The sequence below is a fragment of the Solimonas terrae genome (genome assembly GCF_011067135.1).
In the GTDB taxonomy this organism is placed as follows: Bacteria; Pseudomonadota; Gammaproteobacteria; order Nevskiales; family Nevskiaceae; genus Solimonas; species Solimonas terrae.
This window is the reverse complement of sequence record NZ_JAAMOW010000004.1, coordinates 170,041-282,115: the sequence shown is the minus strand read 5'-3', so window position 1 is coordinate 282,115 and position 112,075 is coordinate 170,041. Positions and strand designations below refer to the sequence as shown.

Below are 112,075 nucleotides of genomic sequence, written 5' to 3'. Positions count from 1 at the left end.
ACAAGGGGCGCAACATCTTCGCTGCGGCGATCGAGCTGCAGGAACCGTGGGTAAAATCGCTGAGCGCGGGAATCGGCAAGGACCGCATCAACGATGCCTGCAGGATTCTCCGGACCCTGCGCGAACGACTCGAAGCGAAAAGCTGAGCGCTGCGTGCGGCCGCCGGAATCCGGCAGCCGTCGCGGCAACATCGGCTTGTCGAGTCCGCTTCCGGTTTTCACCGCCGCCGCCGGCAGCAGTACAATTCCTTCTCCTGCAATCCAGGGTATTCGTCCAATGCGTCAGTAAAGCCCCGTAGCGGTTTACGGTTGGTTCCCGCCTGCGTTCTGCGCAGGCCGGACCGCAGGCTTTTGCTGGAGGCTGCATGACGAACCCGATCTCGCTGACGCTGCACGGCGTCTCGTGGCAACTGCCCGACGGCAGTTTTCTGTTCTCCGAACTCGATGCGACATTCGATGCCCGGCACACCGGCCTGGTCGGCCGCAACGGCGTCGGCAAGAGCGTGCTGGCGCGCATTCTCGCCGCCGAAGTGACACCGACCGGTGGACGCTGCGCACGCATCGGCCGCCTGCACTATCTGCCGCAGCAGATCACGCCGCGGGCCGGCGAAACCGTCGCCGATCTCGCCGGCGTGCGCGGCGCCCTCGATGCCCTGCACAGGATCGAAGCCGGCAGCACCCTGCAGGCCGACTTCGACGCGGTCGGCGATCGCTGGCAGCTGTCCGCGCAGCTGCAGCAGGCGCTGTCGGCGATGCAGCTCGGCCATCTGCAGGCGGACAGCGCGGCCATGCACTTGAGCGGTGGCGAGGCGATGCGCGTGGCCCTCGCCGGCGCACTGGTTTCCGACGCAGACTGGCTGATTCTCGACGAGCCGACCAATCACCTGGACGCCCGCCACCGCCGCGATCTGATCACGCAGCTGCAGCGCCGGTCCGGCGGACTGATCGTCGTCAGTCACGATCGCCTGCTGCTGGAATCGATGGCGCGCATCGTCGAATTGTCCGATCTCGGCCTGCGCAGCCATGGCGGCGGCTATTCGTTCTACGCCGAGCGCAAGGCGCATGAACGCGCGGTGGCGATCGAACAACTCGAACGGCGCAAGACCGACCGCCGCCGCCAAACCCGCGCGCTGACACGACAACGCGAACGGCTGGAGCAGCGCCAGTCGCGGGGGACGAGGCAGGCAGCGCAGGCCAATCAGGCCCCGATCCTGCTCGGACTGCAGAAGCAGCGCGCGGAGAACAGCGCGGGCAGGCTGCGCGTCGAGCAGGCCGCCGCACGGGCGACGCTGTCGCAGGGTGTGCGCGACGCCGCCGCGCAGGTCGAGGACGATCCGGCGATCGTGCTGCTGGCGCCGGGCGCGGCACCGACGATGCCGGAGCGGGTCGCGTCGCTGCGCGAGGTGCTGCTGCCGAACGTGCGCGGCCGGGCGCAGCGCATCGATCTGCGGCTGTCCGGCGCCCAGCGTGTCGGTCTGCTCGGGGCCAACGGCAGCGGCAAATCGACCTTGCTGAAGGTGCTCGCGGGATTGAGCGAACCGCTGTCCGGCGTTCGCGAACTCGCGGTCGAAACGGCGTATCTCGACCAGCGCCTCTCGACCCTGGACCCGGCGCGCTCGACACTGGAGCAAATGCTCGCAGCCAATCCGTCGGCCGACGAAAGTACCGTGCGCACGCAGCTGGCACTGCTCGGCCAGAACGCGGCGCGCGTGCCGTTGCCGACCGAACGACTCAGTGGCGGCGAACGCATTAAGGCGGCACTCGCGATGGCCTTGTATGCCGAACGACCGGCGCGACTGCTGTTGCTCGACGAGCCGGACAATCACCTCGATCTGGCCTCGGTGCAGGCGCTGGAGACGATGCTCAGGCAATACCGAGGTGCGTTGATCGTGGTATCGCACGACACCGCTTTTCTGGCGAACATCGAGCTGACACACAGGCTGCAGGCGAGCGAACGGGGCTGGCTGCTCACGGCCTGGTCGTGACGAGCGATTTGATCGCCCGATCCGCTCGTCGTTGCGGCACGGGTCGAAGCCTGCGCGGTCGCATCGGGCGCGACCCGCCGGCTTCCCGGTCGCCATCGCGACGAAAAACCCTCTTGAAAGCGCGCGGCCAGCGCCCAGATTGCGGATACCGGGGCGCCGATGTCCGGGCTCCGGAATTCGCAACTACGCTCTTCAGGAGGTTGTTCCCATGAGTACTGTCACCTTTGCCCCGCTGTTCCGTTCTTCGATCGGTTTCGACCGGTTCAGCGATCTGTTCGAGACCGCGCTTCGCAGTGAAGCCGGCAGCTCGTATCCCCCGTACAACGTCGAGAAGCACGGTGTCGATGACTACCGCATCGTCGTCGCGGCCGCCGGCTTCGCCGAAAGCGATATCGACATCCAGGTCGAGAAGGACGTGCTGACGATCGGCAGTGGCCGTCGCGACGCTGCCGAGACCGTGCAGTATCTGCATCAGGGCATTGCCCAGCGCGCGTTCAAGCTGTCGTTCCGGCTGGCCGACCACATCGAAGTGCGTGGCGCCTCGCTGAAGAACGGCCTGCTGAGCGTCGACCTCGTGCGTCGCGTGCCGGAAGCGGCCAAGCCGCGCCGCATCAGCATCGGCAGCGAACCGCTGACACAGCCGGCCGCCAACGCCAGCGTGACGGCAACGCAGAACGCGGCCTGAGCGGCGTTTCGCAAACTGCTGGCGACCGCCACGGTCGACAGCAAAAGAGGGCGCCGTCATGGCGCCCTCTTTTTTTGCCGGTGCCGCAATGGTTCCGGAAACGGGTCCGGATGAAACGGTGTCGCTAGCCCGATGATTTCAGCGTGTCGGCGAACAGCGCCGTCAGCGTTTGCCAGTGACGCTGGGTCGCGGCGGCGTCATGGACCGGCATGTCGCGCGGTGTCCAGCCGTGCCGGGCCTGATACGTCTCGACGCAATGGTCGACGCCGGCATCGCGCAGGGCGGCTTCGAGCCGCGCCTTCATGTCGTCAGGAAAGCCGGCGTCTTCGATCGCACCGGCGACATAGACGCGCGCCTTCATCTTCGCCGCGAGCCGATGCGGACTGCCCGCATCGTCGGTGGCCAGACGCCCGCCATGATAGGACGCGGCGGCGGCGATTTCGTCCGGATAGGTACCGGCAGCGGTCAAGGCCATGAAGCCCCCCATGCAGTAGCCGGTGACGCCGATGCCGCCGGCAGTCACATCGGGCTGCGCATGCAGGCAGTCGATGAACGCACGCGTGTCCGCCATCACCCGCGCCGGCGTGTTGTCGGCCATCAGCCGGCCCAAGGTGTTCTGCCGCAGTACTGGATCACCGAGCACGGTCCGCGGGTCCATCGGCTCGTAGACGCCGCTGCGCCAGAACAGGTCCGGCAGCAGTACCACATAGCCGTAGCCCGCCAGCTGATCGGCGATCTCGAACATCGCCGGCCGGATGCCGAGCGCGTCCATGTACATCAGCACGCCGGGGCCGGGACCGCCGGTCGGCGGGCGGAACAACCAGGCGCGGCAGTCGCCGTCGGCGGTCTTGATCTGGATTGGCGTCATGTCGGCGTCCGGCTGCTCTGCGTGAAATGTCAGGCTTCGAAAACGTCGCGGCGATGGAGTTCCGCTGCCAGCTTCAGCGACGTCCGCGTTTCTTTGCGGCGACCTCGATCGCAGGCGGTGCGAGCCGCCCGACGCTGGCGCGCCCCCGCAGCACCGGCAGGATCACGATGTCGTGATGGATTCTGGCGATCTCGCTGCCCGGCAAGGGCTCCGGCTGGCGCAGCCACCACGCCAGCAGTTCGATCGTGCCGCCGACCAGCAGACGCGTGGCGACTTCAACCGGCGGCCAGTCACCGGGTTGCGAGCGGACCGTCGCGAGATCCTGCGCGATGCGCAGGAATTCCTCGCGCAGCGCCGCCGCCGCACCGCCCGTCAAGAGCGTGGTCCACAAGGCGCGACGTTCGTCGACGTAGGCGCACACCGCGATGGAAGCCGCCATCTCGCTGCCCGCGTCCATGACCGGCAGGGTCAGGTCGACGAGACGGCGGATTTCCTCGGCCGCCAGTTCGTCAAGCAAGGCTTCCTTGGTCGGATGGTGGCGGAAGAATGTGGTGTAGCCGATACCCGCCGCGGCGACGATGTCGCGAATGCTGATCTGCTCGAGCGGCTTGCTTTCGAGCAGTTCCAGCATGGCCGCGCGCAGGGCTTCCCGGGTCCGGATCGCGCGTGCGTCGCGCGCCGTCGACAGGTGCGGGCTGTAAATCTTGTTTCCCATAGATATGAACTATACTATTTCATATATGGATGTGCCCCAAGGGCGCAGTCGTCGTGCCGGGCCCGCGTCGTCGTCGACGAGCCGCCGACCGCATGCTCCCCATGGGCGATCGCCATGCCGCTTTGCCTCCTCCTTGACCATGCAGCCGCGACGCACCGGGCCACCCAGAACAACATGACGCGACAGACCAGAATCATCGACGCCGGGCAGTCGGCAGATTGGCAGTACCCGCGGTCGCTGCGCTGCGTGGCGATGCTGGTGGCAGGGCTGCTCGTCACCGGTCTGTCGGCCTGCGGCGGCAAGGCGGCGCCGACGACCACGACACAGCCGGTGCTGACCGTCGAACTGGTGTCGCCCCGCCACGAGAGCTGGGCCGACACGCTGGTCGCCAGCGGCGAGATCGCAGCCTGGCAGGAAGCGAGCATCGATGCCGAGGTCGGCGGCGTGCGTCTCGACGAGGTGAAGGTCAATGTCGGCGATGCCGTGCACAAGGGGCAGCTGCTCGCGCGCTACAACGAAGACACGCTGCGCACCGATCTCGCACAACTGGACGCGGCGGTCGCCGAGGCGCGCGCCAACCTCGCCAGGGCGAAAAGCGACGCCGAGCGCGGACAGGGACTGACGGCGATCGGCGCCTTGCCGCAACAGACGCTCGATCTGTATCGCACGCAGGTCGATGTCACGAGCGCACAGCTGGCGTCGGCACAGGCGCGGCGCGAAGCGCAAGCCCTGCGTCTGCGTTACGCACGGGTCGTGGCGCCGGATGACGGCGTGATCTCGTCGCGCTCGGCCACCGTCGGCACGGTCAGCGTGATCGGTGCCGAGCTGTTTCGTCTGGTGCGCGACAACCGGCTCGAATGGCGCGCCGAAGTGCCGGCCGATTCGCTGGCGCATCTCAAGGCCGGAACCACGGCGGTGCTGCGCACGCTCGACGGCACGGCGGTCAGCGGCAGGCTGCGCCAGCTCTCGCCGATGGTCGACACCGGCACGCGCAACGGCATCGCCTATGTCGATCTGCCGGCCGGCAACCCGCTCGCCGCCGGCATGTACGTCACCGGCCGTTTCACGCTCGGCAAGCGCGATGCGCTGGTCGTCCCTGAATCGGCGGTCGTGCTCCGCGACGGCAGCAGCTATCTGATGATGGTCGATGCCCAGCATCGCGTGCACGCGCTCAAGGTCGACACCGGCCGGCGCCAGCAGGGCGCCATCGAAATTCTCGGCAGCCTCGATCCGGCGGCGCAGTTCGTGAAGTCCGGCGGCGCCTTCGTCAGCGACGGCAATCTCGTGCAGATCGCGGCGGCGACGGCGACCGCGCCATGAATTTTTCCGCCTGGGCGATTCACAAGCCGACGCCGTCGATCCTGCTGTTCATCATGATCACCGTCGGCGGACTGCTGGCCTTCCGCAGCCTCGGCGTCCAGAACTTTCCGGACATGGATTTTCCGTCGGTGATGGTGGCCGCGAGCATGCCCGGCGCCTCGCCGGTGCAGCTCGAGGCCGAAGTCGCACGGCCGATCGAGGATTCGATCGCGAGTGTCGGCGGTGTCCGCCACGTCACAACCACGATCAACGACGGCGTCGTCAACATGATGGTGGAGTTCTCGTTCGACCGGAACCTGTCGGACGCCGTCAACGATGTACGCGACGCGATCACGCGCATTCGCTCGAATCTGCCCAGCGAACTGCTGGAACCGATCGTCTCGCGCGTCAACATCGCCGGCATGCCGGTGCTGACCTACGCGGTATCGTCGCCGGACATGGACGAGGCCGATGTCTCGTGGCTGGTCGACGACACCATCAGCAAGGCGCTGCTGGAGGTCAACGGCGTCGCGCAGATCACCCGCCAGGGTGGCGTCACGCGCGAAGTCCGCGTCGAACTCGATCCGAACCGCTTGCAGGCCCTGAAGGTCACGGCCGGCGAAATCAGCAGCCAGCTGCGCAACATGCAGCAGGAAGCACCGGGCGGCCGCGGCGATCTCGGCGGACTGCAGCAGGCGGTACGCACGCTCGGCACGGTCGCCAGCGCCGCGGATCTCGCCGCGCTGTCGCTGCCGCTGGCCGACGGCCGGCGCCTGCAACTGTCGGAAGTCGCGAACGTGCGCGACACCTCGGCGGAACGCCATCAGCTGGCGTTGCTCGACGGCAAGCCGATCGTCAGCTTCGGCGTTGCGCGTGCACGCGGTGCCGATGAAGTCCGAACTGCGGAAAACGTGCGCGCCGTGGTCGCCCGGCTGCGCCAGGCCTATCCGCGCGTACGCATCGACGAGATCGCCAACACCGTCGATTTCAGCAAGTCCGAATACGACGCCGCGATGCGCGAGCTGTACGAGGGCGCGATCCTCGCCGTGCTGGTGGTGCTGCTGTTCCTGCGCAATGGCCGCGCGACCCTGGTCTCGGCCGTGGCCCTGCCGCTGTCGATCATTCCGACGTTCATCGTCATCGCGATCTGCGGCTATGCCCTCAACCTGCTGACCCTGCTGGCGCTGACCCTGGTGATCGGCATCCTCGTCGACGACGCGATCGTCGAGGTCGAGAACATCATGCGCCACCTGCAGCTCGGCAAGTCGCCCAAGCAGGCAGCGCTGGAAGCCGCCGACGAGATCGGTCTGGCGGTGATCGCAACCTCTCTGACGCTGGTCGCGGTGTTCCTGCCGACCGCTTTCGTCGGCGGCCTCACCGGGGCACTGTTCCGCCAGTTCGGGCTGACGGCCGCCGCCGCCGTGCTGTTCTCGCTGCTGGTCGCACGTCTGCTGACACCGATGATGGCGGCCTACTTCCTGAAGGCGCAGCCGCACACCGACCACGACGGCGCCCTGATGCGCCGCTATCTGCGAACCGTGCACTGGTGCCTCGAACATCCGGGCATCACCGTCACCGGTGCCGCTGCCGTGTTCGTCGGCTCGCTGCTGATGATCAGCCAGCTGCCGACGGCGTTCGTCAGCTCGCAGGACCCGTCGACGGCGGTCGCGATCATGACCGGTCCGCCCGGCAGCACGCTCGAACAGACCGCCGCGACCGCCGAACGCGCCCGTCTCGCCCTGATGAAGATTCCGGAAGTCAGCGGCGTCTACACGACGATCGGCGCCGGCGTGCAGACCGGCAATTTCACCGACAGCCTGGTCGGGGCGGAAGCACGCACCGCGCAGCTGACGGCCTTGCTGGTGCCGGAGTCGCAGCGTCATCGCAAGTACAACCAGATCCAGATCGCGATGCACGATCAGCTGGTCGGCATTCCCGGCGTGCACATCAGCATCGGTCGCGGCACGCCGGGCGAAAAGCTCGACCTGATGCTGACCGGCAACGAGCCGGCGACGCTGCTGAGTGCGGCACAGGCGGTCGAATCCGATCTGCGCACGCTGCCCGGCGTCGGCACCGTGACTTCGTCGGCGAGCCTGCTGCGCCCCGAGATCGTCATTCGGCCGGACTTCGCGCGCGCCGCCGAACTCGGCATCACCTCGGCGGCGATCGGCCAGGCGGTACGGGTCGCGACCACCGGCGACTACGACTTCAACCTGCCGCGGCTCAATCTTCCCGGCCGCCAGGTCTATGTGCGCGTGCAACTGGATCCGGCCTCGCGCAGCGATCCGGACATGGTGGCGCAGCTGCGCGTGAAGGGGAACAACGGCGCGGCGGTGCCGCTGGCGAACATCGCCCGCATCGGCATCGCCGACGGCCCGGCCGAAATCGACCGTTACGACCGCTACCGCTTCGTACGCCTGTCGGTCGACCTGCAGGGTCGGCCGATCGGCGATGTCCTCAAGGCGGCGGAGGCGCTGCCGTCGATGCGGCATCTGCCGCCCGGCGTACGCCTCGTGCCCTCCGGTCAGGTCGAGTACATGGCGGAAATGTTCGCCGGCTTCCTGCTCGCGATGCTGGCCGGCGTCTTCTGCGTCTACGCGGTGATGGTGCTGCTGTTCCACGACTTCGGCCAGCCGGCGACCGTGCTGGCCGCGCTGCCGCTGGCGTCGGCCGGCGCCCTCGGCCTGCTCTGGGTGTTCGGCTATTCGCTGTCGATGTCGGCGCTGATCGGCTTGCTGATGCTGGTCGGCATCGTGACCAAGAACTCCATCCTGCTCGTCGACTACGCGATCATGGCGCGCCGCGATCTCGGCATGAGCCGCACCGACGCCTTGATCGACGCCTGCCATAAACGCGCGCGACCGATCGTGATGACGACCGTCGCGATGACCGCCGGCATGATGCCGATCGCGCTCGGCTTCGACGGCGACGGCAGCTTCCGCGAGCCGATGGCGCTGGTCGTCATCGGCGGCCTGATCACCTCGACCGTGCTCAGCCTGCTGGTGGTGCCGGTCGTGTTCGAGATCATCGACGACATCAAGCAGAAACTGTTTTCACGCGGCGACGCAACCGACGATGCCATGCCCGCGGTCACCGAAACATCCTGAGCGGCGGAGCTGACGGCGCGAGGCTCAGGTTTTCAGCGCCGCGGCCACGGCCGCACGCGCGATCGGGCGCATTCGCCGGTAACCGGTATCGCTGAGATGCACGCCGTCGGTGGTGAAGGCGGCGTGCATGCCGCCATCCGGCGCTGCCAGCACGGCGTGGTAGTCGGCATGAACGAACCCGCGGCCGACGGCCAGCGCCCGCAGCCAGTGATTGAGTTCGACGACGCGCGCGGCGACGGCGTCGATCTCGCGGCGCCACGGCACCGTCGTCATCGGCGGAATGCTGCCGATGATCACACGCAACCCGTGCGCCTGCGCGAGCGCCACCATCGCCAGCATGTGATTCTGATAGTCCACCACCGTCGCCGGCCCCGTGTTGCCGGCGATGTCATTGGTGCCGGCCATCAGGTGCACGGCGCGCGGCGTCAGGCTCACGACATCGGCCATGAAGCGCAGCAGCATCTGCGGCGCGGTCTGACCGGCGATACCGCGATTGACGATGCCCCGCCCGAACATTGCCGGATCGGCGGCCTGCCACATTTCCGTGATCGAGTCGCCGAGAAACACCAGCTTCTGGGGCACGCCGTTCAGGCGGGCATTGGCGGCGCGGTAACGCCCGAGCGCAGGCCAGTCGTCCTCCGTGGCGAGTGCCACGCCGCTCAGGTCGTCGACCATGCCGGCGAGCGGCGAAGACCTGCGTGGCTCGGGGCGCATGGTTTCGTTCATGCCCGTCACGGTAGCCTCGGTCGATGAGCCGGAATTGAACGGCGCGATCGCGGCGGCCGCCGACTGCGCGTCAATCGCGCGCTTCGCGGAATTCCGTCGGCGTCACGCCGCACCAGCGCTTGAAGGCGCGCGCGAAGGCGCTGGCGTCGGCAAAGCCGAGCAGGAAGGTGATCTCGCCGATGCTGTAGCGCGGATTGCGCAAATACGAACACGCCAACTCCCGGCGCGCCTCTCCCAGCAACCGGGCGAATGTGGTGTCCTCGTCGGCGAGCTTGCGCTGCAGGCTGCGCAGACTCAGATGCAGGGCGTCGGCAACCTTCCGTGCCGAGGGCTCACCGGCCGGCAGCAATTCGATCAGGGCGGCGCGAACGTGGGCACGCAGATGGTCGCGGTCGAAACGCGACAGGTAGCGCAGCACGACTTCATCGTTGTGTCGCGCCAGTTCCGGGTTGGCGTCCGGCATCGCCCGCTCGAATGCCGCGCGCGGAAACCAGACGGCGTTGCGTGGGGCGCCGAACTCGATCGGACAGCGCAGCACCGCCTCGAAGCGGTCGACATGTGCCGGCGGCGGTCGGCGCAGCGCCACCCGCAGCGGCGAGAAATCGCGGCCGAGCTGGCTGCGACAGAAGCGCAGGAACAGGCTGATGAAGGCGTCGATCGACTCGGCGGCCGGCGTCACGCCGGCGACGTAGCCGACTTCAAATCGGTAGGCCTCCGCTTCGCATTCCAGCGTCAGCTCGGCGGCGTCGGTGACCAGCCGGAAATAGCGGACCATGCGCTCGAAGGCTTCGCGCAGCGTACCGCTGGCGATCAGGGCATAGCCGAGCGCGTGGAACGTGGTCTGCGTGACCTGCGTGGCGACCGAAAGGCCGAATGCGGAATCACCGGTCTCGCGCACCGCCAGTGCCCACAGCCGGGTGGTATTCGCCAGCGGATAGCGGGCATCGGGATCGGCCAGCGCGTTGATGTCGAGACCCGCCTCGGCGAACAGGCCGGCACCGTCGACGCCAGCCTGATCGAGCGCGCGGCGGATCGCCCTGCCCCAGCTGCTGAGTACGGTGGTTTGCGGCATTTGGCGCTTGCGGTCTGGCGTTTGGCGCGTTTCGTCGGGCGGTGCCGGAGGGCGCTGCCGACAATACGGTCGAGCAATTCTGATCGCCGGAGAATGAAGTGAGCGCAGCCCCCATGACAAGCGTCGCGGACGACGCCGAACGTGTCGCGACGATCAAGACGGCGATTCGCGCCGAGAGCGAGCGCGTGCGTGCGCGGCTGCCGTGGTTGCGGCACCAGGACGCGATCGGTGCCGCGATCATGGCGATTTCGGTGCTCGGCATGATCGTCAGCGGCTGGGCCTACGTCGCCGGTCTGATTCCGTGGTGGGTATGCGTCCCGGTGTCGGCGATCTTCGCGTCGTTCATCCACGAGCTCGAACACGATCTGATCCACACCCTGTACTTCCGCAAAAGTCCCGGCGCCTACCAGCTGATGATGGCACTGTGCTGGATCACGCGGCCGAGCACGGTCAGTCCGTGGACGCGCCGCCGCCTGCACCTGCACCACCACAAGTATTCGGGCACCGAATCCGATCTCGAGGAACGCGCGATCACCAACGGCGAACGCTGGGGCCTGCGCCGCCTGCTGATGACCGGCGACCACATGCTGGCGGTGCTGCTGCGGCCGGCGATGATGCGCGAGACCGTGAAGGCCTACATCAAGGCCCAGCAGCCGGGCTCGCGCGACGAGGTCGACATGCTGATTCGCGAACAGCGCCGCAGCTTCGTACCGCTGAGCCTCGTGCACTACGCGATCTGGTATCTGTTCCTCGGTTATCACGGCGTCTCGTTGGCGCTCGGCCTGGCCGGCATGCCGATCGAGACCTCGGCGTTCATGCAACTGGTCGACACGACCGTCGTGGTCTGGCTGGCGCCGAACGTGCTGCGCGTGTTCTGCCTGCACTTCGTCAGCTCGAACATGCATTACTACGGCGACATCGACACCCGCAACATCGTCCAGCAATGCCAGGTGCTGAACCCCTGGTGGCTGTGGCCGGCGCAGCTGTTCTGCTTCAACTTCGGCTCGACGCACGCGATTCATCACTTCGTCGTCAATCAGCCGTTCTACGTGCGCACGCTGACGATACGCGAAGCGCACCGCGTGATGCGCGAAAACGGCGTGCGCTTCAATGACGTCGGCGCGCTGCGTCGCGCGAACCGCTGGGGCGCCGCGCCGGCCTGAGCGCTGTTCCGGCACGACCGCGGCGGCGCAAGGCGGAGGCGGCCGCGCATCGGGCGCGCGCCGCTGGAGGCGCCGGGCAGGCATCGCCGCATCCCTGCAGGATTAGGCAAGACCGTGCGCTTTCCCGGCAGTTTCGGGCGCGTATGCTAGGCCCCTGCCCGGCCCGTCCGGGGCACGAGATCGCCAAGCCAGAAAGGGGGAGCAGCCGATGGTCACTTTCAAGCTCAATGGGGAAACGCGCGAAGTCGACGCCGATCCGAACACGCCACTGCTGTGGATCATCCGCGACGATCTCGGTCTGACCGGCACCAAATACGGCTGCGGCATCGCCCAGTGCGGCGCCTGCACCGTGCACTTCGAGGGCGCACCGGTGCGCTCGTGTTCGTTGCCGCTGGCCGCAGCCGCCGGCAAGAACATCACCACCATCGAAGGCCTGCAGTCGAAGGCCGCACAGGCCGTGCAGAAAGCCTGGATTTCGATGGATGTCGTGCAGTGCGGCTACTGCCAGTCCGGCCAGATCATGTCGGCGGTCGCGCTGCTGGAGCAGAACGCCAGACCCAGCGATGCCGATATCGACGGCGCCATGGCCGGCAACATCTGCCGCTGCGCGACCTATCAGCGCATCCGCGCGGCGATCCACGCCGCATCCGCCGAGCTGACGGCCTAGGCCAGGGAGAGACCATCATGATGCACATGCTCGATTCCGCCAGCCTCGCCGAATGGCTGCCCGACGACACGGATGCCGCCGATGGCGCCACCGGTTTCACCCGCCGCGGCTTTCTCAAGTCGGCCGCCGCCGCGGGCTTCGTGCTCGCCGTGCAGCTGCCGCTGGCGCGCAAGGCGTTCGCCGCCGCCGATGTCGGCATCGTGCCGCCCGGCGATTTCGCGCCGAACGCCTTCATCCGCATCGCGCCCGACAACACGGTGCTGTTCGTCATCAAGCATTTCGAAATGGGCCAGGGCGCGACGACCGGACTTGCGACCATCCTCGCCGAGGAGCTCGACGCCGACTGGTCGCAGGTGCGCACCGAATACGCGCCGGCCAACGCTGCGCTGTACGGCAACCCGATGGTCGGCGGCGCGCAAGGCACGGGCGGTTCGACCGCGATCGCCAATTCCTGGATGCAGATGCGCGAAGCGGGCGCGACGGCGCGGGCGATGCTGGTCGCGGCCGCCGCGCAGCGCTGGAAAGTGCCGGCCGACAAACTGACGGTCAGCAAAGGCGTGATCAGCGGTCCCGGCGGCAAGAAGGCAAGCTTCGGCGAACTCGCCGACGCGGCCGCGAAGCTGCCGGTGCCGACCGAGGTCGCGCTCAAGGACCCGAAGGATTTCGTGCTGGTCGGCAAGACCGCGACGCGACGCCTCGATTCGAAAGCCAAGAGCACCGGCACGGCAATGTTCACCATCGACGTGAAGCTGCCGGGCCTGCTGACCGCCGTGATCGCCAGGCCGCCGGCGTTCGGCGCCAGGCTGAAGAGTTTCGACGCCAAGGCCGCCAAGGCCGTCAAGGGCGTCACCGACGTCGTCGAGGTACCGGAAGGCGTCGCGGTGGTCGCCACCGGCATGTGGCCGGCGATGCAGGGCCGCAAGGCGCTGAAGCTCGACTGGGATCTGAGCGAAGCGGGGCCGAAGTCGACGGAGGCGATGTTCGCCGACTACAAGGCGCTGGCCGCCAAGGGGGGCGGCGTCACCGTGCAGCGCGCCGACGATCATGCTGCGCAGATGAAGAAGGCCGCGAAGACCATCGAGGCCGTCTACGAGTTTCCGTATCTCGCGCACGCGGCGATGGAACCGATGAACTGTGTCGCCTGGCTGCACGATGGCGTGCTCGAAACCTGGGGCGGCCACCAGTTCCCGACCTTCGACCACATGCTGGCTGCGAAAGCCGCGGACCTGCCGATGGACAAGGTCACGCTGCACACGCTGATCTCGGGCGGCAGCTTCGGCCGCCGCGCCAATTCGTGGTCGGACTTCACGGTCGAGGCGGTTCACGTCGCCAAGGCGATCAAGCGACCGGTGCCGGTGCGCGTGCAGCAGACCCGCGAGGACGACATGCGCGGCGGCCTGTACCGTCCGCAGTACGTGCACGCGGTGAAGGTCGGCCTCGGCGCCGACCAGCGGCCATTGGCCTGGCAGCACACGATCGTCGGTCAATCGATCATTGCGCCGACGCCGCTGGCCGGCGCGCTGATCAAGGACGGCGTCGACGAGACGACGGTCGAGGGCGTCTGGCCGACGCCGTACACGCTGCCGTCGCCGGACATCACCTTGCAGTCGCCGACGCAGGCGGTACGGCCGCTGTGGTGGCGCTCGGTCGGCAACACGCACACCGGGTTCGTGATGGAAACGATGATGGACGAGCTCGCCGCGGCCGCCGGTCAGGACCCGCTCGCGTTCCGCCTCGCGATGCTCAAGGATCAGCCGCGCTTCGCCGGCGTGCTCAAGCTCGCCGCCGAGAAGGCCGGCTGGGACCAGCCGCTGGCGAAGGGCAAGGCACGGGGGATCGCCGCGCAGTTCTCGTTCCACAGCTATGTCGCACAGGTCGCCGAAGTCAGCCTGACGGCGGACGGACGGCCGAAGGTCGAACGCGTGGTGGTCGCCGTCGATTGCGGCGTGCCGGTCAATCCGGACCAGATCGTCGCGCAGATGGAGGGCGGCGTCGGTTTCGCGCTGGCGGCGGCGCTGTACGGCGAGATCGAGATCGAAAACGGCACGCCGAAGCAGGGCAACTTCGACAGCTACCGCGTGCTGCGCATCAACGAGATGCCGAAAGTCGAGGTGCACATCGTGGCGAGCGGCGAGGCGCCGACCGGCGTCGGCGAACCCGGCGTGCCGCCGCTCGCACCGGCGGTTGCCAATGCGCTGGCGAAGCTGACCGGCCAGCGCGTGCGCCGCCTGCCGCTGTCGCGGACGACGTTCCGGCTCACGTAAAATCGGCGGATGGCGGATTCGACTTCCCTCGACGGCGACACAGCGCTGGCCTGGCCGGACTGGCCGGCCTACGCGCTGATCGACGATCTGCTGCCGACGCTGCAGCGTTGGGTCGCCGGCCGGCGCCGCTACGCGCTGGCGACGCTGATCGACGTCAGCGGCTCGGCGCCACGACCGGTCGGTTCGGAAATGGCGATCTGCGAAGACGGTGAAATCGCCGGCTATGTGTCCGGCGGCTGCGTCGAAGCCGCCGTGGCAACCGAAGCGCGCGCAGCGCTGATCGACGGCCAGCCACGCCTGCTCGATTACGGCGCCGGCAGTCCGGTGCTGGATCTGCAGCTGTCGTGCGGCGGTCGCATCCGCATCCTGGTCCGCGCCGTCGACGACGGCGCCGCGCATGTCGCGCAGCTGCAACAGGCCCGCATCGCGCGCCACCCGCTGTTCGCGACCATCGATCTGGCGTCCGGCGCCGCGCAATACAGCGACCGCGTCATGCGCGAGCCGGGACTGCACGACGCGCAGTTCATCAAACGCTATGACCCGCCGCTGCGGCTGGTGATCGTCGGCGGCGATCCGGTGGCGCTGGCGCTGCTGCGGCTCGCGCCGTCCTTCGGCCTCGAGACCGCACTGTTGCGGCCGCGCGGCCCCGAACGTTATCCCGACGACGAGCCGGCGCCCCGGTTCTACGATCGGCGCGGCATCGACACCGCGCTCGCCGCCGTGCAGCTCGACGCGCGCTGCGCGATCTACACGGTCTCGCACGATGCCGATACCGATCACGCCGTACTGGCGCACGCGCTGGGCTCGAACGCGTTCTGCATCGGCGCACTCGGCAGCCGCACCAAGGCACAACAGCGGCGCGAGCGCCTGCGCGCCGACGGCTTCGACGACGCCGCGCTCGCGCGCCTGCACACGCCGGCCGGCCTGAACATCGGTGCGCGCACGCCGCTGGAGATCGCGTTGTCGATACTCGGCCAGGTCGTTGCCGAACGCGGCCGCTGAACCGCAGCCGGTGCGCATCGCCGCGATCGTGCTCGCAGCCGGTCGTTCCCGCCGCTTCGGCCATGCCAACAAACTGCTCGCGCCTCTGCACGGCGAACCGCTGTGGTGGCGGACGCTGGACGCGGTTCGCGCATCGCGTGCACGGCCTGTCGTCATCGTGCTCGGCCATCAGCAGCGCCTGATGCGCCTGTCGCTGCAACGCTATCGCCGCCTGCGCCGCTGCGCCGCGCTGCCCTGCGTCGTCAACCGCGATTACCGCAGCGGCATGGCGGGCTCGCTGCAGCTCGGACTGGCCTCGCTGCCCGCGCGAGTCGACGGCGCACTGATCTGTCTCGGCGACATGCCCGGCGTCCGGCGCGAAAGCCTGGATCGCCTGTGCCGCGCGTACCGGCGCGGCGATGATGCGGCGCTGCCGGTGTGCGACGGCCAACGCGGCAATCCGGCGCTGCTCGGCCGGCCGCTGTTCGCCGCCGTTCGCCAGCAACTGCGACACGACGAGGGCGCGCGGCGCCTGATCGCAGGCGCCGCCGCCGTTCGCGAAGTGCGCGGCACGCGCGCCGACTTGCGGGATGTCGATACACGAGGCGACTGGCAGCGACTATTGCGCGGTCGGAACGCCGTGCGCGGCTGAGCCCCGGCGACGGCAAGGGCCCGCGTCATCCAGGGCCGGGCGCGGCGGCGCCGGCCACGGGCATCGGCGTAGTACAGTGCAGCGCCCGTTCAAATCTGGTCGATGACGACGATGATGTCCCGTGCCGGACTGGCCGCACTCGATGCCCGCGATCCGCTCGCCGCGCTGCGCGAGCAGTTCGTGCTGCCGGCGGGCGTGATCTATCTCGACGGCAATTCGCTGGGCGCGATGCCGCGCGCCGCCGCCGAACGCGTGCGACGCACGCTCGATCGCGAGTGGTCGCAGGATCTGATCAGGAGCTGGAACAGTGCCGGCTGGGTCGATCTGCCGCAGACCGTCGGCAACAAGATCGGCCGCCTGATCGGGGCACGCGACGGCGAGACGGTCGCCGCCGATTCGACTTCGGTCAACCTGTTCAAGCTGCTGGCGGCGGCCTGCCGCCTGCGCCCGCAACGTCGCGTGATCGTCTGCGACTGCGACGATTTCCCGACCGATCTGTACATCGCCGAAGGTCTCGCCGCCCTGCTGGGCGATCACATCGAACTGCGACGGGTCCGCGCCGACGAACTCGATGCGGCGATCGACGACGACGTGGCGGTGGTCTCCCTCAGCCACGTCAACTATCGCAGCGGCGCGATGCACGACATGGCGCGCATCACCGCACTGGCGCACCGGCGCGGCGCGCTGATGCTGTGGGACCTCGCGCATTCGGCCGGCGCCGTGCCGCTGCAACTCGCGGATTGCGATGTCGATCTCGCGATCGGCTGCGGCTACAAGTATCTCAACGGCGGCCCCGGCGCCCCTGCGTTCCTGTACGTCGCGCAGCGCCTGCACGACCGGCTGGCGACGCCGATCAGCGGCTGGTTCGGCCACGCCCAGCCATTCGCCTTCGAGGCGCGCTACCAGGCAGCGCCCGGCATCACGCGCATGCTGGCCGGCACGCCGGCCGTGCTCAGCATGGTCGCGCTGGATGCAGCGCTCGATGTCAGCCTCGCCGCGGCGCTTGATCAGGTGCGCGCGAAATCGATGACGATGTGCGACGCGTTCATCGAACTCGTCGAGCGCGAAGTCGACGGTCACGGCTTCACGCTGGCTTCGCCGCGCGACGGAGCACGGCGCGGCAGTCAGGTCAGCTTCCGCCACGAACAGGCCTGGCCGATCATGCAGGCCCTGATCGCGCATGGCGTGATCGGCGATTTCCGGGCGCCGGACATCCTGCGCTTCGGCTTCACGCCGCTGTATCTGCGCTACGCCGATGTCGGCGAAGCGGTCCGCATTCTCGGTGAGCTCATGCGTGGGGGTCAGTGGCGTGCCGACGCATACCGGACGCGCAGCACGGTGACATGAGTCGCCGCCTGCTCGCGTTCGCGGCCATCGCCCTGCTCGCGGCCTGCAGCTGGAATCCGAAGTCGTCGACCGAACCGGAGCCGCACATCATGAACTGGAGTGAAGTCGCCGCCCTTCCGCAACCGCCGGCATTGCCGCGGCTCGCCTATGGCGACGACCCGCTGCAGTTCGGAGAATTGAGCCTGCCGCGCGGCACCGGTCCTTTTCCGGTGGTGATGCTGATTCACGGCGGCTGCTGGCTGTCCGACTTCGACTATCGGCATGTCCGTCCTCTCGCAGCCGCGATCACGCAACAGGGTTTCGCGGTCTGGAACGTCGAATACCGTCGCCTCGGCAATGACGGCGGCGGCTGGCCGGACACCTTCCTCGATGCAGCGCGCGCGCTCGATCATCTGCGCGCGCTGGCGAGCGACCATCCGCTCGATCTGCATCGCATCGTCGTCGTCGGACACTCGGCCGGCGGCCAGCTGGCGCTGTGGCTGGCGACGCGCGACGCGCTTCCTGCCGCCAGCCCCCTGCATGTCGAGCATGCGCTGGCGATCGCCGGCGTCGTCGGGCTGGCGCCCATCACGGACTTGTACCGCTATCGCATCGGTGCGCCGGGCAGCTGCAATGCGGCCGTCGACCCGCTGCTCGGCGGCACGCCGGAGCAGGTCCCCGAGCGCTACGCCCAGGTTTCGCCACTGCAGCGGCTGCCCTTGCGCGTGCCGATCTGGCTGATCCACGGCGACGACGACCGGATCGTCGTCGGCGCGGATCTGCAGCGCTTTGCCGATGCGGCACTTGCGGCGGGCGATCGTGTCGGGCTTCTCCGCGTGGCGGATGCTGGACACTTTGAAAATGTCGTGCCCGGTTCCTCGGCCTGGCCGGCCCTGCTGACGGCCCTGCAGTCCTTCCGCAAGGGCGAGGCGCCGGCGCAGCCGCACTGAGCGAGCCGACCGCTTCGGCTGACGTTCATGCGCCGCGCGCTATGTTCGAACGCCGCCACGCGAGGAGGCAGGATGAGATTGCAAGGCAAGGTGGCGCTCGTCACCGGTGCCGGCCAGGGCATCGGTCGGGCGATCGCGATGCGGCTTGCCGACGAAGGGGCCGACATCATCGTCGAGGACCGGCTCGACAGTGACAGCGCGGAACGGACGCTGCGCGAAGTCGAATCGCGCGGCCGCCGCGGCGCGGTGATCGCCGGCGACGTCGGACGCGCCGCGGACGATCGGCATGTGATCGAAGCCGGCGTCTCGCGCTTCGGTCACATCGACATCCTCGTCAACAATGCCGGCGTCGAACGCCGCGCCGAATTCTGCGACGTCAGCGAAGCCGATTACGATCTGGTTCTGAACGTCAACCTGAAAGGCGCGTTCTTCGTCACCCAGGCCTTTGTCCGCCAGTTGCGCGACGGCCAGCGACCCGGCCGTGTCATCAACATCAGCTCGGTGCACGAAGAACTGCCGTTCCCGCATTTCACGAGCTACTGCGCGAGCAAAGGCGGCATGAAGATGATGATGCGCAATCTGGCGATCGAACTGGCACCACTGGGCATCACGGTCAACAACGTCGCGCCGGGCGCGATCGAGACGCCGATCAATGCCAGCCTGCTCGGCAATCCGGAGCTGCTGAGCGCGCTGCGCGGCAAGATTCCGCTGCGGCGGCTCGGCAAGCCGGGCGATGTGGCCGCGGCGGTCGCCTATCTGGCATCGGACGACGCTGGCTACGTGACCGGCACGACGCTGGTCGTGGACGGCGGCCTGCTGTGGAACTACAGCGAGCAATGAACGGCGACGGCACACCGCTCAACATCGCGGAGCGGGTTTCGCGCATCGCGCAGGCCGACACGCTGACGCCGGCCGACCGCTATCAGGAACTGTTCGTGGCGGTGCAGACGCAGCGCGTGTTCAAGGACAGCAAGACCTTCGTCGACTGCGCGCCGAACCGCGCGCCGGAGCAGATCGTCGCCGCCTACCATCACGAGAAGTCGCAGGCCGACTTCGATCTCGCCGCGTTCGTCGCCCGTCATTTCACGCCGGAGGCCGAACACGCCAGCGACTATGTGCCGGACCCGGACAAGTCGCTGCGCGATCACATCGACGCGCTCTGGGACGTGCTGACACGCGCGCCGCAGGAGCACCTGCCGCAATCGTCGCTGCTGCCGCTGCCGAATGACTATGTCGTGCCGGGTGGGCGTTTCGCCGAGCTCTACTACTGGGATTCGTATTTCACGATGCTGGGTCTGGCCGAGAGCGGGCGCCCGCATCTGCTGCGCGCGACTGCCGACAACTTCGCGTACCTGATCGATACCTACGGCCACGTGCCGAACGGCACGCGCAGTTATTACCTGAGCCGCTCGCAACCGCCGCTGTTCGCAATGATGGTCGAGCTGTTCGAGACCAAGGGCGTCAAGCCGGCGTTGCACTATCTGCCACAGCTGCGCAAGGAATACGCGTACTGGATGGACGGCGCCGACGATCTGCGCCCCGGCGAAGCACGCCGGCACTGCGTGCGTCTCGACGACGGCACGCTGCTGAACCGCTACTGGGACGACCGCGACTCGCCGCGCGAGGAATCCTATCTGGAGGACGTGACGACCGCTCATCGCAGCACGCGGCCGGCGCACGAGGTCTATCGCGACCTGCGAGCCGGCGCAGCCAGCGGCTGGGACTTCAGCTCGCGCTGGCTCGCACATGAGGACGACCTGTCGAGCATCCGCACGACCGCGCTGCTGCCCGTCGATCTCAACAGCTTCATGTACAAGCTCGAAACCCAGCTTGCGCGCCTGAATCAGGCCTGCGGCGATCACGACGATGCCGAGCAGTTCCGCGCGCGCGCGGCGACGCGCAGGAACGCGATCCGCACCCGCTTGTGGGACGAGCAGCAGAGCGCCTTCGTCGACTACGACTGGCAGCTCGACTGCCGGCGCGAGGCGCTGACGGCGGCGGCGGCGACGCCGCTGTACGTGCGCGCGGCCAGCGCCGAGCAGGCGCAGCGGCTGGCCGAAACGATGCGCGCGCGCCTGCTCGACGACGGCGGCATCGGCACCAGCGAGATCCGTTGCGGGGAACAATGGGACCGCCCCAATGGCTGGGCGCCGCTGCAGTGGCTCGCACTGGAAGGTTTTCGCCACTACGGCAACACCGGGTTTGCCGACGAGATCGCCAGACGCTGGTTGCTGACGGTATCCAGTCTCTACGAACACGAAGGCAAGCTGGTCGAGAAATACAGGCTGCGCCACACGCCGGACGGCGCCGTCGGCGGTGGCGGCGGTGAATATCCCTTGCAGGACGGCTTCGGCTGGACCAATGGCGTGACGCGCAAGCTGCTGCATGAAAATCCGCGCCATCACGCCAACCACAGCCGCGCCGGCCGGCCGCGCAAGGCGGCCGGGCACTGACAAGCGCGGCGCCGCGATCAGGCCAGAAAAGTCGCATCGTGTTACCGTGTACGACGGCCGACATGCGGAATGACGACATTCCCGCATCCGCGAAGCAGCAGTTCGCGCCCCACACAGCGGCCGTTCCCATCGCGCCCAAGGAGGCGAATGTGGCAGTCAGCAGCAAGCCGCGCAGTGTCAGCGGCAAGAAGAAGGCCGGCGCGCAACTGGGCGCCGACGGCGTCTACTATCCCAAGGAATACTTCCTCGGCAGCGACGAGCGCTATCACCCGCCGGGCTCGTTCCTCGGCACCGACGGCAAATACCATCCGGCCGGAGAAATCCTGTTTCCGGACGGCAAGTACCGCCCGGAAGGTTATTTCCTCGGCGAGGACGGCCAGTACCATCCGCGCAACTCGTTCGTCGGCGTCGACGGCAAATACCATCCGCCGGGCGCGTTCCTCGGCATGGATGGCAAGTACCACCCGCGTGGCTGCTCGCGCGGCGAAGACGGCAAGTATCACTACAAGGGCTCCGAGCTCGGCGCCGACGGCAAATATCATCTGGACCCGTCGCTGGCCGCCGACGCGGGCGCCGATCATCTCGATCCGAAAGAGCGCTTCCGCCGCAACCAGCTGGGCGTCGACTGCTGAGCCGCTTCAGGCCGGCGCCGACGGCACGCGCACGAAACCGAGTTCGGCTTCGACATCCTCCGCATCGAGGCGGATCAGCGGCAGACACCGATTCTCCAGACGCAGCTGCAGCGGCGTCTGCGTACCGGAGCGCAGTGCCAGGGCTGCCGCCAGTTCCTCGTCCTGCAGCAGGCTGCCGGCGCCGCTGATCCTTTGCAGCGCCCAGTCCAGCTCGGTGTCGGCGAACGCCGCGGCACCGTGTTCGGTGGCCAGCAGCAGCGAGCCTTCGGCGTCGATGAACCCCCGCGATGCACGCAGGACCGGCAATTCGTTGTGCGTCAGCAGCTGCTCGCCATCGTCGGCAACGCGCAGCACGAACGGCGCGACTTCGAGCTTCATGTAGCCGCGCTGCGGGCCGTTCTGGAAATACCAGCAACCGCGCTCGTCGACCGCGTAGTTGCGATTGATCGTGTCGATGATCTGCGGTCGCGTGATCGGCTCACCGCGGATCAGCCAGCGTCCGCGACGATCGAGGCTCAGCCAGTCGTACAGCGCCGGCACATTCGGCCAGCGCGCGAGCGCGCGGTACACCCAGTCTTCCACGTCGTCCTCCGCCGTTCGGGCATGATGCGCGCTCATTGTAGGAGCGTCGCACGGCGCACCATCCGATCCCTTTCCACTACCCCGTCTCCGCCATGTCCGACACGCTGCTCAGCTCCGCGCGGATTCTCGCGTTTCGCGAACTTGCCGCCGACACCGACGGCATCGATACCGAGTGCTATGCACGCTTCGACCGCGATCCGCTGGCGCCGCTGGTGGCGCACGGCAATCCGGATTCGCCGATCGGCTTCTTCGGTCGCGACCCGGGTCGCGATGAAGTGCAGCACCAGGAACCCTTCATCGGCGCCGGCGGCCAGCTCGTGCGGCGCGCGCTGTACCAGCATCGTCATGGCCTGCCGCTGCCGAACTTCGCGGCATCGCGCGAAATCGGCCTGCACTACTTCTGGGCCAACACGGTTCCGTACAAGCCGGTCGGCAACAAGGCCTGGTCGACGAAGATCAAGAAGCGCTTCCAGCCGCTGATGATGCAGGTGCTGCTCGATGCCTGGAGCGGCGAGCACCTGATCGTGCTCGGTCGCGAGGCGTTCTTCTGGTTTGGCCTGAATCGCGACAAGGCCGACATGCACGCACTCGAGTCGTTCTGGGAGCGCGATGATCGCTACGAAGCGTCGATCGACGTGTCGCTGAACGACGGTCGCGGCCGCTCACGCCGCGTGGCGCTGCATCCGCTGCCGCATCCGTCGCCGCTGAACGCGACCTGGTACGGCCGCTTCCCGGGCCTGCTGGCCGCGCGCCTGCAGGCGCTCGAGCCACGCTGAGCGACGCCGCTCAGAGCGGCGCCTGCGTCCCGCCGATCGGGCGGGCGGTCTGTTGTCGCAGTGCCGACGGCGTCATGCCGAACCAGCGGCGGCACGCGCGCGTCAGCACCGATTGTTCGGCGTAGCCCAGCATGCCGGCGAGTTGCGTCAGTGGAATGCGTGTTTCGCACAGATAGCGCTGTGCCAGCTCGCGCTGCACCTCGTCGCGCAGCGCGTCGAAGCTCGTGCCCTCGGCGTCGAGGTAGCGCTGCAGCGTGCGTGGATGCAGCTTCAGCATCGCCGCGATCGTGCACTTGTCGCTGCGCGCCGTGCCCAGTGTACGGTGCAGCAGATGGCGGACACGCGTCGCCAGCGTCTGCGCGGGATTGCCGAAATTCTGCGCGAGATAATCGACGGCAATGCGCTGCAGCGACGGGTTGACGGTCTGCAGTCGCAGTTCGAAGGTTTCGCGCGCGATGTGCAGGGCGCCGTGTCGTTGCGCGACGTGCACCGGCGCGCCGAAGAAGCGGGTGTAGACCGACAGCGGCGCGATCGGCGTGTGCGGCAGGCTGACCGCCTTCAGCGCATAGGGCCCTGCGAGCAGTTCGATGAAGTGGTGCACGTCCCCGAGACAGACATCCATCGTCTGACGCAACACACCCTGACCCGGCACCTGCAGTTCGAAACGCACCTCCGCCGCACCGGGCACCAGATCGCTGTCCGCATGCACGCTCAGCGCCATGCCGCGACTGTGCATGAACAGATAGCGCGAAATGATGTCGAAGGCTTCCGCGACGGTCGGCGCGTGCTGCATCGCAATTGCCAGTGGCCCCAGCACCGAAATGTCCTGCTGATCGGCGAGACGCAGGCCGAAGTCGGGACAGGCGGTGATCGCGGCGCTGTCCTCGAACAGCTGTGCGGTCGCGCGCAGCGGCAGCAAGGCATCGTCGTCGAGCAGCAATTGCGGATCGATGCGATAGCGGCGCAGCAGGCGCTCGGGATCGGCGCCGAGCTGACGCATCAAAGCGCTGTAACCGCGCAGACCACTCGCCCGGACCATGGCTGTCATGTCTCCAAAAGTCGAATTCTTGTCTCCCGTTGTCAAGTCTGGATGGCCGGACGGCCACAGACTGAGCCGGCATTTTTGGACAGGGTGACGGCAGAAGACCGCACTTTCCGGAGGAAGAACTTGATGAACACGCATTACGACGTCCTGATCATCGGCGCGGGCCTGTCGGGCATCGGCATGGCCTGCCGGCTCACCCGCGAATGCCCGGACAAGCGCTTTGCGATCCTCGAACGCCGCCAGGCGATCGGCGGCACCTGGGATCTGTTCCGCTATCCCGGCATCCGCTCGGACACGGACATGTGCTGCTTCGGTTTCGAGTTCCGGCCCTGGGACGGGATCAAGGTGATGGGCGACGGGCCGATCATCCGCGAGTACGTGACCGACACCGCGCGCGAGTACGGCGTCGACAAGAAAATCCAGTTCGGCCAGAAGATCACGCAGGCCGCGTGGTCGAGCGAAACCGCGAGCTGGACCGTGACCGCGCTCGATGAAGCGAGCGGCCAGGAACGTCGCTACACCTGCAGTTATCTGATCAGCTGCACCGGTTACTACAACTACGACCAGGGCTTTCTGCCGGAATTTCCCGGCGAGGCGCGCTTCCACGGCCTGCGCATCCATCCGCAGCACTGGCCGGAACAGCTGGACTACAAGGGCAAGCGCGTGGTCGTGATCGGCAGCGGCGCGACCGCCGTCACGCTGGTGCCGGCGATGGCGCAAGGCGGCGCGCAGCACGTGACCATGCTGCAGCGCTCGCCAAGCTACATCTTCTCGATTCCGGCCTACGACAAGGTTTCCGAATTCCTCTGCAAGCTGCTGCCGGAACGCTGGGTGTTCGGCTTCGCGCGCCGGCGCAACATCTTCTTCCAGCGCGCCTTGTACAAGGCAGCGAAACGCTGGCCGGAGCGGGTGCGTGCGTTCCTGCTCAACGGCGTCAAGAAGCGCCTGCCGGAAGGCTACGACATGCGCCACTTCACGCCGCGCTACATGCCGTGGGACGAACGCCTGTGCGCAGTGCCGGATGCCGATCTGTTCAACGCGATCTCGGCCGGCAAGGCCTCGGTCGTCACCGATCACATCGAGACGTTCACCGAGAACGGCATCAAGCTCCAATCCGGCAAGCAGCTGGAAGCCGACATCATCATCACGGCCACCGGCCTCAACATTCAGCTGTTCGGCGGCATCGACGTGACGCTCGACGGCCACCGCGGCGATGTCGGCAAGCTGATGACCTACAAGGGCACGCTGATCCAGGACGTACCGAACCTCGGCATCATCGTCGGTTACACCAACGCGCCATGGACCTTGAAAGCCGATCTTTCGTCGCGTTACCTCTGCCGCCTGTTCAAGTACATGGACGACAAGCAGATGCGCGTGTTCACACCGCGCGCGCCACAGGGCGAAATGCTCGACGAGAACATCCTCGGCTCGCTGGGCTCCGGCTACATCCGTCGCGCCGATGACCTGTTGCCGCGTCAGGGCCGCGCGCTGCCGTGGCGCGTGCTGCACAACTACGAGCAGGACCGTCCGATGTTGCTGAAGGACCCCGTCGATGACGGCGTCCTGCAATTCACGCCGGCACCCGAATCCGCGAACGCGGAAAAGGTGTCGCTGGCCGCCTGACGCGTCATCGTCCACCCGTACAACAAGAACGAGGAGCTTCGCTTCATGTCGATGAAGACGCAGATTGACGCCGTGCTCAGGCAGGCCACCGACGCCGGCGCCGTGCCCGGCGTGATCGCCATGGTCACCGATCGCGACAAGGTCCTTTACGAAGGGGCGTTCGGCCGCCGCGCGCTTGATGGCGACGCACCGATGACACTCGACACGGTCGGCCTGATCGCGTCGATGACCAAGGCGCTGACCTCGGTGGCGGCGCTGCAGTTGCTCGAAAAGGGCCAACTCGATCTCGACAGTCCGGCCTCGACCTGGCTGCCGGCACTGCGTGATGTGCAAGTGCTCGACGGCTTTGCAACCGACGGCAGCCCGATCACGCGCGCGCCGAAGCAGCCGATGACGCTGCGCCATCTGCTGACGCATACCTCGGGCTTCGGCTACGAATTCCTCAGCACCGACGTGCAGAAATTCCAGGCCGCGACCGGCACGCCGAGCGTGCTGAGCGCGACGCGCGCCTCACTGCAGCTGCCGTTGCTGTTCGATCCGGGCGAGCGCTGGGAATACGGCATCGGCATCGACTGGGTCGGGCAGATCGTCGAAAAGCTCAGCGGCCAGACGCTCGGCGACTATCTGGCCGAGCACGTGATGGCACCGCTCGGCATGGCCAGCACGGCGTTCACGATGACCCCGGACATGCGAGCGCGCAAGGCCAAGATCCATCAGCGCGTCGACGGCAAGCTGGTGCCGCTCGAACTCGAACTGCCGCAGCCGCCGGAAATCGGCCTCGGCGGCGCCGGCCTCTATGGCACGGTCGGCGACTATCTGAAGTTCGTTCGCATGATCCTCAACAAGGGCATGGGCGAACGCGGCCGCGTGCTGCGCGAGGACACCGTCGCGCTGCTGTCGCAGAACCAGATGGGTGCGCTGACCGTGCCGTCGGTGAAGACCGCCAACCCGATGCTGTCGAACGACATGCCCTTGCCGCCGGAGATTCCGCATCAGTGGGGTCTGGCGACGATGATCAACACCAGGCCGCTGCCCACCGGCCGCGCTGCCGGCAGCCTGATGTGGGCCGGTCTGACGAACTGCTACTACTGGATCGACCCGCAGACCGGCATCGGCGGTGTTTTCCTGACGCAGATCCTGCCGTTCGCCGACGTGCACGCGATGCCGCTGTTCCTCGCGTTCGAGTACACGACCTACCAGAGCCTGTAGCGGCTCACCAGCGCAGCATCGGCATCGGGCTCCAGGGATGCGTCAGCAGCCGCCGGCCCGAGAGCTGCAGCAGGCGTTTGTGGAAGCCGGCGTTCGGAAAGGCCTCGCGCAGCGCCCGGCGCCATTCGGCGGACAGGCCGAAGCCGAGACGACCGAGCGCGACATCGCACCAGTCGGCCTGACGGAAGGCTTCGATCAGCGCCGCCGGCGCGACACGATAGCGTCCGAGCTTGTGATGCTGGTCGATCATGGCGCCGACCTCGTCCGCCCACTCGGACTTGCCGATTGCCGCGAGATGGGCCTCGGCGCGCTGCCGCGACGGCGCCAGATAATCGAAGGTCCCGTCGGTCCAGATACCGAGATCGTGGAACGCGGCGGCGATCGCGATCTTTTCGAGTTGCTCCGAACTCGCCGCGCACAGTTCCGCGCAGAGATTGACGACGCGGTAGCAGTGGTTGCGATAGGCCTGAAAGTCCGGCCCCAGGGCATCGCGATGCGCATCGAGCAGCGCGTCCAGCGTCGGGATCTCGTGTCGCAGCATGGTCATCTCCTGAACCGCCGACGCCGAGCATGGCACGGCGACGCGGCGCGGGCTACGTTGTCGCGCGCGGCGCCGCGGCACGCAGCAGGACGATGCCGACCACGGCCGACAGCAGCGAGGCGGCCAGCACACCCAATTTGGTTTCCCGCATCAGCTCGCCACCGTCGCCGAAGGCCAGGCCGCCGATGAACAGGCTCATCGTGAAGCCGATGCCGCACAGCAAGGCGACGCCATGCATCTGCCGCCACGAGGCCTGCACCGGCAGCTGGGCACGGCCGCTGGCGATCGCGAGCCAGGCACAGCCGAGCACGCCGAGCTGCTTGCCGACGAACAGGCCGGCGATGATCCCGAGCGGCACCGGCTGCAGGACGGTCTGCACGCTCATGCCGGCAAACGAGACGCCGGCATTGGCGAAGCCGAACAGCGGAATGATCAGGAATGCGACCCAGTGATGCAGACCGTGTTCGAGCCGGTGCAGCGGCGCAGCCGCATCGGTGCGCGACGCTGCGCCGTTGGTGCGCAACGGTATCGTCAGCGCCAGCATCACGCCGGCCAGCGTCGCGTGAATGCCGGACTTCAGCACCAGCCACCACAGCACGACGCCAAGCGTCAGATAGATCGACAGCCGGGTCACGCCGCAGCGATTGAGAATTGCCAGCACCGCCAGCACCGCACCGGCGCCAGCCAGCGCGACGAACGACAGCTGCTCGGTATAGAACAGGGCGATGACGATGATCGCGCCGAGATCGTCGATGATCGCCAGCACTGCGAGAAAGACTTTCAGCGATGGCGGCACGCGCGAACCGAGCACCGCCAGCACGCCGAGCGCGAAGGCGATGTCGGTCGCCATCGGGATCGCCCAGCCGCGCAAGGCCGCGACATCGCCACGTGCGAACAGGAAGTACAGCAAGGCTGGCACGATCATGCCGCCAAGCGCGGCGATGCCCGGCAGGATGCGCTGCGACCAGCTGGCCAGCTGGCCTTCCAGCATTTCGCGCTTGATTTCCAGACCGACGAGCAGGAAGAACAAGGCCATCAGGCCATCGTTGATCCAGTGCAGCACACTGAGCCCGCCGACATGGCGGTGCAGCACCTCGAAGTACGGCGCGGCCAGTGGCGAATTGGCGACGATCAGGGACAAGGCCGCGGCGGCCATCAGCACGATCCCGCCGGCGGATTCCTCATGCAGGAAGTCGCGCAACGACTGCAGGGGATGTTGGGAAGCGTGTTCGGCGGGCATCGGCAGTGTCCGGGAAGCGGGTTGCCGGCAGTGTAGTGGACCCGTCACGGCCGCGGCTGTCACGATCGTCAGCCAGCGTCCTCGCGCGACGGCGGCGCCTGTCGATTCCGGATACGCTCGATCGTCGTTTGCTCATGGCCCGCACATCGGCGGGCCGCATGCCTTTGGGAGAGATGGAATGCGACTGAAGAACCGGCTGACTGCCGCCGCTGCGCTGGCCGCACTTGCCTGCACCGCCGCGCAAGCGGCACCGACGCGTTACGAAATGGACCCTGCCCACACCTACCCGAGCTTCGAAGCCGACCACATGGGCGGCGTCTCGGTCTGGCGCGGCAAGTTCAATCACACGCAGGGCACGCTGCTGCTCGATCGCGCGGCGCGCAGCGGCTCGGTCGATGTCACGGTCGACATCGACAGCGTCGATTTCGGGCTCGACGTGATGAACGAGAAAGCCAAGTCCGCGGAGTTCTTCGACGCCGCGAAATATCCGCAGGCGCACTACACGGGCAAGCTCGCCGATTTCGTCGACGGCAAACCGACGCGCGTGATCGGCGAACTGAACCTGCACGGCGTCACCAAACCGCTGACGCTGAACGTCGATTCGTTCAAGTGCATCCCGCATCCGCTGTATCCGAAACGCGAACTGTGCGGGGCCGACGCGCTGGCAAGCTTTCAGCGCGACGACTTCGGACTCGACGCCGGCAAGGACTACGGCTTCAACATGACCGTGACGCTTCGCATCCAGATGGAGGCACTGCAGGCCGAATAAGCGGCGGCGCACGGCAGCTCGCGACGCCTATCCGGTTTTCCCGGAGAGCCTGCGAACCAGTCCGTCGTCGCGAGGCCGCGAAGCGGCCGTGGCGATCCAGATGCAGCGTATGCGCTGGGAGCCGCCGGATTGCGCCGTCATCTTCGGCGCGTCGCCACGGCGAATCCGGTCGCTTTTCAGACTTTCCCTAGAGAAAGCAGGGCCCGGTTTCGCGTACTTCGACGGTTGCCCATTCGGCGGCGGGGCATTCGGCGGCGATCGCCAGCGCCTCGTCGCGGCTCGCGCAATCGAGCAGGAAGAAGCCGCCGATCATCTCCTTGGCTTCCGAAAACGGCCCGTCGATCACCGCCTGCCGACCATTGCGCGATTCGACGCGCGTGGCCTGCGCATCGGATTTCAGCGACTCGACGGCGAGCAGCTTGCCGCGCGCCTTGAGCGCCGTGCCGAATGCCACCATGCGCGCGTACACCGCTTCACCCTGTTCGGCACTGCGCTGTTCGCGCTGGCCGCGCGGTTCGACGATCAACAGGGCGTAAGACATGGCATCTCCTTCGGGGCCGCGGGACGAGCAGCACGGCAAGGCGTCGGATCGTCGCCAAGCGACCGGCAAAAATCAAGGCCGAGACCGGCAGCACGCAAGTGACCGAAATTTGTCCGATGATCATGTCGATTTGCACCGGCGTCGCTCGTCGTCTGCTGGAGCGCCGACATTCCGGAACCGCCGGACGGCAGGATCAACATCCAGGAGCACGACAATGAAATTCATGGTGATCGTCAAGGCCGATGCCGATTCGGAAGCCGGCGTGATGCCGGGTGAAGCCGTCATCACGGCGATGACGCGCTACAACGAAGAACTGGTGCAGGCCGGCGTCATGCTCGCCGCCGACGGACTGCATCCGAGCGCCAGGGGTCTGCGCATGCGCTTTTCCGGCAAGCAGAGGACGATCACCGACGGACCGTTCGCGGAGGCCAAGGAACTGATCGCCGGCTACTGGATCTGGCAGGTCCGGTCGCGGGAAGAGGCGATCGAGTGGCTGAAGCGCGCGCCTTTCGACGGCGGCACGGAAATCGAACTGCGGCAGATCTTCGAGATGGAGGATTTTGCCGAACACATGAGCCCCGAACTGCGGGCGCAGGAAGTCAGCCAGCGCGAGCGTATCGCCCGCACCGGCCGGCACTGAAGCTTTGGCACTTCCAAGGAGAACCACGATGCGCTTCATGATGCTGATGATCCCCGGCGGCTACGAATCCGCAGCCCCGGGCACGATGCCGGACGCAGGCGCGGTCGCGGCGATGATGAAATACAACGAGGCCCTGCAGCAGGCCGGCGTCCTGATTTCGTGCGAAGGACTGCATCCACCGTCCGTCGGCGCACGCGTGCGCTTCGACACCGGCAAGCCGGTGGTGCGCGACGGCCCGTTCGCCGAAGCCAAGGAAGTACTCGGCGGTTACTGGATGATCAAGGTGAACTCGCGCGACGACGCAATCGCCTGGGCGCAACGCTGCCCGGCCGGCGCCAACGAAGTCATCGAAATCCGCCAGGTCCAGGAATTCGACGACTTTCCCGCCGACGTGCAGACCGCCGCGGCCGGCTTCCGCGACATGCAGACCAACAAGGCGTCGTGAGTCACATTCCCGAACGGAGAGGCAACATGAGCACACTGAGTCCCTATCTTTTCTTCGACGGCAACTGTGCCGAAGCCATGCAGTTCTACGCGCAGGTACTCGGCGGCAAGCTCGACATGATGCGGCACGATCAGGCGCCGCCCGATGCGCAGGCGCCGCAGCAGCCGGCCGAGCGCATCATGCATGCGCGGCTGAGCACCGACAGCCTGGTCCTCATGGCCTCGGACTGGATGGCCGGTCAGGCCTTTCCGGGCGCATCCGGCTTTTCGCTGTCGCTCGGCTACCAGGACATCGCCAGGGCACGTGCGACGTTCGACGCGCTCGCGGCCGGCGGCGAAATCCGCATGCCGTTCGGCGAGACGTTCTGGTCCCAGGGTTTCGGCATGCTCGCCGATCGCTACGGCACGCCGTGGATGGTCAACGTCGAAGCGCCGGCCGCCGCGCCGTGAACGGCATGCCCCGCGCATGACGACCGACATCCGGCGCACGATCGATGCCGTCTGGCGTATCGAATCGGCGAAGCTCATCGCCAGCCTCGCGCGTCTCATGCAGGACGTCGGGCTGGCCGAGGAGCTGGCGCAGGATGCGCTGGTCACCGCGCTGGAACAGTGGCCGCAGACCGGCGTGCCGGACAATCCAGGTGCCTGGTTGATGACCACGGCAAAGCGCCACGGCATCGACCTGCTGCGCCATCGCACGATGCAACTGCGCAAGCAAGGCGAGCTGACGCGCGAGATCGAGGATCAGCTGCTCGCCGTACAGGCCGGCACCGATCCCGATCTCGACGATCACGTCGGCGACGATCTACTGCGGCTGATGTTCACGGCCTGCCATCCGCTGCTGTCGCGCGAGGCGCGCATCGCCCTGACCCTGCGCCTGCTCGGCGGCCTGACGACCGACGAAATCGCACGCGCGTTTCTGGTTCCGGAAGCGACGATCGCGCAGCGCATCGTCCGCGCCAAGCGGACGCTGAGCGATGCGCGTGTGCCGTTCGAGCAACCCGCGCGCGAAGCGCTGGTCGAGCGCCTCGCCTCGGTGCTCGAGGTGATCTATCTGATCTTCAATGAAGGCTATTCGGCGACCGCCGGCGACGACTGGATGCGACCGGCCCTGTGCGAGGAAGCGCTGCGTCTCGGCCGCATCCTCGCCGGTCTGGCCGCGAACGAAGCCGAAGTCCACGGCCTTGTCGCGCTCATGGAAATCCAGGCGTCGCGCGCGGCGGCCCGTGTCGACGCCGACGGCGTGCCGGTGCTGCTGCTGGACCAGAACCGCGCGCGCTGGGATCGGCGCGCGATCGGGCGCGGACTTGCGGCGCTGACGCGGGCCGTCGCCCTCGACGGCGCGCTTGGCCCGTACGCACTGCAGGCTGCAATCGCCGCCTGCCATGCCCGTGCGCGCAGCGCCGCGGACACGGATTGGGCGCAGATCGCGGCGCTGTACGCCACGCTGGCCGAACGCACGCCGTCGCCGGTCATCGAACTCAATCGCGCGGTCGCGGTGGCCATGGCCGAAGGTCCGGCCGCGGGGCTGCTCATCGTCGACGCGCTGCGCAGCGAAGCATCACTGCGCCACTACCATCTGCTGCCCAGCGTGCGCGCCGATCTGCTCGCCAGACTGGGCCGCTACGAAGACGCGCGGACCGAGTTCGAGCGGGCCGCGAGCCTGACGCAGAATGCACGCGAGCAGGCCATGTTGCGGCAGCGCGCCGCCGACTGCGCACGGCACTGAAGGCAGCTCAAGGATTCGCGGCCGGATCGAGGTACGGCACTTCGATGTCATCGAGGCCGGCGCGCATTGCGGCCTGCTCTTCGGCCGGCAGACGCCGGAAGTCCGCACGGCGATACGCGCGGTCGGCGCAATCCCGCGCGTAGGTCTGCTTCACCCGATTGATCGCATCGATCGCCTGCCGATGCCGGGCGATGTCGGCATTGAATGCCTGCAGCTCATCGTTGTGCTGCTGGCGCCGCTGTTGCAGATCGAGCGTCGCTCGCAGGTCGCTGCGATCCAGCCCTGCCGCCTCCGCCTGCAAGGCCGCCGAGCGCTGATCGAGCGCGCTGCGACGTGCATCGAGCCGCGCGCCATTCGCAAGCAGCCGCGCCGCCTCGCTGCGCAACTGGCCGACCTGGCTGGCGCAAACGTGCAAGGCGGCGGCGTCGAGCGGCGGCGGCGCGGCGTGCGCGGGCGCCGCGGCCAGCATGGACAGCCCAAGGACGCAAGGGACGATCTGTCGAACAGAGAACAGCGCGGTCATGCCCGGTCTCCTCCTGATAGGCGAAGCACTGTATCGGAGCTGCGACAACATGCACCATGTCCCGGCGCGAAAAGACAGGGCACCGCCGCTGCCGTGCGCGCCGATCGCCGGCGTGTCCCCGATGCCCGGGCGCACAGGTCTAGAATCCGGACACCCTTACGCTGACGGAGTACTCGCATGGTCACGACCGCTGCGCATCCCGAAATCTGGCTGGCCTGCGGCGTGCGTACGCCGTTCACCAAGGTCGACGGCGCACTGGCGCAGCACGATGCGATCGCGCTGTCCGTGCCGGTCGTGCAGGCCATGCTCGCCAAGGGCGCGACGCCGGACTTCGCGGTCTGGGGCAGCGTCGTGCCGAACCTGACCTGGAGCAACATCGCCCGCGAGATCCTGATGGAGGCCGGCGCGCCGCCGACGATCACCGCGTTCTCGACGATCATGGCCTGCTCGACGAGCATGATCGGCGCGTTCGAGGCGGCCGGCATGCTCAACGATTCGAGCCGGCAGCTCGCGCTCGTCGGCGGCGTCGAAAGCATGAGCCGCGTGCAGGTCGGCCTGACGCAGACGCTCAGCGACTGGCTGCGCAAGTTCCAGAAGGCGAAGTCGGTCGGCGACAAGTTCGCGGCGATCCGCGATCTCAAGCTCGGCGATGTGAAGCTCTACATCCCGGCCGTCACCAACCGCACGACCGGCCTGTCGATGGGCGAGCACACCGAGATCACCGCCAAGGAATGGCAGATCCCGCGCGACGCGCAGGACGCCTCGGCCCTCGCCAGCCACCAGAATTCGGTGGCGGCCTGGGAACGCGGCTTCTTCGACGATCTGGTCGTGCCGGTCGGCGACGTCAAGCGCGACGGCATTCCGCGCAAGGACACCTCGCTCGAAAAACTCGGCAAGCTGCCGCCGGCCTTCGACCGCAAGAGCGGCCAGGGCACGCTGTCCGCCGGCAACTCATCGCCGCTGACCGACGGCGCCGCCGCGATCTGGGTCGGCACGCAAGCCGGCCTCGCCAGGCTGTCGGCGAACACGCCGCGCGTGAAGCTCGTCGACTGGGAAATCGCCTCGATCGACTTCCGCCACGAAGGCCTGCTGATGGCGCCCGCGTTCGCGATCCCGCGCCTGCTCGCGCGCCACGGCCTGAAGTACGAAGACATCGCGCTCTGGGAAATCCACGAGGCGTTCTCCGCGCAGCTGCTGTTCCACATCAAGGCGCTCGAAGACAAGGCGTTCCTGCGCGATCGCGCCGGCGTGAACTTCGAGTTCGGCGCCTTCCCGCGCGAGCGCGTCAACCCCAACGGCGGCAGCGTCGCCATCGGCCATCCCTTCGGCGCCACCGGCGCCCGCATCCTCAGCCAGTCCGTGAAGGAACTCGCCGCGATGCCCGCCGGCACGCGCGCGATTGTCAGCATCTGTGCCGATGGTGGGCAGGGGAGCGTGGCGTTGATTGAGAGCGTGGGCTGAAGCGGCGCCACAACAGCGTGTGAGTGCTCCGATCCTATAGGTGCTAGGCAGGTGCAGCGGCCAGCATTATCCGTACGCCACCACCCAGCAGCGAACGGACTTGGATACGGTATCGAAGCGGTGCTGTTAGGAGACCATGAGCCGGATCAAAGCGCGGGATACGCGCCCGGAGATGGCCGCCCGGTGACTCGTGCACGCCATGGGATATCGCGATACCGTCTCCACGCTTCCCGCCTCCTAGGCAGGCCGGATTTGATCTTCAGGAAAAGGCGGAAGGCCATCTTTGTCCACGGGTGCGTCTGGCGCGCGCATGCCTTTTGCCCGCTAGCCAGAATTCCAAAGTCGCGGACCGCGTTCTGGGAAGGTAAATTCACCGCCAACAAGGCTCGTCACGCAGGGGCTCGGCGAAGCTCGAGAAGATGGGCTACCAAATGCTTACAGTCTGGGAATGCGAGGTGAGCGATCTGGATCGGTGGGCCGGGAAGCTGAGGGCGTTTCTGGGCTAGAGTTCTTTTGGTTGACGAAGCGCTGGTGCGCCGCCAAGCGAGGTCTGTGGCGTGTTCAATAATCAAAACGAGCAGGGGAAAATATGGTCGTCTCGGCATCCGTCCGTAAGGAGAAGCTCTCCGAGCTTCTGAAGTCGAAGCCTGAAGGAACGCAGAAGCTCTTCTACAAGGGTCGAGCGCAGACCTTTCCCGTCCACCGGATCAGCCTGGACTTGCTGATCTTCAATGAGCACAACGGCCGTATCGAAGCCGAGATGCTCACTTGGATGCAGGAGCATCAGGCCCCCACGGCGTACACTCAGGAAAAGCACGACAAGATCAAGTCGCTGCTGTGGGAACTCAACGAGGGAAGGAATGAGGCAACCCTCGCTGACCTCAAAAAGAAGCAACAGCAGCGGCCAGGCATCGTCAGCCTGGATGGCGTGATCATCGATGGCAACCGTCGCGCGATGCTGTTGGAGCGTCTGGGAATCCAAGAGCATCAGCCGCAGTACCTCGAGGCGATCATCCTGCCGGATGCCTATGCCGATAATGAGAAGGAGATCGTCCGGCTCGAGACGCAGTACCAGCTCGGCGAGGACGCCAAGGTCGAATATGGGCCGATCCAGAAGTACCTCCATGCTAGGAGGTTGCGTGTCGATCTCGATATCAAAGAGGAAGAGATCGACTCGCTCATGGGCAGGGAAAAGGGATACGCCGCCCGGCTTCTTGCAATCATGCAGCTGATGGACGCCTACCTCGATCACATTGGCTGTCCTCGGCTCTACACGATGCTGAAGGATGCTGATGGGACCAAGGAGGGGATGTTCGTTGACCTCTATAGTGACCTGAAGCGGATCGAGGGGAAGAACGCCAAGGTCCCCTGGGTCCAGGACGAGTTCGACCAGCTCCGCCTGCGCACCATCCAGTTCGATTACATACGTTTCGGGGAATTCGCCGACGCGAAGAAGTCGTACCGCGCCATCTCCCATCAGGGCAACAGCAAGAACTTCTACTGCCACGAGGACATTTGGAGGGAGTTCGCGGGGGAACACGGCAAGGTGGTGGATCCCATCACCGCGACTGCGGATGACCTTGAGACGTACATAGCCAAGAATCCGCATCACGGGACGAAGACCGAGGCGGCGATTGCACGCGACCGTGAGTGGCGGGATACCGTCGATTCCGCGATGAAGAGGAACTTCGGCACCGCCGGGGACAAGCTGTACTACCGGATGGAGGTCTTGAAGCCGCGGGAATTGCTGGTCAAGGCGAAGCTCGCATTGGAGAAGATCGACATCGAGGACGATAGCCTGATCGCCGACCCTGACAATCTGACTCTGGTCCGCGAATTGAATCAGCTGACGTACGAGATGAAGAAACGCTTCGAGCGGCGGGGCTGATCGGACCGGATCATGGACAAGGTCCAGCTCGGATACCTGGAGGCCGAGAAGGCGGTGACGATCACCGGAGCCGGGCCGCGGCTGTTGCGCAGCCCGATGTTCGCCGCGCACTTCTGCAAGGAAGGAGGACAGACTGGACCGGATGGGACACTCCGTCTCCCGACCGGAACGAAGAGCCTGTCCCAGCAGTTCCGGACCATCGAGAAGCTGCTCCAGAACGCTGGCGTCGGGTTTGATCTCGAGCGTGGCATCTCATCGGCTCTCGACGCCGTCAGAGAGGAGTCGGAGGAGTTCGCCAGATTCAGCGCCCTTGCAGCCGAGATTTGGGGTCGCAACCTCGATACGGAAGAGTTCCGGAGATTTGTCGCCGCGGTCGAGGCTGCGTGCGTCGGCCGCACCTTCTATCGGAAGCAGCTTCTGTCGGCGTTCCACCTTGCCTTCGCCCATAACGCCTGCAACTTCTCGGTGCCTGGCGCGGGCAAGACATCAATCGTCTACGCGGCATATGCCTACCTGAAGGCGTCACCGGCGGTGGACGGGAAGGCGATCGACCGACTGTTGATCGTCGGCCCCCTGTCGTCCTTCAAAGCTTGGGAGGACGAATACCGCGCGATCTTCAACAGGACCCCGATTACGCGGCGAATCTCTGGCGCCACGCCGGCGGAGGACCGGAACGACTACCTGAAGGGCATCACACCTGAGGCGCGAGGTGTTGAACTGACGTTAACCTCATACCAGACCCTGGCCAACTCAGAGGAGGGATTCACGGCCTTCCTGCGTAGGTTCGGGCCCTCGACAATGATGGTTCTGGATGAAGCGCACTACATTAAGAACGAGGATGGCTTCTGGGCGGCAGCAGCGTTGCGGTTGGCTCGCCTCGCCTCCTGCCGCGTGGTGCTTACGGGCACCCCTGCCCCGAACGGGTACGAGGATTTGGTCAACCTGTTCCGGTTCATCTATCCGATGCGGGATGTTGTCGGATTCCCAAGCTCGACCCTCCGGGCGATGTCCGATGGGTCCATGGAGCGGGCCGTCCCCCAGCTGAAGGAGCGCATCAAGCCGTTCTTCACCAGGATCAGGAAATCGGATCTCGGCCTCCCGCCCTTCGAGGAGCATCGCGTCCCGGTTCCCATGGGCGCCGCGCAGGAGCGGATTTACCGGCTGCTGGAGACCAAGATCGTTCCGCAGTTCCGGCGGGACTTGGCGAGCGCCAATGTTCCGATGAGGGTCAGGGCTAGGCTGATCCGGCTGCGGCAGGCCGCGGTGAACCCTGAACTTCTACTGCTGCCAATCGAAAGGGATGCACTATTCGATGCCGGGATCGCCGCCGACTACTCGGTGACTGAGCAGGAGGTGGTCGAGCTGGTGAGGGCGTTCAACGTCGAACGAGACCTCGAGCGCCTGAAAATCTGCGAGAGGCTCGCCAGAACGACGCTGGATTCCGGCGGCAAGGTGCTCATCTGGTCCTACTTCCTTGGGAACCTGGACAGGCTAATGCGGCTGTTCCGGGGGAGTGTGCCTTTCCTCGAGAAGTTGACCGGCGTGACGCCGGTCGGCGGTGGTGACGATGACGCGCAGCTGCTTGGCACGCGCGAGGAGATCATCGACCGTTTCCATTCCACTCCCGGCCCTGCCGTCCTGGTCGCCAACCCGCAGGCGGTCGGCGAGTCGATCTCGCTGCACAAGGCGTGCAGGACGGCGATCTACTACGACCGGGACTTCAACGCCGGCCGCTTCATCCAGTCAAAGGACCGAATCCACCGCTACAACCCGGCCGGCGGCGGTCTGGTGTCTTACTTTTACCTGGGGAGTAGCGACACGGTGGATGACGATATCGACCAGCGGCTTCAGATGAAGGAGCGACGGCTCATCGACCTCGTCGATTCGGAGGACATACCGCTCCTCACCGCGTCCGGCGATGACGACGACGACATCCGCGCCGTGCTCGAGGCTTATGAGCGTCGCAAGGGAGTCTGACGGGCTGCTCGATGCCGAGCAGGTCCATGCGCTCTTGAACCTGATTGGTGGATCGTCGAGCCAGCCGACCCCGGACAGGCTCGCGCACGAAATGCGGGTCGCGAACTCGGCATCGATCGCGAGGACATTGAACACCTTGCGGATGCTTGGCAGGTTCAATGCCCTCCAGATCGTCGATGGCGAGGCCAGGCTCCGCGTCGGACAGGGCTGGCCCGCATCCAGATGGCGCGCGGAGATCGGCCGGATGACGGCGATCGAGATCGGTGCCCGTTTGGCGACCCGTGGCCCCGCTGGGTGCCTGCAATCGGGCGCAAACGGCAACGGGCTGTGGCTGGATTCACTGTCGCTGCCTGGATCACATGATGGCGTGTCCCTCTGGGTCGCCGAGTTTGGCGTGGCCGCCCGCGAGCGGGCCACGAGCCGATTGTGGCGGGTGGCCGACAACTTCGAATCGATCTTCCTCGATGCCGCACGCGAGGCGAATGTCCAACACTCCAGGCGGCGGGTGAGTACCAAGCAACTCGAGGCGAGGCGCGCGCGAGACCTAGAGAACGGGCTGCTCGCTGAGGAGTGGGTGCTGGCGAGGGAGAGGGAGCGACTGCATGGCCATCCGCTGCTTGATCAGGTCCGACGCATATCTGACGAGGACGTGTCAGCCGGTTTCGACATCCTGTCCTTCGCCTCCCTGAGTTCATTGCGGCACGACCTGCACATCGAGGTGAAATCCTACAGTGGCGAGCGGCGCTTCTTCTGGAGCAGGAACGAGCTGGAGGTCGCCGAGGAGCTGGGGGAGCAATACAGCCTGCACCTTGTCGACCGCGACTTGATGGCCACCGAGGGGTACACGGCCCTCGCCATCAGAGGCCCTCACTCGGCGTTCTTCCTCACCGGTCTGCCAGGCTGGCAGATCAGCGCGGATGGTTACGAGATCAGGGGCTGAGTACCGCGATAGCAAGGATCAGGCGGCCGATTTGATACGTCGCGTTCTCTGGATACCGTTCCCTTCGAGGTGAAGGTTCGCTGTGGAACCGACGAGAAGACCAGCGACGATCAGCGCCGAGTTGCGAGTCAGCTTGTTCACCCCCGGCAGGTGATCGGCGTAGCCTGCACCATGCTCCTCTTGGATCGCGTCATGTAATGCCGCGAGCGTGTATCTCTCGTGCTTCGTGAAAATAAGCGCCAGGGCGGCGCCCGCCTGGTCGAGCTGATCGAGAAGCATGAACGGCGTCGTCGCTCCGGGGCCCCGGTGGGACCAAATCCGCTGCATGTCACCGAACGACGCGCCTGAAAGGAAGCCCACGAGGGCTTCCAGTGTGCTGTCGACTCCCGTCCTAAGATCGCGGGACATCCGTTTGAGCAACCGCGCCTGCAGATGGTCATCAAGCCTCAAGCTAACGATCGACTTCGACGTTCCGAAGTAGAAATCGACACCCCAGGCCACTGGCTCCACGTCGACCCGGTTGGAGACCTCGAAACGCACGCCGCTCTTGAGCTGCAAGCTCGGGATGGCGAACTTGAAACGCCGTTTCAGGGGGAAGCGCGCGCCCGCCCGCTCGAGAGGAGCACTCTTGGCGAGTGGAACGGCGTGCTTGAACTCCGTCCCCACCACTTTCAGAGCACGGACCTTCTCCGCCTGTGTCCCGACCAATGCGTGGGCGAGGTGATAGGTGAAGGCCGGCGGGATCGCGTTCCCGATCATCCGGAGCTTGTGCGAATAGCTCTCAGCATAGAACTGGAAACTCAGCGGGAAACCTTGCAGGCTCGCCCGCTCCCTCACGGTCAGCCGGCGGTATTTCCCGGGCTGTTCCGGACAATCAATCACGATGCTCTCCCGCGACACGCGGGTACAGGTGGCAGTGATGGTCCGCACAGGCCGATCCTTCCGGTCGGGGAACGACATGGCGTTGTAGACGGTGTGCGTCGTCTTGGCCGCACGGTTGATACGGACCTCCTCGTCGTTGAGCGGCTCCTCAGGGACGTGATCTGTCAGCTCATTGGCCGCAATTTCGACGCCGAAGATTGGGTCCACGAGTTTCTTTTCCCGCAAGGCCTCGATGATCTGACCCAAGGTTAACCTTGGTGTGGTCTCACGATAACGGTCCAGCAGGTCGAAATTGAAATTGCCGGCGATGCAACGCATCCTTCGCTGGGGCACGCCGAACTCGGCCAGGTTGAGGACGCGGCTGTTGATCCCCAGCGACTGGAATCTGTGGAGGGCGCCTCGCTTCCTCGATTCCTTCTCAATGATCATGGCCATGCGCGGCACGTTCTCCATGGCCCAGACCTTTGGCCGGACGTGCTCAACGATCTCGAGGAACTTGATCACGTCCTTGAGTCCGTCTTTCAGGTCGCCGCTACCCCCGCGGTTGGAGAAAGAGAACTGGGTACACGGAGGGCTGCCAACGACGATGTCGATGTCCGCAGGAAGGTCGTCCAGCTCGAGCCGGCGGATGTCGACAGTTTGAGCCTGGTGATGGTTGTTCTTGAAGTTCGTCTCGTTGGCAATGCCCCAGCGCTCGTACGATGCGACAACCTCGATCCCAGCGAGACGGAGGCCCAGCGACCAGCCACCGACGCCTGAATACAGGTCGATAGCACGCAAGCTTTTCCCCTTCGGTTTCGTGGTCATACGTCGATTCAGCCGAGTCCGCCCCTTCTTTGATGGCGCATTATGCATTTAGTGGAGCCCCGGCTACCGACACCAACTTTTCGAAACTTACCGATCGAGAAACGATAAGCGAAGTCGGTTCCTGTGCAACTTCCGGCAGCTTGCGCCTTGGCAGGCCAGTAGCGGCACACCCTCCGACTTTAAGTGGCTCTAGCGGTCGCTCTCCTCCAACGGCAGCTTGGTTGCGCTCACCTAGCAAATGGCCACTTATTGATCCGGCACGATGAAGTCTTCACGCCGCGTACTTGACGATGGGGTCTTGGAAATAGGCCCGAACTCGTTTGCGATTGGCGGCGATGAATTGCATGTGTTCATCGGCAGCGGCGCGCAACTTGGCTTTGGTGCGAACCGGCACCTTGCTGCCGATGGTCTGCTTGAGGTCGGCGTTGAGTCGCTCGTCCGGGTTGAGTTCGGGGCTGTAACTGGGGAGGAAGAACACCTCGATGTCGCGCCGGTGATCGGCCAGCCAGGCCTTCACGGGCTTGCAGTGATGCACGCCCAGGTTGTCCAGGATGAGGAAGACCTTCTTGCGCCTGCGCCTGCCGTCGCGCACCAGCGCCTGCAGAAACTCGATGAGCCGCTCGTGGTTGAACGCCCCGTCGATGATCATCCAGCTGGCGCAGCCTTGGTTGGTGACGGTGGAGATCATCGACAGCTTCTCGCGCGTCCCGCCCACCGCCAAGGTCACCGGCGTCTTGCCGCGAGGCGCATAGCTGCGACCGCGCACGTCGGTGTTGACCAGTGCGGTCTCGTCGCCCCAGTGAATCTCGCCGCCCTCGTCTTTGGCGCGACGCGCGATGGCCGGGTACTCGTTGTCGATCCACTGCTTGACCGCTTCGGGGCGCTGCTCGTAGGCGCGCTTGATCGGCTTCTGCGGCGTGAAGCCCCATCGACGCAGGTACTCGCCGGTGGCGCGGATGGACAGCCGCACGCCGAATTCGCGTTCGATGAACTGCATGACCGCGCCGCGGGTCCACAGCGCGAATTCCATCTTCAACTGCTCGGGCCGCTTGTCGCAGATCGTGCGTCGCACCGACGCCTCCTGCTCGGCGTTGAGCAATCGCCCGTCGCCCTTGTCACGTCCCCGGCAGGCCGGCTTGATGGCCGACCAGCCGCCTCGGGCGAACAAGTCGATCGCCCCGCGCACCGCCGGGTAGCTCAACCCTGTCAGCGCGACGATCTCCATCACGCCGGTACCCCGCAGATGCAATCGCACGACCTGCTTACGCCTCTCGTGCAATTGCTCCAACTTCTGAAATCGAGCGTCTTCTTTTTCCATGACACTCTGACTCCGTCGGCCTCAAGAAGTTCATACTTCATGCGGCCGGCTCAATAGGGCTGATAGCGACTCCTCCCCGACCATACCGGACGGCATGGCATGAAAGCATTTACGCTACGCGCCTGCCGAGATTCCCGCCATGCCGAATGAACCCATCCACCCGATCGAAACCGAAGTCCGCCGCTGGCTGGACGAGGTCGTCATCGGCCTGAACCTGTGCCCGTTCGCGGCGCATCCCGCGCGCAGCGGGCGGGTGCGAGTGGTGGTCAGCGAGGCGCAGAACGAGGTGGCGCTGCTGGCGGAGCTGCAGATCGAGCTGGCGCTGCTCGACGACAGCACGCCGGCGCAGATCGAGACGACGCTGATCGCGGTGCCGCGGCTGTTCGCGGAATTTGCCGACTACAACGACTTTCTCGATCAGGTCGACGGCATGCTCGACCAGTTCGAATGGAGCGGTATCTATCAGGTGGCGAGCTTTCATCCGGACTATCAGTTCGCCGATACCGAGCCGGACGATCCCGAGAACCTGACGAACCGCGCGCCGTATCCGCTGCTGCATCTGCTGCGCGAGGACAGCGTCGAAGCGGCCGTCGACAGCCACCCGGACGTCGATGCGATCCCCGAGAACAATATCCGCAGGATGCGCGAGATGGATGCCGCGACGCGCGCGCGGCTGTTCGCGTATCTGAAGCGCGAGGACAATCGCTGATGGCCAAGCCACCGCCGCTGGAATTCGAATTCGACGGGCCGAGCAAGTCGCATCTCAAGCGCGAAGCGCAGGAGTTGCTGACGATCGGCAACGATCTGCTCGCCTTGCCCGATGCCCAGCTCGACATCATCGACATGGACGAGCGCCTGCGCGACGGCCTGCGCACCTGGCGAAAGATCAGCTCGCACGAAGCGCGGCGCCGCCAGGGTCAGTACGTCGGCAAGATCCTGCGCGAGTCCGATCCGGAGGCACTGCGCGTCGCGATCGCCGCATACTGGCGCTCGCGCGAACGCGCCCAGCAGGATGCCGAGCGCTGGCGCGATCGCCTGCTCGCCGACGATGCCGCCGTCACCGAATGGATCGCGCTGCATCCGCAGGTCGTCATCCAGCCGCTGCGCACACTGATCCGCAATGCGCGGCGCGAACGTGCGGCAATCGAAGCGGCGGCCGCGGAGCATCCCGACGCCGCGCCGGCAAAGAACACCTCGCCGTATTTCCGCGAGCTGCTGATCGCCGTGCGAACGACCTTGCACGACGCCGCGAAAGCAAAGGACGAATAGACGGCCTCAGCGTCGACCGCGAGTCCGTGTGCGCGGCGCGAGAAACTCCTCGATCTCGTCGATGCGCTGCGCGGCGTCGCGATAACCGAGCTGGATCAGCTCGCTGGTGAACGCCTTGTCGAACAGCAGGTAGCTGGTCAGATCGGCGCTCTGCGCGTCCGGCGTGCCGAGGCCATCCATCACGTAGCGCAAGGTGCGCGGCATGCGGTGCGCCAGCGTCTTGGCAATGATCGCCAGATCCGCCGATGGCGAGAGCACCAGCGGCGTGACGATGCGCATCGGTTCGCTGGCCCTGGCCGCCTTGCTGCGCGCCGCCGGCTGAAACCCGGCGACCAGCTCGTTCATGCGCTTGAGATGATCGACGTCGGCGTCGAGATGGTCGAGAAAGATCGCATTGAGGAACACGCCGCAGATCTGCGACAGCGGCGGTCGCTGCAGTTTGGCGACCAGCTCATCGTCGCTGGACAGTTCCGATCGCAGCAGGCTGTCGGCGGACTCCTGGCAGCGCACACCGATCGCGAAGATGCGATCGGCGCCGAGGCGGATCGCCGGCGACAGGGGGGTCGTCAGGCGCAGGGCGCCGTCGCCGAAATAGGCCGTGGAGCCGGCGGCGGCCAGCGCAACCGGCGGAAACACGATCGGGATCGACGAGGACGCGCGGATGTGATCGAGCGTCAGTGCCGTCGGCAGTGCGACGCGCCGGCTCTTGTTCCAGACCGGGTGGCCGGGCTGGCCCTGCACGAAGGTGAAGGCCTTGCCGGAGTGGTAGCCGGTGGCGGTGACGGCGACTGCATACAGATCGTTCCTGGCAATCGCCTCGGCGATGCCTTCCAGGCGCAGATGGGCGCCGAGAAACGCCTTCAGCGGTGCCGTGTCGACCAGCGCTTCCAGACGGCCGCCGCCGATCAGGCCGCCGAGCGCGAAATCGAGCGCGATCAGGCCGCCGGTCTTCGCCAGCGCACGGCTGTCGGTGCGGAACACGTCCTTGAACGTGAGCTGCGACCACAGCCGTGCGAGCAGTGCCGAACCCTCGGCGAAATCCGAGTTCGAGGCGGCCAGTGCGGCACCGTTGATCGCGCCGGCCGATGCGCCGGCGATGATGCGGAACGGCGATGGCCCCTTGCGCAAGGACGGCAGCTCGCTGATGCGCCGGATCACGCCCGCCTGGTAGGCGCCGCGCGCGCCACCGGCGGTCAGCACCAGCCCGGTCATCGACCCCGGCGCGCTCACGCGCGGTACTCCGCAACTCGGCTGCATCCGCTCATTGCCAGATTCCCCGCTCGGCGTCGACGGCGGCGCCGTGACCTCGCCTGACGGAAAATGCGGCAATTACGGTGCCAGCTTCGGCACCACCCGCACGCGATCAGGCGGCGCGGCGCTCCGGCGAGGTTTCCGGCGGCAGATCGCGCACATGCAGGTCCATCTGCGGGAACGGAATTTCGATGCCTTCCTCGTCGAAGCGCAGCTTGATCTTCTCGATCATCGCGCAGCGCGTGTCCCACCAGTCGCCGCCCTTGGTCCAGCCGCGCACCGCGAAGTCGACCGAGCTTTCGCCGAGGTTGGTGCAGTGCACGGTCCGCGCCGGCTCGTCGACGAAACGCGGTTCTTCGGCGAGCAGGGTTTCGAGGATCGCCTTGGCCTTGCGCAGATCGGCGCCGTAGCCGATGCCGACTGCGAGGTCGACACGCCGCACCGGGCGAATGCTGAAATTGGTGATGGTGTTGCCCCAGACGCTGGAGTTGGGCAGCGTCACTTCCTGCCCGTCCGGCGATTTGAGCACCGTGATCACGATCTTGAGCTGCTCGACGGTGCCCATCGTGCCGCCGATCTGCACGAAGTCGCCGGCACGGAACGGCCGGAACACGATCAGCAGCACGCCGGACGCGAACGACGACAACTGCCCCTGCAGCGCCATGCCGACCGCGATCGCCATGCCGCCGAGCACCGCGGCCGCCGAGGTCGTGTCGACACCGAGCTGCGCCAGCGTCGAGATGACGATCAGCGCCAGCGCCAGCCCGTACAGGACATTGCAGACGAAGTTGACCAGCATCGGATCGGAGTTCCTGCGCGTCAGCACGCGGCGCAGCAGGCCGATCGCCAGCTTCGCCAGCCAGCGACCGATCAGGAAGGTGAGCAGGGCGGCCACCACGCGCCAAGCTGCCGGCAGAACCAGCGCGATCAAGGTGTCGACATTCGACAATTTATCGAGCACAGCGTCCACGAAAATCTCCTGTGTCTTCGGAAAATGCGCCGACAGTGTAGTCACTGCGGCCGACGTGCTCACGGAATCGGCGCTGCGTTCGCGTGCTGTCCGGCGCGCCATGATCGGTCATCATGTGCGGATGCCGTTCATTGCCCCCACCCATCTGATCATCTCGCCGCAACTGAGGTTGGCGCTCGGCGAAATCGAATTGACCGCGATCCGCGCGCAGGGCGCCGGCGGCCAGAAGGTCAACAAGACCTCGTCCGCGGTGCAGCTGCGATTCGATGTCGGTGCCTCGTCGCTGCCCGAGGACGTGAAGGCACGCCTGCTGGAGCGCAGCGACCGGCGCATCAGCGCCGATGGCGTGATCGTCATCAAGGCGCAGCAGCATCGTCGTCAGGAGCAGAATCTCGATGCGGCGCTGGAACGCTTGCGGTTGCTGATTGCCGCCGCCGAACCGGCCCCGCGCGTACGACGCGCCACCAGACCGAGCAAGGCCGCCAAGCGCCGCCGTACCGACGAGAAAACGCGACGCGGGCGGATCAAGACGCTGCGCGCGTCGATCGACGATTGAAGCCTGTCTGGCGTGGGAAGCGGCGGCGTGTGTGAATCGGCGCCAGCCGGCACGGCATCCCGTTGCGGCGCCGGAGTCCCCCGACTGCCGTCACCGCAACAGGTGCCGTTGTCCTGATTGTCCGGACGCCCGGGCTGACGGTCTTGATGAAGCCCGCCGCGCGATTAGGAATTCGCGACAGCGTTCGGCCGCCAGCTGGCGCGCGCACAGCGCAGCCAGCCCTGCAGGCGGCACGCCTCGCGATGCGCGATCTCGACGGCAGGGCCCGCACCGCGTACGGATCGCGGCCCCGCCGCGATCCGCACCGGCACAAGCGCGGCGAAGCAGGCGCCGGAGCTTGCGGGCTTTGCCTCGTCTTCATCGTGCGCTTACAGTGACCGCCGTTGCCGGATCGCCCCCGTCCGGCCGCTGTCTGGAGCCCTCATGTCGCTGAAGCCGCTGAGTCCGCTGGACCAGATGTTCCTCCTGCTCGAACGTCGCACGCAGCCCATGCATGTCGGTGGCCTGGAATTGCTGACGCTGCCGAAAGGCGCCAGGGCCGGCTGGCTCGGCCGGCAGGTCGAACGCCTGCACGAAGCCACCCAGCCGAAGGCGCCGTTCAATCAGCGCCTGCAGCGCAAGCTCGGCAGCTGGTACTGGGTCGAGGACACGCGCTTCGATCTCGGCGCCCACCTGCATCATCACGCCTTGCCGCCACCGGGCCGCATCCGCGAACTGCTGGCACTGGTTTCCGAGCTGCACGCCGTGCCGCTGGATCGTGCGCGACCGCTGTGGGAGTTCCACGTCATCGACGGCCTGGAGGACGGCCGCTTCGCGATCTACGCGAAGATCCACCACGCGATGGTCGACGGCATCGCGGCGATGCGCCTGTTGCGCAAGGCGCTCAGCGAAGACGCAGGTGTCGACACGCCACCGCCATGGATGAACGCAAGGCGCGCCACTGCCGGCGATGCGCCGCCGCAAGGCGCGCTGTCGAACACCGCGCTGCTGATGGCCAGTCTGCGCGAGCAGGCGGCAAGCCTGCCGGCGGTGTCGCGCGAGCTGTATCGCACCATCCGCGAAGGCCGCGACAATCCGGATCACGTCTCGGCATTCCAGGCGCCGCGCAGCATCCTCAATCAACGCATCTCGTCGGCGCGTCGCTTCGCCGCGCAGTCCTACGGACTGTTGCGTATCCGCACGATCGCCAAGGCACACCGCGTCACGGTCAACACCATCGTGCTGGCGATGTGCGGCTCGGCCCTGCGCCGTTACCTGCTCGAACTCGACGCGCTGCCGGCCAGGCCGCTGATCGCGATGGTGCCGCTGTCGCTGCGCCGCGACGATTCCGACGAAGGCAATCAGGTGGCGATGATCCTCGCCAATCTCGGCACCGACCTCGCCGATCCGGTCAAACGTCTGGCGCAGGTGCAACGCTCGGTCGAGGACGCACGTTCGCGTTGCGCCCGCATGGGACCGACCGCGACCGTCAATTACGTGGCGACCGTCATGGCGCCGGCCGGCATCAACATCGCGACCGGCATCGCGCCACGCTGGCAATCGTTCAACGTCATCATCTCCAACGTACCCGGTCCGAAACGGCCGCTGCACTGGAACGGCGCGCGGCTCGACGGCATGTATCCGGTCTCGATCATCACCAGCGGTCTGGCACTGAACATCACGCTGACCAGCTATGTCGACAAGCTGGAATTCGGCGTCATCGCCTGTCCGCGCGCCTTGCCGCGCGTGCAACGCCTGCTCGACTATTTCGAACAGGGCCTGGCCGAACTGGAGCCGCCCGCCGACCCGGCGACGATGCCGGTCGAACCCGTCGTTGCCAAACCCGCTCCCCGCAAACGCACAAGGAAAACCGCATGAGCAGCCACTACCACGATCCGGGCGATCTCGCCCAGCTCAAGCGCATGCACGAGCTCGCGCCGACCGAATTCGAAGCCTGGCTCAATCTCGACAAGATCGTCGGCCGCAGCGACGGTGCGATCCCGCAGAAATACCGCGAACTGATGGCGATCGCGGTGGCACTGACCACGCAGTGCCCGTACTGCATCGAGGTGCACACACGCGCTGCCAAGCGCGCCGGCGCCAGCGCGATCGAACTCGCCGAGACCTCGTTCATCGCCGCCGCGCTGCGCGCCGGGGCGGCCGCCACGCACGGCGCGATGGCGATGAAACTGTACGGCGACGACCCCGCGGCGACGGCCTGAGACCATGGCCAAGCGCAAGACGCTGCCGCCGCAAGCGGTTTCGGTTTCCGCAGTACGCGAACAGGTCTACATGGTGTTCCCGAATGACCTGAACTCCAACGACACCGTGTTCGGCGGCCTGATCATGGCGCAGATGGACCGCTTCGCCGCAGTCGTCGCCGATCGCCATGCCGGCGGCGTCTGCGTCACCGCCAGCGTCGATGCCGTGCATTTCATCGCCCCGGCGCGACGTGGCGACGTGCTGATCTTCAACGCCGCCGTGAACCGCGCCTGGCATACGTCGATGGAAATCGGCGTGAAGGTCGATGCCCGCAGCTACGATGGCGCGATGCGACGCCATATCCTGTCGGCCTACATGACCTTCGTTGCGGTCGACAGCGACGGCAAGCCGCGCGCGGTACCGCCGCTGCAGCCGGAAACCGAGATCGACCGCTTCCGCTACGAGGAGGCGCAGCTGCGGCGTGAACTGCGGCTGTCGCATGCCGAAGCGCTCAAGAAGCTGCGCGGCGGTCGTCCTGCTGCGCAGGTGCCGGACACCGCGCGCTAGCCGGCGTCGCTGCGCAGCGCAGGCAAGGCCCGCCCCCAGAGCGGCGCGACGTCAGGCAAGTGGCGATGCAGTGACAGTCAAGAAAGACCGGAGCATCCGGCACAGAGTCAGACGGGGAGGAAACGGTCATGAATCGAAATGCGAGCCTCAGGCTCCTGCTGTGCGTGCCGGCCTTGGCTCTGCTCGCGGGCTGCGGCAGCAGCGAAGCCCCCGGTGTCGGCGGCGGCACCAGCGCCGGTGAGGCGATCACGTATCCCGATCCGGTCGTCGAGAAGGTTCAGGGTCTCGACGATCCTTTCGTCGCCGGCACCACCTTCCCGCTGGCCGATGTCGGCTACGAACGACATGAATACTTCTATTCCGGCACGGCGCGCTCCTACGTCAACGATGCCCCGCTGGATCCGGACGGCAACTGGCAGGTGTCGCCGGCGGACAGCGCCAGCTACAAGACACGCATGCTGGTTTATCAACCCAGCGATGCGACGCGCTTCAACGGCACGGTCATTCTCGAATGGCTGAACGACAGCGGCGGCGTCGATACCGCCGCCGACTGGGTGATGCTGCACAACGAACTCATCCGCGGCGGCTATGTCTGGGTCGGTATTTCCGCACAGAAGATCGGCATCGACGGCGGCATCCCGCCGGCGTCGCCGCTGCCGATCGCGATTCCGCTGAAGCTCATCAATCCCCTGCGCTACGCCAGCCTGTCGCATCCGGGCGACAGCTTTTCGTACGACATCTACGCGCAGGGCGCGCAGGCCCTTCGCCATCCACAAGGTGTCTCGCCGCTCGGCGGGCTGCAGTTGCAGCGGCTGATCGCGACCGGCGAATCACAATCGGCGACGCGGCTGACGACCTTCATCAACGCTTTCGGTCCGCGCACCGATCTGTTCGACGGCTATTTCATCCACAGCCGCCTCGGCTTCATTCCGGATTTCGGCGGCGCTTCGGCACCGCTGTCACAGACTCCGCAGGCGGACATCACAACGCCGGACGTCGTGCGATTCCGCACCGACCTGGCGCGCCCGGTGATGGACTTCCAGACCGAGACCGATCTGTTCGTGCTCGGTGCGTATTCGAGCCGCCAGGCCGACAGCCGCTACTTCCGTCTCTGGGAAGTGCCGGGTGCGGCGCATGCCGACACCTATCTGACGAACGACGGATTCACGGACGAGGGCGGCGACGTGGCAACCGCGCAGGTCTACGAGACCAAAAAGCCCGGACCTGTCGGTTCCTGTCCGGAACCGATCAACAGCGCGCCACAGCACCACTTCGTCGCGCAGGCCGCGATGCGCGCGCTCAATGCCTGGCTGGTCGACGGCATCGCCCCGCCGAAGGCGCCGCGCATGCAGGTCAATGCCGCCGGCGACGGCGTACTGCGCGATGCAAACGGCAATGCGCTGGGCGGCATCCGCAGCCCGTACCTCGATGTGCCGACGGCTGTGCTGTCCGGCGAGAACAGCAGCACGCAGGACGACGGCGGCATCTGCTTCCTCGTCGGCAAGACCGCCCTGTTCGACACGGCAACGCTGCAGTCGCTGTATGCCGATCACGACCACTACGTCGCGGCCGTGCGCAGCGCCGCGCAGGACGCGGTGGACAAGGGCTTCCTGCTTGACGAGGACGCCACGCTGATCGAGACCGCGGCAGAGCAGAGCAGCGTGCCCTAGCGCTTGTCGCCCACCGCTTCACGACGACGCCCAGCCGCCCTTGCAGGAGCGGCGCGAGCCGCGGCGCTGCCGGCGGTCGAAGGAGATCAGAGCATCGCGGCTGGCTGGCGCTGCTCCGGCGGGCGTTCGCGCGCGCTTGCCAACGCCGACGCCGCGGCCGGCCTCACTCGGCGTCCGGCTGCTGCGCCGGATGCGCGCGCTGGAAAGCCGGCAGCGTGTCGCAGTGCGCAGCGATCGCGGCGAGTCGTGGCAGCTTGCTCATGTCGCAGGCGAAACGGCGGGCGGCGAAGATCTGCGGCACGAGCACGCAGTCCGCCATGGTCGGCGCGTCACCGAACACGAACGGCGTCGGCGGTCGCGTCGCTGCTTCGGCTTCCAGCGCCGACAATCCCTGCTCGAGAAAATGCCGCAGCCATTGCGCACGGCCGGCTTCGTCGAGGCCGACGACATCGCGCAGGTAGTTCAGCGTGCCGGTGTTCTGCATCGGCTGGACATCGGCGGCGATCGCCATTGAAAACGCCTGCACGCGCGCGCGCAGCTGCGCATCGAGCGGCAGCAGGCGCGGCGACGCCTGCAGTGCATCCAGATATTCGATGATCGCCAGCGACTGCGCGACGCGAAACTCGCCATCGACCAGCAAGGGCACGCGACGCTGCGGATTGAGCGAGCGGTACGGCTCGGCAAACTGCTGCCCGCCGTCCCGAACGAGGTGAACCGGTACCGTCCGGTAGTCGAGCCCTTTCAGGTTCAGTGCGATGCGCACGCGATAGCTGGCCGAGGAACGCCAGTACGAGTAAAGGGTCAGCATGCCGCTCGCTCCCGCGCTTGTGGGCGTCGCAGCTTAGCGCAGCGGCCGCACGATCTGATCGATCGCGCCGAACAGGGATTGGTTGCCGGCATCGCGCATCTCGATGCGCACGCGATCACCGAACTTCAGAAACGGGCTGCGCGGCTTGCCATCGACGATGGTCTCGACCGTGCGCATTTCGGCCAGGCAGGAATAGCCGAGGCCGCCATCGCGTATGGCCTTGCCGGGACCACCGTCGGCGCCGCGATTCGAGACCGTGCCGGAGCCGATGATGCTGCCGGCGACCAGCGGTCGCGTCCGCGCCGCATGCGCGACGAGCTGGCCGAAATCGAAGGTCATGTCGACGCCGGCGTCCGGCTTGCCGAAAGCCTCGCCGTTGACGAACGAAAGCAGCGGCCGATGCACGCGCGCCGACTGCCAGGCATCGCCGAGTTCGTCGGGCGTGATCGCGCACGGCGAAAATGCCGACGAGGGCTTGGCCTGGAAAAAACCGAAGCCCTTCGCCAGCTCGTTCGGGATCAGATTGCGCAGCGAGACATCGTTGACCAGCAGCAGCAGGCGGATGTGATCGCCTGCGATTTCACTGGAAACCGCCATCGGCACGTCGTCGGTGATGACCGCGATCTCGGCCTCGAAGTCGATGCCGTGTTCCTCGCTGACCGCGACGATGTCGCCGCAGGGATCGAGAAAGCTGTCGCTGCCGCCCTGATACATCAGCGGATCGGTCCAGAAGCTCGCCGGCATTTCCGCGCCACGCGCCTTGCGCACCAGTTCGACGTGATTCACGTAGGCCGAGCCGTCCGCCCACTGGTAGGCGCGCGGCAATGGCGAATGGCATTGTCCGGCGTCGAATGCCTGCGCCTCGGCATCGAGGCTGCCGAGATTCAGGGCGTCGCTGATTTCGGCCAGACCGGGCGCGACGTGCCGCCAACGATCGAGCGCGCCCTGCAGGTTGCGCGCGAGCTGCGGCACCTTGATGCAGCGCCCGAGATCGCGGGAGACAACGACCAGTGCACCGTCGCGCGTGCCGTCCTTCAGTGTCGCGAGCTTCATGCCGGCGTCTCGGTGCTGTTCCAGGAACGGTGATAGTCGGCCCACTCGACACCTGACGCATCGGCGCCGACATCGAGCGCGTCGCGTGCATCGATCATCACCGCGTACTCATCGGTCGCCGCCCTGGTCTGTGTCAGCATCTTGCCGAGTGCCTTCGGATGCGGACCGTGCGTGAATCCGCAGGGATGCAACGTGACCATGCCCGGATGGATGTTGTCGCGCGAGAAGAAGTCGCCGGCGTGATAGAAGATCACTTCGTCGAAATCGTCGTTGTTGTGAAAGAACGGAACCTTGATCGCACCCGGATCGGTCTCGAACGGTCGCGGCACGAAAGTGCAGACGACGAAGCGCTGCGACACGAAGGTCGTGTGCGCGCTCGGCGGCAGATGGTAGCGATGCGACATCAGCGGGCGAATGTCCCTGACGTTGATGCGCACCGGCAGCAGCGTGCCGTGCCAGCCGACTGCGTCGAGCGGGTTGTATGGATACGTCACCGTCGAGATCTGCTGCCGGCGCTTGATTCGCACGCGCCATTCGCCGCCGGTCGCTGCCTGCGCGCGAAACGCATCGTCGAGACGCGGATAGTCGAGCATCGCCGGATCGAAGATCGCGTGCTCGCCGACCATGCCCTTGTCCGGCAACTGATAGTGCGAACCCGTCGCCTCGATCAACAGCAGCGCGACCGACGCCGCCACCTCGATCCGCCACATCGTGCCGCGCGGCAGCATCACATAGTCGCCGGCCGCGATCGTCAGATGCCCGTAGTCGCAGAACAGTTCGGCGCTGCCGGCGTGCACGAATAGCAGCTCGTCACCGTCGGCGTTGCGCACCAGGGCCTCCATCGACCGCGCGCAGACCCACCAGCGCGTACGCAGCTTGTCGTTGTGGAGAATGTCGTGCGCATCCCAGGGCGAGTCGGACGCGCCCAGTCTTGCGAGGTCGAAGGCGCGCGGCCGCAGCGGGCCTTCCCAGTTCGTCCAGCCGGTCGGCGGACGCGGATGGATCATGTGCGTGGCCGGGCCGAAAAAGCCCTCCTTGCCGAGTTCGCGTTCGACGTGGCCGGCCGGCAGGTCGGCGTGCGCCTGTCGCGAGGCCAGACCTTCGACGACCGGCCGGTATATCCACTTGTGCGACATCGCGTGTCCTTATGCGGCGAGCACGCCGCGACGGATCTGGTCTTCTTCGATGCTCTCGAACAAGGCCTTGAAGTTGCCCTCGCCGAAACCTTCGTTGCCCTTGCGTTGGATGATCTCGAAGAAGATCGGACCGATCACGGTGCTCGTGAAGATCTGCAGCAGGATGCCTTCCACCGGGGCGCCGTCGATCAGGATGCTCAGCTCCTGCAGTCGCGCGAGCGGCTCGCCGTGATCCGGCACGCGGGCATCGACGCGCGCATAGTAGGTTTCCGGCGTGTCCATGAACTGCACGCCACGCGCGCGCAGGGCTTCGACCGTCGTGTAGATATCGCGGGTCGACAGTGCAATGTGCTGGATGCCTTCGCCACGGTACTCGCGGATGAATTCCTCGATCTGCGACTTGTCGTCCGAGGACTCGTTGATCGGGATGCGGATCTTGCCGCACGGCGAGGTCATCGCCCGCGACACCAGGCCGGTCTGCTTGCCTTCGATATCGAAGTAGCGGATCTCGCGGAAATTGGCGATGCGCTCGTAGAAGCCGCCCCAGGTCTGCATGTTGCCGCGCGACACGTTGTGCGTCAGGTGATCGATGACGTCGAGACCAACGCCGGCCGGCCGGTGCTCGACACCGTCGAAGAAACGGAAGTCGACGTCATAGATCGAATGTTCGGCGCCGGCCTGCGCACCGGCAGTGCGGTCGTAGCGATCGACGAAATAGAGCACGCTGTTGCCGATGCCGTAGACGGCCGGCAGGTTCAGTTCCATGAAGCCCGGCCTGGTGTCGAACGCGACCGCACCCTGCGCGATCGCATAGGCGTGCGCCGCCGGCGCATCGGCCACGCGCCAGCCCATCGCGCAGGCCGACGGCCCGTGGGTGTGCGCGAACTGCTGGAAATGCGTGTACGGCGTCGCGTTGACCAGAAAGTTGATGTCGTTCTGGCGAAACAGCGTGACATCCTTGCGGCGATGCCGGGCGACGGCCGTGAAGCCCATCATCTCGAACAGACGGTGCAGTTGCGCGATGCCTTCGGCGCCGGGCGCGGTGAATTCGACGAATTCGAAACCGTCGGTGGCCAGCGGATTGTGGGTGATGTCCTTGTTCATTGCAGCGTCCTCGTCAGCTTGAAACTCCGACCGTAGACGGCCGGCTGGATTCCCGCGCGCACGCGAAAATGGCGAATTGCGTCTTTATGCGGCCAGCTGCCCGCTGCGCGGCGGCACCGCTTCGTCACCGGCGTACAGGCGCCCGGCGGCGAGTGTCGGCTGCGCCTGCAGGATATCGACCAGCGATGACAGGTCACGCGTCATGACGTCGGCCAGTTCATCCAGCGAGCGCACGACGAAATAGGTCTTCTGGAAGCTGTCGATGCGGTATTCGGTACGCATGCAGCGTGCGAGTTCGAAGCGCGGCCGTACCGGGTCGGCGCTCTCGATCGCGTACGGCGTCTCGCCACCGGACGACAGGATGCCGGCGCCGTAGACCCGCAAACCTTCATCGCCGTCGATCAGGCCGAACTCCACCGTGTACCAGTACAGCCGCGCCAGCAGCGGCAGTGCGCCGCGCTCGAGCAGGCGCAGCGCCTGTTCGCCGTAACGCTGCGCGTAATCGGCGAAACGCGAATCGAAAAACATCGGCACGTGGCCGAAGAAGTCGTGAAAGATGTCGGGCTCGACCAGGTAGTCGAACTCTTCGGGCTTGCGCAACCACACCGTGACCGGGAAGCGGCGCGCGGCAAGATGACGGAAAAACTGTTCGTCCGGAATGAAGCCGGGCACGGCGACCAGACGCCAACCGCTGACCGGCTCCAGACGCGCGTTGACGGACTCCAGCTCCGGCACGCCGTCGGCGGCGTCCATCCGCGCGAGCCCGTCGCGGAATTCGCGACAGGCGCAGGACTGCAGCAATTGCGCCTGTCGCGTGTACAGCCGCCGCCACAGCGCATGGTCGGCCTCGCTGTAGGCGTGGTCCCGCTGATCGACGGTGAAGTCGGCTTTCGCGCGGCTGTAGTCGCCGCGCAGGCTGTTGTCGGTATGGGCGCCGTACATGGAATCTCCTCGGCTCACGGCCTTTGCTGCACTTTACGCCGTCGGAAGCGGAGAATGGCTGCATTTATTGTCGTACTTTCGGCTCATGGTGATGATAATCACTACTGAACAACGAATAATTGGAGGATTCATGATGAACGATCTCGATCGCACCGATCTGCGCATCCTTCGCGAACTGCAGAAGGACGGCCGCCTCGCGATCGTCGAGCTCGCCAATCGCGTTGCCTTGTCGGCAACCGCCTGCCAGCGACGGGTCAAGAAGCTCGAAGACAGCGGGGTGATTGCGCGCTACGCGGCGCTGCTCGATCCGCAGGCGCTCGGCCAGCAGGTCGAGGCTTTCGTGCGCGTCAGCATCGAACGCCAGTCCAAGGAAACCACGGTCGCGTTCCAGGATGCGGTGCAGAAACTCGCGCAGGTCCGCGCCTGCTACGTGATGACCGGCGACCTCGACTATCTGCTGCACGTCGCCGTCGCCGACCTGCAGGCCTTCGCCGAGTTCTCGATGAAGGTGCTGATCGGTTTGCCGGGCGTCAAGGATGTGCGTTCCAGCCTGGTGCTCGAAGCGGTCAAGAAGGACGAAGGGGTGCGCCTGCCCTGATCGAAAGCGGGACTTCATTTGCGGCCTAATAGTTAGTATACTTATTAAATGAAGACACCCCCGCCGCCCACCACCACGAGCTCGCTGCTGATGGAAGTCGGCCGCCTGCTGCGCGCCGATTTCGGCCGCCGTGCCGAACATCTCAAGCTGACGCAGGCGCAGATGAGCGCGCTTGCACGCCTCTCCAAGCAACCGGGCATTTCGCAGGTTGCGCTGGCCGAGATGCTCGAGGTCCATCCGGTCACCGTGACCCAGCTGATCGACCGCCTGCAGCGCGCGGGTTGGGTCCGGCGCGAAGTGCACGAGGACGACCGGCGCGCGTTCCGCCTGTTCCTGACCGACAAGGCCGATCCGATCCTGTCCGAGGTCTGGAAGATCGCCGCACAGGCCCGCGAGCACGCACTGAGCGGCTTGTCGAAAGCAGAGCGCGACCAGCTCGACAGCCTCTTGACCCGCATGAAACTGAATCTTGCCGGCGACTGCAGTTCCGGCCGTGGATAGTCCGATGTCAGAACAGTCCGAGTCCGCCGTCTCCCCCCAACGGCAACGCGTGCGTCGCATCCTGTTCGTCGCCGGCTTCGCCGTGGCGATCGCAGCGGTGCTGTACGTCTACATCTTCGGCGGCCGCTATGTCTCGACAGACAACGCCTACGTGAAGGCGAACATGGTCAATGTCAGCGCCGATGTCGACGGCAAGGTCGCGGAGATCGACGTCAGCGAGAATCAGCACGTGAAGGCGGGCGATGTACTGTTCCGCATCGATCCGGCGCCGTATCAGGTCGCCGTGCAGCAGGCCGAGGCAGCACTGCTGCAGGCCAGCGCGCAGGTCGAATCATTGAAGGCGACTTATGCGCAGAAGCAGGCCGCGCTGTGGTCGGCACAGGCAGACCTGACGTTCCGCGAGACCGACTACCGGCGCGCCAAGGCGCTGCAGGCGGTCGGCGCCAGTTCGAAATCGACGCTCGACGCCGCCAGGAACGCGCTCGACGTGGCGCGCAGCGACATCAATGCAGCCCGGCACGAGGTCGGTGAAGTCCGCGCGCAGCTCGGCGGCGATCCGGAGATCGCGACCAAGGACCACCCGACCTACAAGGCCGCGCTGGCCACGCTCGACAAGGCCCGGCTCGATCTTGCGCGCACCGCGGTGCACACGCCGATCGATGGCGTCGCCAGCAAGGTGCCGGATGTCGGCGGCTATGTGCTGCCCGGCCTGCCGGTGATGAGCGTGGTCGACGCCGAAAGCCCCTGGGTCGAGGCCAACCTGAAGGAATCGCAGCTGGAGCGCGTGCGGCCCGGCCAGAAGGTCGAGATCGACGTCGATGCCTATTCGCACACCAGGTGGCAGGGCGTGGTCGACAGCATCGGTCAGGCTACCGGCGCCGAGTTCTCGCTGCTGCCACCGCAGAACGCCAGCGGCAACTGGGTGAAGGTCGTGCAGCGCGTGCCGGTGCGCATCCGCATCGATCACCAGAACGGCGAACCGCCGTTGCGCTCCGGCATGAGCGCGGACATCAGCATCGACACCGGCGCGGCACGTGCCAGGGGCGTGCATCGCATGCTGTCGTGGATCGGCCTGGAAGACGCGCAGGCGGCGGAGTGAGCAGCAAGCTTGCCGCGCGCGGCCTGATCACCGCATCGGTGATGGCCGCAACCCTGATGCAGACGCTCGATGCGACGATCGCCAACGTCGCCCTGCCGCACATGCAGGGCGCGCTCGGCGCCACGCCGGATCAGATCTCGTGGGTGCTGACCTCGTACACGATCGCGGCGGCGATCGCGATGACGCCGACCGGCTGGATTGCCGATCGCATCGGCATGAAACGGCTGTTCCTGATTTCGGTTGCCGGATTTGCGATCGCATCGGTGCTGTGCGGCCTGTCGACGACGCTGCCGGAAATGGTGGCGTTCCGTCTGATGCAGGGTTTGTTCGGCGCCGCGCTGGTGCCGTTGTCGCAAACCGTGCTGCTCGATACCTATCCGCCCGAAGAACACGCATCGGCGATGGCGTTATGGGGCATGGGGGTGACGCTGGGTCCGATTCTCGGTCCCACGCTCGGCGGCTGGCTGACCGAAGTCTACAACTGGCGCTGGGTGTTCTTCATCAATCTGCCGGTCGCGATTCTCACGTTCATCGGTTTGAGCACGTCGCTGGTACCTGACAGCGGCATCAAGAAAACCCGATTCGACATGCTGGGCTTCGCGCTGCTGAGCGTGGCGTTGTTCGCGTTGCAGCTGCTGCTCGATCGTGGGGAAACCAAGGGCTGGTTCGGCTCGCCGGAGATTGTGATCGAGGCCGGCGTCGCCCTGTTCTCGTTCTACCTGTTCCTCGTCCATCAGCTGACCACGCCCAGACCCTTTCTGCCGCTGCATCTGTTCATCGATCGCAATTTTGCGGCCGGGCTGGTGATGATCGGCATCGTCGGCGTCGTTCTGTTCGCGACCTCGGCGCTGCTGCCGCCGTTCCTGCAGAACCTGCTCGACTATCCAGTGCTGACGACAGGTCTGGTGGTCGCGCCGCGCGGCATCGGCACCATGATCGCGATGCGCGGCGTCGGCCGCCTGAGCCGCCACCTCGATCCGCGTCTGGTGATGCTGATCGGCATGTCCAGCACCACCGTGTCGCTGTACTGGATGGCCGGCTTCACGCTCGACGAGCCGATGTCGGACATCATCTTTGCCGGCATGCTGCAGGGTTTCGGCATCGGCACGACCTTCGTCCCGCTGTCGACCGTCACCTTCGCGACGCTGGCGCCGCACGACCGCGGTTACGGCACCTCGTTGTTCAGTCTGTTTCGCAACGTCGGCAGCAGCATCGGCATCGCACTGGCGTTCGCGTACGAGGCGCACATGACCTCGGTCAATCACGCGTACCTGACCGAGCACGTCAACGCCTACAACCCGGCGCTGCGCGAATACATCAATGCCAGCGGCGGGCTCGACTCGGCAATGGGGCTGGCCGGCATCGTCAGCGAGGTGCAGCGTCAGGCCGGCATGATCGCGCTGATCGACGACTTCAAGCTGATGGCCTGGGGCGTACTGCTCGCACTGCCGCTGCTGCTGCTGTTCCGCATCAAACCGGCAAAACCCGGCGATCCGGACGAATTCGACCATGTCGTGATGGATTGAAGCGCGACACGCTCAAGCGTTGGCGAAACGATCCGTCCATTCGACGAGCTTGGCGAGAATGCCCGGCTCGCTTGCCGCATGGCCGGCATCACCGACCACTTCGAACGCCGCTTCCGGCCACGCGCGGTGCAGATCCCAGGCCGAGCGCATCGGGCAGACCACGTCGTAGCGACCCTGGATGATCACGGCCGGGATATGGCGCACGGCGTCGATGTTGGCCAGCAACTGATCGTCGCGCTCGAAAAAACCCTTGTTCGTGAAATAGTGGCATTCGATGCGCGCAAAGGCTTCCGCGAACTGGCTTTCGCCGAAGCGCGTCACCATGTCGAGGTTCGGAAACAGCTTGCTGGTCGAACCCTCCCAGATGCTCCAGGCCTTGGCCGCGACCGCTCGCGTGGCGGCGTCCTTGCTGGTCAGGCGCTGGTAGTAGGCGCCGACATAGTCGCCGCGTTCGTCGGCCGGGATCGCCGCCTCGTAGGCTTCCCAGGCATCGGGATAGATCCAGCTCGCACCCTGCTGGTAGAACCAGTCGATCTCGGCCTTGCGCAGCAGGAAGATGCCACGCAGCACCAGCGCCAGACAGGCCTGCGGATGCGCCTGCGCATAGCTCAGGCCCAGCGTCGAACCCCAGGAACCGCCGAACACGACCCACTGCCGGATATGCAGCAGTTCGCGAATGCGCTCCATGTCGGCGACCAGATCCCAGGTCGTGTTCTCGCGCAGCTCGGCGTGCGGCGTCGACTTGCCGCACCCGCGCTGGTCGAACAGCACGATGCGGTATTTCTGCGGATTGAAGAACTGCCGGTGCCAGGGCTCGGTGCCGCCGCCGGGGCCGCCGTGGACAAACACCACCGGAACGCCTTCCGGGTTGCCGCTTTCCTCGACGTACAACTCGTGCAGTTCGGAAACACGCAGGCGGTGGGTCTGGTACGGCTCGATCGGCGGATACGGCTGCGGCATGGCGATGGCGCTTTTTATCGGATGACGGATGGAGGCTTGTAGCTTAACGTGTCCGCCGATTGCCGCCTCTCACGGCCGGTCTTAAGATCGTCGTGCGAGCGGCACCGTCCACTATTGCGGTTCGCGGGAGCGCGGGTGCAGAGATTCAGACAGGTCGGCTGGGCAGTGGGTCTGCTCGGCGCATGCCAGATCGGCAATGGGGTCGCGCAGACGACGCCGGATACCGCCCCCACCACGCCAGCCGCCAACGTCGCGCCCGCTCTGGCGGCCAGCGTCCCGGATCAGAACTTTCCGCGTTACGGCGAGCTCAAGCCGGCCGTGTCGTTCTGGACGCGCGTCTTCAGCCAGTATTCGGAGTTGCAGAGCGTCGTGCATTCGTCGCTGTATCCGGACAAGGTGTTCACGGTTCTCGATTTCCGCGGCGACGCGACGACCATGAGCGACGCGGCGCTGGCGCATCGCCGTCACGACGCCGAACAGGCCGCCGAGGATCACGTCGACGATCTGTTCAAGCGCGTGCAGGCCAAGCAATACGCGCCGGCGACGATGTCCGCCGAAGAGCGGCGCATCTACGACATGTTCGCCGACGTGCCCGGTGGCGCCGACAAGTTCAAGGACATGATCGGCACAGCCCGCGTGCAGCGCGGCCTGCGCGAGCGCACGCAGAACGCGCTGGAGGTCTCGGACCGCTATCTGCCGAGCATGGAACAGACCTTCAGCGACTACGGGCTGCCGATCAAGCTGACGCGGCTGCCGCTGGTCGAATCGAGCTTCGACCTCGACGCCTATTCGAAATCGGGCGCCGCCGGCATCTGGCAGTTCATTCCGTCGTCGGCGCGCGTCTACATGCGCCTCGACAATGTCGTCGACGATCGTCGCGACCCCTGGACCTCGACCGACGCTGCCGCACGTCATCTGCGTGACGACTACTCGATGCTCGGCGACTGGCCGCTGGCGATCACCGCCTACAACCACGGCCGCAACGGCATCGCCCGCGCGCTCGATGCGGTCGGCGGCAAGACGCTGATGGACCTGATCGATCGTTTCGACGGCAAACGGTTCGGCTTCGCGTCGAAAAACTACTACGCCGAGTTCCTCGCCGCGGTCGACGTGGAGCACGACTATCGCGAACGCGCCGGCGCGGCACGGTCGGCCAAGCCGCTGGAATTCGAAGTCGTCGAAACCAAGAACTACGTACCGTACGACACGCTGCGTCGCCTCTGCGGCGCCAGCGACGAGGCCTTTCAGCGGCTCAACCCCGCGTATCGACCGGAAGTGATCGAAGGCAAGCTGTACGTGCCGCCGGGCCATCTGATCCGGGTCCCGTACGGCAGCGCGCGCGCATTCGAAGTCGGCTATTCCAAGCTCGGCGCGCACGAACGTTTCGACAGCCAGCGCGCGTACTACGAGTTGTACAAGGTGCAGCGCGGCGACAATCTGGGCGCCATCGCGCGCCACCATGGCGTCAGCCAGCAGGTGCTGATGAGCGCCAACGAGCTGCGCTCGGCGAACATGCTGCGGATCGGCCAGATCATCAAGATCCCGCCGAAGACCGAGGCGCGGCCGGGGCCGATCACCGTTGCGATCGGCGAATCGAAGCCGGAGCAGACGGTGCAGCAGCGCCTCGACGAAGCCCGCAAGGTGCAGCGCGACAACGATGCTGCCCGGACCAAGGGCCACAGCCGGCCACGCTTTCGCACGCACAAGGTGGAACGCGGTCAGACACTCAGCGGCATCGCGCATCTTTACAACGTCAGCGTCTCCGACCTGCGCAGCGCCAACCACCTGAAGACGACGACGCTGCGCATCGGCCAGCGGCTCAAGGTCCCGCTCGACAGCTGACGCCCGCCCGCTGGCGTTGCGCGTGGCGGGTTCCGGGATCGTCGCGGCGGCGTGGTCTCGCTACAGCCACCACGCGAAGGCAAAGATCAGCAGCATCGTCAGGCACAGTGCGAGCTTGGCGATGCTGCCGGCCAGCAGGCCGAGCCAGGTCGCCAGACCCACGGTCGCTGCACGCTCGACGCGGCGCTGCGCGACCAGCTCGCCGACCACGGCACCGACGAACGGACCGAGCAGCAGCCCGGGAATGCCGAGGAACGCACCGACGATGCTGCCGAGCAGCGCGCCGGTGACTGCCTGCGGACTGGCGCCGACCTTCTTCGCACCGAGCGCCGACGCGACGAAGTCTACGATCACGGTGACGATCACGACCGCCCCCAGCAAGGTCAGCGTCGGCCAGCCGACATGCCGGTAATGGTCGGTGAGCGCTATCAGCCACAGGCCGAAGAACACCAGCGGCGCGCCGGGAATGATCGGCAACAGCGTGCCGAGCAGACCGGCGACGATCAGGGCGATCGCGATCAGGGTGGAGAGCACGGGCCAGAGACTGTTCATCGGTACGATTTTCCCATCCGAACGGCCATTCACGACCGGCAGCATAGCCCCTACACTCGAAAGCATGAGAAACCCGCCCCGTTTCGCCTCGCGCGTCGTTCGCGAGCGCCTGCGTGAACTCGGCCATGCACAGACCTACCAGGGCTGGCGCGAGATCGCCATCGAACTCGATCGTCTTGAAGGCGCCGACGGCTGGACTCAGGACGACACCAGCGAAGACTTCGATTACCTGCTGATCCAGGAACGCCTGCAGCGCATTCGCGCGCTGCGACAGAAGGCCGACGTGCGCCAGCTGGCGTTCGAGCTGTATGAAGGCCTGCACGGCAATCTGGGCAACATCTCGAATCCGGCGCTGTATGCCGTCGCGCGCGTCGGCACCAAGCGTCTGGTCGCCGATTACATCCACGAAGTCTCGCGCTGCCTGGATTTCATCTGCGCCGGCGACTTTGCCGACTTCGGCTTCGAGGAAAAGATCCAGTTCTTCAAACGCACCGCGACCAGCTTCGGCCGTTCCGCGCTGATGCTGTCGGGCGGCGGCACGCTCGGCATGTTCCACCTCGGCGTGATCAAGGCCCTGCACACGCAGAAGCTGCTGCCGCGCGTGCTGTCCGGCGCCTCCGCCGGCTCGATCATCGCCAGCGCCGTGGCGGTGCGCAGCGACGATGAAATCGACGCGATGTTCGAACCGGGGGGCCTCAATCTCGACGCGTTCCAGTCGCTCGGCTGGCGCGAGATCATCCGCGGCGGCGCAGTGATGGACAGCGGCCAGCTGGAACGCTGTCTGGAAGCGAACATCGGCGACCTGACCTTCGTCGAAGCCTTCGATCGCACGCACCGCATCGTCAGCATCACGGTATCGCCGGCCGAAACGCACCAGCAGGGCCGTCTGCTGAATTACCTGACGGCGCCGCACGTGCTGATGCGCAAGGCTGTGCTCGCCTCCTGTGCGGTTCCCGGCATCTTCGCGCCGGTGCAACTCGAAGCGCGCAACTACGCGAAACAGACCGTACCCTATCTGCCGAGCCAGCGCTGGATCGATGGCACCCTGTCATCGGACCTGCCGATGCTGCGACTCGCGCGCCTGCACAACGTCAATCACTACGTCGTCAGCCAGACCAATCCGCACATCGTGCCCTTGATCGCCGCAGCCGAGCGCGAACGCCGCGGCCTTGCACCGTTGGCCAGGGAACTGGTGAAACAGGGCGGCAGCGGTGCGTTGCGACTGGCGCGCAAGCATCTCGATCCCCACGGCGGCGGCCGCCTGCTCGGCAAGATCGACAACATCGTGCGCCAGCGCTACTCGGGCGACATCAACATCTTCCCGGTCCCGTCGCATCGCCGCATGCTCGGCCTGTTCGCCAACCCGTCGTCAGACGACATCCAGACCTATATCCGCGAAGGCGAACGCGCGACCTGGCCCCGCATCGAGCGCATCCGCCTGCAGACGCAGATCTCGCGCACCTTCGAAGACTGCATTCGCCTGCTGAAACGGCGCGAGCACGAACGCGTGCACGCCGGCGATCCACGCGCGCACAAGCCGCTGCGCGCCGTGCGCTGAGCCGCCGGCCTCAGCCCTTCTGCTTCAGCAGATCGCGGATTTCCGTCAGCAGCTTCTGCTCGGCACTCGGCTCGGGCGGGGGCGGCGGTGCAGTCACCTGCTCGGCCTGCTTGCGTCGCTGCAGGCGATTGATCAGGCGCACGACCAGAAAGATCGCAAATGCGACGATCACAAAATCGAACACGTTCTGCGTGAACTTGCCGTAGGCGAACAGCACCGCCGGCGCGTCGCCGACGGCCGGCTTGAGGGTGATCGCCATGTTCGTGAAATTGATGCCGCCGGTCAGCAGACCCAGCACCGGCATGATCAGATCTCCGACCAGCGACGAGACGATCTTGCCGAAGGCACCGCCGATCACGACACCGACCGCGAGGTCGATGACGTTGCCGCGCATCGCGAATTCCTTGAACTCTTTCATCATGCTCATGTTGCGACTCCTTCTTGCAGGGACGTTCGGGGCAACACACAACTCGGCAGACCGGCGGCCAGATTCGGATACTGCGGCGTGAACCGCAACTCCTCGCGCAGACGCTGCGTCCGCAGGCGTTTCGACTCGTCGATGAACGACATCATCGCCGGTGTCAGCGCCGCGCGCGCCTCGTCCATCGTCACCTGTGGCGGCGGCGGCAGGCCGAGCAGCTGCGCGCAACGCAGGAAATAGTCGGCCATCGTCGTCGGTTCGCCATCGGCGACGTTGTAGGCGCGGCCGTCGCGGCCGAAGACGGCAGCATGCAGCGCGGCCGTCGCCAGATCGTCGGCGTGAATGCGGTTGGTGAAGGGCGACTGTTCGGCGCGCACCACCGGCAGGCGCTTGCGCAAGCGTTCCAGCGGCATGCGGCCGGGGCCGTAGATGCCGGGCACACGCAGGATCACGGTTTCGCCGTCACGCTCGGTCCGCCATTGCCGCAGGGCCTGCTCGGCATCGACCCGCCGCACACCCCGCTCGCTCTGCGGCCGCAAGGGCGCGTCTTCGTCGATCCAGCGCCCCTCGCAATCGCCGTAGACGGCCGAGGTCGAGATGTACACGATGCGTGCGATGCGGCCCTGCTGTGCCGCCAGCCAGCCGCGCAGGCGATCGTCGCGGGTGCCCGACTTCGGCGGCGGCGCGAACCAGAACAGAAAAGGCCAATCGCCTGCGTCCTGCGGCTGATCGAGATCCTCGATCCGCACGCTGGCACCGAGTCGCTCGAGCGCGCCGCTCTTTTGCCGGTCGCGGACGATTGCCGTAACCTCGCGGCCCATGGCGCGCAGACGCGCCGCGACGCGCAGGCCGATGTCGCCGCAACCGGCGATCAGGGCCGATGACGGCAGTGCCGCGCGCAGATCTTCGTCCGGAATCTTCATGACCCGACAAGTTTACTTGGCCGACCGGCCGCAGCGTTTCAGTGTAGACGACGGCGAGACCCTGCTCGCCGCCGGTTTGCGCCATGGCCTGGCGATGCCGTTCGGCTGCCAGTCCGGTGGCTGCGGCTCCTGCCGCGTGCGTCTGGTGTCCGGCGAGATCGACTATCCGTTCGAGCCACCGGCGCTGTCGGCCGCGGAACGCGAGGCCGGCTACGTGCTGATGTGCCTTGCGCGCGCGCGCAGCGATCTCACGATTGCCCTGCATCAGCCAGCGCAGATCGAAAGCCTGCGCCCCAGGCAGTTGCCGGTGCGCGCGGCCGGCAAGCAGTGGCTGGCGCACGACGTGCTCGGCCTGACGCTGAAACTGCCGAAAGGCGACGGCTTCCAGTATCTGCCGGGTCAGTACATCGACCTGCTGATCGAAGACGGCCGGCGCCGCAGCTTTTCGCTGGCCAATCGTCCGAACGGCGAGACCCTGGAACTGCACGTGCGCGTGACGCCGAGCGGCCGTTTCGCGAACTGGGCGGCGAACGAAATGCCGGAGCGCGCCATCCTGCGCCTCGAAGGTCCGCTCGGCGCGTTCTATCTGCGCGAGGATTCAGCGCGACCGATCGTGATGGTGGCCGGTGGCACCGGAATCGCGCCGATCCACGCGATGCTCGAGGAGCTGCTGACACGCGGCACCGGGCGCAACGTGCATCTGCTGTGGGGCGTGCGCAGTCTGCGCGACCTGTATCTCGATGCGCGGCTGCGCGAGTGGGCGACGACGCATCCGCATTTCCGCTACACGCCGGTGCTGTCCGAACCCGACGCCGACTGGCGCGGCGCACGCGGCCTCGTGCATGAGGCATTGCTGCAGGCACACCCTTCGCTCGATGGCTTCGAGGCCTACCTGTCCGGCCCGCCGGTGATGGTGCGTGCCGGCAAGGACGCCTGCATACGCGCCGGCGTCGACGCCGATCATCTCTACTACGACTCGTTCGATTACGCGTTCGAAACCTGGCCGGCACTGGGGTAACGCGAATCGGCTAGAACGCGTCCGCGTTAACCCATGTGGCCGAAATGAGCGCGATACGCCTTGCGGAGTCGCTATTCGCGGGCTCAAACCGAAATCCACTGAAACGAACCTGATACTTCACGCTTTCGGCAGGATAGGCGTCGAAGAAAAACAGCGCCTGCTGCTTCCCGTCCGGCTGCAGCAGCGCGATCGCCCATCGACGCCAGATCGGCGGCGCGTCGTCTTTGTATGCTTCATCCGGAAAACGGGGCTCCGCACTGTGTCGCATATCGAACTGGGCGGGTTTTCGGTCCGGATTGAGCTCCGAGAACAAGTGCGAGCCAAGCTTGGCGGATCCAAAATACTTTTCGAAGTTTTGTCCATACCTTTCAATCAGTGCGTTGGCGTCGGCCGCTGTCGCGGCAGCATCGTACGAATCACCTACGGCCGCGACAGTCCGAGCGAACAGGAATTTGCCAAACGCCGCCCCCATATTTGAAGGAGGGCCAAGAGTGGGCCCCTTGTATTCGTCACGCTCAGCGATTAACTGATAGTGGAGGTAAGTCGCCGCCCAGACCGCCGCCGCTTCCGGCTTTTTCAGTGCGATTTCCACCTCTGTCAAACGAGGAATTGCATCCAGCACCCCAAGTACGGCGGCGTTGCTAAGCAAGCGCTCGGCTTGCTCCAGGTCGACATCGACAATCGCAGCAGGGTGCTCACGTCCCCACGCATACAATACGCCGAGCAAATACAGAGCATCCGCATTTTTCGATTCGGCACTTTTCGTCACCACCTGAAGCGCCGACTGCCGCGATTCGGCAGCCTGTGTGGTATCAAGAAGCGTCGCGACATCTTCGATGGTCAATGGTTTGACCGCCGGATCGGGCATTTGCGCGCTTGCAGAAGGTACTTGAGCCGACAACGCGCAGCCTAGGATGATTGCCACCAAGCGTCGGTACCCAATACGGGCGGACATATTCACAGCGCCTGGCCGACGAACTCCAGCCCCTGCCGGTAGAAGCGCTGTGCGTCGTCGCTGTTCTGCGTCATTTCGCTGAGCCGCGCGAGCTCGAGATAGGCGGCCGGTGACGGCGCAACGCGCAGCACGGCATCGAGATAACTGCGCGCCTTGCCCCAGAGCTTGTTGCGCAGACAGACGCGGCCGGCCGTGATCAGCAGCTCCGGACGCTCGCCATACTGATTCAGCCAGTTCTCGATGGCGGCCAGCTGCGTGAGTGGATCATCGGCGTGCAACTCGCCGTACAGCGACGCGAGCTCGGCATCCCAGTCCTTCTTCAGAACGTCGCTGACGAATGCCAGCGCTTCGGCATGCGCGTTGAGCCGGGCCAGGCCGCGCACGTACTCGTTGCGCACGGCGGCGATGCGCCGGAAGTCGCGCGGCGCGGCGTCCCAGACCGTCTTGAGGCGATCGAGCCGCGCAAGACGCTGCGCTTCCTGCAGGCATTCGACCAGGGTCTGCGTCAGCAACTCGCGGTAACGCTCGTCGCTGAGCGCGCTGCGGCTGTTGTCGTCGAGCAGCAGCTGGCGCAGGGATTCCCAGGCCTTGAGCCCTTCGTAGCTGGCGGCGAGCATCTCGACGGCGTACGGATGCTGGGGATTGATCCCGCGCAGGCGCAAGGCGGTATCGCGTGCCGCCGTGTACTCGCCGCGCTCGATCTGCAGTTCGGTCTGCGTGAGCAGCGTCGCGAATTCCATTTCCGGGGCAATCTCGCTGGCCAGCCGCAGATAGTGATCGCGACGCTCGCCGGCACCAAGACGCTGCGCGGCGCGCGCGGCCGCCAGGTAGTTCAGGTGACCGGCGTGATGATCCGCAGCGCGCCGCACGAGTTCGATCTCGGCGCGTTTCCAGTTGCCTTCGAGCAAGCGCAGCAGGCCGGTCTCGAACGATTCCTGGGCCTTGTCGGCGCGACGTTGCGCGAGCAGGCGCTGCAAGGTTGCCGGCAGGCGCACACCGGCGACCAGCAGCTTCAGCAGCGCATAGCCACCGAACAGCACGACGGCGATCGCAACGATCAGGCCGAGCAGCGATGTCTCGACGATCCAGTGATGAAAACTGATCAGCACATAGCCGGTTTCGCTGCGCAGGTAGAACGCCACGGCCGCGCCGCAGGCCAGCACCACGAGCGCGGTGATCAGCAGGCGGATCATGGCTTTTCGTCAGGCTGCATGAACGCGCGCAGCAGTCCGAGACTGCGACTGATGTCCGGCAAGGGTGGCGACAATTCCAGAGGCTGCAGGCGTTCGAGTTCGGCGTGCGCCGCAGCGACGCCCGGATCGTCCTTCTGGAAATAGGTGTCGAGCCAGGTCGAGGCCGACTCGCAGAGATCGCGGAAGGTCGTCGTATCCCCGCGCAACAGCGCGATGCGCGCACCTTCGAGCTTGAGCGCGAGCACCTGCACCACCAGTGCCTCCTGCTCGGCGTCGAGCAGGCGCGGCGACGGGCCGCTGTCGCGACGCACGGTGAAGATGCTCGACAAAGCCTCGCGGACCGACGCGCCGACACGCTGGTACCAGCGTGCGTCGTCGGCCATCGGCACGCGTTCGGCGACTGCGGTGAACCGCGACGGGACGCGCGCCAGCAGCGGCAGGCGCGGCGCGCGATCAATCAGGCTCGACAGCGTCAGCGCGGCGCCGACGTAGTCCGGCAGGGGCACTGCCTGCAGTGCCGCCTTCTCCTTGGCCAGGGCCTGTCGCACCGGGAACAGGCGCGGCTCCTTGAGCGCAACCAGACGCGTGTCGGCCTCGTTGATCGCAACGATCGCCGACGGCACGTCGCGGGCGAGCTGCAGACGGTCGTTGGCCAGCATCAGCAACTGCTCGATCGCCGCCAGTTCGAAATGTGCGCGGCCGCCGGCGAGCTCTTCCTTCAATTGTCCGACGATCTGATCATGGGTATCGATGCGGCTGCCGAGTTCAGCCAGCTCATTGGCATTGCGCTGCGCGGCCCCGGCCATGTCGCTCTGCCGCGACTCGAGCCGGTCACCCTGCACTTCGAGCGCATTGATGTCGCGCGTCATGCCCTGCAGCGCCTCGGTCTGCGCGCGGTAGATGCCGCTGATGCGCGTGTACAGCCAGGCGCCACCGCCGGCCACGGCAGCGACCAGCATCAGGCCGAAAAGCCAGCGCAGCGCGCCGCTCGGGGGTTCGGCGCCGGGCCCTGCGGGGAAAGGCGCAGGAGTCGATACTTCAGCTTGTTCTGTCATCGCGATCTGTTTCGGCGCGCCAGCATTCCAGGCAGTGGAGGTAGGCGGCATCGGTCACCTGTTCCGGTACCCGCGGCGTGGACAGGAAGCCCAAGCGCTGGGCCTGTTCTACCACACGGTGACTCGGCACAACCAGCGGCAGCCGCCGCAAGCGGTCCTCGCGTCCGACCGGCATCAGCGCCATCAGCCGCGCCAGGGCTTCGCCGTTGGTGATGACGGCGACATCGGCCTGCTCGACCATCCGTGCCGCGCTCTGCGGGTCGTGCGGCAGGTTCACGCGCCGGTAAACGGCAATCACCTCGAGCTCGGCGCCGCGCGCCATCAGTGCCGACTCCAGCGCATCGCGGCCGCCTTCGCCGGTCACGATGACAATGCGCCGACCGCCGACATCCTGCAGTGCCGGCAGTGCCAGGACCGCTTCGCTCGAGTAGGCGCCGTCCGGAAGATCGACCTCGCAGCCGAGCTGACGCAGCACTGCCGCCGTCGCCGCACCAAGCGCAATGCTGCGCGGCCACACCCCGCTGTCGATTCGCCGCGCCTGCCTGACGGCATTGGCGCTCGTGAAAATCCAGGCTTCGGCGGCGCGCGCCTGCGCCAGCGCACGCGCGGCAGTCGCCGTCTGGCGCACCGGTTCGATGCTTTGCAGCGGCAGACGCAGTGCCGTCGCACCGCGTGCTTCAAGCAAATGGCAGAGCGCGTCGGCCTGTGCCGCCGGACGCGTGACCAGCACACGCAGACCCTGCAGCGACGCGCCGTCGTTCACGTCAGCGTGATGCCGAGCGCAGTCAGAATGGCACCGGCGCCCTGGGCCAGCAGGCGATCGGCCAGGGTTCGTCCCAGTGCCGCCGCGTCCGCGATCTCCCCTTCGATATGGTCACGAATCAGTTGCGAGCCATCTGGTGCGGCGACCAGACCGTCGAGGCGCAGGCGCGAACCGTCCAGTACCGCGTGCCCGGCGACGGGCACCTGACAGGCGCCGCCGAGCTTGGCATTCATGGCGCGCTCGGCGGACAGCCGGACGGCCGACACCGGGTCGGCGAGCGGTGCGAGCATGTTCAGCGTCTGGCGATCGTCGCTTCGGCATTCGATGCCGACGATGCCCTGACCGATCGCCGGCAGAAAGCGCTGCGGATCGAAGCTCTCGCGGATGCGTGCGCCGAGCCCGAGCCGGACCAGGCCTGCATGCGCAAGGAGGATGGCGTCGTACTGGTCTTCGTCGAGCTTGCGCAGGCGACTGCCGACATTGCCGCGCAGATCGCGAACGACCAGATCCGGTCGCGCCGCGCGCAACTGCGCCTGCCGGCGCAGGCTGGAGGTGCCGACAATGGCGCCGGCCGGCAACTCGGCGAGGCCGGCGAAGCGGTTCGAGACGAAGGCGTCGCGCGGGTCTTCGCCATCGAGAAAAACGGCGAGTGTCAGACCGTCGGGCTGCCGCGCCGGCACGTCTTTCATCGAGTGCACCGCGATGTCGGCACGCAACTCGAGCATCGCCTGTTCCAGCTCCTTGACGAACAGGCCCTTGCCGCCAACCGCGGCCAGCGGGCTGCTCAGCAGCTGGTCGCCGCGCGTCGTCATCGGCAGCAGCTCGACCACCAGTCCGCTGTGCGCGGCCTCGAGCCGGGCCTTGACGTGCTCGGCCTGCCATATCGCCAATGGCGATTCGCGCGTTGCGATGCGTAACTTCATCGGTGCTGAAATCCCGGGTATGCCTGCGTGTGGTGCATTGTCCCAGATTCAGACCGACCGGTCGGCAGCGACGTCAGGCCTCGGTCAGGAAGCGTCGGACTTCGGCAAGGCGTCGGCGCGACACCGGCAGCGCCTGCGTCGCGTGCTTCATCTTCAGCCAGTGGTGCTGTTCGCCATGCCGGTCGCGCTCGAGGCTGGCGATGAAGTTGGTGTTGACCAGCGCCTTGCGATGTATGCGCAGGAATTGCGGCTGCAGATCGTCTTCCAGCGTCTTCAGCGATTCTTCGATCAGAACCTCGCCGTGCATGTGGGCGACGGTCGTGTATTTCTGGTCGGCGAGGAAGTAGACGACCTCCTGGGTCGGCACGCGGATCAGGCCGTCGCGCGTCGACGCCAGGATGAACTCGCGCTTGAGCGCTTGCGCCTCGCCGCCGGCGCTCTGCGGCTTGTGTGCACGCGTCGGTTTGCGTACACGCTGCAGAGCATCGCGCAGCTTCTCGATGCGAATCGGCTTGAGCAGGTAGGCCTGGGCATTGGCGTCGAAGGCCGACAGCGCATGCTCGGAATAGGCGGTCGTGAAAATGATCGCCGGTGGCACGTCCATCTCGGCCAGCTGACGCCCGACCTGCAGACCGTCGATTCCGCCCATGCGAATGTCGAGCAGCACCAGATCGGGCTCTTCGTCGTCGATCACGTCGAGCGCGGTTTCGCCGTTGTCGGCTTCACCGACCACTTCGTAGCCCGGAAATTCCTGCAGGAGACGCTTCATGCGCTCGCGCGCCAGCGGCTCGTCATCCACGATCACGACGCGCATGTCTTCGTCTCCTCGTTAGTCTTGTTCCGTCGACGCCGTTTCGGGTATTTCCATGCGCGGCAGCACCAGTCGCGCCCGAAACACCCCGCCTTCCAGGCGCAGGTCACGACCCAGTTCGAGCCGCGCCCCGCCACCGTAAATCAGCTTGAGGCGTTGGGCAATGTTGTCGGTGGCGACGCGGTTGCCGTGCACGGTCGGTTCGCTCTGCGGCGGAATCGGATTGCTGACTTCGATGACCAGCCGGCCGAAGATCTCGCGCGCCGCGATGCGAACGACGCCACTCTGCGCCAGGCGCGAGATGCCGTGATGGACGGCGTTCTCGATCACCGGCTGCAGGATCAGCTTCGGCACCGGCCATTCCAGCACGTCCTCCGGCACATCCCACTCGACCACCAGCCGTTCGCCCAGGCGCAGTTTCTCGATGCGCAGATAGGCATGACACAGGCCGATCTCCTCGAGCAGTTTGGCGACCTGCAGGCCCTTGCCGAGGCTCGCGCGGAACAGGTCGGCGAGATCCTCGACCATCATTTCCGCTTCGTTCGGCCGCACCTGGATCAGCGCGGCGAGACTGTTCAGCGAGTTGAACAGGAAGTGGGGGCGGATGCGTGCATTGAGCGCCTGATAGCGCGCCTCGCCCTCGGCGCGCACCTGCATGGTCCACTGATGGCGGACCCAGAAGTAGCGCAACAGCAACAACGCGACCAGCGCCGCGATCAGCATGTGGCGCAGGATGAAGGTGATCCTGCCCTGGTTGCCGAGCGCGAAGTCCCAGTGCATGTAGGTGCTGAAGCGATAGGCCAGATCCGAGATCACCGTGACGATCACGACCAGCAGACCCCAGCAAACGAAAAACACGACGCCGGGTCGCGCGTAGCGCAGCCAGCGCCGGGCCCAGCACAGGGTCGCCGCCGAACAGATCCCGATCCACTGCAGGTAGATCGTGATCAGCAGCCAGCGTTGCAGCGCGCCCTTGCCGACCGCGGCACTCGACAGGGTCAGCACCGCCGCGACGACCGCCATGATGAACGCCAGCGACAACACCGGCCGCGCCTCGCAGAAATTCGGGATCAGGTCGAGGCGATGCCGCGGCGATGGGTCGATCTGCTTCACGAAGCCTGCGCGAGGAACCGGAACGCTCCGGCCTCGCCACTTTGCCGCGTCGTTGCCGCCGGCAGCAAGCCAGTCCCCGGAATGGCCGGACGGCCTCGACAGGCTGCCGGACCCGCCCTGTCGATCACCGGCGGCGGCCACGCGGTCTCCAGCCGCCGCCTCGACGCCACGCGCCTATAATCGGCGGCCTTCTGCCAACACCTGTCCATCCATGTCCGGAAACCAGAAACTCTGGGGCGGCCGCTTCGCCGAATCCACCTCCGCCCTCGTCGAGAAATTCTCCGAGTCGGTGAGTTTCGACGCACGCCTGTACCGCCAGGACATCGCCGGCAGCAAGGCGCATGCACGCATGCTGGGCAAGGTCGGCGTGCTGGCAGCAGACGATGTCGAAAGGATCGTCGGCGGCCTCGATGCAATCCTCGCCGAAATCGAGGCCGGCCGTTTCGAGTGGAGCGAAAAACTCGAAGACGTTCACATGAACATCGAGGCACGGCTCACCGAGCGTATCGGTGATGCCGGCAAGCGCCTGCACACCGGGCGCTCACGCAACGATCAGGTCGCCACCGATCTGCGCTTGTACGTGCGCGACGTGATCGACGGCCTGCTGCCGCTGATCGATCGCGTCGCCGACGGCCTGCTCGATCTGGCCGAACGTGAAGCCGACAGCGTGATGCCCGGCTTCACGCATCTGCAGATTGCCCAGCCGGTGACCTTCGGCCACCACATGCTGGCATGGCGCGAGCAGATGCTGCGTGATCGTTCGCGCCTCGTCGATTGCCGTCGCCGCATGAACCTGCTGCCGCTCGGCGCAGCGGCGCTGGCCGGCACGGTCTACCCGATCGACCGCCACGACGTTGCCGCGCAGCTTGGCTTCGACGGCGTGACCGAGAACTCGCTCGACACCGTCTCCGATCGCGATTTCGCGATCGAATTCTGCAGCGCAGCGAGCCTGATCCTCGTGCACCTGTCACGCTGGAGCGAGGAACTGATCCTGTGGTCGACGCCGATGTTCGGCTTCGTCAACCTGCCCGACCGCTTCTGCACCGGCAGCTCGATCATGCCGCAGAAGAAGAATCCGGATGTGCCGGAACTGGTGCGCGGCAAGACCGGCCGCGTGATCGGCAACCTCAATGCCCTGCTGGTGCTGATGAAGGGCCAGCCGCTTGCGTACAACCGCGACAATCAGGAAGACAAGCCGCCACTGTTCGATACCGTCGACACGGTGTCGGCCTGCCTTGCGGTCTACGCCGACATGATTCCGGCGATCGAAGTGCGTCGCGACAACTGCCGCGCCGCCGCCGCCAGGGGCTTTTCGACGGCGACCGATCTGGCCGACTACCTCGTCAACAGGGGGCTGCCGTTCCGCGATGCGCATCACGTGGTCGGCAGCACGGTCGCTTACGCACAGCAGAAGGGCTGCGACATTGCCCAACTGTCGCTCGATGAATTGCGCAAGTTCTCGCCGATGATCGACACGGACGTCTACGCGAAGATCACGCTTGAAGGCTCGCTCGCGGCCCGCAACCACTACGGGGCGACCAGTCCGGCGCAGGTGCGCGCGGCGATTGCCCGGGCGCGCGCAACGCGCACGCCTTGAGGCTTCGTTTGTCCCGGGATCTGTTCCCGCAAACGGCGTGGCTGTCGTGGTGTCTGGCAAGGCGCAAGACGCGATCCGCAGGCAGCGGTTCGCAGCGCCGCATGGCGGCTCGCCACGCGCCTCCCCGAACGGGCCGGTCCGTTTTGCCACATCGCGACGTCTCTCGTCGCTCATGTCCGCCTCGTGCACCTCACTCCTCGTTCCTTGCGCTCCGGCAGAGCGGACTCGGCCACGGCGAGGGCTGAGGGTCAACAGGCCCTAGGCGACCTGCAGGCCGGGCGCGGCAAGGGTGCGCCGCAGGCGCTTGAGATCGTTGCCGACCTGCCAGCGGAACAGCAGAGCGAGCAGCGGGCCGAGCAAGCGGCGATGACCGGGGGGCTGCAAGTGCAGCACGTAACTCAGACAGGTGCCGTTGCCTTCCGCTTCGAACAGACGCCGCCCCTCGCAGGGCACCGGCCCGCTCAGCACGCGGAAGGCCGTGCGTCGACCCGGCTCCCAGGCAATGACTTCCGACAAAGTCTCGGCTCGCACTCCGAACATCTGCAGGGTTTCATGCATGCGCGTCCCCAGCGCCGGTGCGCCATCGGGTTCGCAGCGCGTCGCGATCACGCCTTTGCGCCACAAGGGATCGTTGCGGTAATCGGCCGCGAAGGCGAATACCTCGTCGGGGGCCTGGCACAGAAAGATGCGGCAACGGATCGTGATCACGGCAGGCACGCGCGGTGGCAGTCGGGGAAGTGTCCGCGAAACGGCCGCGGCGCGCCGCGAACTACAGCACACGCGAACCGACGCTTCGCTGAATCGCGACGCGCTTGAAACGCGCCGGCGGACCCACCGAGCCCCCTGCAGCCCGGCCCCTCGCCCGCGACGCCGGCGCGTCAGGACAAGTAGGTATAACCGCTCAAACCGGCTTCCAGTTCCTTGTAAAGCGCATCACGCTGCGCGGCACCCAGACCGAGTGCGTCGAGTTTCTGCCGATAGGATGCGGCCAGCTTTTCCGGTTCGAGATGCACGTAGCGCAACAACTCGTCGGTGCGATCGCCGGCTTCGGCGCCGGCGAGCTGCCAGCCGCCCTGACCGTCGAGAACCACGTTGACGGCGTTGGTGTCGCCGAACAGGTTGTGCATGTCGCCGAGGATTTCCTGGTAGGCACCGACCATGAAGAAGCCGATCAGATACGGCTCGTCCGACTTCAGTTGATGCAGCGCCAGCGTCGGCATCAGGCCTTCACGATCGACGTACTGATCGAGCCGACCGTCGGAATCGCAGGTCAGATCGCAAAGTCTCGCCCGCACGTCCGGACACTCGTCGAGCCGGTGGATCGGCATGATCGGAAATACCTGATCGATCGCCCAGGCATCGGGCACCGATTGAAACACCGAGAAATTGCAGAAATATTTTGCCGACAGTTTCTCGCGCAGCTCGTCATGCGCGTCGCGCTGCGCGCGAATGCCGAGATCGAGTCTGGGCAGCACGGCGTGCGCCAGCGCGTAGTACGCACGCTCGGCGTAGGCACGCTGCGGCAGATCGAGCAGACCCATTGCGTACTGCGCCTGCGCGTCGGAAAAGAATTGTGCGGCATCGTGCAGGGATTCGATCGGCCCCTGGACATCGATCTCGCGGAACAGCGCATGCAGATCCTGCAGCACCGATGGAGCATCGGCAGTCGGCACCTCGATCGTCTGCGACGGCACTTCGTCACGATCGACGACGTCGGCGATCAACACGGCGTGGTGCGCCGTCAGCGCGCGCCCGGACTCGGAAATCACGTTCGGCTGCGGCAGGTCTTCGGCAAGACAGACCTCCTGCAGGGTGCGCAGGATATTGCGCGCGTATTCGCGCAGCGAATAGTTCATCGAGCAGAACGAACGCGACCGCGTGCCTTCGTAGTCGACGCCAAGCCCGCCGCCGACATCGACAACGTTGATCGGCGCACCGAGCCGGCGCAATTCCACGTAGAAACGCGCTGCCTCGCGCAGGCCACGGGCGACGTCCTGCACATTGGCGACCTGCGAGCCGAGGTGGAAATGGATCATCTGCACGGCATCGAGCCGGCCGGCGGCACGCAGCATCTCCAGCGCTTCGAGGATCTGTGGTGAAGTCAGCCCGAACTTGGCCTTCTCGCCGCCGGTGTTCTGCTGCGTGCTCGTGAAGTTGGCCGACAGGCGTACGCGCAGGCCGATCAGCGGTGCAACGTCGAGGTTCCCGGCCTCTTCGATCACCAGCGGCAGCTCGGAAAGCTTCTCGACGACGATGTAGACCTGATGACCCAGCTTGCTGCCGATCAAGGCGCGGCGGATGTAGGCGCGGTCCTTGTAGCCATTGCAGACGATCACGCTGCCGGGGCGTGCCAGGCCGAGCACCGCGGCGAGCTCCGGCTTGCTGCCCGCTTCGATGCCGACCCGCTCCCCGCCGTGGCGGATGATTTCCTCGACGACATCGCCCTGCTGGTTGACCTTGATCGGGTAGACCGCGGTATAGCGACCCTGGTAGCCCAGTTCGTCGATCACGGCGGCGAACGCGCCAGTCAGCTGGTCAACGCGGTCGTGCAGGATGTTGACGAAACGCACCAGCACCGGCAGCTGCAGGCCTTCCGCAGGCAGGCGCCGGGCCAGCTCGTAGAGGTCGATCGCGACTTCCGATTTTTCGCGAAACGGCAGCACGCGCACGTGGCCGTCGGCGCCGACATCGAAGTAGCCCTCGCCCCACTGCGGAACGTTGTACAGCTCGCGCGCCTGGGCGAAATCCCAGGCCTTTGCTGCCACCGTATCGTCATTCATTTCGTGTTTTCACCCGATATACTCGCCGGCCTCAGGCGCGAGGCGGCGATTGTAGAGTGCTGCGTTGCGTCCGCGGGCCTCGTGGCGCCGCGGATTCCAGAATTTTTCGCATTTTATGAGGTTGTCATGACGCTGGATCGCAGCTGGTTCACCGAACCGATGGAAAGCACGGGCACGGCTTTTTCGCTGAAGGGCGAAAAAGTGCACGAGGAGCAGACGCCGTACCAGAAGATCGAAATCTGGAAAACGGAAAGCTTCGGCTGGCTGATGACGATCGACGGCTGCACGATGGTGTCGACACGCGACAATTTTCTCTACCACGAGATGATGTCGCACCCGGCGCTCAACTCGCACCCGGACCCGCAGACCGTGGTGATCGTCGGTGGTGGCGACTGCGGGACGCTGCGCGAGGTGCTCAAGCATCCGCAAGTGAAGTCGGCCACCCAGGTCGAGATCGACGAACGCGTCACGCGCCTGTCCGAACAGTATTTCCCGGAACTCTGCGACAGGAACGACGATCCGCGCGCGACGCTGTTCTTCGGCGACGGCATCCAGTGGATGAAGGATGCGGCGCCCGGCTCGATCGACATGATCGTCATCGATTCGACCGATCCGGTCGGCCCGGCCGAAGGACTGTTCGGCAAGCGCTTCTATCTCGATTGCATCAAGGCGCTGAAGCCGGACGGCATGCTGGTCCAGCAGTCGGAATCGCCGCTGCTGCATCTGTCGCTGATCCAGGAAATGCACGCAGCGATGCGCGAAGCCGGTTTTGCCGAAACGCACTTGCTGCACTTTCCGCAGGTCATCTATCCGTCCGGCTGGTGGTCGGGCTCGATTGCCTGCAAAAAAGCCGGCGCATTGGCGTCACGGCTGGATGAGCAGGCGATCGCCGCGCTCGACTGCAAGTACTACAACGCCGACACCCATCGCGGCGCGTTTGCGCTGCCGACCTACGTGCGGCAGGCGCTCGCAAGAGCTTGAACGATCGCTGCGTCGGCGCTACTGCGGCGCCGAGTCACCGCCGTCGTTGCCGTCATTCGCATCCGCCGCCGGGGTGCCGGGCGGGCAGCCTGCCAGCTGCTGTTCGGTGAGCGCGATCAGCTTCTGTTTCTCTTCCGGCGTGTACTCGTGCTCGACGCCGAGACTGTTGCGCTCGACGATACGCGCCGAAGCCTTGTAGCCGACCAGCGCATCGCGCTTCTGCTGGCATTCGGCCGCGCGCTTGCCGGCCGCCGCCGTATCCGTGGTCGGAATCGGGCCGGCATCCACGACTGTCGGATTGACGTCGACGCGGCGCCAGCCCGGCTGAGCGGTATCGCTGAAATGGAAATGCCCCTGCGCATCGACCCATTTGTAGACGCCACCGGCCAGCGCCGGAACGCTGATCAGGCCGGCCAGCACCGCGGCAATCCGCCACTTCATCGTGCCCATCGCTGTCTCTTGGCAATGCAGAACGCCGAGTCTAGTCGCTTTTGCCGGGCCAAAAAATATCGATCCGACCGACGCTGCGACTACAAGGACTGCAGGTCGTAGCCGCGTTCGTTGTGCTGCGTGGTATCCAGGCCCATGGTCTCGTCCTCGGCCGTGACGCGCAGACCGGTGATCCTCGCGACCAGCCGCATCAGCACCCAGGTCACGACGCCGGCGTACAGGGCAACGCTGACGATGCCGAGCAGTTGCACGGCGAGTTGATGCGCCATCGTCATGCCCTCGGCATAACCGCGACCGCTGAACACGCCGAGCGACTTCGACGCAAAAATACCGGCGGCGAAGGTGCCGAGGATGCCGCCGACGCCATGCACCGGAAACACGTCGAGCGAATCGTCGACCGCCAGCACGCGCTTCAGATAATGCGTGGCGTTGAAGCAGACCAGCCCGGCAATGAGCCCGATCAGCAAGGCACCACCCGGCCCGACATAACCGGCAGCCGGGGTGATCGTGCCGAGTCCGGCGACCATGCCGGTGACGATCCCGAGCGCGGACGGCTTGTGGTACTTGCGCCATTCCAGCGCCGTCCAGCTCATCGCGCCAGCCGCGGCGGAGACGTGCGTGACCAGCACCGCCATGCCGGCGTGGCCGTCGGCCGCCAGCGCCGAGCCGCCGTTGAAGCCGAACCAGCCGACCCAGAGCATGCCGGCGCCGGTGACGGTCATCGTCATGTTGTGCGGCATCATCGGCGTGTGGGGAAACCCGTCGCGACGGCCGAGCATCAGCGCTGCGACCAGCGCCGCGACACCGGCCGTGATGTGGACCACCGTGCCACCAGCGAAGTCGAGCAGGCCGAGCCGGTTGAGCCAGCCGCCTTCGGCCCAGACCCAGTGGCAGACCGGTGCGTAGACCAGCACCACCCACAGGGCAGACAGCAACAGGATCGCGGAGAATTTCATGCGCTCGGCGAATCCCCCCACCACCAGTGCCGGCGTGATCGCAGCGAACGTCAACTGATACATCACGAATACCGTTTCCGGAATCCGCCCGTGCATCGACGTGTCGCCAAGACCGGACAGCATGACCCGCGACAGGCCGCCGATCCAGACATTGCCCGGCGCGAACGTCAGGCTGTAGACGCCGATCACCCACAACAGGGAGACGACGCAGACAATCGCGAAGCACTGCACCAGCACCGACAGCACGTTCTTGGCTCTGACCAGTCCACCGTAGAACAGCGCCAGGCCGGGGAGCGACATGAACAACACCAGCGCGGTGGCGGTCAGCAACCAGGCCGTATCACCGCTGTCGCCCGGCGTCTGGGCCCAGGCGGTCGCCGGCAGCATTGCCGGCAGCAACAGAAACTTTTTCATCGAAATCGCCGCAGATATGAAAAACCCCCGCCTGCGTCGTTGCAGGCGGGGGCCGGAAAAACGAAGCGATCAGACCGCGTCGGGACCTGATTCGCCGGTGCGGATGCGGACCGTCTGGCCGAGGTCGTAAACGAAAATCTTGCCGTCGCCGATCTGGCCGGTCTTGGCGGCCTTGAGGATTGCATCCGTTGCCTTCTCGGCCATTTCCGGCGAAACCGCGATTTCCAGCTTCACCTTCGGCAACAGATCGACCGTGTATTCCGCGCCGCGATACAGCTCGGTATGCCCTTTCTGGCGACCGAATCCGCGGACTTCCGTCACGGTCATGCCCTGCACGCCGATGTCTGCCAGCGCCTCGCGCACGGCATCGAGCTTGAACGGTTTGATGATCGCAATCAGCATTTTCATGGCTAGGGCTCCGAAAGTCGTCCGCAAGTCTAGCATTCACGTCGCGCCGGCCCGAACCCGTGACCAAAGAAAAGGGGCGGGTGCCGTAAGCACCCGCCCCAACCCACCGGAGTTGTACCGCTGTCGCGATTTACAGGTGATAACCCTGTTCGCCGTGCAGCGCGAGATCGAGGCCTTCGGCTTCGGCATCTTCGCTGACGCGCAGACCGCCGCAGAGCAGACCCGTGATCTTGAGCAGGATGTAGCTGCCGAGGCCCGACCAGACCAGCGTCGTCGTCACACCGATCAGCTGGACGGTGAACTGCGCGCCGAAGCCGTTGTGGCCTTCGGTGCCGACGGCACCGAAGCCGCCGAGCGACGGCGCCGCGAAGACGCCGGTCAGGAGCGCACCGACGATGCCGCCGATGCAGTGCACGCCGAACGCATCGAGCGAGTCGTCGTAGCCGAGCATGTTCTTCAGCTTGGTCGCCGCGAGGTAGCAGAGCACACCGGCCGCCAGGCCGATCACGATCGCACCCATCGGGCCGGCCGTGCCGGACGCCGGGGTGATCGCCACCAGACCCGCAACCGCACCGGACGCGATGCCGAGGATGGTCGGCTTGCCGCCGATCGCCCACTCCGCAAACATCCAGCCCAGTGCCGCCGCAGCGGTCGCAATCTGGGTCGCCATCATCGCGGTACCGGCAACGCCGTCAGCGGCGAGTTCCGAACCCGCGTTGAAGCCGAACCAGCCGACCCACAGCATCGAGGCGCCGATCAGCGTGTAGCCGATGTTGTTCGGCTTCATCGCGGTTTCGCCCAGACCCTTGCGCTTGCCGAGGACCAGCGCGCAGACCAGACCGGCAATACCGGCGTTGATGTGCACGACCGTGCCGCCGGCGAAGTCGAGGATGCCCTTGCCCTGCAGCCAGCCGCCGCCCCAGACCATGTGGCAGATCGGCGCATAGCAGACCGTCAGCCAGAGGCCCATGAACACCATCATCGCCGAGAACTTCATGCGCTCGGCAAATGCGCCGACGATCAGCGCCGGCGTGATGATCGCGAAGGTCATCTGGAAGCACATGAACACGCTTTCCGGAATCGTGCCGGACAGTGCCGCGACGTCGATGCCCTTCATGAAGAACTTCGAAGTGCCGCCGACGATTGCGTTCATCGACTCGCTGCCCGACGTGAAGGCGAGGCTGTAGGCGTAGACAGCCCACAGGATCGTCACCAGCGAGGTGATTGCGAAGCACTGCATCATCACGCTGAGCACGTTCTTGGTCCGCACCATGCCGGCGTAGAACAAGGCCAGGCCCGGAATGGTCATGAACAGCACGAGCGCCATGGACGTCAGCATCCAGGCGGTGTTGCCCGAGTCGAGCGTCGGCGTCGGTGCTGCAGCCTCGGCCGGGGCCGCTTCGGCAGCAGCAGGGGCTTCGGCAGCCGGTGCCGCTTCGGTATCGGCAGCAGCAGGTGCCGCTTCGGCTGCAGCGGCAGGCGCTGCATCCGCCGGTGCCGGTGCCGCGTCCTGTGCCCAGGCGCCCGGTGCGAGACCGAACATCGCCGCGAACACTGCGGCACTCAATAATTTGCGCATCATGTCTGGTATCCCCCTGGTCACTTAGAGCGCGTCTTTGCCGGTTTCGCCGGTGCGGATGCGAATGGCCTGGTCAAGGTCGTAGACGAAAATCTTGCCGTCGCCGATCTTGCCGGTGTGTGCTGCCTTGCTGATCGCGTCGATGGCAGCATCGAGCTTGTCTTCGGAAACCGCGACTTCGATCTTCACTTTCGGCAAAAAGTCGACGACGTACTCGGCACCGCGATAAAGCTCGGTATGGCCTTTCTGGCGGCCGAAGCCCTTCACCTCCGTCACCGTAATGCCGGCCACGCCGATATCCGAGAGTGCTTCTCGCACCTCGTCCAGCTTGAACGGCTTGATGATCGCTGCAATTAATTTCATGCAAATCACTCCTGAGTCGGAAAGCGTCCTGACGTCGCGAGAGCCTGATCACCGCGGCGCCCCGTGGCTTCAAAGCATGGACCGTGCCACGCCGGAACCGCCGGATTCGGCTCTTGCCGGCCAGCGAAAGCCCCATTTTGGTGCGCCGTGCCCGCGCAGGGACGGCAACGGCGCGGGCATAATGCCTACCGTCACAAATGGGAACGTCTCCATGGAAACGAGTCGCATCGAAGAACTGGCATCAAAGCTGAGCGGCATCCTGCCGCCGGGTTTGCGCGGCCTGCGCGGCGAGCTGGAGGACAATTTCCGTGCGGTGCTGCGTGCCAATCTGGAAAAGTGGGATCTGGTGTCGCGCGACCGCTTCGACACGCAAGCTGAACTGCTGGCGCGCACCCAGAAGAAACTCGCGGCGCTGGAGAAGCGCATCAAGGCGCTGGAGCAACGCCCGACGGAAGGCTCGGCCACGGGTATCGCCGCGGATTGAATTCGCTCGCGAGTGCGATCGCGCGCACATCTTTGCCGCGAAGAACGCCCTAGCATGCGGGCATGACGCTCGCGACCGTATTTGCCCGCGCTCAGAACGGTCTGGCCGCCGATCCGGTCACGGTCGAAGTGCATCTGGCGCCCGGACTACCGGGCCTCAACATCGTCGGTCTGCCGGAAGCATCGGTGCGTGAAGCCAAGGATCGCGTGCGCGCCGCGATCAGCAACAGTGGCTACCGCTTCCCGCTGCAGCGCATCACCTGCAATCTTGCGCCGGCCGATCTGCCCAAGGACGGCTCCCGCTTCGATCTGGCGATCGCGCTCGGCATTCTCGCCGCCTCGCAGCAGATTCCGATGGAATCCCTGTCGGCGCTGGAAACACTCGGCGAACTGTCGCTGTCCGGCGAGATTCGACCGATTCGCGGCGCCTTGCCGGCCGCCATCAAGGCCACGGCAGCCGGTCACGCCCTGCTGCTGCCTCTGGCCAACCACGCCGAAGCCGGCCTCGCACGCGACGCGCGGCTTCATGTCGCACGCGACCTCGGCAGTCTGTGCGCGGAACTGCACAGGGGACAGTTGTCGACGCCCGAGCCCGCGCCCTTGCCGCGTGGCGAACCCGGCAGCAGTCATGATCTGTCCGATGTACGCGGCCAGGCTGCCGCGAAGCGCGCACTCGAGATTGCCGCAGCCGGGAGTCACTCTTTGTTGCTGATCGGACCACCGGGCGGCGGCAAATCGATGCTCGCGCACCGCATGCCAGGCATCCTGCCGCCGCTCAGCGAAGCCGAGGCGCTCGACGTTGCGGCCGTGGCCTCGATCAGCGGCGGCTTCGATCCGTCGCGCTGGGGTCATCGGCCGTTTCGCGCACCTCACCATACGGCCTCCGGCGTCGCGCTGGTGGGTGGCGGTTCGCAGCCGAGACCCGGGGAAATCACGCTCGCCCATCATGGCGTGCTGTTTCTCGACGAATTGCCGGAATTCGATCGCCGCGTACTCGAGGTGCTGCGCGAGCCGATGGAAAGCGGCACGATCACGATTTCGCGAGCCGCCAGACAATCCGATTTCCCGGCACGCTTCCAGTTGATCGCAGCGATGAACCCCTGTCCCTGTGGACATCTCGGCGATGCCGCCGGGCAATGTCGATGCACGCCCGATCAGGTTGCCCGCTATCGCGCGCGCATCTCCGGCCCCTTGCTCGATCGCATCGACATGCAACTGTTCGTGCCACGCGTCGAGCACGCACCGCTGCTGGCCGATCGCGGTCACAACGAAACGAGCGCGACTGTAAGAGCACGCGTGGTGGCGGCGCGAGATCGTCAGATGCAGCGACAAGCCGGTACCAACGCGGGCCTCGACGGAGATGCGCTCGATCGTCACGCGCGTCCTGAAGCCGACGGCCTCGCACTGCTGCAGCAGGCCATGCTCAAGCTCCAACTGTCGGCGCGGGCCTGCCATCGCGTCATGAAAGTCGCACGCACGATCGCGGACCTCGACGACAGCGCGCCGGTGCGGTCCGCGCACGTCGCGGAAGCGCTGCGTTACCGCGGATCATCCGCCAGCAACCACTGAAACGAAGAAGGGCCGCACGTGGCGACCCTTCTCCAGTCATGTCGACAATCGACTTAGATGTCGAACGTCTTCTTCAGGCCGATAACGAACTTCGGCTTGTCGGTGACCGCATCCGGTCCGACCTTGAGGTTGGTGCCGATGATCGAGAAGCTGGCGCTCAAGGAGTCGTCAATCGACTTGCTGAGTCCGAGGTTGTAGTCGATGTAGCTCTTCTTCAGCGTGCCGTCGCTCTTCGTCGCCCATGCTTCCGAGCTGCTGAGCGTATCGCCGACGCTGACGTTGAAGCTCAGCGAATCCGAGATCGGGAACGCGCCCGTCAGCGCGATGTACGAATTCTTCAGATTGCTGCCGCTGGAAGTGCCGTCTTCAGTGAGGCCGAAATAGCGCGGGCTGTAGTAGTACTGCAGGCCGATCGGTCCGTAGGACAGCTTGACGTAACCCTCAAGGGTGTCCGGGCTCTTCGGCAGAGCCGGGCTTTCCTTGTATTCAGCGTAGTAGTAGTAGATCAAGCCAACGTCCAGGCCGAGGTCACCCAGCTTGGTCGAGTAACCACCGTAGACGTCAGTTTCAGCGTGGCCTGCACCCGCCCAGCTGATGTTCGAGCCCCAGAGACCAGCATAGAAGCCAGAGTCGTGCGAGTAGTCGATGCCGCCCTGGATCGCGGCCTCGCCACCACTGGCGCCTTGACCGACACCGCGGAACATGTACTCACTGACCGCACCGACGTTACCCGTCACGCCTGCCATCGCGCTGCCCGAGAACGCCGCCGCGCCGACAAGGACGGCGCCCAACACTGAACGCTTGAATTCCATTATTTTCTCTTCCCAAGTGGTTAGATGTTCCGCGTGCACCGTTGCATGCGGCCCCGTTGCCTGATCGCAAAGCCCATGCCATCCAGCTTTCTCGGCCGCGGTCAATCGGGATTTTCACTCGGAAACAGAGGCATCGGCGACGAAAATCAGATCGTTCCGCCAACCCGCGGGGCCCTCTCGCGCACCAGAATGGGAAGCCTTGTCGCAACGCGCCCAATAATGGAGCGCAAACGAAAACGCCGCCCGGAGGCGGCGTTTTCATGCAGCTGACCCGAACCGTCTAGAGACCGGTCTGCTTGAGCATGTGCTCGATCGCGCCCTTCATCTCGTCGTCGCTGAGGCTGGCATCGCCACCGCGCGGCGGCATCGAGTTGATGCCACTGATGGCCTTCTTGAGCAGCCCGTCGACACCGCCCTGCGACTTCAGTCGTGCGCCCCAATCCGCCTTGTCGCCGACCTTCGGCGCGCCGAGCACGCCGGCTGCATGGCATCCCGTGCAGACTTTCGCGTAGACCTGATCGCCGGTCATCGCCGGGCGGGCGGCCTGAGCGGCAGCCGCAAGCTTGACCAGCACCGACGGATCGGTGACCACGGTTGCCACCGGCTTGATGCGATCTTCGAGACGGGCCTGCGCCTGCGGCTCCTCATGCTCGTTGCCCGAATCAAGCAGACGTGCGGCGAAAGCACAGACAAAGGCGATCGCAACCAGGATGCCGAGCACCATGCCGAAATTGATGAAGAACACCTGGTCGTGGTTCTTGGGCTCCACTGACAACTCCTGACCGGCCGGGAATTTGGCCGCGCAGTATAACGGCTTGCCCGAAGCCGCGACTACAACGAACGCATCGCGACGCATACCGGACGGCACATCCGCTGCTTACACTTGCGCTTCATGGAATTCGATACCGCCAGCAGCCTGATCCTGCTCGCCGCACTGCTGTTTCTCGTCAGCATTCTGGCGACCGTCGTCACGCCGCGCGTCGGCGTCCCGCTGCTGCTGGTGTTTCTGGTCGTCGGCATGCTCGCCGGCGAAGACGGTCCGGGCGGCATTCATTTCCAGAACTACGCGGCCGCCAATCTCGCCGCGACGGCAGCGCTCGCCGTCGTGCTGTTCGACGGCGGCCTGCGCACGCGAATCCACAGTTTCCGCACCGGCTTGCGGCCGGCACTTGCACTGTCGAGTGTCGGCGTCCTGATCACGGCCGGGATCACGGCCGGCTTCTGCACCTGGCTGCTCGGGCTGACCCCTGCCGAAGGTTTTCTGATTGGCGCCATCGTCGCGTCGACCGATGCCGCCGCCGTGTTTTCGCTGCTCGGTGCCAGCGCCACGGCGCTCAACGAACGCGTCGCCTCGGCGCTGGAAATCGAATCCGGCACCAATGATCCGTTCGCGATCTTCCTGACGCTGGCGACGATCGCCTATCTGCGCGCACCGGACAGTTTCGGCTTCGCGGATGCATTTCGCCTGCTCGCCTGGCAAATGCTGGCCGGCGCCGGCTTCGGACTCGCCGGCGGCTGGTTGCTGATGCGTGGCCTCAACCGGCTGCGGCTCGGTGATTCGATGTATCCGCTGCTGGCATTGTTCGGCGGCCTGACGATCTTCGGCATCACGGCGATCGTCGGCGGCAGCGGTTTTCTTGCCGTCTATCTCGCCGGCATCTTCCTCGGCAATCGCTCGGTGCGCGCCGCAGCCAGCATTCGCCGCTTCCACGACGGCATCGCCTGGATGGCACAGATCGGCATGTTCGTGATTCTCGGCTTGCTGGCTTCGCCACATCAGCTGGTCGACGTCGTCATTCCCGGCCTGCTGATTTCCGCAGTGTTGATTCTCGTCGCGCGGCCGACCGCCGTGCTGGTCAGCCTCGCGCCGTTCCGCTTCCGCTGGCGAGAACAGTTGTATATCGCCTGGGTCGGCCTGCGCGGCTCGGTGCCCATCGTGCTGGCGACCTATCCGTGGCTGGCCGGGCTCGACAATGCCCAGCTCTACTTCAACATCACGTTTTTCATCGTGCTGGTCTCGCTGGTCGTGCAAGGCTGGAGCGTGGCACCGGTTGCCAAGCTGCTGGGGCTGCGGGTACCGACATCGTCGGCACGCGTGCACCGCGTCGACATCGATCTGCCCGGACAACGCGGCTACGAAGTGGTCAGCTATCGCGTGCCATCGCACAGCCAGCTGATCGGCATGCGGCCGAAGAGCCTGCCGATTCCCGACGTCTCGCGCGTCATCTGCATCGCCCGGGGCGGCCGCCTGCTGCACTATCGCGAGTGGGGTGAACTGCAGTCGCACGATTACGTGTCGCTGCTTGCGGCGCAGAACCAGCTCGATGTGCTGGACCGCATTTTCGAGTCGGTGCAATTGCCTTCGGAACCGCTGACGCGGCGCTACTTCGGCGAGTTCACGATCGACGGCGAAGCGCAGGTGGCGGCGCTTTGCGAAAGTTACGGCCTGGCGGTTCCCGACGGCGCCGACGACAAGACCGTCGCACAATTGCTGCTGACTCATCTGCCGCATCCGGTGATCGGCGATCGCCTTCGGCTGGGCGACATTCAACTTGTGATCAAGAGCGTGGACGGTGACCGCCCGACGCGGATCGGCCTGCGCCTTCCGAATTGAGCCGGCGCACCGTCGCGGTGCCATGGCTTGTGTTTGCTGTCAGGTTTGTTACACAATCACAGCCTTCACACACCAGCTTCGGGCCCGCGGCAGCGCTTGCCGCTGGACTATCTGGGGGAGAGACAGGAACCGGGAGACACGCACTACGCGGCCCTGGTTCCGCGATGCGCCACTCGCAAAAAAGAAACCCCCCGATAAGTCGGAGGGTAAATGCGAGAAAGGCGCTTGGCCTTTCTGGAGGAGATCGGTCAGACCCGGTAACGCCACCCGGCTTACCGGGTTTTTCGTTACTGGCTCATGTTGCGGTGCACTATAAACCTTGCTGACCAATCAGTCAATAATGCGATTGGACGAGGTCTGCGAAGCCGAAACACCTTGCAACTCCAGAACATAACGCAGATACCGTGCCATGCTGCGCGGGCCGGCCTTACAATCCGCCACCCTTCCCCTGGAGTTTCGCAATGACGCTTTCGATGTATCAGGCCTCGGTTCCGGTCTTTGTCCGCATGCTTGGCAATCTGCGCAGCCTGATCGAGAAGGGTGGCGCCTACGCTGAAGCGCGCAAGTTCGATGGCACGCTGCTCGCCGACAGCCGTCTGTTCGCCGACATGTTCCCGCTGGCGCGGCAGGTCCAGATCGCCACCGACGCCGCCAAGGGCTGTGCCGCCCGGCTCGCCGGGATCGAGCAGCCGAAATTCGAAGACACCGAGAAGACACTGCCGGAAATCCTCGCCCGCATCGACAAGACCGTCGCGTTCCTCAACACCGTGAAAGCGGAACAGGTCGATGGCAGCGAAGCGCGACCGATCACGCTGGCACTGCGCAGCGGCGAACTGAAATTCGACGGACAGAGTTATCTGCTGCATTTCGCTCTGCCGAATTTCTACTTTCACGTGACGACGACGTACAACATCCTGCGCCACAACGGCGTCGAGATCGGCAAGATGGATTTTCTCGGCCGCGTCAGCTGACGCAAGCCTGGAGCAGCGGGCATCAGGGCGCGGGGGCAGCCGCCGCCGCGGACTGTGCCCGCTCGCTGTTCAGGCGTTCCTGCAATTGCTTGCGGGCGATCTCGACATAAGTCTCGCAGGCGCCAGTGTCGACGAACGCAACCGGATCGTGGCTGTCCTGCTGCGCTTCGCGGCGTTGCCAGAACGCCGACGCGTCCGGATGCGGCGTCAGCAGGATGTCGCAGTCGAGGCCGGCGATCGTACGGAAGCTGCGCTCGAAATCCTTCAGCACCTGCGGATAGCGCGTCGCCGCGGTGAAGCGGAAGTCCGGCGCCGACACCGCCGTCAGGCTGTCGGCGTAGACGATATCGGCGCAGCGATGGTCCTCGCAGGACTGCCAGGTCCACGAGGTGCCGCCGGGTGTATGGCCGCCCGTGAAATGCGCTGTCAGCCGCAACTCGCCAAGCTTGATCGTTTCGCCATCCTCGACCGTCTGCACGTGCGAGAACGACGGGTATGCCGGCAGACTTCCATATTGCGGATCGGCCACGCCGCCGTTGCCGTGACGCAAGGCATTGGCACTCCAGGGACTCATCATCACCTGCGCCCCGCTCTCGCGTGCCAGTTCGGCAATGCCGCCGGCGTGATCGAAATGCGCGTGTGAATTGAGAATGATCTTGACGTCGTCGAGTGCGAAGCCGAGTGCGACGATGTTGTTGGCGATCAGCGGCGCCGACTCCGGCAGCCCGCCATCGATCAGGACGTGGCCTTGCGGCGAGGTGATCAGGATGCTGCTGATGCCACGCGCCCCGACATAGTAGGTATTGCCGAAAATCCGGAACGGGTCGACCGGTTCGTTCCACCTGGCGCAGGCGTCGCAGCTGTCGTCGGCCAGCACACGACCGCCACCGCCGAGCAACAGTGCAAACAGCAGGGCACGCGCGACGGCGCTCGACGATTTCCGGAAGATGGCGACGTGCGCGATGGTCATCTGGGGAGCGACGGGCCTCGGCAACCGCGCCGGCACGCCCGCTGGCCGCATCCGGCGCACGACCGCAGCACGCAAGCCCGATCGCGGATCAAAGATGGTGCGCCCGACAGGATTCGAACCTGTGACCCTTGGTTTCGGAAACCAATACTCTATCCAGCTGAGCTACGGGCGCGTGAGGGGCGGATTCTAAAGCACGCAGGGCTCGCAGGCCATTGGCGCGCGCATCCGGCCGCCTGGCTAATCGAACCAGGCGCGGATCTGGTTGCGGCCTTCCCGCTTGGCCTGATAGAGCGCGCTGTCGGCATTGCGCAGCAGTTCATGGAGATCGCGCGTCAGCGGCCGCAGCGCGGCCACGCCGCCGCTGACAGTGAAACTGATCTGGCGGCCCTCGCTGTCGGCGACGCGCAGTTCCGCCACGGTCCGCCGCAGCCGCTGGGCGATCTCCAGCGCCGGCTCCTTGTTGGCACGCGGCAGCAGGACGGCAAACTCCTCGCCGCCGAGACGGCCGACCACGTCGATCTTGCGCATCGTCTCGGTACAGGTGCGCGCCAGCGCCGTGATGACACGATCGCCGGTGTCATGCCCGTAGGTATCGTTGATCTTCTTGAAGTGATCGATGTCGAGCATGATCACCGACAACGGCTCGGCGAAGCGTCGCGCACGCGCGATCTCGCTGCTCGCCACTTCATTGAAGTACCCGCGGTTGGCGACCCCGGTCAGCGCATCGCGAGTCGCGCGCTGCAGCAACACGTCCTCACGATGCTTCTGTTCGGTGATGTCGTGAAACACCTCGACATAGCCGGACACCTCGCCGTCCGGATTGCGCAGCACGTCGACCGCGCACTGCGCGTAGAACGCCTCGCCGGAGTGGCGCTGGCGCCGATGCTCGTCGCGACAGTGCCGATTTTCGCGCGCGTGATTGAGTGTTCTTTGCGGCAGACCTTCGCCATCGACGCTTTTCGAGAACAGCTTGCCGTAGGGCTGGCCGACGACTTCGTTCTCGGTGTACCCGGTGATCTTGGCTGCGCCCTGATTCCAGCTGGCGATGCGCCCTTCGCGATCGATCAGGTAGACGCCGAAGCCGGTGATGTTCTTCACCATCTGCGCATAGCGCTGCGGATCGCTCTGCAGCAGCTCGCCATGGTGTGCGGGCGCCCAATCAGCCGGCGCCGCCGGCGAATCGCCTGTCCCGTGCACCGCCGCAGCATCCGTTTCCATGCCGCGATTCTAAGTCGATCGGCTCGGCCTGCGCCTGCTGCCGCAGCGTTCAGGCCTTGTAGCCTGGCACCTTGAAGGTCTTGCGCATCACGGCTTCGAGCTGGCTGTCGGACAGCAGACGGCGCATCACGCCCATCGGCTTGACGTCCTTGCCGAGGTACTCCATCGGTTTCCACTTCTTCTTGTCGAGGATCACCAGCGTGCCGGCCAGCGCGTGCTCGGGCGTGGCACCGGTTTTTTCGAGCATGTCCGGCAGCACCTGCATCATCACCTTGCCGAGGTGCGGCTCGTAGACCTTGCGGATGGCGTCCGGCTGTTCGTTCCAGGTCTTCTTGGTGTTGGCGTGCGAATTCGCCGACATCGCCGTGAGCACGCCACCGGGAATGATCGACGTGACCTGCACGCCGAACGGCGCCAGTTCGTGACGCAGCGTCAGCGTCATGCCGTGGATCGCGTGCTTGGTCATGTTGTACGCGCCGGCACCGACCGGATTGGCGAGAATCGCGCCGGAGCTGTAGTTGGCGATGCGCGAGCCCGGCGCATTCTTGCGGATCAACGGGAGGAACGCCTGGATCACACGCAGCTGGCCAAACATGTTGATGTTGAACAGGCGCTCGACGGCGGTGAAGTCGGCCGCTTCCAGCACGCCGGTGCCGATGTTGGCGACGCCGGCCACGTTCATCAGCAGATCGAGTCCCTCGCCATTCAGCGCCTGCGTGACGAACTCGGCACTGGCCTTGACCGACTCGCCCTTCGACACGTCCTGATCGACGACGGTGATGTTGCCGCCGGTCTTCAGGTCGGTCGGCGCGCCCGGCAACACACCGGCGAATACGCGCCAGCCGCGCTCGGCAAGCGCCTTGGTCAGCAGATTGGCCTGGCCGATGTTGGCGCCGGTGATGAAAGCGTTCTTCATGAATGACTGCCCAAATGTACGGGGCGGCCCGTGGCCGCCCCGCGAAGAAAAATGCCGGGAATGTTCCGCTAGTGGCCGCCGCGCGCCGCCGCGCCCGGACTGAACATCGCCGGTGTCAGCGGAATGTTGATGCGCCACCAGTCGCTGCCGCGCTCGTTGACCAGATAGCCGGCCTCGTAGGCCTTGGCAGTCAGATCGTTGTACAGCGACGCACCGCGATGGAAGGTCTTCGATTCCTGCGAATAGAAGTAGTTGACGTAGGCCACGCGCCAGAGCTGGCCGCGCGCATCGTAGTTGTCGGCCCACAGCGCCATCCAGGTGTCCTCGTCGGCGTACAGACGACGCTTGTGATAGATGTGGCGGACGCCATCCTTGAGCGTGCCTTCGACGATCCAGACCCGATGCAGCTCGTAGCGCTCGTAGTCCGGATTGATCACGTTCGGCTTGATCAGCTCGGAATACTTCAGGCTCGGATCGTTGATCTTGAAGTTGTCGTAAGGAACGTAGATTTCCTTCTTGCCGACCAGCTTCCAGGTGTAGCGCTCCGGCGAACCGTTGAAGACGTAGTCGTCGTCGACCGTGCGCAGACCGGCCGGCGGCACCGGGTAGTCGAAGCCGACTTCCGGTGCCTGGCGGACACGGCGGATGCCCGGCTGGTACTGCCAGGACTGCGTCGCGTCGTTGGTGAAATCGTTCGGCTGCAGACCGACGGCGACAAAACCCTTGTCACGCTCCGGCAGCAGATAGCCGGTGTAGAAATAGGCGTTGATCTTGTCCTGGAACGAACCGCGCTCGTTCGGATTGTTGCCGGGGTTCATGGTCATGAACTTGTTGCGGCCCCAGGCGATGCTGCCGTTCGAGTAGACGTCGGCGATATCGCAGACCGCCTTTTCCGTCCAGGCGCGATGCGGGTTGATGATGTTCCAGATCGCTTCCAGACCGCTCTTCGGAAACGGGAACGGAATCGCGCCGCTGATGCCGGTGATGCCGAGGCCGTTGTGGATCACTTCCGAGGTCACGGCGTTCTTCTTGACCGTGTCGCAGACCCAGTCCGCAAAACGGAAATCGCGGTGGCTGGGATAGATGTTCATCCGGTACGAATCCGGATACTGCTTGAGCAGCGCCTTTTCGCCTTCGGTGAGCTTGTCCTGATACTGCGCCATGTTCTGCGCGGTGATCGTGAACAGCGGCTTTTCATCGGCAAAAGGTCCCGGGTCGTAGCCGTACGGCTTCTTGAGCCCTGGCCAGGTACCGAAGTACTTGCCGGTGTATTCGGCGACGCCATCCTTGGAGCCGGCCCGTTCGGCGCCCATGCAGGTCAGCTTCGGGCCGTTCAGTTCGGCGGCCTGCGCGGCGTCGACCTTGGCGTACGCATTGCCGGCACTGACGCCGGCCAGACCCGCCGTCAGACAGGACGCCACAAGCAGTTTGAAATTCATCAGCTTCTCCTCAGTGACCGGGCCTTGGCGGCGGCCCCGTCTATTGCACATTCGGTCTGCATGGCAGCGCCGTCGGGTTGCGGGCGCTGCCGGCGCGGTCACGCGCCGCTCTCATGCAATCGCCGCCCATCCTAATTGCCGGGCGGCGGTCCGCCTCATCCAAAGCAAGTATCCGCGCTGCGTTTGCGGGCGTGCCGACGCGGGCTCCGCTGCCGACAGACGCTCAGCGATAGTCCTTCAGCAGCTCGATGGCGACGCGCGTCTCGTCATCGGAGCGGCTTTCCATGTCGGCGATCGCCATCTTCTCGATCTTGCCGCCGAGCAGGGGCACGCTCGACTTCACTTCCCATCGATAGGTCACGATCGCGGCGGCACCGTCGGCGGTGATCGCCGTCGTGCAGCTGCAATCCAGCGGCATGACGCCCGCGTCGACCTTGACGACACCGGTCTTGTCGGCAAGGTTCCAGACTTCTTCGTTGACGATGGTGGTCTCCGCCTTCTTGCCGACGCCCGGCATCTGCACCGGCACCTTGCGTTCGATGCGGATGCTGAACTGCCTGGCATTGCCGGACTGCGCCAGCACCTTGTACGGCATGCCCAGCATCTCCAGCTTGCGCGTGTGGAAGGCCTTGTCGGCGAACATCTTCATGACGATGTCGGGTGACGCCGGGTACCGCGCCTTGATTTCGTGCTTCATGGGGTTCTCGTTGAAGACCGCGTTATTCGACCATTTGTTCAAATGCCGACTTCGGCGAACCACATTCGGGACAGCTCCAGTCATCAGGCAGATCGCCGAACCGCGTGCCGGGCGCAATCCCGTGATCCGGCATGCCCAGCGCCTCGTCGTAGACGAAGCCGCAGATCACGCAAATCCATTTTTCCATGGCCGGTCCCGATCTGCGGCGGATATGCTGGCGCCGCGTCGCTGTATCAGCTGCTGCGCGCCGCACGCGGCGCGCGCACCGGCAGCTTCTCGCCACGACTGACGGCGATGCCGGCCAGCAGCGCACGCAGCGCGCCGCGCCAGTCGATCAGCAGCGACGACTCGGCAATGTTCGTCAGCACCGCGCGCGCATGCGGCAGTTCATCCTCGTCGCGCTCGGCGAGCGTCGTGCGCATCAGGCGGTGCCAGGGCTCGCCGTTCTGCAAGCTGGCATTGAGCCCGATCGCACCGCTGGCGGCACCGATCGTCAGCATGCCGAGCGAGTGGAACAGCGAAGCGGATTCGTTGATCGTGAAGCCATGCTCGCCCAGCGCTTCGACGAACTGTTCGAGGATATCGACCTCGGCGTGCGGACCGAGCCGGCCGCGCAGGAGTTCGGCGATCAGCTGCGGCTCGCCGACAAAGGCCTCGAACAGGCTCTCCGCATAACGCTCGGCCAGGGCCGACCAGTGTTCGTGTTCGCCGTCCGGCAGCCGCCGCGCCAGCGTGATCTGGAACGCCGCGAGCCGCACCAGTTCGTCGCGATTGTGGACATGCCGATACAGCGTCGCCTGGGCAACGCCGAGGCGATCCGCGATCTGCTTGAAGGTGACCGTGTCGAGGCCGAGTTCGATCGCCGCGGCAACGATGGCCTGCACCGACACCGCCGGTGGCCGCCCCACGCGCGCCGCCGACGCACTGTGTGCGCCGGCCCGCATCTGCTTCTTGCCACTGATCTGCATATCTTGCTGCACGCTCCTGCCTGAAGTTTCAAGAATACCGCCTCGAAATACTTCGTCTACTCGGATGACGGGCAAAACCTCACTCGAGAGCCTGCCAGATCAGCGTTCCCGCACGCCAGGTCGCACGGACGCGGACCTGATCGAGCCGTTCGCGCAGCGTCCGCCACGGCGACTCCAGCAGACACAGATCGGCGCGCCGACCGACAGCCAGCGCCGGTGCGGGATCGGCCGGCGCCGACAAGGGGCCGGTGAACAACGCGAATGCCTGTTCCGGGGTCAGACGCTCGTCGGCACCGAGCAGCACGCCGCCGGGCGTACGACGATCGACGGCCGCCTGCATTGCACGCCACGGATCGGCACCGCCGAACGGCGCATCGGTACTGCCGGCCAGCGCAAGTCCCTGCTGCTGCAGACCGCGCAGGCGGTAGAGCCAGGGTCGGTCGGCCGGATCGACATCGGCAAGGTAGGCATCGCCGCGCTCGGCAATGAAGCTCGGCTGCGTCACCACCACCACGCCGAGCGCGAGCATGTCGGCGACCAGTTCCGGCGGCGCAATGCCGGCGTGCTCGATGCGGTCGCCGGCTTGCGCACCGGCTTCGGCAAGCGCCGCGAGCGCGAAGGTCAGCTCGGTGCGCGTCACGCAGTGGAAAGCCACGGCGCGATGGTGGTCGTGGCTGCGCCGGATCGCGGCGCACAGGGCGTCGAACTCGGGCAACTCGTGCTCGTGCAGATGGAACTTGTGGGCACCGCGCAGCACACCGAGACCGTCGACTTGCGTGTCGAGCCGCGCATCACCCATCACCATCAGATCCTGCAGACATTCGCCGCTGGCGCGCACGGCGAGGAAATGTGCGAAGTCGTCCGGACCGTTGGTATGCGTCGTGTCGGTCACGCCGACCACGCCGTGCGCTGCCAGCTCGCGGCTCAGCGCATGCAGCGATGGCCGCTGTCGCGGCAGTCTCGTGCGCAGCCAGTCATCGGCGTCGTAGAGCCGGCCGCTGGGACGGCCATCGATGCGCTCGCAGGGATCATCGCCGTTGTCGCGCACACCCAGCGCGGCGAGACCCGCCGAATTGAAGATCCACAAGCGACCGCTGCGATGCTGAATACGCAGCGGCCGCGTCGGCAGCTGCAGATCGAGCCAGTCGCGATCGAGATTCGCCACCACGGACTCGTGAAACCCGACGCCGCGCAGCCAGCCTTCACCGTCGGCCGCCGCTCGACGCAACGCGGCGGCGAGTTGTTCCGCATCACGAACGTGCGGCGGGCCGCAGACGATCGACGCGCGCGACGCCGCCAGCGACAGCAAGTGCAGATGATGATCGCGCAGCGCCGGCAGCAGCGCACCACCGTCGGCGTCGAGCACGACCTCGGCGGGATGCAGTTTCAGCTGGCGATCGATCGCGACTATGCGATCGCCGTCGATGCGAACGTCGGCGCGCTCGCCGAAATGCAGTTCGACGTCGCGAATCAGCACGCGATGCCCCGCTCGCCCAGCACCGCGGCGGTATCGGCGCCGAGCCTCGGCGCATGCACCGCGACGCACCGCGGCGTCGGCATGCGGATATCGTCGGCGCCCACCGCCGCCGTCCAGCGCCGGTAACGATCCCGCAGCGCCGCGTCGTCGCCCGGCGCATCGAAGCCGGCGACCCGGCGCACCACGTCATGAAGGCTCAGCGCGATCAGGCGCCCGCCCCCGGCGTCGTGGCTGGCCAGAGCGGCGAGCGCCGCGTGCAGGCCGGTCAGCGGATCGGCGATGGCATCGCCGACGAACACGGCATCGCCGCTCGCGCGCAACTGCGTGTCGCTGAGTCCGGCGGCAACGCCGGCATCGTCGCCATATGCGATCCATTGTTCCTGCGGCTCGCCGCGGCCGTAGCCACTGAGCGCGATCCAGCTCAGCCCGGGGTTCTCGCGCAACAGCTCGTCGGCCTCGATGCCGAGCTGGCGCAGCGCGCGCGGCCGCGACGCCTCGATGACGATGTCCGCCTGCAGCAGCAGCGCGCGCAACTGCGCACGCCCGCGCGAGGTCTGCAGATCGAGTGCGACGCTGCGCTTGCCGGCATTGAGCAGATCGAAGAATTCCGCCGCGCCACGTCGTGCACCATCGGGACGCGAGATGCTTTCGAGCTTGATCACCTCGGCGCCGCAGCGCTGCAACAAATGCGAGCACAGCGGTCCGGCCCACAGCGAGGACAGATCGACGACGCGCGGCGCCCGGCGCGGCGGCGCAAGCGGTGTGCCGCCGAACGGCGCGCCGCTGGCGATGCGAAACCACGCCGCGGCGGGCGCGCCGTCACGGCGGCTGACGGCGATCGCCAGACCGAGTTCACGGCCGCGTTCGAGCAGGGTCTGGCAGGCGCGCTCGCGCAGCGCCGCTTCGACAGCGGCCCAGCTCGCGGCATCGCATTCCAGCCAGGCCGGCAACAGCGTCCAGTCGTCGTCGCGCGCCAGACTCAGGGCCAGCAGCCCGTCGGCAGCCTGCAGCAGGCGACAGGCACCGCCGGCCGACATCGCGCCCTGGCGCCGCAGTCCGGCCAGCGCCGCGCGTTCGGACAACAGCCCGGCGGCATCGATATCGGCGACATCCGCGTGGGGTGCGAGCGTCGCCAGCGCCGCCAGCGCGCCGTCGGCACAGGACGCGATCGGCAAGGGCGACATCAGCGGCGCGGCGTCGGCGCGACCGCTCAGTTGCATCAGACCGCTGCGCGCCCAGCGCCGCGCCGGATGATCGGCGCCGACGGCGGCCGGCGCACGTTCGACGCCCAGCTCGCGCAGCAAGGCGTCGCGGTAGCGGGCCGCGACCGGCGCCGCCATCTCAGCCGCCGCCGGCCTGCGACTGGCGATGAATCCACAGCGCTTCGGCGCGCTGACGGATGCCGTCGGTCATGCCGGCAAAGCCGATCTCGAGACGGCTGCCAAGCAGACCGACCACCAGCGGTTTCAGCCAGCCCTGCAGATGGAAGTACGAGCGGTAACGCGTGCCGCTGTCGCCGATCGCCTCGACATCATGCGAACGGAACGACGACAGCGCGCCGAGCGGCGCCGGCTTCATCGCATACGCGAAGCGCCTGCCTGCGACATGTTCGCTGACCCATTCGCGCTGCGCCTGCGGTCTGGCCATCAGCTTGACCTTCATGTCGATCGCATCGCCGGGCTGCATCGTCGAGCGGCATTCGACGCAGAACGGATTCCATTCCGGATACCTGGCCAAGTCGCTGATCACTTCCCAGACGACCGCGGCCGGCGCCTTGATCTCGACGGTTTTCTCGATGACGAATTTCATGTGCGCGCGTGCTCCGGGCACGGAATTGATCGCTGCAAGGATAGTCGCTCCGCGCGGCGCCGACGCGCGGGCCGGAGGCCGCGATCAGCTCGCGGCGCCGGCCAGCGCCGCCAGTTCCTGACGGATCACGCGGCGCAGCACCTTGCCGGTTTCGTTGTACGGCAGGGCATCCTTGAAGACGATGCGCTGCGGCACGCGCGACGAACGCAGCGCGGTCCGCACCAGATCCTGCAGCTCCGTCTCGCTGGCGCTGCCACCCGGATGCAGCACGATCGCCGCCGCCACGGCTTCGCCCCACTGCTCGTCGGGAATCGCCACGCAGGCAACATCGGCGACGGCCGCATGCGACAGCAGCACATCCTCGATCTCGCCGGGCGAGATGTTCTCGCCGCCGCGCACGATGACATCGTCGGCGCGACCGTCGAGGAACAGATAACCCTCGGCGTCGAGATAGCCGCGGTCCTTGGTCGGAAACCAGCCGTCGGCATCGAGCTGGCTGCCGAGCGACAGATATTCTCCGGACACCTGTGGCCCGCGCACGAACACCAGGCCGGCCTCCTCGGGGCCGAGCAGCTTGCCGTCGTCGTCGCGGATCTGCAGTTCGACCGCGGCCGGCTTGCCGACCGACGCGAGCCGGCGCTGCACCAGCGGATCGCTGCTGGCCGCAGCGGCACGATGGTCATCCGGGCCGAGCACGGCAATCGTCGAGCTGGTTTCGGTCAGGCCGTAGGCATTGGTGAAATCGACACCCGGAAACAGCTCCATTGCCTTGGCGATCGTGCTCAGCGGCATCTTGCCGCCGCCGTAGGCCAGCGCGCGCAAGGCCGGCAGCTCCGGCGCCTCGCCGCTGGCCTGCAGATGATCGACGATGCGGCTGAGCATGGTCGGCACGAGGAAGGCATTGCTGACCTGCTCGCTGCGCATTGCCGCCAGCCACGCACCCGGCTCGAAATTGGCGAGCAGCACCATGCGCCGACAGGCATACGTGGAACTGAGCACTGCCGAGATGCCGGCGATGTGATACGGCGGCACGGTGACGACGATCGCGTCGCTTTCGTCGGCGGAGCCGAACTCGACGGTGCCGACGATGTATGACATCAGGTTCTCGTGCCGCAGGATCGCCGCCTTCGGCTTGCCGGTCGTGCCGCTGGTGAACAGCTGCACGGCGATGTCGCGCGGATCCTCCGACGGCTGCGGCGTGTCGCCGTCGGCGTCCGGCAGGCTCAGGAATTCATCGCGCATGATCAGCTGCAGATCGTCGCGCGGCGTCAGCAGCTTGCCGTACTCCGGCGTCGTGATCAGCAGCGCCGGCGTGATGCGCTCGGCCAGCTCATTGAGTTCCGGCGCGGTCAGGCGATAGTTGAGCGGCACATAGGGCACGGCGGCATAGGCGGCGGCGTAGATCGCCACCGGCGCCGCCGGGCTCGCGGTATCGAGCAGCGCGACATACGCCGCCCCCGAGGCCTTGATGCGCGCCGCGGCACGCAAGGCGCATGCGCGCAGCTCGGCATAGGTGTAGCGCTGATCGCCGCAGACCACGGCCACGCGGTCGCCGAAAGCTTCGGCGGCCATGTCGAGAATCATGGAAATATTCATGGTGCTTCGTGCTCAGGCCGGAATCAGGCGCGACGTGCGGCGCGGATCGACGTTAACGCGCTCTCCGCGCGCCGGGGAGAGGCGGGTGCTGCGGCGGGCGGCCGGATCAAGCCGCATTGCGTTTCGGATCAATCGCCCGGCACCGCGACCTGCTCTCGTGCAGAAGGAGAGCGGACATTCGACGAAGGGCGCTTGCGCTCAGTCGGACGACGGCAACTGCTTGGCCTGCTTCACTTCCAGCGCGGCGGCGCCGAGGCTCAGCGAGCCCTTGCCGCCCTTGGTGCACAACAGTTCCAGCGACTCGTCCTCGTTGACGTAGCGCTTGCCGATCAGCGTGCCGCCGGCCAGCGCCGCATCGGGTTCGCCACTGCCGGTCGCGGTCGGCGCGATCATCTCGGCGCCGCCGCAGCGCAGATCGTGTTCGCCGGCCGGCGCCTTCACGACCATCACCTGCGTATCGCATACCGCGCTCTTGTAGCGCGCGCCGGGCTTGAGTGCCGTCGCCATCCTGCCGTTCTCCATCCATTCGTGAGTGCGCAAACTGTAAGCCAGACCCGGCCCGGAGACCCCGTCCACTTGCAGGAGGTGAGTCTGACTCAAGTGCGGGGCCGACGGCCAGCGCAGCCCGTCACGGAAAGGCCTCGTCGACGGGATTTGCCGGATTGCCGGCACCGGCTGCGGCGTATACCGTCAGCCGGTCCCAGCCGATCGGAAATGACCTATGCGAATCCGCGTTGCCGTACTCGCTGCGCTCAGCGCGTTCTGCCTCGAGCCGGCGCTTGCCGATCAGCCGCTGCAGTCGCTGCCGTACACGCCGAGCCTGGACCTCAAGTCCATGGACACCGGCGCGAGCGCCTGCGAGGATTTCTACCAGTACGCCTGCGGCGGCTGGCAGCAGCACAACCCGATTCCCGCCGATCAGGCGAGCTGGAGCGTCTACGGCAAGCTCTACGACGACAACCAGCGCTATCTCTGGGGCATTCTCGACGGCCTGAGCCGCAAGACGGCGAATGCCAGCGCCGACCAGCGCAAGCTCGGCGACTACTTCGCCGCGTGCATGGATGAAGCCGCCGTCGAAAAGGCCGGCGCCCGACCATTGCAGAGCGATCTCGCCGCGATCGCCGCGCTCAAGTCGAAAGCCGACCTGCCAACGCTGCTCGCGCAACTGCAGGCCGGCACGGCCGACGACGGTTTCGCGTTCAGCTTCGGCTCCGCACAGGACCTTGCCGATGCCACGCGCGTGATCGCCGAAGCCGATCGCGGCGGCCTCGGCCTGCCGGATCGCGACTACTACTTCCGCAAGGACGACAAATCGCAGACCCTGCGCCGGCAGTATCAAGCGCACGTGCAGGCGATGTTCGGTCTGCTCGGCGATCCGGCAAAAGCCGCCACCGCCGAAGCCGCCACCGTGATGAAGATGGAAACCACGCTGGCCGGCGCGCAGCTGACGCGCGTCGAACGACGCGATCCTTACCAGCTCGACCACAAGCTCGATGCCAAGGGCCTGCAGAAGCTGACGCCGCACTTCGACTGGAGCGCGTATCTGCAGGCGCGCGGTCTTTCCGGCACCGATGTGTTCAATGTCGAGGAGCCCAGGTATTACGCCGCGCTCGACGCCGCGCTTGTCCACTACAGCCTCGCCGACTGGCAGACCTATCTGCGCTGGCATCTCGCACACGCACAGGCGCCGCTGCTGTCGTCCGCATTCGTCGCCGCGAACTTCGACTTCTACGGCAAGACCCTGCACGGCGTGCCGCAGCTGAAGCCGCGCTGGAAGCGTTGCGTGGCGCTGACCGACGAGCAACTCGGCGAAGCGCTCGGTCGCGAATTCGTCGATCGCAGCTTCAGCCCGCAGCTCAAGACCGACACGCAGCGCATGACCGACCGCATCGAACAGGCGATGCGCGACGAACTCGCGACGCTGCCATGGATGAGCGAGGCCACCAGAAAGCGCGCGCTCGAAAAACTCGCCGGCATCGTCAACAAGATCGGCTATCCGGATCGCTGGCGCGACTACGGTGCGCTGCAGATCAGGCGTGATGATTTCGCCGGCAACGTCGAACGCGGCAACCTGTTCGAGAGCCGGCGCCAGCTCGCCAAGATCGGCAAGCCGGTCGATCGCGGCGAATGGGGCATGACACCGCCGACGGTCAACGCCTACTACGACCCGCAGATGAACGACATCAACTTCCCGGCCGGCGTGCTGCAGCCGCCGCTCTACGACCCGAAGATGGATGCGGCGCCGAACTACGGCAACACCGGCGGCACCGTCGGCCACGAACTGACGCACGCCTTCGACGACGAAGGTCGGCAGTTCGACGCGCAGGGCAATCTTGAGGACTGGTGGACGCCGGCCGATGCCAAGGCCTTCGAGAAACAGGCCAGCTGCGTCGTCGACCAGTACGCGCAATACACCGTCGTCGATGACATCAGGATCAACAGCAAGCTGACCGAAGGCGAGGACCTCGCCGACCTCGGCGGCCTCGTGCTCGCGTGGATCGCCTGGCAGGCCGAAACCGCCAACCAGCGCCTGGCGCCGGTCGACGGCCTGACACCGGCGCAGCGCTTCTTCGTCGGTTACGCCCAGTGGGCCTGCGAAAACGACCGCCCGGAAAGCCTGCGCGCCAACGCCCTCACCAACCCGCACTCACCCGCGAAATATCGCGTCAACGGGCTGGTCGTGAACATGCCGGAATTCCAGGCCGCGTTCGGCTGCAAGGCGGGACAGGCGATGGTGAAGGAACAGCGGTGCAAGGTTTGGTAGCCTGCAATGCGCCGAGAAACGTCGAGAAGCCTGATGCCACCCATTCCGCAGTTATGTCCGTCTAATTCGCCGGCTCGAAATTAAATGCAACCGACTCATAGGCTTGCAGGTCCAGCCGTCGCGTTATACGGAAATGATCCCGGATTAGGCGGAAAGCCTAGTCCGTCTAATTGGCGTTGGACAACCTCGATGAATAGGGTCTCTCGGTTCGTACTTTTGGTTGTAGGCGTCTTTACAGCGGGCGCAGCATACGCAGACCTTGACTGCGGCAACGAGACAACACAGCAAGGAATGAACATCTGCGCAGCCAATGCTGCTCGGGCGGCTGATGCGGCGTTGGCATCTGAGTACCAATCGGACTTAAAAGACATTCAAGCTGATCGTCGTGCGTTGCTTACGGCTACGCAAGAAGCTTGGTCGTCATACCGCGATGCTCAATGCTCTCTAGAAGCCAGCCAGTTTGATGGCGGCACCATGCAACCTTTTGCACTTTCTGCGTGTCGTGAACGCCTCGCCACCGAGCGCACTCGCTCGTTGAAGGAGTTCTGGCACGAGGCGATAGATAAGTGAGAAAGTTGTCCAACAATTGCTTCCAGTGCGATGTCCTCGCCTTCGGCGAGGCCGCGGCTGAAGCACGGCGTTGGACCTCATGAAAGGCATGGCAGTCGCTGCTCTCGCGAGTCTGGCATTTACGGCGATCGCTGCCGATCCGGTCAAAGTCACAGGCATGTACAGCAACATGCACTTTGCCACTGAGGACGTCATCGGAGTCGAGGTCTTCATTGTTTACAGCCGAAACGAGTATCAGGCAGTCGTTCAATGCTCCGAGGGTGCAGTCGGCGTCCCTCAAGTCGTGCCGTTGTCGGTCTCTGGCTCGTCCGTCAGCTTCACGGTAACGTCGGAGCTCTCCGGCTGTCCCACGTCATCATTCACTGGTGTTGTTACTAAGTCAGGCTTGCAGGGCTCCTTCGCGGGCACGGAGAATTATCCTGGCTTGTTAAAGCGCGGCAGGAGCTACTGGCAATGAGGTCCAACAAGTGCTTCCACGCGACGTCCACGCCTCCGCTTCGCTACGGCGTGGCCGCGCGTGAAGCAGCCCGAGTAGGGCGGGAGATATCCCGCCTGCCGCGCTTGGAGGACGTGGCGCTACTTCGCCGACGCGGAAGGCGGAATGCTCCCGCGCTATGCTTGACGTTTTTTGTGGATTTGGGAGGGTCACGATATATGCCTCGCTACGTTCGTGCCTTCATTCCCGGCGGAACCTTCTTTTTCACGGTCACGCTCCTTGAGCGTCGACGGAATCTGTTGACCGAGCATGTCGATCTGTTGCGACGATGCTTCGTCGATGTGCGGCGCGCAAAGCCGTTCGAAATCGATGCCATCGTTGTACTTCCCGACCATCTGCATTGCATCTGGACGCTGCCACCGGGTGATGCCGACTTCTCGTCGCGATGGCGTGCGATCAAGGCGTCTTTCTCCAGTCGCATCGAATCGGGAGAACCGCTTTCAGCGAGAAGACAGAAGAAGGGAGAGCGCGGAATATGGCAACGGCGGTTCTGGGAGCACGCAATACGCGACGAGGCTGACTTTGATAGGCACGTCGACTACATTCATTTCAATCCCGTGAAGCATGGCTATGTCGCAAATGTGGTCGACTGGCCGCATTCAAGTTTTCATCGCCATGTTCGGCGTGGTGTCTGTTCGCCTGATTGGGGTGACGCAACGAGCATCGAGAACATGGATTTGGACTGATCTCGACAGGCGGGATGCTCCCGCCCTACAGATGCGGCTGAAGTGACTCACGGCAACACTACCCAAGACCCCGACCTCCTGCGCCGCCTGCTGCGCGCGAAGGACCGGATGGACGCAGCCTCGCACGAGGACTGGCCGGTGTCGCGGCTGGCGCGCGTCAGTCATGTGTCCGCTGCCCACTTCGCGAGATCGTTCAAGGACGCGTTCGGCGTTCCGCCGCATCGTTATCTGCTGACGCGGCGCATCGAGCGGGCGGTAGCGCTGCTGCGCGACACCGAGCTTTCGGTGACCGAGATCGCGTTCGCGACCGGCTGGCGCAGTATCGGCACCTTCGGCCGCATCTTTCGCGACATCAATGGCGAGAGCCCCGGCGCGTGCCGGACGCGCGCGCGGTCGGCGGCGCAGGCGCTGGGCAGCGTGCCGGCGTGTGTCCTGAGCGCCGCACACCGACCCGATCTCAAGACCGCAGTTTTGGAGAAGCGGCGCCGCATGGGCAGCGGTACAAAGGCGGCCCAAACCAAGGAGAGCCCATGAGCCAGGGTGTCGATGTCAGTGGTCTGTATGTGCGCGATCAGGATGAAGCGCTCGCGTTCTATGTGGAGAAGATCGGATTCCGCGTGCATACCGATGTGCGCAACGGCGGCTTTCGCTGGCTGACGGTGCAGCACCCGGAACAGCCGTCGTTCCAGCTCGGCCTGTTCGTGCCGGGGCCGCCGATGATCGACGAAGCAACGGCGCAGACACTGCGCGCGATCGTCGCCAAGGGCGCGATGCCACCTTTGGTGCTGGTGGTCGATGACTGCCGCGCCAGTTACGAACGCATGCGCACGCTCGGCGTGGAGTTCACGCAGGAACCTGTGGACCGCTACGGCAGCGTCGATGCCGGTTTTCGCGATCCGTCCGGCAATGGCTGGAAGATGATCCAGGCGCGCCGCGCCGGCGCGGCCGGCAAGTCGCAATGAGCGCGCCCGACGGCTGGATTCGACCGCTGCACCGCTGGCTGTCGATCGCGTTCACCTTGACGGTCATCGTCAATTTCGCCGCGCGGGTGCACGGTGAACCGGCGGCGTGGATCACCTATTCGCCGCTGCTGCCGCTGGCCGTGCTGCTGCTCACCGGCCTCTATCTGTTCGTGTTGCCGTATCGGGCACGGCCGCTCGGTGACGCGCGCCGTACCTGAGCCGCGACCATGTCGGCGCGCATCCCGGACACAGCGTGCACGAATGACGCGACGGATCGACACTGGTGTCCGACTGCGAATGTTTCAGGAGCGGAAATGAAGAAGACCGATGCGCCGTCAAGCACGGCAGCCACCCCCGACTGGCGTGCCGCGAGCCTGGATGACGTACGCCAGCTGATCAAGGCGGCAGCGCCGGACGCTGTCGAAACGCGCAAGTGGGCCAAGGCCGGCAATCCGTCCGGCGTACCGGTCTGGGAGCAGGACGGCATCATCTGCACCGGCGAGACCTACAAGACGGCCGTGAAACTGACGTTCGCCAAAGGTGCGTCGCTGCCGGACCCGGCCGGGCTGTTCAATTCCAGCCTCGACGGCAATGTGCGGCGCGCGATCGATATTCACGAAGGCGAACGGATCGATGCAAGCGCCTTCAAGGCACTCGTCCGTGCTGCGGTCGCGCTCAACGCTTCGGCCCGGAAGACAAGGCCGAAACTCGCGACGTAACGCCGCGCCGTGAACCTCGCGTGACGCCGCGCGCCGGATCGGTACGGCGCGCCTTCAGCAAGCCTCGGGACAATACGCATCGGCCAAGGCTGGCCGGGCGAATCACGAGGAGAGTTTCATGAAACGCAATATCGGTTCAGGCGCCGGTTTTCTGATGATGGCAACACTGGCGGCGGCATGGGCACCGGCCCACGCGGCGGACGCAAACCCGGCAGATGTGGCGCAGGCGGACAAGTTCCTGGCCCAGCTGCCGGCGTCCTGCGGGGCGAGCAGCAAGACGGTGGCCGACGATGGCACCGTCAACATCCGCATCAAGTGCGACGGCAACGGCAAGAAGATGGACGGCTTCGTCGCGATCAAGGACGGCATCGTCACCAAGATCGAGTAGCGCCGTACGGGCGGCGGCCGCGCGTATGCGGCTGCCGTCTCGCGTGCATATCGTGGCGAAGCGCGCACGGGCGCCGTCATGTGGCGACGCCTGCAGCTCGCATGGCGTCCACGGATTGCGCCGCCGACCTCGCGCCGTTTCGGCGTCGCGCGATTCGGACCGGCCAAGCTCGGGCTCGCAGCGGCGCCAGCCCCGGTTCGCCATGACCTCGGCGTTTCTCTACAGTCAGGCCATCCGCCCGAGGGGAAACGACGATGCGAAACACTGCGTGGTATTCACGATTTGCGAAGTCCGCGGCGCATTTCTGCGGTCGGCCGCGGGTGTTCACGCTGGCCGTCGCCGTGATCGTTGCATGGATCGTCACCGGGCCGATGTTCGGCTTCAGCGACACCTGGCAGCTGGTGATCAATACCGGCACGACCATCGTCACGTTCCTGATGGTCTTCCTGATCCAGAACACGCAGAACCGCGATACCGCGGCGATCCAGATCAAGCTCGACGAGTTGATTCGCGCGACGCGCGGCGCCCATAACGCCTTGCTCGATCTCGAAGATCTGGAAGAGGAAACGCTGGATGCGTTTCGCGCCAGATACGAAGCGCTGGCCGCCGCCGCCCGCGCCGAGCTGACCAAGGGCGACTTCGATACCGGGACGCCAGAGCCCTGAACAAAGCGTGGCCTGCATCGCAGGATGGCCGGATGTCGATACCGCGGTGACGCTGCCCGCCCCTACACTGCTCGGCGTCCACATCTCTCAGCGTCATCGACCCGCCCATGGCCGACACCCGTTCCGACATTCCGCCCGCCGCTCACGCCGGGTCCGCGTGGCGCGATGAGGCCCCGCGCCTGGCACCGCTCAGCGTGGCCGAGCTGACGCCGGAGCTGATGACCATCGTCGAGCGCATGATCCAGGTCAACGAGGCGCTGCAATCGCGCGAGAAGTCGATGCTGACCGACGTCGTCTCCGGCCGGTTGTCCGACGACGAGAAAACGCAGCGTCTCGCCAATCTGCCGGAGATCGTGCGCACGATGCTGCGCCACCCGGAGCTGTTCGCGCGGCAGACCGAGCTCGGCATTCAGCTGCTGGGTCGCGGCGTGCTGGCGCCACGCGATCGCGAACTGGCGATCCTGCGCATCGTCTGGCTGTGCCGGGCGCCGTACGGCTGGGGCGAGCACGTGCATGTCGCCAAAAGCATCGGCATCGCCAGCATCGAGATCGAGCGCATCACGCAGGGCTCGCAGGCGCCCGGCTGGAGACGCCACGACGGCGCGATCCTCAAGGCCGCCGAGGAACTGCATGCGGCGGCGATGATTTCCGATACCACCTGGGCGATCCTCGCCGAGCGACTGGACGATCGGCAATTGATCGAACTGCCAATCGTGATCGGCCAGTATCAGACCGTGGCGTACTACCAGAACTCGTTGCGGCTGCGCCTGCACGACGGCAATGCGGGGCTCACCGCGCGTTGAGCGCGAGCGTTGCGCGCCAGGCGAGTATCGGCATGGCGAAGCCCGCGAGGCGCAACGCAATCCGATTAGGCAGGAGGGGTTTCAGGCCTCGACCGGCTCGCTGAGCACCGCGGCTTGCAGCCATGACGCCACGCGCCGGAACAGCTGTGCGCGCGTTGCGAACAGGAAGTGACTATGGCCGGTTTCCGGCAGCACCAGCAGTGTCACGTCCGATGATCCGGTGAACGCCAACGGCAGCTGATGCACGGGGCCGACCATGTCGCGGCCGCCGACACCGAGAAAGACCGGGACGTCGATGAGCGCCGCTTCCGGTGCGACATTGCCCGGCACCATCGACAGGGTCGCAGGCACCGGCAACATGCAGTCGGTCGCCGCCTTCAGCGCGGCGACGCCCTTCGGATCGGCCTTCTTGCTGCCGAACAGTTCGCTGTTGCCGGCACGCGCGGTGTGGATCACCGGGAACGGCTGACCGCCATACATCTTCTTCGCGACGTCGATCAGCAAGGGGCGCGCCGCCAGCGGATCATCGATGCCCTTCAACTGCGGCGGCAGGTATTCCGGCAGACCGCGCGTGGAGAAGCCGAGCAGTAAGACGGCGGCATGCGGCGCATGCGCGGCCTGCTGAAGGATCGTCATCATGCTGCCCATCGAATGGCCGACGCCGACGCTGCGCAGGTCCGGCAGCGCCGCGAGCTGCGGGTACGCGCGGCCTTCGCGCAGCTTCGTCATCAGGGCGTCGTGGACGTTGCGGTTGATCGCGCTCAGCGTGTCCGGCGTGCACAGCCAGCCGTCGCTCGGCTTGCTGCTGTCGCCGAGGCCGAGATAGTCCACCGAGGCGACGACGAAGCCCTGCGCGGCCATCGTCCGCGCGAAGCTGAAACTGGTGTCGAGCCCGGCGTCGCCTTCAGCCGTCGGAATCGAATCGCCACCGCCAGCGTCAGCTGGTGGGGTCAAATCATAGTAGCGGCGATTCATGTTGCCGCCGGGCAGACACCACAGCAGCGCACGCGGCACGATACCGGCCGGCGGCACGAACAGATCGACGGCGATCTGCAGCGCGCCTTCGCCAGGCAGTTGCAGACCGCAATCGAACTTCAGCGTCAGCGGCGACCCCACGCCGGCCATTGCCACGTACGGGCTCAGGCCTTCGCGAGCACGGCGCCGGCCATGCCGGACGACACCAGCACGTGCTCGACGGTCTTCTTCGTGACCTGGTTGCACGAGGTGCCGCGAATCTGCCGCACGCCCTCGATCATGCTGTTCATGCCATGGATGTAGGCCTCGCCGGTCAGACCGCCATTGGTGTTGGTCGGCAGCGCGCCGTCGAGCGCCATGCCGCCGCCCTTGACGAAGTCCTTGCCCTCGCCCGGCTTGCAGAAGCCGAAGGCTTCGAGCTGCAGCAGGACATGCGGCGTGAAGGCGTCGTAGATCGCCGCCATCTGCATGTCGGACGGCTTGAGGCCGGTCATCGCCCACAGGCGCTTGGCGACACCCTGGGCTTCCGGCATCACCGTCAGGTCTTCGTGGTAATAGTTGGAAATCACTTCGACGTTGTACGGAATCGACTGCGTCGCCCCGACGATCTGCACCGGCGGCTGCTTGAGGTCGCGCGCCCGTTCGAGGCTGGTGACGAGAATCGCGACGCCGCCGTCGGACTCCTGGCAGCAGTCGAGCAGGCGCAGCCACGGCTCCTGGATCCACTTCGAATTCTGGTGATCCTCGAGCGTGATCGGCTTGCCGTAGAACCACGCGTTCGGATTGTTCGCGGCATACGCGCGCTGCTGCACGGAGATGTAGCCGAGATCGCGATTGGTGACGCCGTACTTGTGCATGTAGCGCGCAGCCTGCAGCGCGCCCCAGCTGGCCGGCGTCATCGCGCCGTACGGCACGCACCACAGCAGCGAACCGGTGCCGTTGCCGGACTGATACGACATCTGCTGTTGTTGCGGATTCTGGCCGAAGCGGTACTGACTGCGCTCGTTCATCGCGCGCCAGATCAGCACGTTGTGGCAGAGGCCGGCGTTGACCATCGCCATTGCCTGATATATGGTCGCCGCCGCCGCCGCGCCGCCGCCGGGAATGCGCGTCGTGTAGGCGAGATCCTTGACGCCGAGGCAGCGCGCGAGATTGACCTCGTCGCTGTTGTCGATCGTGAACGTCACCATGCCGTCGATGTCGTGCGGGCTGACGCCGGCATCCTTGCAGGCCGCCACCGCACACTCGGCGGCGAGCTGCAGTTCGCTGCGGCCGGAAGCCTTGGAGAACTCGGTCTGGCCGATGCCGGCGATCGCCGCTTCCGTGAATTTTCTGGTCATTCTAATATTCCTGATGACGCGCTTCCGCGCGTGAAGAAATCGTTGTGAGCAGAGCAGAGGTCGCTTCGAGAAGTGCAGCCGTACAAGCGTACGGCGAGCATCACAGGAGCGAGATCTGCTCGCGCAGCAGATTTATTCATGTGCGGGGCCGGAACACCGGCACTTTGTGGTTGTTCATCGTCGCTTCGAACGTGACCTCGACCGGCATGTCCTGTCGAATCTCGTCGTAGCCGCAGCCGACCACGTTCGACACCATGCGGATGCCTTCTTCGAGTTCGATCACCGCGACGATCGGCGACTCCTTGAAGCCGAATGGCGGCGGATGGCGCGGAATCGTCCAGCCGTGCACGGTGCCGCGCCCGGACAGCGGCACTTCCCTGCGATTGACGCTGAAGCACTGCGGGCACATCGGCCGCGGCGGGAACGTGAACAGACCGCAGTCGCTGCATTTCTGGCCGAGAAACTGTTCCTGGTCGGCGCCATCCCAGAAGAACTTGGCGTCGAGGGTGACGATCGGCGGAATGCGCGTCGGCTTGGGTGCGGTCGGGGCCGCCGCTTCGGTAGGTGTGCTCATCGGGTCCGCCTGATCGACGTGTGGATTCTGTTGTTGCCCGCAGCGCGTTGGCGCAAGCGTGCGTTCGACAATAGCCCGCGCGGCGCGACGATAGCCTGATACAAATGGGTGAGCCTTGCGCGACATCGTTCGACTTGCCCCGTGCAGGCGCGTATCCTCTGCCGCCTTTCCAGCCGTGCCGCGGGGCGTTTCTGCCGACGCCGATCTTCGCCAACGGCCTTCCCTCGACGACACCAGCACCTGCCGGTGCCGACGAGTCATCGATCAGC

At 65.9% G+C, this 112,075-nt stretch carries 113 protein-coding genes and 1 tRNA gene (1 of these 114 cut by a window edge); 59 read left to right on the top strand and 55 right to left on the bottom strand.

The window, feature by feature from the left end:
* The 3 genes from G7Y85_RS09485 to G7Y85_RS09475 all read left to right on the top strand — a co-directional run.
* On the top strand, positions 1–146 hold the final stretch of the coding sequence (locus G7Y85_RS09485; protein ID WP_166255458.1) for a MarR family winged helix-turn-helix transcriptional regulator. 313 nt of this gene lie to the left of the window's left edge; 146 of the gene's 459 nt are visible here — the last part of the coding sequence; its start codon lies beyond the left edge, outside the window; its stop codon occupies positions 144–146.
* A gap of 218 nt (positions 147–364) precedes the next feature.
* The gene (locus G7Y85_RS09480) at positions 365–1,984 is read left to right on the top strand and encodes an ABC-F family ATP-binding cassette domain-containing protein (protein ID WP_166255455.1); all 1,620 of its coding nucleotides are present in this window, start codon (positions 365–367) and stop codon (positions 1,982–1,984) included.
* 208 nt (positions 1,985–2,192) lie between these two features.
* Entirely contained in the window at positions 2,193–2,669 is a 477-nt protein-coding gene (locus G7Y85_RS09475; protein ID WP_166255452.1) for an Hsp20 family protein, read from the top strand.
* 124 nt (positions 2,670–2,793) lie between these two features.
* Here the strand turns inward: G7Y85_RS09475 and G7Y85_RS09470 are convergent, their stop codons facing one another.
* Together G7Y85_RS09470 and G7Y85_RS09465 are read right to left on the bottom strand one after the other, a co-directional pair.
* Positions 2,794–3,537 (bottom strand): dienelactone hydrolase family protein, encoded by a 744-nt coding sequence (locus G7Y85_RS09470; protein WP_166255449.1) that lies wholly within the window; start codon positions 3,535–3,537, stop codon positions 2,794–2,796.
* A 73-nt stretch (positions 3,538–3,610) separates the two neighbouring features.
* On the bottom strand, positions 3,611–4,252 hold the full coding sequence (locus G7Y85_RS09465) for a TetR/AcrR family transcriptional regulator (RefSeq protein ID WP_166255446.1): 642 nt from the start codon (positions 4,250–4,252) through the stop codon (positions 3,611–3,613).
* 174 nt (positions 4,253–4,426) lie between these two features.
* On the opposite strand from G7Y85_RS09465, the gene G7Y85_RS09460 reads away from it, so the two are divergent.
* Complete coding sequence (locus G7Y85_RS09460; protein ID WP_166255443.1) at positions 4,427–5,572, top strand: efflux RND transporter periplasmic adaptor subunit; 1,146 nt, start codon at positions 4,427–4,429, stop codon at positions 5,570–5,572.
* Positions 5,569–8,658: an efflux RND transporter permease subunit gene (locus G7Y85_RS09455; protein WP_166255440.1), complete on the top strand. Its 3,090-nt coding sequence runs from the start codon at positions 5,569–5,571 to the stop codon at positions 8,656–8,658. Before G7Y85_RS09460 ends, G7Y85_RS09455 begins: the two co-directional genes overlap by 4 nt.
* A 24-nt stretch (positions 8,659–8,682) precedes the next feature.
* On the opposite strand, the gene G7Y85_RS09450 is transcribed toward G7Y85_RS09455, so the two are convergent.
* Together G7Y85_RS09450 and G7Y85_RS09445 are read right to left on the bottom strand one after the other, a co-directional pair.
* Positions 8,683–9,384 carry a GDSL-type esterase/lipase family protein gene (locus tag G7Y85_RS09450; protein ID WP_166255437.1) on the bottom strand — a complete coding sequence of 234 codons (702 nt, stop codon included), beginning with the start codon at positions 9,382–9,384 and terminating at the stop codon, positions 8,683–8,685.
* A 70-nt stretch (positions 9,385–9,454) separates the two neighbouring features.
* On the bottom strand, positions 9,455–10,456 hold the full coding sequence (locus G7Y85_RS09445) for an AraC family transcriptional regulator (protein ID WP_166255434.1): 1,002 nt from the start codon (positions 10,454–10,456) through the stop codon (positions 9,455–9,457).
* 113 nt (positions 10,457–10,569) lie between these two features.
* Here G7Y85_RS09445 and G7Y85_RS09440 point away from each other — a divergent pair, with 113 nt between their 5' ends.
* The 10 genes from G7Y85_RS09440 to G7Y85_RS09395 all read left to right on the top strand — a co-directional run bounded on the left by G7Y85_RS09440 (position 10,570) and on the right by G7Y85_RS09395 (position 21,544).
* A complete protein-coding gene (locus G7Y85_RS09440) occupies positions 10,570–11,619 on the top strand; it encodes a fatty acid desaturase (RefSeq protein WP_166255990.1) in 1,050 nt (349 codons plus the stop codon).
* Between the two features lie 208 nt (positions 11,620–11,827).
* On the top strand, positions 11,828–12,286 hold the full coding sequence (locus tag G7Y85_RS09435; protein WP_166255431.1) for a (2Fe-2S)-binding protein: 459 nt from the start codon (positions 11,828–11,830) through the stop codon (positions 12,284–12,286).
* A 56-nt stretch (positions 12,287–12,342) separates the two neighbouring features.
* Positions 12,343–14,550, top strand: coding sequence for a xanthine dehydrogenase family protein molybdopterin-binding subunit (locus G7Y85_RS09430; protein ID WP_436286633.1), 2,208 nt, complete (start codon positions 12,343–12,345; stop codon positions 14,548–14,550).
* Between the two features lie 9 nt (positions 14,551–14,559).
* Positions 14,560–15,552, top strand: a complete 993-nt coding sequence (locus tag G7Y85_RS09425; RefSeq protein ID WP_166255428.1) for an XdhC family protein — start codon at positions 14,560–14,562, stop codon at positions 15,550–15,552.
* A 10-nt stretch (positions 15,553–15,562) separates the two neighbouring features.
* Positions 15,563–16,183, top strand: coding sequence for a nucleotidyltransferase family protein (locus G7Y85_RS09420; protein ID WP_166255425.1), 621 nt, complete (start codon positions 15,563–15,565; stop codon positions 16,181–16,183).
* A 111-nt stretch (positions 16,184–16,294) separates the two neighbouring features.
* Positions 16,295–17,530 (top strand): kynureninase, encoded by a 1,236-nt coding sequence (gene kynU, locus G7Y85_RS09415; protein WP_174839754.1) that lies wholly within the window; start codon positions 16,295–16,297, stop codon positions 17,528–17,530.
* The gene (locus G7Y85_RS09410) at positions 17,527–18,459 is read left to right on the top strand and encodes an alpha/beta hydrolase family protein (RefSeq protein WP_166255422.1); all 933 of its coding nucleotides are present in this window, start codon (positions 17,527–17,529) and stop codon (positions 18,457–18,459) included. The genes kynU and G7Y85_RS09410 overlap by 4 nt, the downstream gene beginning before the upstream one ends.
* Positions 18,460–18,531: 72 nt before the next feature.
* Positions 18,532–19,299: an SDR family NAD(P)-dependent oxidoreductase gene (locus G7Y85_RS09405; RefSeq protein WP_166255419.1), complete on the top strand. Its 768-nt coding sequence runs from the start codon at positions 18,532–18,534 to the stop codon at positions 19,297–19,299.
* Positions 19,296–20,912, top strand: coding sequence for an alpha,alpha-trehalase TreF (treF, locus tag G7Y85_RS09400; protein ID WP_166255416.1), 1,617 nt, complete (start codon positions 19,296–19,298; stop codon positions 20,910–20,912). Before G7Y85_RS09405 ends, treF begins: the two co-directional genes overlap by 4 nt.
* Before the next feature lie 149 nt (positions 20,913–21,061).
* Entirely contained in the window at positions 21,062–21,544 is a 483-nt protein-coding gene (locus tag G7Y85_RS09395; RefSeq protein ID WP_166255413.1) for a hypothetical protein, read from the top strand.
* Positions 21,545–21,550: 6 nt separating this feature from the next.
* Here G7Y85_RS09395 and G7Y85_RS09390 read toward each other — a convergent pair whose 3' ends face one another.
* A complete protein-coding gene (locus tag G7Y85_RS09390) occupies positions 21,551–22,126 on the bottom strand; it encodes a DUF2946 family protein (RefSeq protein ID WP_166255410.1) in 576 nt (191 codons plus the stop codon).
* A gap of 92 nt (positions 22,127–22,218) precedes the next feature.
* Between G7Y85_RS09390 and G7Y85_RS09385 the strand changes: the two genes are divergently transcribed.
* Complete coding sequence (locus G7Y85_RS09385) at positions 22,219–22,902, top strand: uracil-DNA glycosylase family protein (RefSeq protein ID WP_166255407.1); 684 nt, start codon at positions 22,219–22,221, stop codon at positions 22,900–22,902.
* Positions 22,903–22,912: 10 nt separating this feature from the next.
* On the opposite strand, the gene G7Y85_RS09380 is transcribed toward G7Y85_RS09385, so the two are convergent.
* The gene (locus tag G7Y85_RS09380; protein WP_166255404.1) at positions 22,913–23,950 is read right to left on the bottom strand and encodes an AraC family transcriptional regulator; all 1,038 of its coding nucleotides are present in this window, start codon (positions 23,948–23,950) and stop codon (positions 22,913–22,915) included.
* Between the two features lie 123 nt (positions 23,951–24,073).
* Between G7Y85_RS09380 and G7Y85_RS09375 the strand changes: the two genes are divergently transcribed.
* Positions 24,074–25,570 carry a flavin-containing monooxygenase gene (locus tag G7Y85_RS09375; protein ID WP_166255401.1) on the top strand — a complete coding sequence of 499 codons (1,497 nt, stop codon included), beginning with the start codon at positions 24,074–24,076 and terminating at the stop codon, positions 25,568–25,570.
* Between the two features lie 45 nt (positions 25,571–25,615).
* Positions 25,616–26,779, top strand: a complete 1,164-nt coding sequence (locus tag G7Y85_RS09370) for a serine hydrolase domain-containing protein (RefSeq protein WP_166255398.1) — start codon at positions 25,616–25,618, stop codon at positions 26,777–26,779.
* 4 nt (positions 26,780–26,783) lie between these two features.
* On the opposite strand, the gene G7Y85_RS09365 is transcribed toward G7Y85_RS09370, so the two are convergent.
* Positions 26,784–27,320 carry an HD domain-containing protein gene (locus G7Y85_RS09365; RefSeq protein ID WP_166255395.1) on the bottom strand — a complete coding sequence of 179 codons (537 nt, stop codon included), beginning with the start codon at positions 27,318–27,320 and terminating at the stop codon, positions 26,784–26,786.
* 52 nt (positions 27,321–27,372) lie between these two features.
* Complete coding sequence (gene nhaA / locus G7Y85_RS09360; protein ID WP_166255392.1) at positions 27,373–28,560, bottom strand: Na+/H+ antiporter NhaA; 1,188 nt, start codon at positions 28,558–28,560, stop codon at positions 27,373–27,375.
* 178 nt (positions 28,561–28,738) lie between these two features.
* Between nhaA and G7Y85_RS09355 the strand changes: the two genes are divergently transcribed.
* Positions 28,739–29,329 (top strand): YceI family protein, encoded by a 591-nt coding sequence (locus G7Y85_RS09355; protein WP_166255389.1) that lies wholly within the window; start codon positions 28,739–28,741, stop codon positions 29,327–29,329.
* Between the two features lie 187 nt (positions 29,330–29,516).
* On the opposite strand, the gene G7Y85_RS09350 is transcribed toward G7Y85_RS09355, so the two are convergent.
* On the bottom strand, positions 29,517–29,870 hold the full coding sequence (locus tag G7Y85_RS09350; protein ID WP_166255386.1) for a YciI family protein: 354 nt from the start codon (positions 29,868–29,870) through the stop codon (positions 29,517–29,519).
* Between the two features lie 214 nt (positions 29,871–30,084).
* On the opposite strand from G7Y85_RS09350, the gene G7Y85_RS09345 reads away from it, so the two are divergent.
* Genes G7Y85_RS09345 through G7Y85_RS09330 form a run of 4 tightly spaced genes read left to right on the top strand, consistent with a single transcriptional unit; the run spans position 30,085 to position 32,683 of the window.
* On the top strand, positions 30,085–30,510 hold the full coding sequence (locus G7Y85_RS09345; protein WP_166255383.1) for a YciI family protein: 426 nt from the start codon (positions 30,085–30,087) through the stop codon (positions 30,508–30,510).
* Positions 30,511–30,538: 28 nt separating this feature from the next.
* Entirely contained in the window at positions 30,539–30,955 is a 417-nt protein-coding gene (locus tag G7Y85_RS09340; protein WP_166255380.1) for a YciI family protein, read from the top strand.
* Between the two features lie 26 nt (positions 30,956–30,981).
* Complete coding sequence (locus G7Y85_RS09335) at positions 30,982–31,404, top strand: VOC family protein (RefSeq protein ID WP_166255377.1); 423 nt, start codon at positions 30,982–30,984, stop codon at positions 31,402–31,404.
* Positions 31,405–31,420: 16 nt separating this feature from the next.
* Positions 31,421–32,683: an RNA polymerase sigma factor gene (locus tag G7Y85_RS09330; protein WP_166255374.1), complete on the top strand. Its 1,263-nt coding sequence runs from the start codon at positions 31,421–31,423 to the stop codon at positions 32,681–32,683.
* Between the two features lie 7 nt (positions 32,684–32,690).
* On the opposite strand, the gene G7Y85_RS09325 is transcribed toward G7Y85_RS09330, so the two are convergent.
* Positions 32,691–33,206 carry a hypothetical protein gene (locus G7Y85_RS09325; RefSeq protein WP_166255371.1) on the bottom strand — a complete coding sequence of 172 codons (516 nt, stop codon included), beginning with the start codon at positions 33,204–33,206 and terminating at the stop codon, positions 32,691–32,693.
* Between the two features lie 177 nt (positions 33,207–33,383).
* Here G7Y85_RS09325 and G7Y85_RS09320 point away from each other — a divergent pair, with 177 nt between their 5' ends.
* The 5 genes from G7Y85_RS09320 (at position 33,384) to G7Y85_RS09300 (ending at position 39,472) form a co-directional block, all read left to right on the top strand.
* Positions 33,384–34,667, top strand: a complete 1,284-nt coding sequence (locus tag G7Y85_RS09320; RefSeq protein WP_166255368.1) for an acetyl-CoA C-acyltransferase — start codon at positions 33,384–33,386, stop codon at positions 34,665–34,667.
* A 51-nt stretch (positions 34,668–34,718) separates the two neighbouring features.
* Positions 34,719–35,126 (top strand): hypothetical protein, encoded by a 408-nt coding sequence (locus G7Y85_RS20630; protein ID WP_366514938.1) that lies wholly within the window; start codon positions 34,719–34,721, stop codon positions 35,124–35,126.
* Between the two features lie 130 nt (positions 35,127–35,256).
* Positions 35,257–36,555 carry a hypothetical protein gene (locus G7Y85_RS09310; RefSeq protein WP_166255365.1) on the top strand — a complete coding sequence of 433 codons (1,299 nt, stop codon included), beginning with the start codon at positions 35,257–35,259 and terminating at the stop codon, positions 36,553–36,555.
* Between the two features lie 12 nt (positions 36,556–36,567).
* Complete coding sequence (locus tag G7Y85_RS09305; RefSeq protein WP_166255362.1) at positions 36,568–38,532, top strand: SNF2-related protein; 1,965 nt, start codon at positions 36,568–36,570, stop codon at positions 38,530–38,532.
* A complete protein-coding gene (locus G7Y85_RS09300; RefSeq protein ID WP_166255359.1) occupies positions 38,510–39,472 on the top strand; it encodes a protein NO VEIN domain-containing protein in 963 nt (320 codons plus the stop codon). Before G7Y85_RS09305 ends, G7Y85_RS09300 begins: the two co-directional genes overlap by 23 nt.
* 18 nt (positions 39,473–39,490) lie before the next feature.
* On the opposite strand, the gene G7Y85_RS09295 is transcribed toward G7Y85_RS09300, so the two are convergent.
* Both G7Y85_RS09295 and G7Y85_RS09290 read right to left on the bottom strand, forming a co-directional pair.
* On the bottom strand, positions 39,491–41,161 hold the full coding sequence (locus G7Y85_RS09295; RefSeq protein ID WP_166255356.1) for a DNA cytosine methyltransferase: 1,671 nt from the start codon (positions 41,159–41,161) through the stop codon (positions 39,491–39,493).
* A gap of 271 nt (positions 41,162–41,432) precedes the next feature.
* Positions 41,433–42,479, bottom strand: coding sequence for an IS630 family transposase (locus tag G7Y85_RS09290; RefSeq protein ID WP_166255353.1), 1,047 nt, complete (start codon positions 42,477–42,479; stop codon positions 41,433–41,435).
* A 139-nt stretch (positions 42,480–42,618) separates the two neighbouring features.
* Between G7Y85_RS09290 and G7Y85_RS09285 the strand changes: the two genes are divergently transcribed.
* Positions 42,619–43,188: a DUF1415 domain-containing protein gene (locus G7Y85_RS09285; protein ID WP_166255350.1), complete on the top strand. Its 570-nt coding sequence runs from the start codon at positions 42,619–42,621 to the stop codon at positions 43,186–43,188.
* Positions 43,188–43,748: a ribosome biogenesis factor YjgA gene (gene yjgA, locus G7Y85_RS09280; RefSeq protein ID WP_166255347.1), complete on the top strand. Its 561-nt coding sequence runs from the start codon at positions 43,188–43,190 to the stop codon at positions 43,746–43,748. The genes G7Y85_RS09285 and yjgA overlap by 1 nt, the downstream gene beginning before the upstream one ends.
* 6 nt (positions 43,749–43,754) lie before the next feature.
* On the opposite strand, the gene G7Y85_RS09275 is transcribed toward yjgA, so the two are convergent.
* Both G7Y85_RS09275 and G7Y85_RS09270 read right to left on the bottom strand, forming a co-directional pair.
* Positions 43,755–44,978, bottom strand: coding sequence for a patatin-like phospholipase family protein (locus G7Y85_RS09275; protein ID WP_366514937.1), 1,224 nt, complete (start codon positions 44,976–44,978; stop codon positions 43,755–43,757).
* Positions 44,979–45,111: 133 nt separating this feature from the next.
* Complete coding sequence (locus G7Y85_RS09270) at positions 45,112–45,969, bottom strand: mechanosensitive ion channel family protein (RefSeq protein ID WP_166255341.1); 858 nt, start codon at positions 45,967–45,969, stop codon at positions 45,112–45,114.
* A 100-nt stretch (positions 45,970–46,069) separates the two neighbouring features.
* Here G7Y85_RS09270 and arfB point away from each other — a divergent pair, with 100 nt between their 5' ends.
* The 5 genes from arfB (at position 46,070) to G7Y85_RS09245 (ending at position 50,943) form a co-directional block, all read left to right on the top strand.
* Positions 46,070–46,525 carry an alternative ribosome rescue aminoacyl-tRNA hydrolase ArfB gene (arfB, locus tag G7Y85_RS09265; protein ID WP_241696090.1) on the top strand — a complete coding sequence of 152 codons (456 nt, stop codon included), beginning with the start codon at positions 46,070–46,072 and terminating at the stop codon, positions 46,523–46,525.
* A gap of 423 nt (positions 46,526–46,948) precedes the next feature.
* Positions 46,949–48,382 carry a WS/DGAT/MGAT family O-acyltransferase gene (locus G7Y85_RS09260; protein WP_241696089.1) on the top strand — a complete coding sequence of 478 codons (1,434 nt, stop codon included), beginning with the start codon at positions 46,949–46,951 and terminating at the stop codon, positions 48,380–48,382.
* Positions 48,379–48,726 carry a carboxymuconolactone decarboxylase family protein gene (locus tag G7Y85_RS09255; protein ID WP_166255338.1) on the top strand — a complete coding sequence of 116 codons (348 nt, stop codon included), beginning with the start codon at positions 48,379–48,381 and terminating at the stop codon, positions 48,724–48,726. The genes G7Y85_RS09260 and G7Y85_RS09255 overlap by 4 nt, the downstream gene beginning before the upstream one ends.
* Before the next feature lie 4 nt (positions 48,727–48,730).
* Positions 48,731–49,273 (top strand): acyl-CoA thioesterase, encoded by a 543-nt coding sequence (locus G7Y85_RS09250; protein WP_166255335.1) that lies wholly within the window; start codon positions 48,731–48,733, stop codon positions 49,271–49,273.
* 128 nt (positions 49,274–49,401) lie between these two features.
* Positions 49,402–50,943 carry an alpha/beta hydrolase domain-containing protein gene (locus G7Y85_RS09245; protein ID WP_166255332.1) on the top strand — a complete coding sequence of 514 codons (1,542 nt, stop codon included), beginning with the start codon at positions 49,402–49,404 and terminating at the stop codon, positions 50,941–50,943.
* 163 nt (positions 50,944–51,106) lie between these two features.
* Here G7Y85_RS09245 and maiA read toward each other — a convergent pair whose 3' ends face one another.
* The 5 genes from maiA to phhA all read right to left on the bottom strand — a co-directional run bounded on the left by maiA (position 51,107) and on the right by phhA (position 55,986).
* Positions 51,107–51,751: a maleylacetoacetate isomerase gene (gene maiA, locus G7Y85_RS09240; protein WP_166255329.1), complete on the bottom strand. Its 645-nt coding sequence runs from the start codon at positions 51,749–51,751 to the stop codon at positions 51,107–51,109.
* A gap of 33 nt (positions 51,752–51,784) precedes the next feature.
* Positions 51,785–52,804, bottom strand: coding sequence for a fumarylacetoacetate hydrolase family protein (locus G7Y85_RS09235; RefSeq protein WP_166255326.1), 1,020 nt, complete (start codon positions 52,802–52,804; stop codon positions 51,785–51,787).
* Positions 52,801–53,940 carry a homogentisate 1,2-dioxygenase gene (locus G7Y85_RS09230; RefSeq protein WP_166255323.1) on the bottom strand — a complete coding sequence of 380 codons (1,140 nt, stop codon included), beginning with the start codon at positions 53,938–53,940 and terminating at the stop codon, positions 52,801–52,803. Before G7Y85_RS09230 ends, G7Y85_RS09235 begins: the two co-directional genes overlap by 4 nt.
* Positions 53,941–53,949: 9 nt before the next feature.
* Positions 53,950–55,044 carry a 4-hydroxyphenylpyruvate dioxygenase gene (hppD, locus tag G7Y85_RS09225; RefSeq protein ID WP_166255320.1) on the bottom strand — a complete coding sequence of 365 codons (1,095 nt, stop codon included), beginning with the start codon at positions 55,042–55,044 and terminating at the stop codon, positions 53,950–53,952.
* A gap of 84 nt (positions 55,045–55,128) precedes the next feature.
* Positions 55,129–55,986, bottom strand: coding sequence for a phenylalanine 4-monooxygenase (gene phhA, locus G7Y85_RS09220; protein WP_166255317.1), 858 nt, complete (start codon positions 55,984–55,986; stop codon positions 55,129–55,131).
* Between the two features lie 133 nt (positions 55,987–56,119).
* Between phhA and G7Y85_RS09215 the strand changes: the two genes are divergently transcribed.
* Genes G7Y85_RS09215 through G7Y85_RS09200 form a run of 4 tightly spaced genes read left to right on the top strand, consistent with a single transcriptional unit; the run spans position 56,120 to position 59,710 of the window.
* On the top strand, positions 56,120–56,584 hold the full coding sequence (locus tag G7Y85_RS09215; protein WP_166255314.1) for an Lrp/AsnC family transcriptional regulator: 465 nt from the start codon (positions 56,120–56,122) through the stop codon (positions 56,582–56,584).
* A gap of 48 nt (positions 56,585–56,632) precedes the next feature.
* Positions 56,633–57,085 carry a MarR family winged helix-turn-helix transcriptional regulator gene (locus G7Y85_RS09210; RefSeq protein ID WP_166255311.1) on the top strand — a complete coding sequence of 151 codons (453 nt, stop codon included), beginning with the start codon at positions 56,633–56,635 and terminating at the stop codon, positions 57,083–57,085.
* Positions 57,086–57,089: 4 nt separating this feature from the next.
* The gene (locus G7Y85_RS09205; protein ID WP_166255308.1) at positions 57,090–58,184 is read left to right on the top strand and encodes an HlyD family secretion protein; all 1,095 of its coding nucleotides are present in this window, start codon (positions 57,090–57,092) and stop codon (positions 58,182–58,184) included.
* Positions 58,181–59,710 carry a DHA2 family efflux MFS transporter permease subunit gene (locus tag G7Y85_RS09200; RefSeq protein WP_366514936.1) on the top strand — a complete coding sequence of 510 codons (1,530 nt, stop codon included), beginning with the start codon at positions 58,181–58,183 and terminating at the stop codon, positions 59,708–59,710. Before G7Y85_RS09205 ends, G7Y85_RS09200 begins: the two co-directional genes overlap by 4 nt.
* Positions 59,711–59,722: 12 nt before the next feature.
* Here G7Y85_RS09200 and pip read toward each other — a convergent pair whose 3' ends face one another.
* On the bottom strand, positions 59,723–60,670 hold the full coding sequence (pip, locus tag G7Y85_RS09195) for a prolyl aminopeptidase (RefSeq protein WP_166255304.1): 948 nt from the start codon (positions 60,668–60,670) through the stop codon (positions 59,723–59,725).
* Between the two features lie 135 nt (positions 60,671–60,805).
* Between pip and G7Y85_RS09190 the strand changes: the two genes are divergently transcribed.
* On the top strand, positions 60,806–62,512 hold the full coding sequence (locus G7Y85_RS09190) for a lytic transglycosylase domain-containing protein (protein ID WP_166255301.1): 1,707 nt from the start codon (positions 60,806–60,808) through the stop codon (positions 62,510–62,512).
* Between the two features lie 60 nt (positions 62,513–62,572).
* Here the strand turns inward: G7Y85_RS09190 and G7Y85_RS09185 are convergent, their stop codons facing one another.
* Positions 62,573–63,064 (bottom strand): DUF456 domain-containing protein, encoded by a 492-nt coding sequence (locus tag G7Y85_RS09185; RefSeq protein WP_166255298.1) that lies wholly within the window; start codon positions 63,062–63,064, stop codon positions 62,573–62,575.
* A gap of 64 nt (positions 63,065–63,128) precedes the next feature.
* Between G7Y85_RS09185 and G7Y85_RS09180 the strand changes: the two genes are divergently transcribed.
* Positions 63,129–64,622 (top strand): DUF3336 domain-containing protein, encoded by a 1,494-nt coding sequence (locus G7Y85_RS09180; RefSeq protein ID WP_166255295.1) that lies wholly within the window; start codon positions 63,129–63,131, stop codon positions 64,620–64,622.
* Positions 64,623–64,632: 10 nt separating this feature from the next.
* Here G7Y85_RS09180 and mscL read toward each other — a convergent pair whose 3' ends face one another.
* Both mscL and G7Y85_RS09170 read right to left on the bottom strand, forming a co-directional pair.
* On the bottom strand, positions 64,633–65,049 hold the full coding sequence (gene mscL, locus G7Y85_RS09175) for a large-conductance mechanosensitive channel protein MscL (RefSeq protein ID WP_206675547.1): 417 nt from the start codon (positions 65,047–65,049) through the stop codon (positions 64,633–64,635).
* Positions 65,046–65,966, bottom strand: coding sequence for an SDR family oxidoreductase (locus G7Y85_RS09170; protein ID WP_166255292.1), 921 nt, complete (start codon positions 65,964–65,966; stop codon positions 65,046–65,048). Before G7Y85_RS09170 ends, mscL begins: the two co-directional genes overlap by 4 nt.
* Here G7Y85_RS09170 and G7Y85_RS09165 point away from each other — a divergent pair.
* Positions 65,965–66,984, top strand: coding sequence for a 2Fe-2S iron-sulfur cluster-binding protein (locus tag G7Y85_RS09165; protein ID WP_166255289.1), 1,020 nt, complete (start codon positions 65,965–65,967; stop codon positions 66,982–66,984). The two genes, G7Y85_RS09170 and G7Y85_RS09165, sit on opposite strands and share 2 nt — an antisense overlap.
* 10 nt (positions 66,985–66,994) lie before the next feature.
* Here G7Y85_RS09165 and G7Y85_RS09160 read toward each other — a convergent pair whose 3' ends face one another.
* The 7 genes from G7Y85_RS09160 to G7Y85_RS09130 all read right to left on the bottom strand — a co-directional run bounded on the left by G7Y85_RS09160 (position 66,995) and on the right by G7Y85_RS09130 (position 73,797).
* Positions 66,995–67,852 (bottom strand): SEL1-like repeat protein, encoded by an 858-nt coding sequence (locus G7Y85_RS09160; protein WP_166255286.1) that lies wholly within the window; start codon positions 67,850–67,852, stop codon positions 66,995–66,997.
* 89 nt (positions 67,853–67,941) lie between these two features.
* Positions 67,942–69,132, bottom strand: a complete 1,191-nt coding sequence (locus G7Y85_RS09155; protein ID WP_166255283.1) for a heme biosynthesis HemY N-terminal domain-containing protein — start codon at positions 69,130–69,132, stop codon at positions 67,942–67,944.
* Positions 69,129–70,091 (bottom strand): uroporphyrinogen-III C-methyltransferase, encoded by a 963-nt coding sequence (locus G7Y85_RS09150; RefSeq protein WP_166255279.1) that lies wholly within the window; start codon positions 70,089–70,091, stop codon positions 69,129–69,131. The genes G7Y85_RS09155 and G7Y85_RS09150 overlap by 4 nt, the downstream gene beginning before the upstream one ends.
* A 79-nt stretch (positions 70,092–70,170) precedes the next feature.
* On the bottom strand, positions 70,171–70,950 hold the full coding sequence (locus G7Y85_RS09145; protein ID WP_166255276.1) for a uroporphyrinogen-III synthase: 780 nt from the start codon (positions 70,948–70,950) through the stop codon (positions 70,171–70,173).
* A complete protein-coding gene (gene hemC / locus G7Y85_RS09140; protein WP_166255273.1) occupies positions 70,947–71,873 on the bottom strand; it encodes a hydroxymethylbilane synthase in 927 nt (308 codons plus the stop codon). Before hemC ends, G7Y85_RS09145 begins: the two co-directional genes overlap by 4 nt.
* Before the next feature lie 73 nt (positions 71,874–71,946).
* Complete coding sequence (locus tag G7Y85_RS09135) at positions 71,947–72,687, bottom strand: LytR/AlgR family response regulator transcription factor (RefSeq protein ID WP_166255270.1); 741 nt, start codon at positions 72,685–72,687, stop codon at positions 71,947–71,949.
* Between the two features lie 15 nt (positions 72,688–72,702).
* Complete coding sequence (locus G7Y85_RS09130) at positions 72,703–73,797, bottom strand: sensor histidine kinase (RefSeq protein WP_166255267.1); 1,095 nt, start codon at positions 73,795–73,797, stop codon at positions 72,703–72,705.
* Between the two features lie 211 nt (positions 73,798–74,008).
* Between G7Y85_RS09130 and argH the strand changes: the two genes are divergently transcribed.
* Positions 74,009–75,394: an argininosuccinate lyase gene (gene argH, locus G7Y85_RS09125; RefSeq protein ID WP_166255264.1), complete on the top strand. Its 1,386-nt coding sequence runs from the start codon at positions 74,009–74,011 to the stop codon at positions 75,392–75,394.
* A gap of 258 nt (positions 75,395–75,652) precedes the next feature.
* Here the strand turns inward: argH and G7Y85_RS09120 are convergent, their stop codons facing one another.
* On the bottom strand, positions 75,653–76,102 hold the full coding sequence (locus G7Y85_RS09120; protein WP_166255261.1) for an SRPBCC family protein: 450 nt from the start codon (positions 76,100–76,102) through the stop codon (positions 75,653–75,655).
* Positions 76,103–76,272: 170 nt separating this feature from the next.
* The gene (gene speA, locus G7Y85_RS09115) at positions 76,273–78,174 is read right to left on the bottom strand and encodes a biosynthetic arginine decarboxylase (protein WP_166255258.1); all 1,902 of its coding nucleotides are present in this window, start codon (positions 78,172–78,174) and stop codon (positions 76,273–76,275) included.
* A 126-nt stretch (positions 78,175–78,300) separates the two neighbouring features.
* On the opposite strand from speA, the gene speE reads away from it, so the two are divergent.
* Positions 78,301–79,155 carry a polyamine aminopropyltransferase gene (speE, locus tag G7Y85_RS09110; protein WP_166255255.1) on the top strand — a complete coding sequence of 285 codons (855 nt, stop codon included), beginning with the start codon at positions 78,301–78,303 and terminating at the stop codon, positions 79,153–79,155.
* Between the two features lie 18 nt (positions 79,156–79,173).
* Here the strand turns inward: speE and G7Y85_RS09105 are convergent, their stop codons facing one another.
* From G7Y85_RS09105 to glnK, 5 genes are all read right to left on the bottom strand, one after another.
* Entirely contained in the window at positions 79,174–79,605 is a 432-nt protein-coding gene (locus tag G7Y85_RS09105) for a DUF4124 domain-containing protein (RefSeq protein ID WP_166255251.1), read from the bottom strand.
* Between the two features lie 80 nt (positions 79,606–79,685).
* On the bottom strand, positions 79,686–80,975 hold the full coding sequence (locus G7Y85_RS09100) for an ammonium transporter (protein WP_166255248.1): 1,290 nt from the start codon (positions 80,973–80,975) through the stop codon (positions 79,686–79,688).
* 69 nt (positions 80,976–81,044) lie between these two features.
* A complete protein-coding gene (locus tag G7Y85_RS09095; protein WP_166255245.1) occupies positions 81,045–81,383 on the bottom strand; it encodes a P-II family nitrogen regulator in 339 nt (112 codons plus the stop codon).
* A gap of 130 nt (positions 81,384–81,513) precedes the next feature.
* The gene (locus G7Y85_RS09090; protein ID WP_166255969.1) at positions 81,514–82,962 is read right to left on the bottom strand and encodes an ammonium transporter; all 1,449 of its coding nucleotides are present in this window, start codon (positions 82,960–82,962) and stop codon (positions 81,514–81,516) included.
* Positions 82,963–82,986: 24 nt separating this feature from the next.
* Positions 82,987–83,325, bottom strand: a complete 339-nt coding sequence (gene glnK, locus G7Y85_RS09085; RefSeq protein ID WP_166255242.1) for a P-II family nitrogen regulator — start codon at positions 83,323–83,325, stop codon at positions 82,987–82,989.
* Positions 83,326–83,536: 211 nt separating this feature from the next.
* Here glnK and G7Y85_RS09080 point away from each other — a divergent pair, with 211 nt between their 5' ends.
* A complete protein-coding gene (locus G7Y85_RS09080) occupies positions 83,537–83,809 on the top strand; it encodes an accessory factor UbiK family protein (protein ID WP_166255239.1) in 273 nt (90 codons plus the stop codon).
* Positions 83,810–83,871: 62 nt separating this feature from the next.
* Positions 83,872–85,377, top strand: coding sequence for a YifB family Mg chelatase-like AAA ATPase (locus tag G7Y85_RS09075; RefSeq protein WP_166255236.1), 1,506 nt, complete (start codon positions 83,872–83,874; stop codon positions 85,375–85,377).
* Positions 85,378–85,430: 53 nt separating this feature from the next.
* Here the strand turns inward: G7Y85_RS09075 and G7Y85_RS09070 are convergent, their stop codons facing one another.
* Positions 85,431–86,189: a TorF family putative porin gene (locus G7Y85_RS09070; protein WP_166255233.1), complete on the bottom strand. Its 759-nt coding sequence runs from the start codon at positions 86,187–86,189 to the stop codon at positions 85,431–85,433.
* A 280-nt stretch (positions 86,190–86,469) separates the two neighbouring features.
* The gene (locus G7Y85_RS09065) at positions 86,470–86,958 is read right to left on the bottom strand and encodes a c-type cytochrome (protein WP_366514935.1); all 489 of its coding nucleotides are present in this window, start codon (positions 86,956–86,958) and stop codon (positions 86,470–86,472) included.
* Positions 86,959–87,081: 123 nt separating this feature from the next.
* On the opposite strand from G7Y85_RS09065, the gene G7Y85_RS09060 reads away from it, so the two are divergent.
* On the top strand, positions 87,082–88,803 hold the full coding sequence (locus tag G7Y85_RS09060) for a potassium/proton antiporter (RefSeq protein ID WP_166255230.1): 1,722 nt from the start codon (positions 87,082–87,084) through the stop codon (positions 88,801–88,803).
* Positions 88,804–89,264: 461 nt separating this feature from the next.
* A complete protein-coding gene (locus tag G7Y85_RS09055) occupies positions 89,265–89,774 on the top strand; it encodes a DUF1993 domain-containing protein (protein WP_166255227.1) in 510 nt (169 codons plus the stop codon).
* A 22-nt stretch (positions 89,775–89,796) separates the two neighbouring features.
* Here G7Y85_RS09055 and bla read toward each other — a convergent pair whose 3' ends face one another.
* From bla to G7Y85_RS08990, 13 genes are all read right to left on the bottom strand, one after another.
* Entirely contained in the window at positions 89,797–90,744 is a 948-nt protein-coding gene (gene bla, locus G7Y85_RS09050) for a subclass B3 metallo-beta-lactamase (RefSeq protein WP_166255225.1), read from the bottom strand.
* Between the two features lie 95 nt (positions 90,745–90,839).
* A tRNA-Arg gene (locus tag G7Y85_RS09045) sits at positions 90,840–90,916 on the bottom strand.
* Positions 90,917–90,981: 65 nt separating this feature from the next.
* Positions 90,982–91,962, bottom strand: coding sequence for a sensor domain-containing diguanylate cyclase (locus G7Y85_RS09040; protein ID WP_166255221.1), 981 nt, complete (start codon positions 91,960–91,962; stop codon positions 90,982–90,984).
* 49 nt (positions 91,963–92,011) lie between these two features.
* A complete protein-coding gene (locus G7Y85_RS09035) occupies positions 92,012–92,878 on the bottom strand; it encodes an SDR family NAD(P)-dependent oxidoreductase (protein ID WP_166255218.1) in 867 nt (288 codons plus the stop codon).
* Between the two features lie 68 nt (positions 92,879–92,946).
* Positions 92,947–94,317, bottom strand: coding sequence for a DUF1329 domain-containing protein (locus G7Y85_RS09030; RefSeq protein ID WP_166255215.1), 1,371 nt, complete (start codon positions 94,315–94,317; stop codon positions 92,947–92,949).
* A gap of 223 nt (positions 94,318–94,540) precedes the next feature.
* On the bottom strand, positions 94,541–95,014 hold the full coding sequence (locus G7Y85_RS09025; protein ID WP_166255212.1) for a DUF2505 domain-containing protein: 474 nt from the start codon (positions 95,012–95,014) through the stop codon (positions 94,541–94,543).
* Positions 95,015–95,036: 22 nt separating this feature from the next.
* On the bottom strand, positions 95,037–95,201 hold the full coding sequence (locus tag G7Y85_RS09020; protein WP_166255209.1) for a rubredoxin: 165 nt from the start codon (positions 95,199–95,201) through the stop codon (positions 95,037–95,039).
* Positions 95,202–95,247: 46 nt separating this feature from the next.
* The gene (locus G7Y85_RS09015; protein WP_166255206.1) at positions 95,248–95,994 is read right to left on the bottom strand and encodes a TetR/AcrR family transcriptional regulator; all 747 of its coding nucleotides are present in this window, start codon (positions 95,992–95,994) and stop codon (positions 95,248–95,250) included.
* 67 nt (positions 95,995–96,061) lie between these two features.
* Positions 96,062–97,459 (bottom strand): amidohydrolase family protein, encoded by a 1,398-nt coding sequence (locus tag G7Y85_RS09010; RefSeq protein ID WP_166255203.1) that lies wholly within the window; start codon positions 97,457–97,459, stop codon positions 96,062–96,064.
* Positions 97,453–98,799, bottom strand: coding sequence for a CoA transferase (locus G7Y85_RS09005; RefSeq protein ID WP_166255200.1), 1,347 nt, complete (start codon positions 98,797–98,799; stop codon positions 97,453–97,455). The genes G7Y85_RS09010 and G7Y85_RS09005 overlap by 7 nt, the downstream gene beginning before the upstream one ends.
* A gap of 1 nt (position 98,800) precedes the next feature.
* Positions 98,801–99,268 (bottom strand): SRPBCC domain-containing protein, encoded by a 468-nt coding sequence (locus tag G7Y85_RS09000; RefSeq protein ID WP_166255196.1) that lies wholly within the window; start codon positions 99,266–99,268, stop codon positions 98,801–98,803.
* Between the two features lie 84 nt (positions 99,269–99,352).
* Positions 99,353–100,864 (bottom strand): class I adenylate-forming enzyme family protein, encoded by a 1,512-nt coding sequence (locus tag G7Y85_RS08995; RefSeq protein ID WP_166255192.1) that lies wholly within the window; start codon positions 100,862–100,864, stop codon positions 99,353–99,355.
* Between the two features lie 198 nt (positions 100,865–101,062).
* Positions 101,063–101,371, bottom strand: coding sequence for a hypothetical protein (locus tag G7Y85_RS08990; RefSeq protein ID WP_166255189.1), 309 nt, complete (start codon positions 101,369–101,371; stop codon positions 101,063–101,065).
* A 214-nt stretch (positions 101,372–101,585) separates the two neighbouring features.
* Here G7Y85_RS08990 and G7Y85_RS08985 point away from each other — a divergent pair, with 214 nt between their 5' ends.
* The 11 genes from G7Y85_RS08985 to G7Y85_RS08935 all read left to right on the top strand — a co-directional run bounded on the left by G7Y85_RS08985 (position 101,586) and on the right by G7Y85_RS08935 (position 108,917).
* Positions 101,586–103,628, top strand: coding sequence for a M13 family metallopeptidase (locus G7Y85_RS08985; RefSeq protein WP_166255186.1), 2,043 nt, complete (start codon positions 101,586–101,588; stop codon positions 103,626–103,628).
* A gap of 189 nt (positions 103,629–103,817) precedes the next feature.
* Positions 103,818–104,198 carry a lysozyme inhibitor LprI family protein gene (locus tag G7Y85_RS08980; RefSeq protein WP_166255183.1) on the top strand — a complete coding sequence of 127 codons (381 nt, stop codon included), beginning with the start codon at positions 103,818–103,820 and terminating at the stop codon, positions 104,196–104,198.
* A 79-nt stretch (positions 104,199–104,277) separates the two neighbouring features.
* On the top strand, positions 104,278–104,655 hold the full coding sequence (locus G7Y85_RS08975; protein WP_166255180.1) for a hypothetical protein: 378 nt from the start codon (positions 104,278–104,280) through the stop codon (positions 104,653–104,655).
* Positions 104,656–104,852: 197 nt separating this feature from the next.
* A complete protein-coding gene (locus G7Y85_RS08970; RefSeq protein ID WP_166255175.1) occupies positions 104,853–105,380 on the top strand; it encodes an REP-associated tyrosine transposase in 528 nt (175 codons plus the stop codon).
* A 108-nt stretch (positions 105,381–105,488) separates the two neighbouring features.
* A complete protein-coding gene (locus G7Y85_RS08965; protein ID WP_166255963.1) occupies positions 105,489–105,914 on the top strand; it encodes a helix-turn-helix domain-containing protein in 426 nt (141 codons plus the stop codon).
* Positions 105,911–106,342, top strand: a complete 432-nt coding sequence (locus tag G7Y85_RS08960) for a VOC family protein (protein WP_166255170.1) — start codon at positions 105,911–105,913, stop codon at positions 106,340–106,342. Before G7Y85_RS08965 ends, G7Y85_RS08960 begins: the two co-directional genes overlap by 4 nt.
* Positions 106,339–106,560 carry a hypothetical protein gene (locus tag G7Y85_RS08955; RefSeq protein WP_166255167.1) on the top strand — a complete coding sequence of 74 codons (222 nt, stop codon included), beginning with the start codon at positions 106,339–106,341 and terminating at the stop codon, positions 106,558–106,560. Before G7Y85_RS08960 ends, G7Y85_RS08955 begins: the two co-directional genes overlap by 4 nt.
* A gap of 96 nt (positions 106,561–106,656) precedes the next feature.
* Positions 106,657–107,061, top strand: a complete 405-nt coding sequence (locus G7Y85_RS08950; RefSeq protein ID WP_166255164.1) for a DUF1801 domain-containing protein — start codon at positions 106,657–106,659, stop codon at positions 107,059–107,061.
* 118 nt (positions 107,062–107,179) lie between these two features.
* The gene (locus G7Y85_RS08945) at positions 107,180–107,449 is read left to right on the top strand and encodes a hypothetical protein (protein WP_166255161.1); all 270 of its coding nucleotides are present in this window, start codon (positions 107,180–107,182) and stop codon (positions 107,447–107,449) included.
* A gap of 254 nt (positions 107,450–107,703) precedes the next feature.
* Positions 107,704–108,114, top strand: coding sequence for a low affinity iron permease family protein (locus G7Y85_RS08940; RefSeq protein WP_166255158.1), 411 nt, complete (start codon positions 107,704–107,706; stop codon positions 108,112–108,114).
* 107 nt (positions 108,115–108,221) lie between these two features.
* Positions 108,222–108,917 carry a carboxymuconolactone decarboxylase family protein gene (locus G7Y85_RS08935; protein WP_166255155.1) on the top strand — a complete coding sequence of 232 codons (696 nt, stop codon included), beginning with the start codon at positions 108,222–108,224 and terminating at the stop codon, positions 108,915–108,917.
* A gap of 81 nt (positions 108,918–108,998) precedes the next feature.
* Here G7Y85_RS08935 and G7Y85_RS08930 read toward each other — a convergent pair whose 3' ends face one another.
* The 3 genes from G7Y85_RS08930 to G7Y85_RS08920 form a co-directional block, all read right to left on the bottom strand.
* The gene (locus G7Y85_RS08930; RefSeq protein ID WP_166255152.1) at positions 108,999–110,048 is read right to left on the bottom strand and encodes an alpha/beta hydrolase; all 1,050 of its coding nucleotides are present in this window, start codon (positions 110,046–110,048) and stop codon (positions 108,999–109,001) included.
* An 8-nt stretch (positions 110,049–110,056) separates the two neighbouring features.
* Positions 110,057–111,232: a thiolase C-terminal domain-containing protein gene (locus G7Y85_RS08925; RefSeq protein WP_166255149.1), complete on the bottom strand. Its 1,176-nt coding sequence runs from the start codon at positions 111,230–111,232 to the stop codon at positions 110,057–110,059.
* Between the two features lie 136 nt (positions 111,233–111,368).
* Entirely contained in the window at positions 111,369–111,806 is a 438-nt protein-coding gene (locus tag G7Y85_RS08920) for a Zn-ribbon domain-containing OB-fold protein (protein ID WP_166255146.1), read from the bottom strand.
* Between the last annotated feature and the right edge of the window lie 269 nt (positions 111,807–112,075).

Bases quoted from the DNA above. Each gene is read 5' to 3' on its own strand.
- G7Y85_RS09480 (WP_166255455.1), top strand. From the start codon at position 365: ATGACGAACCCGATCTCGCTGACGCTGCACGGCGTCTCGTGGCAACTG.
- G7Y85_RS09475 (WP_166255452.1), top strand. From the start codon at position 2,193: ATGAGTACTGTCACCTTTGCCCCGCTGTTCCGTTCTTCGATCGGTTTC.
- G7Y85_RS09470 (WP_166255449.1), bottom strand. From the start codon at position 3,537: ATGACGCCAATCCAGATCAAGACCGCCGACGGCGACTGCCGCGCCTGG.
- G7Y85_RS09465 (WP_166255446.1), bottom strand. From the start codon at position 4,252: ATGGGAAACAAGATTTACAGCCCGCACCTGTCGACGGCGCGCGACGCA.
- G7Y85_RS09460 (WP_166255443.1), top strand. From the start codon at position 4,427: ATGACGCGACAGACCAGAATCATCGACGCCGGGCAGTCGGCAGATTGG.
- G7Y85_RS09455 (WP_166255440.1), top strand. From the start codon at position 5,569: ATGAATTTTTCCGCCTGGGCGATTCACAAGCCGACGCCGTCGATCCTG.
- G7Y85_RS09450 (WP_166255437.1), bottom strand. From the start codon at position 9,384: ATGAACGAAACCATGCGCCCCGAGCCACGCAGGTCTTCGCCGCTCGCC.
- G7Y85_RS09445 (WP_166255434.1), bottom strand. From the start codon at position 10,456: ATGCCGCAAACCACCGTACTCAGCAGCTGGGGCAGGGCGATCCGCCGC.
- G7Y85_RS09440 (WP_166255990.1), top strand. From the start codon at position 10,570: ATGACAAGCGTCGCGGACGACGCCGAACGTGTCGCGACGATCAAGACG.
- G7Y85_RS09435 (WP_166255431.1), top strand. From the start codon at position 11,828: ATGGTCACTTTCAAGCTCAATGGGGAAACGCGCGAAGTCGACGCCGAT.
- G7Y85_RS09425 (WP_166255428.1), top strand. From the start codon at position 14,560: ATGGCGGATTCGACTTCCCTCGACGGCGACACAGCGCTGGCCTGGCCG.
- kynU (WP_174839754.1), top strand. From the start codon at position 16,295: ATGATGTCCCGTGCCGGACTGGCCGCACTCGATGCCCGCGATCCGCTC.
- G7Y85_RS09410 (WP_166255422.1), top strand. From the start codon at position 17,527: ATGAGTCGCCGCCTGCTCGCGTTCGCGGCCATCGCCCTGCTCGCGGCC.
- G7Y85_RS09405 (WP_166255419.1), top strand. From the start codon at position 18,532: ATGAGATTGCAAGGCAAGGTGGCGCTCGTCACCGGTGCCGGCCAGGGC.
- treF (WP_166255416.1), top strand. From the start codon at position 19,296: ATGAACGGCGACGGCACACCGCTCAACATCGCGGAGCGGGTTTCGCGC.
- G7Y85_RS09385 (WP_166255407.1), top strand. From the start codon at position 22,219: ATGTCCGACACGCTGCTCAGCTCCGCGCGGATTCTCGCGTTTCGCGAA.
- G7Y85_RS09380 (WP_166255404.1), bottom strand. From the start codon at position 23,950: ATGACAGCCATGGTCCGGGCGAGTGGTCTGCGCGGTTACAGCGCTTTG.
- G7Y85_RS09375 (WP_166255401.1), top strand. From the start codon at position 24,074: ATGAACACGCATTACGACGTCCTGATCATCGGCGCGGGCCTGTCGGGC.
- G7Y85_RS09370 (WP_166255398.1), top strand. From the start codon at position 25,616: ATGTCGATGAAGACGCAGATTGACGCCGTGCTCAGGCAGGCCACCGAC.
- G7Y85_RS09365 (WP_166255395.1), bottom strand. From the start codon at position 27,320: ATGCTGCGACACGAGATCCCGACGCTGGACGCGCTGCTCGATGCGCAT.
- nhaA (WP_166255392.1), bottom strand. From the start codon at position 28,560: ATGCCCGCCGAACACGCTTCCCAACATCCCCTGCAGTCGTTGCGCGAC.
- G7Y85_RS09355 (WP_166255389.1), top strand. From the start codon at position 28,739: ATGCGACTGAAGAACCGGCTGACTGCCGCCGCTGCGCTGGCCGCACTT.
- G7Y85_RS09350 (WP_166255386.1), bottom strand. From the start codon at position 29,870: ATGTCTTACGCCCTGTTGATCGTCGAACCGCGCGGCCAGCGCGAACAG.
- G7Y85_RS09345 (WP_166255383.1), top strand. From the start codon at position 30,085: ATGAAATTCATGGTGATCGTCAAGGCCGATGCCGATTCGGAAGCCGGC.
- G7Y85_RS09340 (WP_166255380.1), top strand. From the start codon at position 30,539: ATGCGCTTCATGATGCTGATGATCCCCGGCGGCTACGAATCCGCAGCC.
- G7Y85_RS09335 (WP_166255377.1), top strand. From the start codon at position 30,982: ATGAGCACACTGAGTCCCTATCTTTTCTTCGACGGCAACTGTGCCGAA.
- G7Y85_RS09330 (WP_166255374.1), top strand. From the start codon at position 31,421: ATGACGACCGACATCCGGCGCACGATCGATGCCGTCTGGCGTATCGAA.
- G7Y85_RS09325 (WP_166255371.1), bottom strand. From the start codon at position 33,206: ATGACCGCGCTGTTCTCTGTTCGACAGATCGTCCCTTGCGTCCTTGGG.
- G7Y85_RS09320 (WP_166255368.1), top strand. From the start codon at position 33,384: ATGGTCACGACCGCTGCGCATCCCGAAATCTGGCTGGCCTGCGGCGTG.
- G7Y85_RS09310 (WP_166255365.1), top strand. From the start codon at position 35,257: ATGGTCGTCTCGGCATCCGTCCGTAAGGAGAAGCTCTCCGAGCTTCTG.
- G7Y85_RS09305 (WP_166255362.1), top strand. From the start codon at position 36,568: ATGGACAAGGTCCAGCTCGGATACCTGGAGGCCGAGAAGGCGGTGACG.
- G7Y85_RS09300 (WP_166255359.1), top strand. From the start codon at position 38,510: ATGAGCGTCGCAAGGGAGTCTGACGGGCTGCTCGATGCCGAGCAGGTC.
- G7Y85_RS09295 (WP_166255356.1), bottom strand. From the start codon at position 41,161: ATGACCACGAAACCGAAGGGGAAAAGCTTGCGTGCTATCGACCTGTAT.
- G7Y85_RS09290 (WP_166255353.1), bottom strand. From the start codon at position 42,479: ATGGAAAAAGAAGACGCTCGATTTCAGAAGTTGGAGCAATTGCACGAG.
- G7Y85_RS09285 (WP_166255350.1), top strand. From the start codon at position 42,619: ATGCCGAATGAACCCATCCACCCGATCGAAACCGAAGTCCGCCGCTGG.
- yjgA (WP_166255347.1), top strand. From the start codon at position 43,188: ATGGCCAAGCCACCGCCGCTGGAATTCGAATTCGACGGGCCGAGCAAG.
- arfB (WP_241696090.1), top strand. From the start codon at position 46,070: ATGATCGGTCATCATGTGCGGATGCCGTTCATTGCCCCCACCCATCTG.
- G7Y85_RS09260 (WP_241696089.1), top strand. From the start codon at position 46,949: ATGTCGCTGAAGCCGCTGAGTCCGCTGGACCAGATGTTCCTCCTGCTC.
- G7Y85_RS09255 (WP_166255338.1), top strand. From the start codon at position 48,379: ATGAGCAGCCACTACCACGATCCGGGCGATCTCGCCCAGCTCAAGCGC.
- G7Y85_RS09250 (WP_166255335.1), top strand. From the start codon at position 48,731: ATGGCCAAGCGCAAGACGCTGCCGCCGCAAGCGGTTTCGGTTTCCGCA.
- G7Y85_RS09245 (WP_166255332.1), top strand. From the start codon at position 49,402: ATGAATCGAAATGCGAGCCTCAGGCTCCTGCTGTGCGTGCCGGCCTTG.
- maiA (WP_166255329.1), bottom strand. From the start codon at position 51,751: ATGCTGACCCTTTACTCGTACTGGCGTTCCTCGGCCAGCTATCGCGTG.
- G7Y85_RS09235 (WP_166255326.1), bottom strand. From the start codon at position 52,804: ATGAAGCTCGCGACACTGAAGGACGGCACGCGCGACGGTGCACTGGTC.
- G7Y85_RS09230 (WP_166255323.1), bottom strand. From the start codon at position 53,940: ATGTCGCACAAGTGGATATACCGGCCGGTCGTCGAAGGTCTGGCCTCG.
- hppD (WP_166255320.1), bottom strand. From the start codon at position 55,044: ATGAACAAGGACATCACCCACAATCCGCTGGCCACCGACGGTTTCGAA.
- phhA (WP_166255317.1), bottom strand. From the start codon at position 55,986: ATGTACGGCGCCCATACCGACAACAGCCTGCGCGGCGACTACAGCCGC.
- G7Y85_RS09215 (WP_166255314.1), top strand. From the start codon at position 56,120: ATGAACGATCTCGATCGCACCGATCTGCGCATCCTTCGCGAACTGCAG.
- G7Y85_RS09210 (WP_166255311.1), top strand. From the start codon at position 56,633: ATGAAGACACCCCCGCCGCCCACCACCACGAGCTCGCTGCTGATGGAA.
- G7Y85_RS09205 (WP_166255308.1), top strand. From the start codon at position 57,090: ATGTCAGAACAGTCCGAGTCCGCCGTCTCCCCCCAACGGCAACGCGTG.
- pip (WP_166255304.1), bottom strand. From the start codon at position 60,670: ATGCCGCAGCCGTATCCGCCGATCGAGCCGTACCAGACCCACCGCCTG.
- G7Y85_RS09185 (WP_166255298.1), bottom strand. From the start codon at position 63,064: ATGAACAGTCTCTGGCCCGTGCTCTCCACCCTGATCGCGATCGCCCTG.
- G7Y85_RS09180 (WP_166255295.1), top strand. From the start codon at position 63,129: ATGAGAAACCCGCCCCGTTTCGCCTCGCGCGTCGTTCGCGAGCGCCTG.
- mscL (WP_206675547.1), bottom strand. From the start codon at position 65,049: ATGAGCATGATGAAAGAGTTCAAGGAATTCGCGATGCGCGGCAACGTC.
- G7Y85_RS09165 (WP_166255289.1), top strand. From the start codon at position 65,965: ATGACCCGACAAGTTTACTTGGCCGACCGGCCGCAGCGTTTCAGTGTA.
- G7Y85_RS09170 (WP_166255292.1), bottom strand. From the start codon at position 65,966: ATGAAGATTCCGGACGAAGATCTGCGCGCGGCACTGCCGTCATCGGCC.
- G7Y85_RS09160 (WP_166255286.1), bottom strand. From the start codon at position 67,852: ATGCCCGATCCGGCGGTCAAACCATTGACCATCGAAGATGTCGCGACG.
- G7Y85_RS09155 (WP_166255283.1), bottom strand. From the start codon at position 69,132: ATGATCCGCCTGCTGATCACCGCGCTCGTGGTGCTGGCCTGCGGCGCG.
- G7Y85_RS09150 (WP_166255279.1), bottom strand. From the start codon at position 70,091: ATGCTGGTCGCTGCCGTGGCCGGCGGTGGCGCCTGGCTGTACACGCGC.
- hemC (WP_166255273.1), bottom strand. From the start codon at position 71,873: ATGAAGTTACGCATCGCAACGCGCGAATCGCCATTGGCGATATGGCAG.
- G7Y85_RS09135 (WP_166255270.1), bottom strand. From the start codon at position 72,687: ATGCGCGTCGTGATCGTGGATGACGAGCCGCTGGCGCGCGAGCGCATG.
- argH (WP_166255264.1), top strand. From the start codon at position 74,009: ATGTCCGGAAACCAGAAACTCTGGGGCGGCCGCTTCGCCGAATCCACC.
- speA (WP_166255258.1), bottom strand. From the start codon at position 78,174: ATGAATGACGATACGGTGGCAGCAAAGGCCTGGGATTTCGCCCAGGCG.
- speE (WP_166255255.1), top strand. From the start codon at position 78,301: ATGACGCTGGATCGCAGCTGGTTCACCGAACCGATGGAAAGCACGGGC.
- G7Y85_RS09105 (WP_166255251.1), bottom strand. From the start codon at position 79,605: ATGGGCACGATGAAGTGGCGGATTGCCGCGGTGCTGGCCGGCCTGATC.
- G7Y85_RS09100 (WP_166255248.1), bottom strand. From the start codon at position 80,975: ATGAAAAAGTTTCTGTTGCTGCCGGCAATGCTGCCGGCGACCGCCTGG.
- G7Y85_RS09095 (WP_166255245.1), bottom strand. From the start codon at position 81,383: ATGAAAATGCTGATTGCGATCATCAAACCGTTCAAGCTCGATGCCGTG.
- G7Y85_RS09090 (WP_166255969.1), bottom strand. From the start codon at position 82,962: ATGCGCAAATTATTGAGTGCCGCAGTGTTCGCGGCGATGTTCGGTCTC.
- glnK (WP_166255242.1), bottom strand. From the start codon at position 83,325: ATGAAATTAATTGCAGCGATCATCAAGCCGTTCAAGCTGGACGAGGTG.
- G7Y85_RS09080 (WP_166255239.1), top strand. From the start codon at position 83,537: ATGGAAACGAGTCGCATCGAAGAACTGGCATCAAAGCTGAGCGGCATC.
- G7Y85_RS09075 (WP_166255236.1), top strand. From the start codon at position 83,872: ATGACGCTCGCGACCGTATTTGCCCGCGCTCAGAACGGTCTGGCCGCC.
- G7Y85_RS09070 (WP_166255233.1), bottom strand. From the start codon at position 86,189: ATGGAATTCAAGCGTTCAGTGTTGGGCGCCGTCCTTGTCGGCGCGGCG.
- G7Y85_RS09060 (WP_166255230.1), top strand. From the start codon at position 87,082: ATGGAATTCGATACCGCCAGCAGCCTGATCCTGCTCGCCGCACTGCTG.
- G7Y85_RS09055 (WP_166255227.1), top strand. From the start codon at position 89,265: ATGACGCTTTCGATGTATCAGGCCTCGGTTCCGGTCTTTGTCCGCATG.
- bla (WP_166255225.1), bottom strand. From the start codon at position 90,744: ATGACCATCGCGCACGTCGCCATCTTCCGGAAATCGTCGAGCGCCGTC.
- G7Y85_RS09040 (WP_166255221.1), bottom strand. From the start codon at position 91,962: ATGGAAACGGATGCTGCGGCGGTGCACGGGACAGGCGATTCGCCGGCG.
- G7Y85_RS09035 (WP_166255218.1), bottom strand. From the start codon at position 92,878: ATGAAGAACGCTTTCATCACCGGCGCCAACATCGGCCAGGCCAATCTG.
- G7Y85_RS09030 (WP_166255215.1), bottom strand. From the start codon at position 94,317: ATGAATTTCAAACTGCTTGTGGCGTCCTGTCTGACGGCGGGTCTGGCC.
- G7Y85_RS09025 (WP_166255212.1), bottom strand. From the start codon at position 95,014: ATGAAGCACGAAATCAAGGCGCGGTACCCGGCGTCACCCGACATCGTC.
- G7Y85_RS09020 (WP_166255209.1), bottom strand. From the start codon at position 95,201: ATGGAAAAATGGATTTGCGTGATCTGCGGCTTCGTCTACGACGAGGCG.
- G7Y85_RS09005 (WP_166255200.1), bottom strand. From the start codon at position 98,799: ATGGCGGCGCCGGTCGCGGCCCGCTACCGCGACGCCTTGCTGCGCGAG.
- G7Y85_RS09000 (WP_166255196.1), bottom strand. From the start codon at position 99,268: ATGAAATTCGTCATCGAGAAAACCGTCGAGATCAAGGCGCCGGCCGCG.
- G7Y85_RS08995 (WP_166255192.1), bottom strand. From the start codon at position 100,864: ATGAATATTTCCATGATTCTCGACATGGCCGCCGAAGCTTTCGGCGAC.
- G7Y85_RS08990 (WP_166255189.1), bottom strand. From the start codon at position 101,371: ATGGCGACGGCACTCAAGCCCGGCGCGCGCTACAAGAGCGCGGTATGC.
- G7Y85_RS08985 (WP_166255186.1), top strand. From the start codon at position 101,586: ATGCGAATCCGCGTTGCCGTACTCGCTGCGCTCAGCGCGTTCTGCCTC.
- G7Y85_RS08980 (WP_166255183.1), top strand. From the start codon at position 103,818: ATGAATAGGGTCTCTCGGTTCGTACTTTTGGTTGTAGGCGTCTTTACA.
- G7Y85_RS08975 (WP_166255180.1), top strand. From the start codon at position 104,278: ATGAAAGGCATGGCAGTCGCTGCTCTCGCGAGTCTGGCATTTACGGCG.
- G7Y85_RS08970 (WP_166255175.1), top strand. From the start codon at position 104,853: ATGCCTCGCTACGTTCGTGCCTTCATTCCCGGCGGAACCTTCTTTTTC.
- G7Y85_RS08965 (WP_166255963.1), top strand. From the start codon at position 105,489: ATGGACGCAGCCTCGCACGAGGACTGGCCGGTGTCGCGGCTGGCGCGC.
- G7Y85_RS08960 (WP_166255170.1), top strand. From the start codon at position 105,911: ATGAGCCAGGGTGTCGATGTCAGTGGTCTGTATGTGCGCGATCAGGAT.
- G7Y85_RS08955 (WP_166255167.1), top strand. From the start codon at position 106,339: ATGAGCGCGCCCGACGGCTGGATTCGACCGCTGCACCGCTGGCTGTCG.
- G7Y85_RS08950 (WP_166255164.1), top strand. From the start codon at position 106,657: ATGAAGAAGACCGATGCGCCGTCAAGCACGGCAGCCACCCCCGACTGG.
- G7Y85_RS08945 (WP_166255161.1), top strand. From the start codon at position 107,180: ATGAAACGCAATATCGGTTCAGGCGCCGGTTTTCTGATGATGGCAACA.
- G7Y85_RS08940 (WP_166255158.1), top strand. From the start codon at position 107,704: ATGCGAAACACTGCGTGGTATTCACGATTTGCGAAGTCCGCGGCGCAT.
- G7Y85_RS08935 (WP_166255155.1), top strand. From the start codon at position 108,222: ATGGCCGACACCCGTTCCGACATTCCGCCCGCCGCTCACGCCGGGTCC.
- G7Y85_RS08925 (WP_166255149.1), bottom strand. From the start codon at position 111,232: ATGACCAGAAAATTCACGGAAGCGGCGATCGCCGGCATCGGCCAGACC.
- G7Y85_RS08920 (WP_166255146.1), bottom strand. From the start codon at position 111,806: ATGAGCACACCTACCGAAGCGGCGGCCCCGACCGCACCCAAGCCGACG.